90 protein-coding genes, 1 tRNA gene and 1 other RNA gene (2 of these 92 only partly in view) are annotated in these 115,343 nt (G+C 70.9%); 36 read left to right on the top strand and 56 right to left on the bottom strand.

Annotation, left to right across the window (positions count from 1 at the left end):
* Positions 1–874, bottom strand: partial view of an FAD-linked oxidase C-terminal domain-containing protein gene (locus tag RCR19_RS22770; protein ID WP_331266799.1) — the 5' portion only. It extends 533 nt beyond the left edge of the window; 874 of the gene's 1,407 nt are visible here — the first part of the coding sequence; the start codon lies at positions 872–874; its stop codon lies beyond the left edge, outside the window.
* Between the two features lie 141 nt (positions 875–1,015).
* Positions 1,016–2,161 (bottom strand): 4-hydroxyphenylpyruvate dioxygenase, encoded by a 1,146-nt coding sequence (gene hppD / locus RCR19_RS22765; protein ID WP_331266798.1) that lies wholly within the window; start codon positions 2,159–2,161, stop codon positions 1,016–1,018.
* Between the two features lie 124 nt (positions 2,162–2,285).
* Between hppD and RCR19_RS22760 the strand changes: the two genes are divergently transcribed.
* Genes RCR19_RS22760 through RCR19_RS22750 form a run of 3 tightly spaced genes read left to right on the top strand, consistent with a single transcriptional unit; the run spans position 2,286 to position 3,890 of the window.
* Complete coding sequence (locus RCR19_RS22760) at positions 2,286–2,765, top strand: Lrp/AsnC family transcriptional regulator (protein WP_059127841.1); 480 nt, start codon at positions 2,286–2,288, stop codon at positions 2,763–2,765.
* 19 nt (positions 2,766–2,784) lie between these two features.
* Positions 2,785–3,090 carry a hypothetical protein gene (locus RCR19_RS22755; RefSeq protein WP_331266797.1) on the top strand — a complete coding sequence of 102 codons (306 nt, stop codon included), beginning with the start codon at positions 2,785–2,787 and terminating at the stop codon, positions 3,088–3,090.
* An 11-nt stretch (positions 3,091–3,101) separates the two neighbouring features.
* A complete protein-coding gene (locus tag RCR19_RS22750) occupies positions 3,102–3,890 on the top strand; it encodes an ABC transporter permease (RefSeq protein WP_331269527.1) in 789 nt (262 codons plus the stop codon).
* Between the two features lie 49 nt (positions 3,891–3,939).
* Here the strand turns inward: RCR19_RS22750 and RCR19_RS22745 are convergent, their stop codons facing one another.
* From RCR19_RS22745 to RCR19_RS22735, 3 genes are read right to left on the bottom strand one after another with little or no spacing between them, the layout of a single operon-like run.
* Positions 3,940–4,731: a S16 family serine protease gene (locus tag RCR19_RS22745; protein ID WP_331266796.1), complete on the bottom strand. Its 792-nt coding sequence runs from the start codon at positions 4,729–4,731 to the stop codon at positions 3,940–3,942.
* A gap of 42 nt (positions 4,732–4,773) precedes the next feature.
* Entirely contained in the window at positions 4,774–5,883 is a 1,110-nt protein-coding gene (menC, locus tag RCR19_RS22740) for an o-succinylbenzoate synthase (RefSeq protein WP_331266795.1), read from the bottom strand.
* Positions 5,880–6,758: a chorismate synthase gene (locus RCR19_RS22735; RefSeq protein WP_331266794.1), complete on the bottom strand. Its 879-nt coding sequence runs from the start codon at positions 6,756–6,758 to the stop codon at positions 5,880–5,882. Before RCR19_RS22735 ends, menC begins: the two co-directional genes overlap by 4 nt.
* A 135-nt stretch (positions 6,759–6,893) precedes the next feature.
* On the opposite strand from RCR19_RS22735, the gene RCR19_RS22730 reads away from it, so the two are divergent.
* Positions 6,894–8,429, top strand: coding sequence for a helix-turn-helix domain-containing protein (locus RCR19_RS22730; protein ID WP_331266793.1), 1,536 nt, complete (start codon positions 6,894–6,896; stop codon positions 8,427–8,429).
* 15 nt (positions 8,430–8,444) lie between these two features.
* Here RCR19_RS22730 and RCR19_RS22725 read toward each other — a convergent pair whose 3' ends face one another.
* From RCR19_RS22725 to RCR19_RS22715, 3 genes are all read right to left on the bottom strand, one after another.
* Positions 8,445–9,086 carry a helix-turn-helix domain-containing protein gene (locus tag RCR19_RS22725; RefSeq protein ID WP_331266792.1) on the bottom strand — a complete coding sequence of 214 codons (642 nt, stop codon included), beginning with the start codon at positions 9,084–9,086 and terminating at the stop codon, positions 8,445–8,447.
* 308 nt (positions 9,087–9,394) lie between these two features.
* Positions 9,395–11,203 carry a DEAD/DEAH box helicase gene (locus RCR19_RS22720; RefSeq protein WP_331266791.1) on the bottom strand — a complete coding sequence of 603 codons (1,809 nt, stop codon included), beginning with the start codon at positions 11,201–11,203 and terminating at the stop codon, positions 9,395–9,397.
* Positions 11,204–11,414: 211 nt separating this feature from the next.
* On the bottom strand, positions 11,415–12,863 hold the full coding sequence (locus tag RCR19_RS22715; RefSeq protein WP_331266790.1) for an MFS transporter: 1,449 nt from the start codon (positions 12,861–12,863) through the stop codon (positions 11,415–11,417).
* A 291-nt stretch (positions 12,864–13,154) separates the two neighbouring features.
* Between RCR19_RS22715 and RCR19_RS22710 the strand changes: the two genes are divergently transcribed.
* A tRNA-Cys gene (locus RCR19_RS22710) sits at positions 13,155–13,226 on the top strand.
* 138 nt (positions 13,227–13,364) lie between these two features.
* Entirely contained in the window at positions 13,365–13,946 is a 582-nt protein-coding gene (locus RCR19_RS22705) for a dihydrofolate reductase family protein (protein ID WP_331266789.1), read from the top strand.
* Between the two features lie 214 nt (positions 13,947–14,160).
* Here the strand turns inward: RCR19_RS22705 and RCR19_RS22700 are convergent, their stop codons facing one another.
* Complete coding sequence (locus tag RCR19_RS22700) at positions 14,161–14,583, bottom strand: hypothetical protein (protein WP_331269526.1); 423 nt, start codon at positions 14,581–14,583, stop codon at positions 14,161–14,163.
* Between the two features lie 809 nt (positions 14,584–15,392).
* Between RCR19_RS22700 and RCR19_RS22695 the strand changes: the two genes are divergently transcribed.
* Both RCR19_RS22695 and fmdA read left to right on the top strand, forming a co-directional pair.
* Positions 15,393–16,028: an AmiS/UreI family transporter gene (locus RCR19_RS22695; protein ID WP_331266788.1), complete on the top strand. Its 636-nt coding sequence runs from the start codon at positions 15,393–15,395 to the stop codon at positions 16,026–16,028.
* Positions 16,029–16,052: 24 nt separating this feature from the next.
* Complete coding sequence (gene fmdA, locus RCR19_RS22690) at positions 16,053–17,303, top strand: formamidase (protein ID WP_331266787.1); 1,251 nt, start codon at positions 16,053–16,055, stop codon at positions 17,301–17,303.
* 145 nt (positions 17,304–17,448) lie between these two features.
* Here the strand turns inward: fmdA and RCR19_RS22685 are convergent, their stop codons facing one another.
* The 11 genes from RCR19_RS22685 to RCR19_RS22635 form a co-directional block, all read right to left on the bottom strand.
* Entirely contained in the window at positions 17,449–18,615 is a 1,167-nt protein-coding gene (locus RCR19_RS22685) for an SUKH-4 family immunity protein (RefSeq protein WP_331266786.1), read from the bottom strand.
* Positions 18,616–18,806: 191 nt separating this feature from the next.
* Positions 18,807–18,971: a hypothetical protein gene (locus RCR19_RS22680; RefSeq protein ID WP_331266785.1), complete on the bottom strand. Its 165-nt coding sequence runs from the start codon at positions 18,969–18,971 to the stop codon at positions 18,807–18,809.
* Entirely contained in the window at positions 18,968–21,274 is a 2,307-nt protein-coding gene (locus tag RCR19_RS22675) for a molybdopterin cofactor-binding domain-containing protein (RefSeq protein WP_331266784.1), read from the bottom strand. The genes RCR19_RS22680 and RCR19_RS22675 overlap by 4 nt, the downstream gene beginning before the upstream one ends.
* Entirely contained in the window at positions 21,271–22,695 is a 1,425-nt protein-coding gene (locus RCR19_RS22670) for a 2Fe-2S iron-sulfur cluster-binding protein (RefSeq protein WP_331266783.1), read from the bottom strand. Before RCR19_RS22670 ends, RCR19_RS22675 begins: the two co-directional genes overlap by 4 nt.
* On the bottom strand, positions 22,692–23,585 hold the full coding sequence (locus tag RCR19_RS22665; protein ID WP_331266782.1) for an FAD binding domain-containing protein: 894 nt from the start codon (positions 23,583–23,585) through the stop codon (positions 22,692–22,694). The genes RCR19_RS22670 and RCR19_RS22665 overlap by 4 nt, the downstream gene beginning before the upstream one ends.
* Before the next feature lie 281 nt (positions 23,586–23,866).
* Positions 23,867–25,486: a beta-N-acetylhexosaminidase gene (locus RCR19_RS22660; protein WP_331266781.1), complete on the bottom strand. Its 1,620-nt coding sequence runs from the start codon at positions 25,484–25,486 to the stop codon at positions 23,867–23,869.
* 11 nt (positions 25,487–25,497) lie between these two features.
* Positions 25,498–26,343: a carbohydrate ABC transporter permease gene (locus RCR19_RS22655; protein ID WP_220293888.1), complete on the bottom strand. Its 846-nt coding sequence runs from the start codon at positions 26,341–26,343 to the stop codon at positions 25,498–25,500.
* 5 nt (positions 26,344–26,348) lie between these two features.
* A complete protein-coding gene (locus tag RCR19_RS22650) occupies positions 26,349–27,245 on the bottom strand; it encodes a sugar ABC transporter permease (RefSeq protein ID WP_331269525.1) in 897 nt (298 codons plus the stop codon).
* A gap of 55 nt (positions 27,246–27,300) precedes the next feature.
* Positions 27,301–28,605 carry an extracellular solute-binding protein gene (locus tag RCR19_RS22645; protein WP_331266780.1) on the bottom strand — a complete coding sequence of 435 codons (1,305 nt, stop codon included), beginning with the start codon at positions 28,603–28,605 and terminating at the stop codon, positions 27,301–27,303.
* 232 nt (positions 28,606–28,837) lie between these two features.
* Positions 28,838–29,116, bottom strand: coding sequence for a DUF3039 domain-containing protein (locus RCR19_RS22640; protein WP_079050316.1), 279 nt, complete (start codon positions 29,114–29,116; stop codon positions 28,838–28,840).
* A gap of 30 nt (positions 29,117–29,146) precedes the next feature.
* The gene (locus RCR19_RS22635) at positions 29,147–29,716 is read right to left on the bottom strand and encodes a YqgE/AlgH family protein (protein ID WP_059127816.1); all 570 of its coding nucleotides are present in this window, start codon (positions 29,714–29,716) and stop codon (positions 29,147–29,149) included.
* Positions 29,717–30,024: 308 nt separating this feature from the next.
* Between RCR19_RS22635 and murA the strand changes: the two genes are divergently transcribed.
* On the top strand, positions 30,025–31,365 hold the full coding sequence (gene murA / locus RCR19_RS22630) for a UDP-N-acetylglucosamine 1-carboxyvinyltransferase (RefSeq protein ID WP_059127815.1): 1,341 nt from the start codon (positions 30,025–30,027) through the stop codon (positions 31,363–31,365).
* A gap of 191 nt (positions 31,366–31,556) precedes the next feature.
* Here the strand turns inward: murA and RCR19_RS22625 are convergent, their stop codons facing one another.
* The 9 genes from RCR19_RS22625 to RCR19_RS22585 form a co-directional block, all read right to left on the bottom strand.
* Positions 31,557–31,838 carry an HU family DNA-binding protein gene (locus RCR19_RS22625; RefSeq protein WP_007382399.1) on the bottom strand — a complete coding sequence of 94 codons (282 nt, stop codon included), beginning with the start codon at positions 31,836–31,838 and terminating at the stop codon, positions 31,557–31,559.
* Positions 31,839–32,208: 370 nt separating this feature from the next.
* Positions 32,209–33,645, bottom strand: a complete 1,437-nt coding sequence (locus RCR19_RS22620) for an NAD-dependent malic enzyme (protein WP_331266779.1) — start codon at positions 33,643–33,645, stop codon at positions 32,209–32,211.
* A 394-nt stretch (positions 33,646–34,039) separates the two neighbouring features.
* Positions 34,040–36,349, bottom strand: coding sequence for a UvrD-helicase domain-containing protein (locus tag RCR19_RS22615; protein ID WP_331266778.1), 2,310 nt, complete (start codon positions 36,347–36,349; stop codon positions 34,040–34,042).
* Between the two features lie 149 nt (positions 36,350–36,498).
* Complete coding sequence (locus RCR19_RS22610; RefSeq protein ID WP_331266777.1) at positions 36,499–37,320, bottom strand: zf-HC2 domain-containing protein; 822 nt, start codon at positions 37,318–37,320, stop codon at positions 36,499–36,501.
* The gene (locus RCR19_RS22605; RefSeq protein ID WP_059127811.1) at positions 37,317–37,853 is read right to left on the bottom strand and encodes a sigma-70 family RNA polymerase sigma factor; all 537 of its coding nucleotides are present in this window, start codon (positions 37,851–37,853) and stop codon (positions 37,317–37,319) included. Before RCR19_RS22605 ends, RCR19_RS22610 begins: the two co-directional genes overlap by 4 nt.
* A gap of 569 nt (positions 37,854–38,422) precedes the next feature.
* The gene (locus tag RCR19_RS22600) at positions 38,423–39,007 is read right to left on the bottom strand and encodes a CGNR zinc finger domain-containing protein (RefSeq protein WP_331266776.1); all 585 of its coding nucleotides are present in this window, start codon (positions 39,005–39,007) and stop codon (positions 38,423–38,425) included.
* A 228-nt stretch (positions 39,008–39,235) separates the two neighbouring features.
* A complete protein-coding gene (locus RCR19_RS22595; RefSeq protein WP_331266775.1) occupies positions 39,236–40,387 on the bottom strand; it encodes a uroporphyrinogen-III synthase in 1,152 nt (383 codons plus the stop codon).
* A 128-nt stretch (positions 40,388–40,515) separates the two neighbouring features.
* Positions 40,516–41,898, bottom strand: a complete 1,383-nt coding sequence (locus tag RCR19_RS22590; RefSeq protein WP_331266774.1) for a nitrate/nitrite transporter — start codon at positions 41,896–41,898, stop codon at positions 40,516–40,518.
* A 242-nt stretch (positions 41,899–42,140) separates the two neighbouring features.
* Positions 42,141–43,115: a LysR family transcriptional regulator gene (locus RCR19_RS22585; RefSeq protein ID WP_331266773.1), complete on the bottom strand. Its 975-nt coding sequence runs from the start codon at positions 43,113–43,115 to the stop codon at positions 42,141–42,143.
* Positions 43,116–43,199: 84 nt separating this feature from the next.
* On the opposite strand from RCR19_RS22585, the gene RCR19_RS22580 reads away from it, so the two are divergent.
* The 7 genes from RCR19_RS22580 to RCR19_RS22550 all read left to right on the top strand — a co-directional run bounded on the left by RCR19_RS22580 (position 43,200) and on the right by RCR19_RS22550 (position 54,055).
* Complete coding sequence (locus RCR19_RS22580; RefSeq protein ID WP_331266772.1) at positions 43,200–44,444, top strand: MFS transporter; 1,245 nt, start codon at positions 43,200–43,202, stop codon at positions 44,442–44,444.
* 317 nt (positions 44,445–44,761) lie between these two features.
* Positions 44,762–46,054 (top strand): extracellular solute-binding protein, encoded by a 1,293-nt coding sequence (locus RCR19_RS22575; protein ID WP_331266771.1) that lies wholly within the window; start codon positions 44,762–44,764, stop codon positions 46,052–46,054.
* A complete protein-coding gene (locus tag RCR19_RS22570; protein ID WP_331266770.1) occupies positions 46,051–47,013 on the top strand; it encodes a sugar ABC transporter permease in 963 nt (320 codons plus the stop codon). The genes RCR19_RS22575 and RCR19_RS22570 overlap by 4 nt, the downstream gene beginning before the upstream one ends.
* Positions 47,010–47,834 carry a carbohydrate ABC transporter permease gene (locus tag RCR19_RS22565; RefSeq protein WP_331266769.1) on the top strand — a complete coding sequence of 275 codons (825 nt, stop codon included), beginning with the start codon at positions 47,010–47,012 and terminating at the stop codon, positions 47,832–47,834. Before RCR19_RS22570 ends, RCR19_RS22565 begins: the two co-directional genes overlap by 4 nt.
* Positions 47,835–47,845: 11 nt before the next feature.
* On the top strand, positions 47,846–50,098 hold the full coding sequence (gene yicI, locus RCR19_RS22560) for an alpha-xylosidase (RefSeq protein ID WP_331266768.1): 2,253 nt from the start codon (positions 47,846–47,848) through the stop codon (positions 50,096–50,098).
* A 2-nt stretch (positions 50,099–50,100) separates the two neighbouring features.
* Positions 50,101–51,111, top strand: coding sequence for a LacI family DNA-binding transcriptional regulator (locus tag RCR19_RS22555; RefSeq protein WP_331266767.1), 1,011 nt, complete (start codon positions 50,101–50,103; stop codon positions 51,109–51,111).
* A 40-nt stretch (positions 51,112–51,151) separates the two neighbouring features.
* On the top strand, positions 51,152–54,055 hold the full coding sequence (locus RCR19_RS22550) for a glycoside hydrolase family 3 C-terminal domain-containing protein (RefSeq protein WP_331266766.1): 2,904 nt from the start codon (positions 51,152–51,154) through the stop codon (positions 54,053–54,055).
* Positions 54,056–54,233: 178 nt separating this feature from the next.
* Here RCR19_RS22550 and ssrA read toward each other — a convergent pair.
* The 5 genes from ssrA to ftsE all read right to left on the bottom strand — a co-directional run bounded on the left by ssrA (position 54,234) and on the right by ftsE (position 58,193).
* Positions 54,234–54,631, bottom strand: a transfer-messenger RNA (tmRNA) gene (ssrA, locus tag RCR19_RS22545).
* Positions 54,632–54,776: 145 nt separating this feature from the next.
* On the bottom strand, positions 54,777–55,256 hold the full coding sequence (smpB, locus tag RCR19_RS22540) for an SsrA-binding protein SmpB (RefSeq protein WP_059127799.1): 480 nt from the start codon (positions 55,254–55,256) through the stop codon (positions 54,777–54,779).
* Between the two features lie 67 nt (positions 55,257–55,323).
* Complete coding sequence (locus RCR19_RS22535) at positions 55,324–56,487, bottom strand: S41 family peptidase (RefSeq protein ID WP_331266765.1); 1,164 nt, start codon at positions 56,485–56,487, stop codon at positions 55,324–55,326.
* 67 nt (positions 56,488–56,554) lie between these two features.
* Entirely contained in the window at positions 56,555–57,475 is a 921-nt protein-coding gene (gene ftsX / locus RCR19_RS22530) for a permease-like cell division protein FtsX (RefSeq protein ID WP_059127797.1), read from the bottom strand.
* A gap of 28 nt (positions 57,476–57,503) precedes the next feature.
* Complete coding sequence (ftsE, locus tag RCR19_RS22525) at positions 57,504–58,193, bottom strand: cell division ATP-binding protein FtsE (protein ID WP_331266764.1); 690 nt, start codon at positions 58,191–58,193, stop codon at positions 57,504–57,506.
* Between the two features lie 331 nt (positions 58,194–58,524).
* On the opposite strand from ftsE, the gene RCR19_RS22520 reads away from it, so the two are divergent.
* On the top strand, positions 58,525–58,716 hold the full coding sequence (locus RCR19_RS22520; protein WP_331266763.1) for a hypothetical protein: 192 nt from the start codon (positions 58,525–58,527) through the stop codon (positions 58,714–58,716).
* Positions 58,717–58,835: 119 nt separating this feature from the next.
* Here the strand turns inward: RCR19_RS22520 and RCR19_RS22515 are convergent, their stop codons facing one another.
* The 4 genes from RCR19_RS22515 to RCR19_RS22500 form a co-directional block, all read right to left on the bottom strand.
* Complete coding sequence (locus RCR19_RS22515) at positions 58,836–59,462, bottom strand: hypothetical protein (RefSeq protein ID WP_331266762.1); 627 nt, start codon at positions 59,460–59,462, stop codon at positions 58,836–58,838.
* Positions 59,463–59,793: 331 nt separating this feature from the next.
* Entirely contained in the window at positions 59,794–60,900 is a 1,107-nt protein-coding gene (gene prfB / locus RCR19_RS22510; RefSeq protein ID WP_059127793.1) for a peptide chain release factor 2, read from the bottom strand.
* A 154-nt stretch (positions 60,901–61,054) separates the two neighbouring features.
* The gene (locus tag RCR19_RS22505) at positions 61,055–62,290 is read right to left on the bottom strand and encodes a serine/threonine-protein kinase (RefSeq protein WP_331266761.1); all 1,236 of its coding nucleotides are present in this window, start codon (positions 62,288–62,290) and stop codon (positions 61,055–61,057) included.
* Positions 62,291–62,491: 201 nt separating this feature from the next.
* Positions 62,492–64,135 (bottom strand): protein kinase, encoded by a 1,644-nt coding sequence (locus RCR19_RS22500; RefSeq protein ID WP_331266760.1) that lies wholly within the window; start codon positions 64,133–64,135, stop codon positions 62,492–62,494.
* 541 nt (positions 64,136–64,676) lie between these two features.
* Between RCR19_RS22500 and RCR19_RS22495 the strand changes: the two genes are divergently transcribed.
* The 7 genes from RCR19_RS22495 to RCR19_RS22465 all read left to right on the top strand — a co-directional run bounded on the left by RCR19_RS22495 (position 64,677) and on the right by RCR19_RS22465 (position 78,926).
* Positions 64,677–68,096: an FHA domain-containing protein gene (locus RCR19_RS22495; protein WP_331269524.1), complete on the top strand. Its 3,420-nt coding sequence runs from the start codon at positions 64,677–64,679 to the stop codon at positions 68,094–68,096.
* A 187-nt stretch (positions 68,097–68,283) separates the two neighbouring features.
* Positions 68,284–69,693 carry an ABC transporter substrate-binding protein gene (locus tag RCR19_RS22490; protein ID WP_331266759.1) on the top strand — a complete coding sequence of 470 codons (1,410 nt, stop codon included), beginning with the start codon at positions 68,284–68,286 and terminating at the stop codon, positions 69,691–69,693.
* 79 nt (positions 69,694–69,772) lie between these two features.
* Positions 69,773–71,053: a sugar ABC transporter permease gene (locus tag RCR19_RS22485; protein WP_331269523.1), complete on the top strand. Its 1,281-nt coding sequence runs from the start codon at positions 69,773–69,775 to the stop codon at positions 71,051–71,053.
* Complete coding sequence (locus tag RCR19_RS22480) at positions 71,050–71,958, top strand: carbohydrate ABC transporter permease (RefSeq protein ID WP_331266758.1); 909 nt, start codon at positions 71,050–71,052, stop codon at positions 71,956–71,958. Before RCR19_RS22485 ends, RCR19_RS22480 begins: the two co-directional genes overlap by 4 nt.
* 166 nt (positions 71,959–72,124) lie before the next feature.
* Complete coding sequence (locus RCR19_RS22475) at positions 72,125–74,380, top strand: bifunctional glycosyltransferase family 2 protein/CDP-glycerol:glycerophosphate glycerophosphotransferase (RefSeq protein WP_331266757.1); 2,256 nt, start codon at positions 72,125–72,127, stop codon at positions 74,378–74,380.
* Between the two features lie 146 nt (positions 74,381–74,526).
* Positions 74,527–76,719, top strand: coding sequence for a bifunctional glycosyltransferase family 2 protein/CDP-glycerol:glycerophosphate glycerophosphotransferase (locus tag RCR19_RS22470; RefSeq protein WP_331266756.1), 2,193 nt, complete (start codon positions 74,527–74,529; stop codon positions 76,717–76,719).
* Between the two features lie 5 nt (positions 76,720–76,724).
* Positions 76,725–78,926 carry a CDP-glycerol glycerophosphotransferase family protein gene (locus RCR19_RS22465; RefSeq protein ID WP_331266755.1) on the top strand — a complete coding sequence of 734 codons (2,202 nt, stop codon included), beginning with the start codon at positions 76,725–76,727 and terminating at the stop codon, positions 78,924–78,926.
* 97 nt (positions 78,927–79,023) lie between these two features.
* Here RCR19_RS22465 and RCR19_RS22460 read toward each other — a convergent pair whose 3' ends face one another.
* Positions 79,024–79,437 carry an organic hydroperoxide resistance protein gene (locus RCR19_RS22460; protein ID WP_331266754.1) on the bottom strand — a complete coding sequence of 138 codons (414 nt, stop codon included), beginning with the start codon at positions 79,435–79,437 and terminating at the stop codon, positions 79,024–79,026.
* A 128-nt stretch (positions 79,438–79,565) separates the two neighbouring features.
* Between RCR19_RS22460 and RCR19_RS22455 the strand changes: the two genes are divergently transcribed.
* A complete protein-coding gene (locus tag RCR19_RS22455) occupies positions 79,566–80,096 on the top strand; it encodes a MarR family transcriptional regulator (RefSeq protein ID WP_331266753.1) in 531 nt (176 codons plus the stop codon).
* On the opposite strand, the gene RCR19_RS22450 is transcribed toward RCR19_RS22455, so the two are convergent.
* The gene (locus tag RCR19_RS22450; protein ID WP_331266752.1) at positions 80,039–81,730 is read right to left on the bottom strand and encodes a glycosyltransferase family 39 protein; all 1,692 of its coding nucleotides are present in this window, start codon (positions 81,728–81,730) and stop codon (positions 80,039–80,041) included. The two genes, RCR19_RS22455 and RCR19_RS22450, sit on opposite strands and share 58 nt — an antisense overlap.
* A gap of 242 nt (positions 81,731–81,972) precedes the next feature.
* On the opposite strand from RCR19_RS22450, the gene RCR19_RS22445 reads away from it, so the two are divergent.
* Genes RCR19_RS22445 through galE form a run of 3 tightly spaced genes read left to right on the top strand, consistent with a single transcriptional unit; the run spans position 81,973 to position 85,850 of the window.
* The gene (locus RCR19_RS22445) at positions 81,973–83,187 is read left to right on the top strand and encodes a glycosyltransferase family 87 protein (RefSeq protein ID WP_331269522.1); all 1,215 of its coding nucleotides are present in this window, start codon (positions 81,973–81,975) and stop codon (positions 83,185–83,187) included.
* A gap of 37 nt (positions 83,188–83,224) precedes the next feature.
* Positions 83,225–84,826: a glycosyltransferase family A protein gene (locus RCR19_RS22440; protein ID WP_331266751.1), complete on the top strand. Its 1,602-nt coding sequence runs from the start codon at positions 83,225–83,227 to the stop codon at positions 84,824–84,826.
* Positions 84,827–84,869: 43 nt separating this feature from the next.
* Positions 84,870–85,850 (top strand): UDP-glucose 4-epimerase GalE, encoded by a 981-nt coding sequence (gene galE / locus RCR19_RS22435; protein WP_331266750.1) that lies wholly within the window; start codon positions 84,870–84,872, stop codon positions 85,848–85,850.
* A gap of 17 nt (positions 85,851–85,867) precedes the next feature.
* Here the strand turns inward: galE and RCR19_RS22430 are convergent, their stop codons facing one another.
* Positions 85,868–86,800: an oxidoreductase gene (locus RCR19_RS22430; protein ID WP_331266749.1), complete on the bottom strand. Its 933-nt coding sequence runs from the start codon at positions 86,798–86,800 to the stop codon at positions 85,868–85,870.
* 98 nt (positions 86,801–86,898) lie between these two features.
* Between RCR19_RS22430 and RCR19_RS22425 the strand changes: the two genes are divergently transcribed.
* Positions 86,899–87,498 carry a TetR/AcrR family transcriptional regulator gene (locus RCR19_RS22425; RefSeq protein WP_331266748.1) on the top strand — a complete coding sequence of 200 codons (600 nt, stop codon included), beginning with the start codon at positions 86,899–86,901 and terminating at the stop codon, positions 87,496–87,498.
* A gap of 30 nt (positions 87,499–87,528) precedes the next feature.
* On the top strand, positions 87,529–88,503 hold the full coding sequence (locus tag RCR19_RS22420) for an ADP-ribosylglycohydrolase family protein (protein ID WP_331266747.1): 975 nt from the start codon (positions 87,529–87,531) through the stop codon (positions 88,501–88,503).
* 127 nt (positions 88,504–88,630) lie between these two features.
* On the opposite strand, the gene RCR19_RS22415 is transcribed toward RCR19_RS22420, so the two are convergent.
* On the bottom strand, positions 88,631–89,257 hold the full coding sequence (locus RCR19_RS22415; protein WP_059127868.1) for a TetR/AcrR family transcriptional regulator: 627 nt from the start codon (positions 89,255–89,257) through the stop codon (positions 88,631–88,633).
* Between the two features lie 260 nt (positions 89,258–89,517).
* On the opposite strand from RCR19_RS22415, the gene RCR19_RS22410 reads away from it, so the two are divergent.
* The gene (locus tag RCR19_RS22410; protein WP_331266746.1) at positions 89,518–90,435 is read left to right on the top strand and encodes an ABC transporter permease; all 918 of its coding nucleotides are present in this window, start codon (positions 89,518–89,520) and stop codon (positions 90,433–90,435) included.
* Complete coding sequence (locus RCR19_RS22405) at positions 90,428–91,300, top strand: ABC transporter ATP-binding protein (RefSeq protein WP_331266745.1); 873 nt, start codon at positions 90,428–90,430, stop codon at positions 91,298–91,300. The genes RCR19_RS22410 and RCR19_RS22405 overlap by 8 nt, the downstream gene beginning before the upstream one ends.
* A gap of 149 nt (positions 91,301–91,449) precedes the next feature.
* On the opposite strand, the gene RCR19_RS22400 is transcribed toward RCR19_RS22405, so the two are convergent.
* The 3 genes from RCR19_RS22400 to RCR19_RS22390 form a co-directional block, all read right to left on the bottom strand.
* Positions 91,450–92,862 carry a hypothetical protein gene (locus tag RCR19_RS22400; protein WP_331266744.1) on the bottom strand — a complete coding sequence of 471 codons (1,413 nt, stop codon included), beginning with the start codon at positions 92,860–92,862 and terminating at the stop codon, positions 91,450–91,452.
* A 179-nt stretch (positions 92,863–93,041) separates the two neighbouring features.
* Entirely contained in the window at positions 93,042–93,554 is a 513-nt protein-coding gene (locus tag RCR19_RS22395; protein ID WP_331266743.1) for a GtrA family protein, read from the bottom strand.
* A gap of 222 nt (positions 93,555–93,776) precedes the next feature.
* Positions 93,777–98,717 (bottom strand): NAD-glutamate dehydrogenase, encoded by a 4,941-nt coding sequence (locus tag RCR19_RS22390; RefSeq protein WP_331266742.1) that lies wholly within the window; start codon positions 98,715–98,717, stop codon positions 93,777–93,779.
* A 615-nt stretch (positions 98,718–99,332) separates the two neighbouring features.
* On the opposite strand from RCR19_RS22390, the gene RCR19_RS22385 reads away from it, so the two are divergent.
* Positions 99,333–99,899 carry a DJ-1/PfpI family protein gene (locus RCR19_RS22385; protein ID WP_331266741.1) on the top strand — a complete coding sequence of 189 codons (567 nt, stop codon included), beginning with the start codon at positions 99,333–99,335 and terminating at the stop codon, positions 99,897–99,899.
* 37 nt (positions 99,900–99,936) lie between these two features.
* On the opposite strand, the gene RCR19_RS22380 is transcribed toward RCR19_RS22385, so the two are convergent.
* Positions 99,937–100,602, bottom strand: coding sequence for an HAD family hydrolase (locus tag RCR19_RS22380; RefSeq protein ID WP_331266740.1), 666 nt, complete (start codon positions 100,600–100,602; stop codon positions 99,937–99,939).
* Between the two features lie 81 nt (positions 100,603–100,683).
* A complete protein-coding gene (locus tag RCR19_RS22375) occupies positions 100,684–101,199 on the bottom strand; it encodes a hypothetical protein (protein ID WP_331266739.1) in 516 nt (171 codons plus the stop codon).
* A 345-nt stretch (positions 101,200–101,544) separates the two neighbouring features.
* Here RCR19_RS22375 and RCR19_RS22370 point away from each other — a divergent pair, with 345 nt between their 5' ends.
* Positions 101,545–102,069: an Rv3235 family protein gene (locus RCR19_RS22370; protein ID WP_331266738.1), complete on the top strand. Its 525-nt coding sequence runs from the start codon at positions 101,545–101,547 to the stop codon at positions 102,067–102,069.
* 73 nt (positions 102,070–102,142) lie between these two features.
* Here the strand turns inward: RCR19_RS22370 and secA are convergent, their stop codons facing one another.
* The gene (gene secA, locus RCR19_RS22365) at positions 102,143–104,953 is read right to left on the bottom strand and encodes a preprotein translocase subunit SecA (RefSeq protein ID WP_059127770.1); all 2,811 of its coding nucleotides are present in this window, start codon (positions 104,951–104,953) and stop codon (positions 102,143–102,145) included.
* 301 nt (positions 104,954–105,254) lie between these two features.
* Here secA and RCR19_RS22360 point away from each other — a divergent pair, with 301 nt between their 5' ends.
* Together RCR19_RS22360 and RCR19_RS22355 are read left to right on the top strand one after the other, a co-directional pair.
* Entirely contained in the window at positions 105,255–105,833 is a 579-nt protein-coding gene (locus tag RCR19_RS22360) for a GNAT family N-acetyltransferase (RefSeq protein WP_331266737.1), read from the top strand.
* Between the two features lie 81 nt (positions 105,834–105,914).
* Positions 105,915–107,117: a crosslink repair DNA glycosylase YcaQ family protein gene (locus RCR19_RS22355; protein WP_331266736.1), complete on the top strand. Its 1,203-nt coding sequence runs from the start codon at positions 105,915–105,917 to the stop codon at positions 107,115–107,117.
* Positions 107,118–107,153: 36 nt separating this feature from the next.
* On the opposite strand, the gene RCR19_RS22350 is transcribed toward RCR19_RS22355, so the two are convergent.
* The 8 genes from RCR19_RS22350 to RCR19_RS22315 form a co-directional block, all read right to left on the bottom strand.
* Complete coding sequence (locus tag RCR19_RS22350; RefSeq protein ID WP_331266735.1) at positions 107,154–107,900, bottom strand: response regulator transcription factor; 747 nt, start codon at positions 107,898–107,900, stop codon at positions 107,154–107,156.
* Positions 107,901–108,106: 206 nt separating this feature from the next.
* Positions 108,107–108,829, bottom strand: a complete 723-nt coding sequence (gene raiA / locus RCR19_RS22345; RefSeq protein WP_331266734.1) for a ribosome-associated translation inhibitor RaiA — start codon at positions 108,827–108,829, stop codon at positions 108,107–108,109.
* 285 nt (positions 108,830–109,114) lie between these two features.
* Complete coding sequence (locus RCR19_RS22340; RefSeq protein WP_331266733.1) at positions 109,115–110,008, bottom strand: ComF family protein; 894 nt, start codon at positions 110,006–110,008, stop codon at positions 109,115–109,117.
* A gap of 117 nt (positions 110,009–110,125) precedes the next feature.
* Entirely contained in the window at positions 110,126–111,949 is a 1,824-nt protein-coding gene (locus RCR19_RS22335) for an LpqB family beta-propeller domain-containing protein (RefSeq protein WP_331266732.1), read from the bottom strand.
* The gene (mtrB, locus tag RCR19_RS22330; RefSeq protein WP_331266731.1) at positions 111,939–113,972 is read right to left on the bottom strand and encodes an MtrAB system histidine kinase MtrB; all 2,034 of its coding nucleotides are present in this window, start codon (positions 113,970–113,972) and stop codon (positions 111,939–111,941) included. Before mtrB ends, RCR19_RS22335 begins: the two co-directional genes overlap by 11 nt.
* Before the next feature lies 1 nt (position 113,973).
* Positions 113,974–114,663, bottom strand: a complete 690-nt coding sequence (mtrA, locus tag RCR19_RS22325) for a two-component system response regulator MtrA (protein ID WP_150136091.1) — start codon at positions 114,661–114,663, stop codon at positions 113,974–113,976.
* 174 nt (positions 114,664–114,837) lie between these two features.
* A complete protein-coding gene (locus tag RCR19_RS22320; RefSeq protein WP_331266730.1) occupies positions 114,838–115,065 on the bottom strand; it encodes a hypothetical protein in 228 nt (75 codons plus the stop codon).
* Positions 115,066–115,143: 78 nt separating this feature from the next.
* Positions 115,144–115,343, bottom strand: the 3' portion of a protein-coding gene (locus RCR19_RS22315; RefSeq protein ID WP_331266729.1) for a GNAT family N-acetyltransferase. The gene runs 367 nt beyond the window's last position; 200 of the gene's 567 nt are visible here — the last part of the coding sequence; its start codon lies off the right edge, out of view — the gene reads right to left on this strand; the stop codon is at positions 115,144–115,146.

Here is a 115,343-nt window from a genome sequence, read left to right as displayed (position 1 = left end):
CGGCGAGGAGCAGGGCCTCCGTGCTCTCCGGCAGGCCCATGTGGGCGAGGTCGTTGACCGCCTTGACCGTCGTCCTGTCCATCAGTTCGAGAAGGGACGGCACATGACCGCCCGCCATGATCCGGCACACGGCGTCGCAGGCGTCGGCCGCGGACGCGAACTCGGCCGCCAGCACCAGTTGCCGCGGCGGCATGGGCTTCAGGGCGAGGACCGCGCGGACGATGATGCCGAGCGAGCCCTCGGAGCCGACGAAGAGCCGGGTGAGGTCGTAGCCGGCGACGCCCTTGGCCGTGCGGCGTCCGGTGGACATGAGGCGGCCGTCGGGGAGCACGACGTCCAGGCCGAGGACGTACTCGGCCGTCACCCCGTACTTCACGCAGCACAGCCCGCCGGAGGCCGTGCCGATGTTGCCGCCGATCGTGCACATCTCCCAACTGGAGGGGTCCGGCGGGTAGTACAGGCCCTGTTCGTTCACCGCGCGGGAGAGCGTGGCGTTGACCACGCCGGGCTCGACGACGGCGACGCGGTCGACCGGGTTGATCTCCAGGATCCGGTCCATCTTCGTCAGGGAGAGCACGATGCAGCCGTCGGAGGCGTTGGCCGCGCCCGACAGGCCGGTGCGGGCGCCCTGCGGTACGACCGGGACCCGCAGTTCGGTGGCGATCCGCATCACGTGCTGGACCTGCTCGACGGTGCGCGGCAGCACGACCACGGCCGGGGCTCCTGACGCGCAGAAGCTCGCCATGTCGTTCGCGTACGAGGCCGTGACGTCGGGGTCGCTCAGGACGGCTTCGGGCGGCAGGCCGGCCCTGAGTCGGTCGAGGAGGTTGCCGGTGACTTCGTCGCGCGGGGCTTCGATACGGCTCATGATCACAGCGTTGCACCCGGGGACGGCGGTGTGAACCCCGCCCGCACACGGCTCCCCGCCCGGAAAGGAGAGAGGAGGCCGTGTGCGTCCCGCCCGCGCCGCCCCCGGGTGCCGATCTCGGTCCCGTTCGGTCGCGGACGTCAGGGCTCAGAGGTTTCCGCGCTTCTCCTGCTCCCGCTCGATCGCCTCGAACAGGGCCTTGAAGTTGCCTTTGCCGAAGCCCATGGAACCGTGCCGCTCGATGATCTCGAAGAAGACCGTCGGACGGTCCTGGACCGGCTTGGTGAAGATCTGCAGCAGATAGCCGTCCTCGTCGCGGTCGGCGAGGATCTTCAGCTCGCGCAGGGTCTCGACGGGGACACGGGTGTCACCGACCCATTCGCCGAGGGTGTCGTAGTACGAGTCCGGGGTGTTGAGGAACTCGACGCCGGCCGCCCGCATCGTCCGTACCGTGCGCACGATGTCGTTCGTGTTCAGCGCGATGTGCTGGACACCGGGGCCGCCGTAGAACTCCAGGTACTCGTCGATCTGCGACTTCTTCTTGGCCAGGGCGGGCTCGTTGATCGGGAACTTGACCTTGAGGGTCCCGTCGGCCACCACCTTGGACATCAGCGCGCTGTACTCGGTCGCGATGTCGTCGCCCACGAACTCCTTCATGTTCGTGAAGCCCATGACCTTGTTGTAGAACTCCACCCACTCGTTCATGTGGCCGAGTTCGACGTTGCCGACGCAGTGGTCGATCGCCTGGAAGGTGCGGTGCTCGGGCGGCTCCACGACCGGGTCGGCGGCGGCGTACCCGGGCAGGTACGGGCCGTCGTAGCCGGTGCGCTCGACCAGGGTGTGCCGGGTCTCGCCGTAGGTGGCGATCGCGGCCAGGACGACGACGCCGTGCTCGTCCTTCAGCTCGTACGGCTCGGCGACCGAACGGGCGCCGTGCTCGATCGCGTACGTGTACGCGGCGCGCGCGTCCGGGACCTCGATGGCGAGGTCGACGACGCCGTCGCCGTGTTCGGCCACGTGCTGGGCGAGGAAGCGGCCCCAGGTCGTGGCGGGCTTGATGACGGAGGTGAAGACGAAACGGGCGGAGCCGTTCTCCAGGACATAGGAAGCGGTCTCGCGGCTGCCGTTCTCCGGTCCGGAGTAGGCCACGAGCCGCATGCCGAAGGCGGTGGAGTAGTAGTGCGCGGCCTGCTTGGCGTTGCCCACGGCGAAGACGACCGCGTCCATTCCCTTGACCGGGAAGGGGTCTGCCTCGCGCGCGGTGTCGGGGGTGTGGTGTGTGGTCTGGCTCATAGCGGCAGCCTCACCCCTCTCCGCAAGCTGCGCAATAGTTTGCGTGTCCAGTGGGCAACCTGCACAGCAGGTGCCCCCTTTTGGCAGGCGTTCTGTACAAGATGACCATCGAGGAGAGCGAGCAATGGCGATCGATCATCTGGACGCCCGGCTCATCGTGCTTCTGGCGCGGGAGCCACGCATCGGGGTACTGGAGATGTCCCGGCGGCTCGGCGTCGCGCGCGGCACGGTCCAGGCGCGCCTGGACCGGCTTCAGTCGAACGGAGTGGTCCGCGGATTCGGCCCTCAGGTCGACCCGGCCGCACTCGGCTACCCCGTGACCGCGTTCGCGACGCTGCAGATCCGGCAGGGGCAGGGGGCGGACGTCAGGGCCCATCTGTCGACCGTTCCCGAGGTCCTGGAACTGCTCACCACCACGGGCACCGGGGACATGCTGTGCCGGCTGGTCGCTCGCTCGAATGCCGATCTTCAACGTGTGATCGACCGGGTTGTCGGTTTTGATGGCATTGTCCGGGCCTCGACGGCGATCGTCATGGAGAACCCCGTTCCGCTGCGCATCATCCCCCTGGTGGAGCAGGCGGCCGAGGACCGGGAGACGACCTAGCCGACCGGGGTGAGCACACGTGAGCTTCTGGGAGTACGTGGACGACCGTCGCCGGCAGTTGCTCATGGACGCCTGCCGGCGCGTCGGAACGGTCTTCCCGCGCGCGGTCCTCGCGGCGCCCCTCGGCATGGTGATCGCCTTCGCCGCCTCAGGACCCGGCCTCGGTTCACCCGACCGCGCGGACGTGCTCGACCAGGTGCCGGCGGGCACGCTCGGGATCATCGCCCTGTCGCCGCTGTTCGACGCCGGACACCTGCTCCTCGGGCCGCTGACCGCCCCGGGGAGGCGCACGGCACCGGCGCAACCGGAGGAGAGGCGGATGTGACCACGTCCCAGGTGAGGGAGAAGAAGAAGGCCAGGACGCCGGTCCGGCCGAGTCCTCCGGCGACGCCCTGGATCTCCTGGCAGAAGCTGACCTGCCTGCCCCTGGCGCTGGTGATCGCGCTGCTGACGACCCTCGTCCTGTTCCGCCGCGCCCGTCTGGACCCCGTCGCCCGGAACGCCATGGCGCACGGCAGGGTCACGCGAGCGTTGTGGCAGCACATCGAACTGACCGCGATCGCCACGGTCCTGGTGCTGGTCGTCGCGATCCCGCTGGGCATCCTGCTCACCCGTGCGTCGCTGCGGAGGGCCACGCCCGTGGCCCTGACGATCGCGACCCTGGGCCGTGCGGTTCCCGCGCTCGGTCTGCTGGCGCTGCCGGTGCTCTGGCTCGGCACCGGCCCGAAGACGGTCCTGCTCGGCGTGGTCGTCTACGCCGTCCTGCCGGTGCTGGCGACCACCATCGCGGGACTCGCGGCGAACGATCCGGCGCTTCTGAAGGCCGCGCGCGGTCTCGGCATGTCCCCGTTGGGCGTACTGGCCCGGGTGGAACTGCCCGCGGCCGTCCCGCTGATTCTCGCGGGCGTGCGCACGGCCATGGTCCTGAACGTCGGCACGGTGACGCTGGCGGCCCTCGGGGGCGGCGGCGGTCTGGGCGTACTGGTCACCACCGGGCTCACCCGTCACTGCGTGCCGGTGCTGGTCCTCGGTTCAATCCTCACGGTGGCGCTGGCGCTGCTGCTCGACTGGCTGGTGTCGGTGGCGGAACTGCTGGTGCGGCCCCGCTTCGCGGAGCGGGACTGAGGGCCCCGCGGGCGCCGGGCGCCGAGGACCGGCCCGTCATCGCCGCCGGCTAGCAGCTCGGCACCGAGCCCTTCCCCCGCTCGAGCGCCACCAGGGCGTCGACCGCGCCGTCCAGCGTGGTCACCGGCACCAGTCTGAGCCCCTTCGGCAGCTCCGCCTTGGCGTCGGGGCACTCCGCCTTCGGGACCAGGAACACCGTCGCCCCGTCACGGCGGGCGGCCTGCGTCTTGAGCGCGACACCGCCGACGGCTCCCACGTTGCCCGCGTCGTCGATGGTGCCCGTGCCGGCGACGGTGCGGCCTCCCGTGAGGTCGCCGCCGGTGCCGTCGCCGTGCAGCTTGTCGATGATCCCGAGCGTGAACAGCAGGCCCGCACTCGGCCCGCCCACGTCCGCGAGCTTCAGGGTGACCTTGACGTTCTTGTCGCTCAGGCCCAGGTACTTCAGCGCCGCCCGGGTCGCCGCGTCCTGGGACTGCCTCATCTGCTCGGAGTTGTGCCGCTCGATCTCCTTGACGGTGTCACCGCTCGGGTAGACCGCGTCGCGCGGCAGCACCGCGCGGTCCGCGCGGAGCCAGCCGTCGACCACGTCGCCGAGCGAGACGTGTGCGTCGGGACCCGTCGCCTCGATCGTCGTCATCCGCAGCTGGCCGGACGTCGTACGGGTGGGCGTACCGCTGATCGTGATCACGGCAGCGCCCTTGTTCGCACCGAGGACGTTGGCCGTCAGCCCCGGCTGCGCCACGGAGAACGGCAGCGGCGCGGCCGCGGCCGTGGCGAACAGGGCCGCCGCGGGCAGGGCGCAGACGGCGACGGCCTTGGGACGCGAGAGACGAGAGAGCACGGGATCAATCTAACGTGAGCGTGGCGTCCGGCCGGGTGCCGGTCAGCCCCCGTACAGGCTGCTCCGCCCCGTGGTGAAGCGCCGCAGGGCCTCCGGGAGCGGCTCCACGCCGATCCCCGGGGCGGAGGGCACCGGGAGATGGCCGTCCCGCAGCACGAAGGGCTCGGTCAGGTCCTCGGCGAAATAGCGTGCGGACGCCGAGGTGTCCCCGGGGAGCGTGCAGCCGGGCAGGGCGGCCAGGGCCAGGTTGGCGGCGCGGCCGATGCCCGTCTCGAGCATGCCGCCGCACCACACCGGCACCCCGTGCGCATGGGCCACGTCGTGCACGCGGCGGGCCTCCAGATAACCGCCGACCCGCGCCGGCTTCACATTGACGACCCGGCAGGCGCCCATGGCGATCGCGGAGGCCGTGTCACGGGCGTTGTGCAGGGACTCGTCCAGGCAGACGGGGGTGGTGAGGCGCTGCTGGAGCAGGGCGTGGGCGTGCAGGTTGTTCTCCTCGAGCGGCTCCTCGACGAGCAGCAGCCCGAACGCGTCCAGCTTCCGCAGGTGCTCGGCGTCGGCGAGCCTGTAGGCGGTGTTCGCGTCGACCTGGAGCGGCAGTTCGTCGCCGAACCGCTCGCGCACAGCCCGGACGGGTTCCAGGTCCCAGCCCGGTTCGATCTTCAGCTTGATCCGGACGTAGCCCTCGGCGAGGTAGCGCTGGACGTCGTCCAGGAGCTCGGGCACGGAGTCCCTGATGCCGACCGACACCCCGGCCGGCACCCGGTCCCGCACGGCCCCCAGATAGGTCGCGAGCGACATCCCGTACGCGCGCAGCTCCGCGTCGAGGACGGCCGTCTCCAGGGCGGCCTTGGCCAGCTCGTGCCCCTTGACCGACGCCAGCGCGGGGGCGAGGGCGGGGGCCGTCAGCCGGGGCAGGGCTGCCACACGCGGCAGCAGGAAGTCGCGCAGGACGATCTCGGCGCCGGCCACGAACTCCGGGCAGTACCGCGGTTCGGGGTCGGCGGCGAACTCGGACCACCCCTCGGCGGCGTCGGTGACCACATGGAGCAGGAAGGTGTCCTTCGTGGTCATGGTCCCGAAGGAGGTGCGGAACGGGGCGACCAGCGGGATCGCCACATGGACGATCTCGGCGCGTTCGAGCTTCATACCGGGGAGTGCTCCTCTCGGGTGAGCGTGTACCAGCCGTCCCGGGACATGCCCGTCGCGCGGAACCCCTCGGCGAAGGCATGTGCGAACACCTCGCGGACGGCGTGCCGCCAGCGCAGGGCGAGGGCGGGGTCGGCGGCCCGCAGGGCCACGACGTCGTCCGGCACACGGCACCACAGACGGCCGCCGTCGGCGGAGCGCCGGGCGAGCGGTGCCCCGTCCGGCGCCAGGGGGATCCCCGCCGCTCGCGGGGCCGCCACGGCCGGTCCGGGTCCGGGCGGGACGGCGCGGTCCGCGCTTCCGCCGGACCGCCGGGGCGCCCGCAGGTCCCACAGGACGGCCAGCCGGTCGCTCTCGTCTCCGTCGTTCACTCCGTCGGCCATCGGACCGTAGAAGTCGACGAGGTACTCCGTCCCGGTCGCGCCCAGCTTGACCAGGTTGAAGCGGGCATTGCGGCCGACCAGCGGGTCGAAGGTCCAGCGCAGTGTGCGGGCACCGTGCTCCAGCAGCCAGGCACGCTGCGCCTGCTTCAGCGGGTGCCCGACGCCTCGGTCGGCCGCCGCCAGCAGGGAGTACGCGTCCGCGTCGGCGGGCGGGCCGAAGACGGCGGCGCAGGCCCCGGCGAGCCGCTCCCCCTCGACGGAGTACGCGGCGTGCACGGCCCCACCCGCGTGGACCAGGCTGTGCAACACCTCGGCGGGCAGGGGCGGGCTGCTGCGGGGTGTGCGCCAGACGTCGCAGAAGTAGTCGGCCACGGCGGCGAGGCCGCTCACGTCGTGCACGGTACGGAGGTGAACACCCGCGGTGCGCGCTGTCTCCTCCGCGAGCCGTGCCGCGCCCGCATGGGCGGCGGACAGATCCGTCTCTGCTGTCATGGATCGAGTCTCGGGGCGCGCGCCGGGACACGCGTTGTGCGGGACGCCAAAACCTGCGTACGGTCCTGAGGGGATCGGCCAACGACCGAGGAGGCATCCCTGGACGCGCACTCCCTCGGGGACCTGCTGGACGTCGTGGGTGAACCCTCCGTCCGGCTGCACACCGCGCCCGCCGGACTCGCCGTGCCCGTCACCGAGGCGCTGCTCCACGACGCCCACGCCCCTGTCCCCCGCGTGCCGGGGGCGCTGCTGCTCGCGGTGGGCGTGCGCGCCCGCTCCGCCGGACCGCTGGCGCGAGCCGCCGCCGAGGCGGGGATGGCCGCGCTCGTCGTACGCGGTCAGGACGGACCCGTCGCGGAGGCGGAGGCGGCCGGGATCGCCCTGCTGTCCGTGGACGAGGACGCCGCCTGGCACCGGGTGCACCTGCTGCTGGCCTCGGCGATCGGGGCGCGCCCTGCGGCCACGGGCCCGGGGGACGCACGCGGTGAGCTGTTCGCTCTCGCCGACGCCGTGGCCGCGGCCGTCGGTGGGGCCACCACCGTCGAGGATCCGCGGCAGCGGATCCTCGCCTACTCGACGGTGCCCGGGCAGGTGACGGACGAGGACCGCCGCCAGGGCATCCTCGGGCTCCGGGTGCCGGGGAGCCCGGAGAACACCGAGCAGTACCGGACCGTCTTCGCCGCGCCGGGTCCGGTACGGCTGCCGGCACTCGCGGGCGCTCTGCCACGGCTGGCGGTCGCGGTGCGCGCCGGGGGCGAGACCCTCGGCTCGCTCTGGGTCGTCGACGACGGCCGGCTCGCACCCGATGCCGGGAAGGCACTGGCACAGGGTGCGTCCACGGCGGCGCTGCTCCTGCTGCGGGTGCGCGCCGCCCGGGAGCTGGCCCGGCATCAGGACGGCGATCTGCTGCGCCGCCTCCTCGACGGCACCGCCGACCCGGCCGCCGCCCAGCGGCTCGGCCCGGAACCGGTACGTGTGGCCGCGTTCGTCCTGGACGCCACCGTCTCCGCGCCCGACGACGCACAGACCGCGCTGCGGCTGCTGGACCTCGTGAGGCTGCAGTGCGAGTCCCGCTACGGACGGCACGCGTGTGTGCTCGTCGACCGGGTCGTCTACGCCCTGCTGCCCGCTCCGGCGGAACGCGGCACGGGCCGCGGCCGCGGCCATGAGGAACGGCATCTGCGGCTGGCCGAGGACATCGTGCGGCGGGCCGAGCAGGCACTGCGGGTACCGGTGCGGGCCTCACTCGGTGACGTCGTGCCCTCGGCCGCCGGTGCGGTCGCCTCACGCCGGGACGCGGATGTCGTGCTGCGGGTGCTCGGACCCCGGCTGCCGGTGGCGTCGGTGACCGGGGTGCGGTCCCGGATCACCCTGCTGCGGCTCGCCGAGGTGATGGCCGGACAACGGGATCTGCGCACGGGGGCCGGGGAGAAGGTGCGGGCGTACGACGCCGGGCACGGCACCGAGTACGCGCGCACCCTGCTGGCGTGGTTCGAGGCCGGATGCGACATGGCGGGCGCGGCGGAGCGGCTCGCGGTGCACCCCAACACCTGCCGCTACCGGCTGCGGCAGGTGCGGCGGCACGTCGGGGTCGACCTGGACGATCCCGACGAACGGCTGGTGCTGTGGCTGCAGTTGAGGACGGCGGCGGACACCGGCGAAGGACTCTGAGGGCGGCCGTGGCGCTCAGCGCAGCGCCTCGGCCACCTCCCGGGCGGCGTCCACCACCCGTAGCCCCACCCGGTCGGGCACCGCGTCCGAGAGCATCACGACCCCGACGCTGCCCTCTATCCCGCTCACCCCGACCAGTGGCGCCGCCGCACCGCTCGCGCCGGCCTCCAACTCCCCGTGGGTGAGCGTGTATCCGGGGTCGGCGACCGGCTGTCGACGAGCGGCGAGTATCGCCCGGCCGGCGGCGCCCCGGTCGAGCGCATGGCGGAAACCGGCCCGGTACGCCACGTGGTAGTCGGTCCACGTCGGTTCGACCACGGCGACGGCCAGGGCCTCGGACCCGTCCACCAGAGTGAGGTGCGCGGTGGCCCCTATGTCCTCGGCAAGCGCGCGCAGCGCGGGCAGTGCGGCCTCCCGTACCAGCGGATGCACCTGACGACCGAGTCCCAGCACACCGAGCCCGACCCGGGCGCGGCCGCCCAGATCACGGCGGACCAGGCAGTGCTGCTCCAGCGTGGCCAACAACCGGTACACCACGGTCCGGTTGACGCCCAGTTTGGTGGACAGTTCGGTGACGGTCAGCCCGTGGTCCGTGTCGGCGAGCAGCTTGAGGACCCTGAGGCCCCGATCGAGCGTCTGGGAGGTCTCCGCGGTCACGACGCCCACTCCTTAGTGGTGAGACGGCGGCCCGGTCGCGGCGGATGCGGCGCCGAGTCCCGTCGACGTCGCTCCAGAGGCCGCCGATCGGCCGGCGGCCCGGCGGATCCCGGGCCCAGTCGCTTCACGGCTGCGCTCCGCGGCGGAGCTGCCACGGGGCGTGTGCGTAGCGGGACATTAGCGAGCCGGTCCGCTCAGCGGAAGGCTCCGTCCAGAATCCGGTCAGGGGTGGGGAGTCACTCGCCTCGTTTTGCGGCGATACGCACCGCTCACCGGACACCGCCCGCCCATCGGGGCGGTGTCCGCGCTCACTTCATGCGCGTGGCCCACTCCTGGACCTTCGCGATGCGCTGGCGCAGCTGACCGGCGGTGCACTCGGCGCTCGGCGGGCCTCCGCACACCCGGCGCAGTTCGGTGTGGATCACCCCGTGCGGCTTGCCGCTCTGGTGCACGTACGCGCCGACCATCGTGTTGAGCTGTTTACGCAGTTCCAGCAGTTCCTTGTGGGTGACGACGGGCCGCCGCTCGGCGGGCAGTTCCAGCAGGTCGGCCTCCGTGTCCGGCTTCTTGCGGCTGTGCGCGATCTGCCGTGCCTGCCGCTTCTGCAGCAGCAACTGCACCTGGTCGGGCTCGAGAAGGCCCGGAATACCGAGGTAGTCCTGTTCCTCCTCGCTGCCGGGATGTGCCTGCATGCCGAACTCGGCGCCGTTGTACATGACCCGGTCGAAGACGGCGTCGGACTCCAGCGCCTCGAACGGCAGCATGTCCTGCTCACCGGTGTCCTCGTCCTGCTCCCGGTTGGCCTCGTCCATCTCCTTCTCGGACTCGGCGTACGGGTCCTCGTCCTCACCGGCCTTCTTCGGCTTGTCGAGGACGTGGTCGCGCTCGACCTCCATCTCGTTGGCGAAGGTGAGCAGGTCCGGGACGGTGGGCAGGAACACCGAGGCGGTCTCGCCGCGACGCCGGGACCGCACAAAACGGCCGACGGCCTGGGCGAAGAAGAGCGGGGTGGAGATGGTGGTCGCGTACACCCCGACCGCGAGCCGGGGCACGTCGACGCCCTCGGACACCATGCGCACCGCGACCATCCAGCGGTCGTCGCCGTGGCTGAACTCGTCGATGCGGTCGGAGGCGCCCGCGTCGTCGGACAGGACGAGGGTCGCCCGGTGCCCGGTGATGTCGCGGATGAGCTTCGCGTACGCGCGGGCCGACTCCTGGTCGGAGGCGATGACGAGGGCACCGGCGTCCGGGATGGCCTTGCGGACCTCGGTCAGACGCTGGTCGGCGGCGCGCAGCACGCTGGACATCCACTCGCCGCGCGGGTCGAGGGCGGTCCGCCAGGCCTGGCTGACGGCGTCCTTGGTCATGGGCTCGCCCAGCCGGGCGGCGATCTCGTCGCCCGCCTTGGTGCGCCAGCGCATGTTGCCGCTGTAGGAGAGGAAGATGACCGGGCGCACGACGCCGTCGGCGAGGGCGGACCCGTATCCGTAGGTGTAGTCGGCGGCCGACCGGCGGATCCCGTCGGTCCCCTCCTCGTACGCCACGAACGGAATGGGGTTGGTGTCGGAGCGGAACGGCGTACCGGTCAGGGCGAGCCGGCGGGTGGCCGGCTCGAACGCCTCCAGGCAGGCCTCGCCCCAGGACTTGGAGTCTCCCGCGTGGTGGATCTCGTCGAGGATGACGAGGGTCTTGCGCTGCTCCACACGGTTGCGGTGCAGCATGGGCCGGACCCCGACACCCGCGTAGGTGACGGCGACGCCGTGGTACTCCCGGCTGAGGGGTCCGGCGCTGTACTCGGGGTCGAGCTTGATGCCGACGCGCGCCGCGGCCTCCGCCCACTGCTTCTTCAGGTGTTCGGTCGGGGCGACGACGGTCACCTGCTGCACGACGTGGTGGTGCAGCAGCCAGGACGCGAGCGTCAGCGCGAAGGTCGTCTTGCCGGCGCCCGGCGTGGCGACGGCGAGGAAGTCACGCGGCTGCTCCTGGATGTACGTGTCCATCGCTCCCTGCTGCCAGGCGCGCAGCTTGCCGGCCGTGCCCCAGGGAGCGCGGCCGGGGAAGGCGGGAGAGAGGTGGTGCGAAGGGGAGGAGTGGGAGCTGGCGGCGGTGGTAGTCACGGTCTCCGGTTCGGTCGGCGCTCGAAGGGGCCGCGTCCGGCGTGTCGGACCAGCGGGGGTCGTCGACGGTCGGGCCGGGCTCGGCTGTGTATGACAACCGGGCCACCCTACCGGTGGACCCACCCGCCACTCGGGGCGACGCCGCCGCTTGCGGCCCGGGTGCGACAGGGGTCACAGATCATCGGGACCACGGGGTTTCGGCCGCGCGGGGTCACCGCGCCCGCAGCCGGGTCGTCACCCACGCGCCCACCAGCGCCACCGCCGTCATCGGCAGGAACACCGCGGCGAAGGCGGCCGGGTGGGAACCGGCGGCGCTCGCCTCCGTCGCGGAGGGGGCGATCGAACCGCCGCCCAGCGCGGCGAACGCGGCGCCGACCGCGGAGAGCAGGATGACGTTGGAGAGGCCGTCGGAGATCTGCAGGGCGGCCGAGTTCGCCCCGGCCTCCTCGGGGGCGGACAGCTGAAGCAGCAGGACGCTGGTCGAGGAGATGACCAGCCCCATGCCGAAGCAGCCGAACCCCCAGGCGACGGCGACGGTCCAGACGGGGACCGAATGGATCAGCACACTCGGCGCCGCGACGATCGCGGCGGCGACGACGACCATGCCGAGCGTCATCAGGCGCTCCCGGTGAGGCTCCAGACGTGGTCTCGACTGGACGTAGGACCCCAGCGCCCAGGTGCCACCGCCCGCCGCGAGGGAGAACCCGGCCAGGGTCGGGGACAGTCCCCGCTGCGTGACGAGCATGAGCGGGACGAAGCTCTCCGCCGTGATGAAGGCACCGGCCGCGACTCCGCGCAGCAGCACCACGGACGGCAGCCCGCGGGCCGCGCGGTAGGTGCCGCGGGGCAGCAGTCCGAGAACCGCCGGGACCAGCAGTGCGGCGCCCACGGCACCGGGCAGAAGGGACAGCGGGCTCAGGTCCTGGGCCGCGTACTGGAGGAGTCCCGCGCCCAGTGAGATGCCGAAGGCCAGGCGGAGGCGGCGGACGTCGAAGGGGGCCGCGTCGGCCGGCTCGGCGGGACCGTCCGCCGAGCGCCGGATGCTGGGCAGTGCGAGCGCCAGCGGGAACACCACGAGTACCGGGATGCCGAGGAAGACCCAGCGCCAGCCGAGCTGTTCCGTCACCGCGCCCGAGGCCAGCGGGCCCACCACGGACGGGACCACCCAGCCCGCCGCGAACGCGGCCATGATGGCCGGCCGCAGCCGCTCCGGGTAGGCGCGGCCCACGACCACGTAGAGGGCGACGATCACGAGTCCGCCGCCGAGGCCCTGGACGGCCCGGCCCAGAATGAACTGCCACATCGACCCTGCCGTGCCCGCCAGCAGCAGCCCCGCGGCGAAGGCGCCGATGCCGCAGGCCAGCGAACCCAGCGGGCCGCCACGGTCCGACCACTGGCCCGCGAGCACCATGCCGAAAAGGCTCGTCGTGAAATACCCCGAGAAGGCGAACGCGTACAGCGACAGCCCGTCCAGTTCCCGCGCCGCGACCGGCATCGCCGTGCCGACGGCCGTCGCCTCGAAGGCGATGAGCAGCACGACGGAGACGATGCCGATGCTCAGCGCGCGGTAGGGACGGCTCAGCACGCCGACGGTGTCGTCCGGGGAACCGGACCGGGCCACGTCGGTGACGTCGGCGTCGCGGGGATCGAGGGCTGCCATGCAGGTCAGGGTAAGGGGCTCGGCCGGGTTCGGCCCCTGTCCGGAGGCGGTGCCGGAGTGCGACCTTGGTCGTACGACCCGCCGTTCGTGAACGGCGTATGGCAGTCCCGTTGCAGCGCCGGCGATTCCCTTGAGCCCGCATTTCGCCCGACCGTACGGTCAATGCGTCAGGTCGGAACGAGTGAGCCGTGCCGCACCTGATCCTGGCCGTGAACCCGAGTGGTTCAGGGACCCGCCCGCCGGGGCGGGCTCCACCGCGGGAAGTCACATGGGTTCCACGACCAGGAGCACGGCCGTGTGCCCGAGTGGTTCAGGGGCTCGCCTGCAAAGCGAGTTACGCGGGTTCGATCCCCGCCACGGCCTCTGACTGCCTGACCGGGCAAAAAAGGGCGGTACCCCACGCGGGTACCGCCCTTGTGGTCGTCCGTCCCAGTTCCCGTCTCACCGGAGGCCCGATCTTGTGTCACCGTTCGCAGTGACCCCGAAGCAGAGGAGAGCCCCGTGGGCAAGGTGGTCATGTACAGCTCGGTGTCGGTGGACGGCTTCGTCGCGGACGAGAATGACCAGCCCGGTCCGCTGTTCGACTGGCTGTCCAGCGGTGACGTCCCGTTGGACGAGAGCGGCGAGCTGAAGGTGTCGCAGACGTCCTACGACTACACCCGGCCGTACTGGGACCAGATCGGAGTCACGATCGTCGGCCGCCACGTCTTCGACCTGACGGACGGCTGGAACGGGAAGCCGCCGGGCGGGATCGACCACGTGGTCGTCGTGACGCACCGGCCGGAGCCCGAGGGCTGGGACCCCGAGGCGCCGTTTCACTTCGTCGACGGCGTCGGGACAGCCGTGGCCAAGGCGCGGGAGCTTGCGGGTGACCGCATCGTCGAGGTCGCCGCCGGCGACGTCGGTGGCCAGGTGCTTGCCGCCGGCCTGATCGACGAGGTGCGCATGGACGTCGTACCCGTCGTGTTCGGGTCCGGCAAGCGCTACTTCGGGTCGGTCCACGCGCAGCACCTGTTGGAGGATCCTGACGTGGTGATTCAGGGCAACCGGGTGCTTCACCTGCGGTATCGGGTGCGCCGTTGACCGAGCCGAGCGGGTTCGCGAAGAAGTCCCGCCCCAAATTGGCCTGTCGTGAGCTGTCGCTCTTGAGCGACGATCAACTCGGTGGGGATCCCTGTCCTGTCGGCGCCCGGACGCCACGGCGAGTGAGCGACGGCACCCTGCCGCCGGGCCGACCCCACCCGGAAAGACAAAGAGGCGGCACCCTGGGAAGGGTGCCGCCCCGCGCTCCGGTTTCTCAGAGCTTGCCGCCGATCTCGCATGCCTGGCACGGCGGGCGGCCGCAGGTGCACTGCATCAGGGCCTCGACGACGCCGCGGTCGTGGTAGAGGCACTCGTCCTTGCAGGTGTGGCGCGGGATGAACCCGGCCGGGATCTCGCCGGGCCACGGTTCGTGACCGTCCCGGCAGCGGGCGAAGCGCTCGGGGTCGGTGGCGTGCAGGTCGTGCATGGTCGACCTCGCCTCGTCCTCCAGCTCGCGCACTCGCTCCACCAGGCTCTTCAGCTCGGCGGCCAGGCCCGAGTACCGCTCGGCGCCGGTCCTCACGTGCGCGGCCCGCAGGGCCATCGCCGCGTTGCCGAGAAACCTGCCGGCGTCCTGGAGGTCGGTCACGTGATGCAATTGAATGCCGTTCACGCCACGTACCCATACGGCGTCCATATTGCTCACTGATCCGCCCTTCCGGCGTTCGCCTTTTCTCGCACGACGGCATGCGCGGCGCCGGTGCCTCCGCATAAGAAAAAAATGACCTGTTTACGGAACTTAAGGGTCCGGATCGAGACCGTCCAGCGAATTCGGCGTGAGTCCACTCACAGCAGACCCGAACCCGTATCCGCGCTCGACGCCATAGGGTTGGCCGACCCGACCCCGGCACCCGGTCAAGGGAAGACGATCACGGCGAAGATCCCCGGTGACCTTTCCCCGCAGACGGCAACCGAACCGGCCCGCACCGGTGATCTTTATTTCCGGCCGGTTCCGATCGGTCGTCGCAATGCCCCCAAGTGACCCTTGCGCCCTCCACTTGACGCATGGATAAGCGAGTCGTCCACTTGAAAAGAGAGCGACACTGGGATGTGGGCGCGGGTGAATGCCGGCCACGCCCTCGGGTTGACCGGCGTCCGCCGACATGCGGAGTGATGATGGCAACCTACGAATATCTTTGCAGCCGTTGCGGGCCCTTCGACGTGAAAATGGCGATCGGGACTGCGCCCCCTGTTCACGGCTGCCCTGCGTGCTCGGGCACCGCACGGCGTGTGTTCTCCTCGCCCGGTCTCGCGACGACCCCGCACCCGGTCGCCGCCCTGCACGACCGGCAGGAGCAGTCCCGCGAGGCTCCGGAAGTCGTGTCCGAAGTGCCGCCGGGCCGAGCGCCGGTCCGGCGTCCGCACCCCGCGTTGTCGCGGTTGCCGCGACCCTGAGGGCGGGTTGCGGGCGATCCCGCCCCGCGCGGACCGAGGAGGTGCGTCCCCGTGAGCAACGTGGGGCTGCTCTTTGTCGGCGCGGTGCTGTTCATGAACGGGCTGTTGCTGCTCGGGAGGGTCGACCCCAAGTCCGCGGCGGTCTTCAACCTCTTCGTGGGGGCACTGCAGGTACTGACACCGACCTATCTCATCTTCACGGCCGGCGACGACCAGATGAAGATCCTGGCGGCGTCCGGGATCTACCTGTTCGGATTCACATACCTTTACGTGGGCATCGTCCTGCTCGCGGACATCGACAACATCTGCGTCGGCTACTACTCCCTCTTCGTCGCGATCGTCGCCCTCGGGTATTCGTTCGCCAATTTCCACCTGCTCAAGGACTATCCGTTCGGAGTCATCTGGCTCTACTGGGCCTTCCTCTGGTTCCTGTTCTTCCTGCTGCTCGGGCTCAGGAAAGTTCCGCTGTCCGACTATGTCGGCTGGGTGACGGCGATCGAGGGCTGGGTCACCGGAGTCATTCCCGCGGCGCTGCTGCTTTCCGGTTACTGGAAGCACACCACGGAGATCGCCATCGCCCTCGGGGCCTTCGGCATCGTCGTGTTCGCGGCGCTGTGGCCGCTCACCAGGAAATCACGGCAACCGGTTCCGGCCGGATCGACCGGAGGTACGGGCACACCGTCCTGACCTGATCTGAAATGAGAGGCTGTCATGCCCGAAGTCGTATTCAGTGTGGACCAGAGCAAGTCGATGCGTGACCAGGACGTGCCCGGACACAACAGGTGGCACCCGGACATCCCCAACGTCGCCATGGTGAAGCCGGGAGCGGAGTTCCGCATGGAGTGCCGCGACTGGACCGACTGCCAGATCGGCAACAACGACACCGCAGACGATGTGCGCGACATCGACCTGACCATCCCTCACATGCTCAGCGGCCCGATCGGCGTGGAGGGCGCCGAACCCGGCGACCTGCTCGTCGTCGACATCCTCGACCTCGGCCCCGTGCCGCAGCAGACCGGGGATGCGGCGGGCCAGAACTGGGGCTACACCGGCATCTTCGCCAAGGCCAACGGTGGCGGCTTCCTGACCGACTACTACCCGGACGCCTACAAGGCGATCTGGGACTTCCACGGGCAGCAGGCCACGTCCCGTCATCTGCCCGGTATCCGCTTCACCGGGATCACCCACCCCGGGCTGTTCGGAACGGCGCCGTCGTCCGAGATGCTCGCCCGATGGAACACACGTGAGAAGGCGCTGATCGACGCCGACCCGAACCGGGTCCCGCCCCTCGCGCTGCCGCCGGAAGGCACCAACGCGCTCGCCGGCACGGCCACCGGCGACCTCGCCGCGCGCATCGCCGCGGAGGGCGCCCGTACGGTTCCGGCCCGTGAGAACGGCGGCAACCAGGACATCAAGAACTTCACGCGCGGTTCGCGGGTGTTCTTCCCCGTGCACGTCAAGGACGCCAAGCTCTCGGGAGGCGATCTGCACTTCAGTCAGGGGGACGGAGAGATCACCTTCTGCGGCGCCATCGAGATGGGCGGCTTCATCGACTTCCACGTCGACCTGATCAAGGGCGGCATGGAGAAGTACGGCATCTCGACCAACCCGGTGTTCATCCCGGGCAACGTCGAGCCGCGGTACACGGAGTTCCTCACCTTCATCGGAATCTCCGTCGACCACGACACCGGCACGAACTACTACCTGGACGCGACGCTGGCCTACCGCCGCGCCTGTCTCAACGCGGTCGAGTACTTCAAGAGGTTCGGCTACAGCGGGGAGCAGGCGTACCTGCTGCTCGGCTCCGCGCCCGTCGAGGGACGCATCAGCGGCATCGTCGACGTCCCCAACGCGTGCTGCTCGCTGTACGTCCCCACCGCGATGTTCGACTTCGAGATCCGGCCCTCCGCCGCCGGCCCGGCGACGGCCGACCGCGGACAGTGTGCCCTGACCACCATCTGACCGGGCGACGTCCTCGCCCCCGCACCGCCTGCTGCGGGGGCGGGCGACTCATGCCGACGCGGTCGCACCGGGGTCCGAGCCGTCGTCCGGCTCGGGTCGGCCGAGCGACCGCGCCCCGGCGCCGGTTCGGTCCGAACGACGGACCCTAGGCGTACAGTCCGCCGCCCGCCTGGTCCTCGAAGGCCTCGGGCCAGTAGCGCCAGCCGTCGTCCTGCGGCGTCCTCGGGGTCGGGTCGCAGGCGATCGGGTCGACCGCGGCGAGGGTCTCGGCCATCGTCGCGGCCAGCTGCTCGTAGGCGTCCGTCAGATCGTGCTCCGCGTCCAGCGCCTTCTCACGGTGCACCAGCCAGACCGTGAAGGCCAGGGTGGAGATGTCCGCGTTGAGCGGGCGCAGCGTGGCGTCGGGCTCGCTCCAGCACAGCACCGCTCCGGTGGAGCCGTCCAGCACCAGGCTCGTGTCCTCCAGGAGATAACCGAGACGTATCAACCGGTCGGCCTCGGGCGGGAGTTCGTCCGCGGGGCCGCGGTCCTCGTCCGCGTAGTACTCGGCCAGGGTCGGCAGCGGCACGTCCGTGTCGAGTTCGTACCAGTAGCCGTTCTCCGGCAGGCCCACCTCACGCAGGAAGCGGCGGGTCGGCTCGTGCGTGAGCTTTCCGGGGAAGTCGACGTCCTCGAAACGCACGATCGAGGCGGAGCCGAACTCCTCGTCCAGCAGCCGCGAGGGCAGGTCGAGCGCAAGTCCCGTACCGGGGCGGGCGATCCGGGCCAGTGGACGGATCAGCGCGGCCATCCGCCAGTACGGCGCGGGGTCGTCCCCCGCATCCTCGGCGAACACCGACGCCAGCCGCTCGGAGGCCTGCGCCACCGCCTTGGCTCCGTACCCGTGCGAGGCGAACCGGCCCCGGGAGGTGACCAGTTCGTCGGTGACCGCGGCGAACCGCAGCAGCACCTCCAGCGAGGGGGCGAGCGGCGACAGGCCCATCAGGCCGGGATGGCGCGGGTGGACGTATGTCGTGGAGACCTCGCCCGTGGCGCCGTTCAGCACGAGGGACTCCAGGTCGCGGTCGACGGTCCGCAGCGCCCCTATGACCAGCTGGTCGCGCAGCTCCTCGGCGAGCTTCTCCGCGTCGTCCACCAGCTCGGCCACCCGCCGCAGCGCGGGCCGCTCGCACAGCGGCCCGAACCCCAGCAGGGAGCCGCCGGAAGGCACTCCCGCCCCCGTCAGCAGACGCCGCGTCCCCGCGTGCGTGACGTACGGATCGAGGTCCGTCCCGGCCAGCGTGATCACGCTGCCGACGTCGCTCAAGTCCATGGTTCCCCCGCGTACTTCGTTCCCGGAGCGCTCGCGTGGTCGATCTTCTTGGAGCGCCTCTCCCCCGACGCCGAAAACCATACGCCGCCGCACTGACAACGCCGCCGGATTTGCGGCGCGTCCACGCCGTTCACCACGGACTCGTGACAAGAACCACACCGAGGACCGTCCACCGGCCCGGCCGCGATCCGTCAGGTGAAGTACACGCCGCCCAGCACGACGACGATCGCGGCCAGCACGAAGAGGAGGACCCAGCCCAGGAGCTTCCCGATCGCGGGCGCGGGCTCGTAGCGCTGCTCCTGGTCCGACGACGGGGCAGCGGGGCCCGGGTCGTCCGCGCCCTCTCCGGTGCTCACTGCCCCGTCACCACGGCAGCCTGCGGCCGGATCGGCAGGCGGTTGACCGGGCGGCCGGTCGCCGCCCGCACCGCGGACGCGATGGCCGCCGGGGAGGTGACCACCGGCACCGCGCTGACCGACTTCGCACCGAAGGGCGCGACCACGTCCCGTTCCTCGACGAGCTTGACGATCCGGATGTCGGGCGCGTCCAGCGCCGTCGGCAGGGAGTAGCCCGTCAGGTCGGGGTGGCGGACCAGTCCGCGGGCCGTGCGCAGGTTCTCGGTGAGCGCGATGCCCACACCCTGGGTGACGCCCGCCTCCACGCGCGCGGCGAGCTGCGCGGGGTTCAGCACCCGGCCGACGTCCTGGGCGAGGGCCAGTTCCACGACCCGCACCGAGCCGATCTCGATGTCCACGTCCACCACGGCACGGATCGCGCAGAACGCGAGCCCCACGAAGGCGTCGCCCTGGCCGGTCTCGTTCAGCGGCTCCGTCGGATGCGGGCGGCACTGCGCCGTGGCCCACAGCTCCTTGCCGTCCATCGCCTCCGTGACGGTGGTCGACAGCACCCCGTCGTACGAGGTGATCTTGCCGTCGGTGATCTGGAGCAGTTCGGTCGACATGCCGAACTTGTGCGCCAGGGGCTGCAGCAGCTGGGTGCGGACCATCTTGGCGGCACGCTCCACGGCGCCGCCGGACACCCAGGTGTGGCGGCCCCGGCAGCCGGCGCCTGCCGACGGCTGGTCCGTGTCGACCGGTGCCACGTGCACCTCGTCGATACCGAGCGTCTCCTGGACGATCTGCCGGGCCAGCGTGGTGAAGCCCTGGCCGGTCTCGACGGCGGCGCACAGCACCGTCGCCACCCCGTCCTGCACCTTCACCGTGGCCGTGGAGACCTCGTCCGCGCCCTCCGCGCCGAGCATGTGCACCATGCCGATGCTGTAGCCGACGCCACGCCGCACGGCACCGGGTTCGCCCGCGCCCTCGGGGCCGCCGGGCAGCAGCCACTCGTCCTCGGGGGTGTCCTTGGGGAGCGCGGGCAGCGGGTGGTCCCTGACCGCCTCGAGCAGCTCGGCGACGGGTGCCGGACAGGTCACGGTCTGGCCGGTGGGCAGGATGTCGCCCGTGGCCATGACGTTGCGCAACCGCAGTTCGGCCGGGTCGAGGCCGAGCTTCTTGGCCAGCTTGTCCATCTGGGCCTCGTAGGCGGCGCACACCTGCATCGCGCCCTCGCCGCGCACATGGCCCGACGGCGGGTTGTTGGTGCGCACGGCCCAGCCCTCGATGAAGGCGTTCGGCACGACGTAGGGGCCGCAGGCGAAGGAGACCGCCGCGGCGAGCGCTTCCGAGGACGTGTCCGCGTAGGCGCCGGCGTCCAGCAGGATCTGCGCCTCGACCTTGACCAGATTGCCCTCGGCGTCCGCGTGGTGGCGGTAGCGCAGAAGGGTGGGGTGGCGGTGGACGTGCCCCAGGAAGGATTCCTCGCGCGTCGCGGTCAGCTTGACCGGGCACCCCGTCTTCAGGGCGAGCAGTCCGAGCGGCAGTTGGAAGCCCTGGTCCTCGCGGTCCGCGCTGGCGCCGGGCACGCCGGTGACGACGACCTTCACCCGCTCGGGCTCGAGGCCGTAGACCGCGGCCGCGCGGTCGCGGTCGGTGTGCGGGTCGGTGGAGGCGATGTACAGCTCGACCCCGCCGTCGGGCCGGGGCACGGCCAGACCCGCCTCCGCACCGATCGGGGCGGGGTCCTGGCGGCCGATGCGGTACAGGCCCTCGACGACGACCTCGCCGAGCGCGTCGGGGTCGCCGTGGCGCAAAGGGATGTGGCGGATCAGGTTGCCGTCGGGGTGCAGCGGCTCGGAGTCGAAGGCCTGTTCGGGATCGGTCACCGGCTCGAGCACCTCGTACTCGACGATGACGGCGGCGGCGGCCATGCGCGCGGTGTCGGGGTGGTCTGCGGCGACCGCCGCGATGGCCTCCCCGTGGTGACGTACGACCTCGGAGGCGAACACCGGCCGGTCGGCCGTGCCCCGTCCGTGGACGGCCTCGCCGGGAATGTCCTCGTGGGTGACGACGGCCCGCACGCCCTGCATCTCGCGCGCGTGGCTGGTGTCGATGGACAGGATGCGCGCGTGCGGATGCGGCGAGCGCAGCACGGCGGCCCACAGCAGGCCCTCGGCCCACAGATCGGCCGCGTACGGGAAGGTGCCCTCGGTCTTCGCCCCGGCGTCGGTGGACGGCAGGGAGGCGCCCAGGCCGTGCGGCAGCGGCTCGGGGGCCGGTGCGGCCGCCGCGGTGGTCGCGGTGGCGGCTTCGTTGCTCACGCCTGGCCTCCGTCCTGGCCGTACGGGTGCTGGTCGGGGTCGGCGCCGTCGAACGCGGAGGGGTGCACACCGCCTGCGCCCGGACGGGCCTGGTGCGGGATGCGCGGCTCCTGGCCGTCGGTTGCGGACTCGGCCTGCGCGTGGGCCCCGCGTTCGGCGACGACCTCCTTGACGGCCTCCACCACGCCTCGGTAGGCGGAGCAGCGGCACAGGTTGCCGCACAGGGCCTGGCGCGTCTCCATCTCGGTGGGCGCCGGGTTGCCCTCCAGGAGGTCGTGCACGGTCATCGCCATCCCGGGGACGCAGAATCCGCACTGCACGGCGCCGCACCGGGCGAGCGCCCGTTGCACGTCCGAGGGCTGTCCGTCGGCGGCGAGGCCCTCCACCGTGCGCACCTCGCTGCCCGCCGCCGTCACGGCGGGCACCAGGCAGGAGGCGACGAGCCGTCCGTCGACCTGGACGTTGCAGGCGCCGCACTCGCCCTGCGAGCAGCCGTCCTTGGCACCCGCGAGGCCGAGCCGCTCGCGCAGCACGTACAGCAGTGACTCGCCGATCCACGCGTCGGTCACGGGCCGGTCGGCGCCGTTGACCCGCAGGACGTAGGACGCCAGCGGGTGTTCGTCGTGCGCCCCGGCGGGGCCGGGGGCCGGCTCCTCCGCCCCGGCGGCCTCGGCCGCCGGTTCCGGATCGGCTTCGGGTGCCTGTTCGGCCTCGGACGCCTCGACGGCCGTGGACGGCTGCTGTACCGCCTCAGGCGCCTCGGGGACACCGGAGGGCCCTGCGTTCCCGTACGGCCCGCCGGACGGCTCCGAAGGGGCCTTGACGGGCGCCTGCGCGGCTCCGCCCGGTGTCTCCTCCGACCCCGACCACGGCTGTCCGGCCGCGCTCGTCGCCCAGGGGGCGGCGGCGCCCCCCGGCAGGGTCGCCGGCGGACTGCCGCCCCACTGCTCGACGAGGGCGGACGTGCTGAACTCGCCCGATTCGTCCGGAAGATCACCGTTCGCCACGGGGATCGACCACTGTCCGGTGACGTCGTGCCCGGATGCCGGAGCCTCCTGCGGGGCGGCGTCCTCGAAGTTCCACTGCCCGGTCGCACCGGGCTGGTAGGTGAACCGGTCGCCGGAGCCCTCCGGGCCGACGGCGCCGGGATCGGGCCACCCGGCGCCCTCCGCGGGCGCGCCCCACGTCTCGTCGCCCTGCGGCTGCGCGGCCGCGCCCGGCGCCGCGGTGAACTGCGGGGGCACATAACCGTGACCGGGCGCGGCCAGCGGGCTGTCGGAGGCGAGCAGCGCATCGATGCCGCCCTCGGGCAGCTGCACGAAGGCGGTGGCGCCGTCGTCGTAGTCCGCTTGCGGCAGCCGCTCCCAGGAGCCGCGGGCGCGCCCCTGAGGGCCATCCTCCCGGTGCTGGTCGTCGGTCACGACAGCGCCCTCCCCAGTGCTCGTCGGGCCAGCGCGGCGACGGTGCGCCGCAGGTGCAGTACGGCGGGCGGCAACTGCTCCACGGTGCCGTCCTCCGCCGGAGCGGGATCCGGGATGCAGGCGGCCGCGACGTACTCGCCGAAGGCGGTGAGCGCCTCCGGGACGATCGTGCGGTTGTTGTCCCAGTCGATGAGCTGGGCGACCCACTGCTCGGCGTCCAGGGGGCGCAGCGGCATCGGCGCGATGGCACCGACGGCGCAGCGCACCCCGCGCCGGGCGGGGTCGAGGACGAGCGCCACCGACGCGACGGCCCGCCCGGGACCGGTGCGTCCGGTCGCCTTCAGGAAGACCTGCGGAGCGTGCAGCAGCGGTACGCGCACGTAGCCGATGAGTTCGCCGGCCCGGAGCAGCTCCATGCCGGCGAGCAGATGCGAGACCGGGATCTCGCGGCGGGCCCCGTTCGTGCCCGCGATGATCAGCGTGGCCTCCAGGGCCGCCAGCACCGGAAGCGCGTCCCCGGTGGGGGCGGCCGAGGCGATGTTGCCGCCCAGGGTGCCGGCGTTGCGGATGTGCGGCGGCCCGGCAGCCCGCGCGGCGGCGGCGAGGGCGGGGATGAGGGCCGCGAAGTCGGGACGGCCCATGCGCGCGTGGGTGAGACCGGCGCCGAGCAGTGCGTGGCCGTCCTGGTACTGCCAGCCGCGGATCTCACTGATGCGACCGAGACCGACCAGCGCGGCGGGCCGCAGCTGACCGGAGTTGACCGCGGCCATGAGGTCGGTGCCGCCCGCCACGGGGACGGCGGCCGGCATGGCGGCGAGCGCCGCCACGGCCTCGTCGAGAGAGGCGGGCAGCGTCACGGCCTGCGCCGCCTGCGGTGCGTGCGTGGTCAAACCGGCTGCCCCTTCCCGCTGCCCCACCTGGTCCCACCTGTGTTGCCGTACGGTACGTGCTGACAGGGCGGACGTGGCAACTCTGGCACATCTTCCCGGGTCTCTGACGCAGGGGTCCGCTAGGAGGCATTCGCCCTCTCACCAGGTTGATGGTCCGTTTTGCAACCCGTTCGCAAATGCGGGCGAATTGCCGCTCTTCGGTTGCCCTTGTGCCACTTTTTTCCCATGCCGGGTCACGTTTCCAGGGAGCCGGGTCCCCCGGCTCCCTGTCCCGGGCCTCCTCACACGTTCGGGGGGGCACCCTCGATCGGGCGTCCGAGCACACCGGGTCGCCGCTGCCACGGCAGCGGTCCGGCGGGCGGCCGGTAGGCGACGCCCAGGGCGTCAAGCCGGGGGTAGTGGGCGGTCATCCGCCGCTCGAAGTCCGCGAAGTCGCGGTCCGCGGGCGCGGGCAGATCGCTCCAGACGGCCTCGGCGAAGGCGGCGAGCCGGGGAAACGTCTGGTAGTCCACGCGCCCCTGGTCCTCCATCACCTCGGTCCACACATTGGCCTGGGCCCCGAGGACGTGGCGCGCCTGTTCCTCGGTCAACTGGGGCGGAACCGGCTCGAAACGGTAGACGTCCTCCAGTGTGCGCACGTACCCGATGGGCACGGGCTCGTCCGCTCCGGCGTCCTGACGGTGGTCCAGGTACACCTGCTGCTCCGGGCACATGACGACGTCGTGGCCGCTCCGCGCCGCCGTCACCCCGCCCGCGTAGCCGCGCCACGAGGACACCGCGGCGCCGTCCGCGAGGCCGCCCTCCAGGATCTCGTCCCAGCCGATGAGCCGGCGGCCGCGCGCCGTGAGCCAGGCGTCGAAGTGCCGTACGAACCACGACTGGAGTCCGTCCTCGCCGGCCAGGCCCAGTTCGCCGATGCGCGCCTGGGCGGCCGGGGACTTCCGCCACTGGTCCTTGGCGCACTCGTCGCCGCCGATGTGGACGAACGTCGAGGGGAACAGTTCCAGGACCTCCTCGAACACCCCCTCGTAGAACCGCAGGGTGGCGTCGGTGGGGGCGAGCACGTTCTTCGAGACGCCCCAGTCGTCCCAGACCGAGAGCGAGCCCGTGTCGACGACATCGCCGTTGCCGAGTTCCGGATAGGCGGCGATGGCGGCCTGGCTGTGCCCGGGGACGTCGATCTCCGGAACGACGGTGATATGCCGCTCGGCCGCGTACGCCACGATCTCGCGGATGTCGTCCCGGGTGTAGAAACCGCCGTGCGGCTTCTCCTCCCACAGCGGGGAGGCACGATGGCCGTATCTGGTGCGCGCCCGCCAGGATCCGATCTCGGTGAGCCGCGGATACCGCTCGATCTCCAGACGCCAGCCCTGGTCGTCCGTGAGGTGGAAGTGGAAGACGTTGAGTTTGTGGGCGGCCATGAGATCCAGGTAGCGCAGAACGCCGTCCTTGGGCATGAAGTGCCGCGCCACGTCGAGCATGAGACCGCGCCAGCCGAAACGGGGTGCGTCCTCGATGATCCGGTGCGCAATTGTGTGGACGAGTCCCGGACGCACGGGGGCGCGCCGAAAGGCGTCGGCGCCGAGCAGCTGACGCAGCGTCTGGGCGCCCCAGAACACCCCGGCCGGGCCGCCGCCGCGGATCTCGAGCCCCCGGCCGACGACGGCGGAGAGTTTGTACGCCTCCGGCTCCAGTTCGTCGTCCAGGCACAGCCGGAGCGAATTGGCACCGTCCTTCGGACCGGGTGTCAGAGGCAGCCCGAGGGCCGGCCCCAGGGTGGAGCGCAGCCAGCGTTCCGTGGTCCCCGTACCAGGTCCGGCCCACAGGGTGGTGTGCTCGTGGAGCTCGACACCGCGGCGTGTGGGGCCGTCGACGGCGCGTGGCGCCGGAATCAGTTCCATCACGTCAGTCCTCAATCCTTGAGAGATCCGCCCAGCCCCGATACGAGCCGTCGTTGCACGACGACGAAGAAGACCAGGACCGGAATGGTCATCACCGTCGACGCGGCCATCACGCCTCCCCAGTCCGGCTCATCGGGCTTGTAGAACACCAGAAGTGCCATCGGGAGAGTGGACTGCGAAGTGTCGCTGATGATGAACGACTTGGCGAACAGGAAGTCGTTCCAGGCGGAGATGAAGGAGAACACACTCGTCGCCACCAGGCCGGGCAGTACGAGCGGGAAAAGTATCTGCCACAGGAATCGTGCCCGGCTCGCCCCGTCGAGATGGGCGGCCTCCTCCAGCGCCTCGGGAACCGCCTTCACAAAACCCCGGAGCATCCAGATCGCGAACGGCAGCGAGAAGGCGATGTGGGGCAGGATGAGCGCGCCGAGGGTGTTGAGCTGTCCGAGGTCCCGCATCAGGAAGAACAGCGGGATCGCCAGGGCTTCCACGGGCACCATCTGGGCGACCAGGAACATGATCAGCAAGGTCGTCCGGAAACGGAAGCGGAATCGTGTCACCGCCGTGGCGGCGAGAAACGCGATCAGTGCCGAGGCGACGACGACGCAGCCCGCGACGACAAGGCTGTTGAGGAAGTAACGGCCGAATTCCTGCTGCCCGAAGACGCGGCGGAAGGAATCCAGGGTCGGGGATCCGGTCCACGGACGCGGACGGGTCGACTCGATCTCGCCTGCCGGCTTCACGGCGCTCAGCACCATCCAGTACAGCGGAAAGGCGACCACCGCCGCGATCAGCAGCGCCGACGCCTCCGCCGCCGACCGCCAGGGACGGCGAACGGATCCGCGCACAAGATTCACGAGGGTCACAGCTCCTCCCCCTGCCTGCGCAGCAGCCGCAGATAGCCGAGCGTGACGGCCAGCAGGATCAGCAGGGTCACCACGCCGATCGCCGAGCCGAGGCTGTACTCGGATGACGCGAACGCCTTTTGGTACGCGTACACGTTCAGCACCAGGTTCTGCCCGGCGATGCCGCCGCCGTTGGTCATCACGTAGATCTGTGTGAAGACCTTGAAGTCCCAGATGACCGACTGGATGGTGACGACGGCCAGGATCGGGCGCAGCATCGGCGCGAGCACCGACCACCAGATCCGCCACTGCGAGGCGCCGTCGAGTGCGGCGGCCTCCAGCACCTCGGCCGGGACGGCGCGGATCCCTGCGTACACCGTCACCATCACGAACGGGAAGGAGCACCACACGACTTCGAGCAGCACGAGGAGGAACGCGCTGTAGCGGCCGTACGTCCACGAGTGGTCGCCGAGTCCCAGGAGGCGGTTCACCGGGCCGAAGTCGGGGTCGAAAAGGAACAGCCAGACCGTGGAGCCCGTGACGGCCGGGGTCGCCCATGCCCCGAGGGCGGCCAGCATCAGCGCGAGCCGCGGCACGGCGCGGACGCGGGTGAGCAGCACGGCGAGCGCGCAGCCGACGGCCAGGGTGCACAGGACGCAGGCCGCAGCGAACACGACCGTGGCCAGCAGCACCGACCAGAACTGGTCGTCGGAGAAGAGGGTCGTGTAGTTCCCGAGCCCCCGGAAGCTCGTCGGCTTGCCGCCGCTGACCTGGGCCTGGGTGTACTCCAGGACCGAGATCAGGCCGAGTTGGTAGACGGGGTAGACCAGCAGTCCGCCGAGCACGACGAGGGCGGGGGCGAGATAGAGCCACGGGGTGCGGCCCGCTCGCCGCGCTCCCCGTGTGCGTGTCACGGTCGTGGTGGCGGGCGGGTGCCGGTCCACGACCGTGTCCGGAGCGGCCACCCGCTCAGCCCGCGGAGCCGAACGCGTCGTTCATCTTCTTCGCCGCCTCCGCCGAGGCCGCCCGCACGTCCTTCTTGCCGCTGACGATCTCCTGGAACATCGTCGGCAGGACGAGCGAGGCGTCGATCCGGGCCCACGCCGGGGACACGGGTACGAACCTGGTGCCCGCGGCGAGCGTCCGCACGAACGGCTCGACGAACGGCTCCTCGCGCGCGACCTGCTCACGCACGTCCGTGAACGTCGGCAGGAAGCCCATGGCGTCGAAGAGTTCCTGCTGGGTCCGCTTCGAGGCGAGCCGCTCCATGAGGTCGACGGCGAGGCTCCGGTGCGCGGTGCTCTTCAGGACGCCGATGTTGTTGCCGCCAGCGAACGCCGGCGCGATCTCGCCCTCCTTCAGGCCCGGCAGCGGTACGACGGCGTACTTGCCCTTGACCTTCCCGGCCTCGACCGCCTGGTGGCTGAAGTCGCCGCCGATCGCCATGGCGGCCTTGCCCGCGGCGAAGGCGGTGACCGTGTCGTTGCCGCCCATTTCCGCGCACTTGGCGGCGGGACAGTTGCCGTTGCCGAAGAGCGAGGTGTAGGCGGAGATGCCCGCCCTCGCGGCGGTGCCGTCCACGGCCGCGCTGTACGAACCACCGCTGCCGACGGCGAGTTCACCACCGTGGGCCCAGATGAAGGGCAGCGCACCGTAGGTGTAGGCGCCGCCGACGGCGAGGCCGTACAGACCGGGCCTGGCCGCGTGGACGGCGCGCGCGGTCTCCACCAACTGCGCCAGCGTCTTCGGGGGTTGCAGTCCCAGTTCCTCGAAGACGTCGGTGCGGTAGTAGAGGGCGCGGACGCCGACGAAGTACGGGGCCCCGTAGACGCGGCCGTCGACGGTGACGGACTGACGTGCGGTGGGGTCGGTGTCCTTGGACTCGCTCCATGCGGTGAAGTCCTGGGTGACGTCGGCGAGTCCGCCGTCCTTGACGTAGCCGGCGGTGTCCGTGTTGCCGTACTCGATGACGTCGGGCGCGCTCTTCGGGTCGTTGAAGGCGGCCTTGACGCGCTGGGCGCGGGTCTCCACGGGGATGTACTCGACGGTGACGTCGGCGCCGTCGTGGGCCTTCTCGAAGGCGGTGACCGCCCGGTCGACGACCTGTTCCTTGGGCTTGTTGTCGACCTCCTGGAAGAGCCACACCCGCAGGGTCCCGGTCTTCTCGTCCTTTCCTGAGCCGGAGCCGTCGGCGGTCCGAGGGGCGCACGAGGCGGCGGTGAGGGCCGCGAGCAGAAGGGCGGCCAGACGGGTGGCTGGGGCAGAGAGCTTCATGGAGCATCCTCCGGAGCTGAGCGCGTTGCAATATGCGCAATGGCTGTTTTGCTCTGCACAACACATCGGAGGCTAGGGACTACATGAACATGACGACAAGAGGTCTCCACCACTCTGTGACCACCTGACGCACCCCGTGCAACGGCAGTGCCCCGACAGAAGACACAAAAGCCCCCGGAGTGCATGAAGTGCACTCCGGGGGCTCAGCAGATGCCCGGCGGGAAGCCGATCGCTACTTGTCGCCACCCTTGCCGTCGTCGCCGCTGCCCATGGAGTCGTAGATCTCCTTGCACATGGGGCAAACGGGGTATTTCTTCGGGTCGCGACCCGGTACCCACACCTTGCCGCACAGCGCGACGACGGGCGTACCGTCGAGGGCGCTCGCCATGATCTTGTCCTTCTGGACGTAGTGGGCGAAGCGCTCGTGGTCACCGTCGCCGTGCGACACCTGCGGCGTCGGCTCTACGAGGGTCCCCGTACCAGTGCCGCGCTCGGGCTCAAGAGTGCTCATAGGGCCAAGAGTACTGAAGACTCCCACGCATCAGTTGAGCGTAGGGTCGTCCGGGTAGGTGGCCACCATCGCCAGCTCGCTGCGCTGTCGCCGCAGCACCTCCCGCCACAGCCGCTCCGGCTCCGGGGAGGACACGTCGCCCGGTTCCGACTCGACGACGTACCACGCGCCTTCCACGAGCTCGTCCTCGAGCTGCCCCGGACCCCAGCCCGCGTACCCGGCGAAGATGCGCAGTGAACCGAGGGCCTTGGCGAGCAGCTCCGGCGGTGCCTCCAGGTCGACAAGACCGATGGCCCCGTGCACCCGCCGCCAGCCGAGCGGGGCCCGCTCCCCGGACCCGCCGGGGATCACCGCCACGCCGAGCGCCGAGTCCAGCGAGACCGGACCGCCCTGGAAGACGACACCGGGTTCGCCCGCGAGTTCCGCCCAGCCCTCCAGGATGTCTCCCACGTCCACCGGGGTGGGGCGGTTGAGGACCACACCGAGCGAGCCCTCCTCGTCGTGGTCGAGGAGAAGCACCACAGCGCGGTCGAAGTTCGGGTCCGCCAAGGCGGGTGTGGCCACGAGCAGCCGCCCTGTGAGCGAGGACACCTCGGTCATGGCAGACATGATCCCGCATCTTGCCTCCGTGTGGAGAGGCAATGCGGGTACGCGGGTGAATGCGGTCGGTGACCGGACAGGCCGCCTGGTGAGGGCCCGTTCCCGAGAGGCGCCGGGAGAGCGGAGGGCGGGTGGTCGGCGTGCGGGCGCCCGTGACGGGTGGTAACCCCGTGCGTCCGGTTACGCACGGTTCGTGTTGTGGCAAAGCTATGACGTAGCCCGGAGGTCCTCGGGCTTACTTGCGGGGGGTGGACGGCCATTACGCTTACGTCTCCGGCCCCTGCCCAACTCCACGGAACGCGAGATCCATGACCGTCAACGACGATGTCCTGCTTGTCCACGGCGGAACCCCCCTGGAGGGCGAAATCCGTGTCCGCGGCGCGAAGAACCTCGTGCCGAAGGCCATGGTCGCCGCCCTGCTGGGCAGTGCGCCGAGCCGCCTGCGCAACGTTCCCGACATCCGCGACGTGCGTGTGGTGCGCGGACTGCTGCAACTGCACGGTGTGACGGTCCGTCCGGGCGAGGAGCCCGGTGAGCTGGTGCTCGACCCGACGCACGTCGAGAGCGCGAACGTCGCTGACATCGACGCCCACGCGGGCTCGTCGCGCATCCCGATCCTCTTCTGCGGCCCCCTGCTGCACCGGCTGGGCCATGCGTTCATCCCCGGCCTCGGCGGCTGCGACATCGGCGGCCGCCCCATCGACTTCCACTTCGACGTGCTGCGGCAGTTCGGCGCCACCATCGAGAAGCGCGCGGACGGCCAGTACCTGGAGGCACCCAAGGGGCTGCGCGGCACGAAGATCCGGCTGCCCTACCCGTCCGTCGGCGCCACCGAGCAGGTCCTGCTGACGGCCGTGCTCGCCGAGGGTGTCACCGAACTGTCCAACGCGGCCGTCGAACCGGAGATCGAGGACCTCATCTGCGTGCTGCAGAAGATGGGCGCGATCATCGCGATGGACACCGACCGCACGATCCGCATCACCGGTGTGGACAAACTCGGCGGTTACGCCCACCGCGCCCTCCCGGACCGTCTGGAGGCCGCCTCCTGGGCGTCGGCGGCGCTGGCGACCGAGGGCAACATCTACGTCCGCGGGGCGCAGCAGCGCTCGATGATGACGTTCCTGAACACCTATCGGAAGGTGGGCGGCGCCTTCGAGATCGACGACGAGGGCATCCGCTTCTGGCACCCCGGCGGCCAGCTGAAGTCCATCGCGCTGGAGACGGACGTGCACCCGGGCTTCCAGACGGACTGGCAGCAGCCCCTGGTGGTCGCCCTGACGCAGGCCACGGGCCTGTCGATCATCCACGAGACGGTCTACGAGTCCCGCCTCGGCTTCACCTCCGCGCTCAACCAGATGGGTGCACACATCCAGCTCTACCGCGAGTGCCTCGGCGGCTCCGACTGCCGCTTCGGGCAGCGCAACTTCCTCCACTCCGCGGTCGTTTCGGGCCCGACCAAGCTCCAGGGCGCCGACCTGGTCATCCCCGACCTGCGCGGCGGGTTCTCGTACCTGATCGCGGCCCTCGCCGCCCAGGGCACGTCCCGGGTCCACGGCATCGACCTCATCAACCGCGGCTACGAGAACTTCATGGACAAGCTCGTGGAGCTGGGCGCGAAGGTCGAGCTGCCGGGCAAGGCGCTCGGCTGAGGCCACCAGGACAGCGCTAGGGGCGGCCACCCGAACCGGGTGACCGCCCCTTCGGCCTTACTGGGCCCGTACGCCGTCCCGAGGAGCGTCTGCGGGCCTCGTTACGCCGTCCCGTGGCGGTACGGCCTGTGTTGCGCCGTTCCGTGACGGTACGGCCTCGTACGCCGTCCCGCGGCGTACGACCGGCAAGGTCACTTGCCCTTGGCGGCTTCCTTGAGCTTGGAGCCCGCGGAGACCTTCACGCTGTAGCCGGCCGGGATCTGGATGGGGTCGCCGGTCTGCGGGTTGCGCGCGGTGCGAGCGGCACGGTGGGTGCGCTCGAAGGTCAGGAAGCCGGGGATGGTGACCTTCTCGTCGCCCTTGGCGACGATCTCGCCGACGGTCTCGGCGAACGCGGCCAGCACGGCGTCGGCGTCCTTGCGGGTCACCTCGGCGCGGTCGGCCAGCGCGGCCACCAGCTCACTGCGGTTCATGTTGTTACTCCCGTGTTCTTCTTGCCGTTGAGGCGTGCCACGCGGCGGAGCCGCATGATGGGCACGGCGAAGCCGATGCTGCCAGGGTCCTCGGTGGGTCCCCGGACCCGGGTCCGTCGTCAGACCCTCGCGCCCGAAGACGCATCCTGCCCCCACCTGCGGCGGGAAAGCCAATCCGGCACCCGTAGGAGCCACGAGAACACCCTTGGGAGTCACACGAAAGCGCCACGGCCTCGCTGTGGTGACGCTCCGCCCCCTCCCGGCAACGGACCGCAGGCCCCTGGGGCCATGAGCCTGGCCGCCACCATAGAGGGCGGCCAGGGCTCCGGGGTTCCGCGACGCGCCGGACACGCGGCCACCGTGGCCATGGTCACAGTGCGACAGGGCCGGACTGCTGGCCCGACGCCGCCGTCCTCGCCGCTTCCCGCACCGCACCCGCCACCGCGCCGGCGACCTTCTCGTTGAAGACGCTCGGGACGATGTAGTTCGGGTTCAGCTCGTCCTCGGTCACCACGTCCGCGAGGGCGGTAGCGGCGGCCAGCATCATGTCCGTGTTGACGGTGCGGGACTGCGCGTCCAGCAGACCGCGGAAGACGCCGGGGAACACCAGGACGTTGTTGATCTGGTTCGGGAAGTCGGAGCGGCCCGTGGCCACAACGGCCGCCGTCTGACGAGCGATTGCGGGGTCGACCTCGGGGTCGGGATTCGCGAGCGCGAACACGATCGCGCCGTCGGCCATGGCGGCGACGTCGTCGCCGTCGAGGACGTTCGGGGCGGAGACGCCGATGAAGACGTCCGCGTCGTGCACGGCCTCCTTGAGCGTGCCCGTCAGGCCCTCGGGGTTGGTGTTGTCGGCGATCCAGCGCAGCGGCGAGTCCGCGGCGGCGGCCACCAGGTCCTCGCGGCCGCTGTGCACGACGCCGTGGATGTCGGCGACGACCGCGTTCTTCACCCCCGCCGCGAGCAGCAGCTTGAGGATCGCCGTACCGGCCGCGCCCGCGCCCGACATGACGACCCGAACGCTCTCGATCGCCTTGCCCACCACACGAAGCGCGTTGGTCAGGGCCGCGAGCACCACGATCGCGGTGCCGTGCTGGTCGTCGTGGAAGACCGGGATGTCGAGGGCCTCGCGCAGCCGTGCCTCGATCTCGAAGCAGCGGGGTGCCGAGATGTCCTCGAGGTTGATCCCGGCGAAGCCGGGGGCGATCGCCTTGACGATCTCGACGATCGCGTCGGTGTCCTGGGTGTCGAGGCAGAGCGGCCAGGCGTCGATGCCGGCGAACCGCTTGAAGAGCGCCGCCTTGCCCTCCATCACGGGCAGTGCGGCCTTCGGGCCGATGTTGCCGAGGCCCAGCACGGCCGACCCGTCCGTCACGACCGCAACGGAGTTGCGCTTGATGGTCAGACGGCGGGCGTCCTCCGGGTTCTCCGCGATCGCCATGCAGACGCGCGCCACGCCCGGGGTGTAGATCATGGAGAGGTCGTCACGGTTGCGGATGGGGTGCTTCGACGCCATCTCGATCTTGCCGCCGAGGTGCATGAGGAAGGTACGGTCCGAGACCTTGCCCAGGGTCACGCCCTCGATGCCGCGCAGCTTCCCGACGATCTCCTCGGCGTGGGAGGTCGAGGTGGCGGCGATGGTGACGTCGATACGGAGCTTCTCGTGGCCCGACGCGGTGACGTCGAGGCCCGTCACCGAGCCTCCGGAGGACTCCACGGCCGTGGTGAGCTGGGAGACCGCGGTTCCGCTCGCGGGCACCTCCAGCCGGACCGTCATCGAGTAGGAGACGCTGGGCGCCGTTGCCATGGCCGACTTCCTCTGCTTTCACCGTGTCGCGTATGTGCCGTCCGATCGTCGCACCTACCGGGGAGTACGTGGTAGCCGCCCCGGATTGCGAACCTTGTGTTCAGCCGGCGTACGTTCGGAAAGCATCTTTGACCATACGAGAGGGCGGTCGCGGCGGCCAAGAGTGTCACCACAGACGCCAGAGGTCCGCGCCACCTCGTGACGCGGACCTCTGCGACGTTCATGACACCGACCCGCCATGCTCGCCTCGCGGCAAGTGGTCGCTCGTAGCGACGAAGGTTGGGCCCGGGGGCTTGGATCGAGCCGGTGTCACACCCAGGCTAACAAACGGATCCCGTAAGGCCATTCCCGCACCGGAAGTTCATTTCCGCCGACCCGCGCAGGCCTCCCCCGATCAGTCCCGCAACAGGTCCGGAACTCCGGCACTGTCCGGTTCGTCACGCTCCCCCGAGACCACCGTCAGCTGTTGCGTCGCCCGGGTGAGGGCCACGTAGAGCACGCGCAGTCCCGCGGGGCTCTCGTCGGCGATCTCCGCGGGCGAGACGACGACGGTCGCGTCGTACTCCAGCCCCTTGGCCTCCAGGCTGCCGAGCGCCACCACCCGGTCGCCGAGCCCTTCGAGCCAGCGGGCCGCCTCGTCGCGCCGGTTCATGGCGACGACGACGCCGACCGTCCCGTCGACGCGGGCCAGCAGCCTGGCGGCCTCCTCGCGGACCGTTCGGCCCAGCGACCCGTGCACGGCCGCGAAACGCGGCTCGACACCGGTGGACCGCACGGCGGAGGGGGACTCGGAGCCCGGCATCGCGAGCGCCAGCACCTTCGAGGCCAGTTCGGCGATCTCCGCCGGGTTGCGGTAGTTCACCGTGAGGGTGAAACGGCGGCGCGGGCGGGTGCCCAGGGCCTCCTCACGGGCCTCGGCCGCCTCGTCCGGATCGGACCAGGAGGACTGGGCCGGATCGCCGACCACCGTCCAGGTGGCGTGCCGGCCGCGCCGCCCGACCATCCGCCACTGCATCGGGGTGACGTCCTGCGCCTCGTCCACGATCACGTGCGCGTACTCGGTACGCTCCGCCGCGAGCCGCTCGGCGCGCTCGCGCTGGGTCTCCTCGCGGACGGGCATCAGCTCCTCCAGCCCGGTCAGCTGGTCCAGCGGGTCCAGCTCGCGCTTCTTCTTCGGGCGGGCCGGCTGGCCGAGGACGGCCTGGAGCTCGTCCAGCATCGCCACGTCGTGCACGGACAGGCCGTCCCGCTTCAGGGAGCGCGCGACCCTGCGCACCTCGCCGGGGCTGAGGATGCGCCGCCCCCAGCGGCCGAGACGCCTCTCGTCGGCCATGGTGTCCAGCACGGCCTGCGGGGTCAGCTCCGGCCACCAGGCGGCCAGGAAGTCGAGGAAGGCGTCCTCCGAGGCGACGTCCTCGTCGAAGGAGGAGCGCAGCTCGGCGGCCAGTTCGGGGTCGGTGTGCCGATGGGCCGAGCCGGAGCGCGCCCACAGGGCGTCGAGCAGCAGCTTGCGGGCGCGCGGGCGCAGCAGGTTCACCGGGGCGGTGCCGCCCAGGGCGGTGCGCCGGATGCGCTCCAGTTCCTCGGCTTCCAGTTCGAGGCGGCGGCCGAATGCGACGACCCGCAGCCGGGTGGGTGCCTCGTTGGTCTCCAGGGCGCCGCGGGCGGCCTTCCGCAGCACCTTGAGCATGCGGTACGAGCCCTTGGCACGGGCGACCGACGGGGAGTCGTACAGCGTGGCCTGCACCCCGTCGACGAGCGAGCCGATCGCCCGGATGGCGACCTGGCCCTCCTCGCCCAGCGAGGGCAGCACTCCTTCGGTGTACGCGACCAGCAGAGGCGTGGGCGAGACGATCAGGATGCCGCCCGCGTATCTGCGCCGGTCCTGGTAGAGGAGGTAGGCGGCCCGGTGCAGGGCGACGGCCGTCTTGCCCGTGCCGGGACCGCCCTCGACGTAGGTCACGGAGGAGGCGGGGGCCCGGATCACCAGGTCCTGCTCGGCCTGGATCGACGCCACGATGTCCCGCATGGTGTGCGTGCGGGCCTGGCCGAGGGCCGCCATCAGGGCGCCGTCACCGATCACGGGCAGTTCGCGGCCGTCGAGGGTCGCCGTCAGCTCGGGCCGCATCAGGTCGTCCTCGACGCCCAGCACCTGGCGCCCCTTGGAGCGGATGACCCGGCGGCGGACCACCCGCCCGGGGTCGACCGGTGTGGAGCGGTAAAAGGGAGCCGCGGCGGGCGCGCGCCAGTCGATGACCAGCGGCGCGTACTCCTCGTCGAGGACTCCGATACGGCCGATGTGCAGGGTCTCGGCGATGTCGGCGGTGTTGTCCGGCCGCACCGCGCCCTCGGCGGGCTCGACCGCCGTGTACGCGCCGTCCGGGCCCTTCTTGCCGTCCCTGCCCCGCAGCAGGTCGATGCGGCCGAAGAGGAAGTCCTCGAACTCGTTGTTGAGCCTGTTCAGGTGTACGCCCGCGCGGAAGACCTGCGCGTCCCGCTCGGCCAGGGCTCCTGGTGTGCCGACGTGCCCGCGCTGGGCGGCGTCGTGCATCAGGAACTCCGCCTCGTGGATCTTCTCCTCCAAGCGCCGGTACACCCGGTCCAGGTGTTCCTGTTCGACGCTGATCTCCCGGTCGCGGAGCGAGTCGTGCGCGGACTTGCCGACCGGGCCGAGCGCGGTTTCCTGTTGAACCTGAGCGGCCACCGGGCCCCCTTCTGACGTGCTGGGCAGCCGTCTACCGTACGCGAAGGGGGCCCGAAGAGGCTACGGCCTGCTCCGGACCCCCACACGAGTCGGCCCGCGGCGTCCCTCGTTCGTACGCCGCGGGGTTGCTCAGGCAGGTGTGGGAACGCCTACGCGTCCACCTCCACCAGTTTCTTCCCGTCGAAGGTCATGACCTCGAAGTGGTCGATCTCGTTCGGTGTGAAGGCGGCGCCGCCGTGGACGTAGAGGGGCTCCTTGGCCTGCTCGGTCTTGGCGTTCGTGATGCCGTAGCCCCACTTCGGGACGGCCCACGAGGTGACCGTCTCGCGCTCGCCGTTCTTGCCGACGGCGATCAGCGAGCACTTGAGCGGACCCGTGACGTTCTTCAGCTGGAGCACCGCGTGCGTGCCCCAGTCCCTGGGCTCCATCGCCACCACGGCGTTGACCTTGGTGCTCGGGTCGGTCCCCGCGTGCTTGTCGCTCATGACCTGGAAGGCCTGCTGGGCGGGGCCCATGGCCATCGGATCGGTGGCGCCCTGGTCACTGCCGCCGTTCACCGCCATCACGGTGAGCGGACCGCCGATGATCAGGGCGGCCGCCGCCGCGACGAGGTAGAAACCGCGACGGCGCTTCTGGGCCCGCCGTTCGGACACGTCGTCGATCAGCCGCTCGACCAGCCGGGGGCTGGGCCTGGCCGACAGGGACTCGCCGATGGCCGGAGACCCCTGGCTGCCGGGCAGATCCGCGAGGGCGGCCAGCATCGGCTCCATGCCCGCGAGATCGTCCAGTTGCTGTGCGCACCAGTCGCAGGTGGCGAGGTGGGCCTCGAAGGCCGTGGCCTCGGCGTCGTCCAGGATCCCGAGGGCGTAGGCGCCGACGGTCTCGTGGATGTCGCCCTGTCCCTGGGGGCCTTGTGGACCTCGCACGGCCCCAGGGCCGCCAGTGCCGAACCCCCCGTACACATTGCTCATGCCGTCACCCCCCGCTCCTCCAGTGCCAGCTTCATGGACCGCAGGGCGTAGAACACCCTTGAGCGCACCGTTCCGCTGGGGATGCCGAGCGTTTCGGCCGCCTCATTGACCGTACGCCCTTTGAAGTACGTTTCGACCAGGACCTCCCGGTGGGCCGGGGTCAGGTCGTCCAGCGCGTCCGACAGTGTCATCAGCCACAACGCCTTGTCGATCTCGTCCTCCGCGGGGATGACCTCCAGCGGCGACGGGTCGACCTCCTGCGGCCGGGCCTGCCGGCTGCGGTGACCGTCGATGACGATGCGCCGGGCGACCGTCACCAGCCAGGGGCGTACCGAACCGGTTGCTCGATTGAGCTGACCGGCGTTCTTCCAGGCACGGATGAGTGTCTCCTGCACGACGTCCTCGGCGCGCTGCCGGTCGCCGGCGACCAGGCGCAGCACATAGGCGAGCAGGGGTCCCGCGTGTTCCCGATACAGGGCACGCATCAGCTCCTCGTCGGGTTCCGGCGAGGAGGACGCCGCGGACGAGGTCATGCGATGTCGGGCCCTTGGCCTTCGTTCATCAGCCACGGCGGAATCCTTGCGCACGCCTACCTCCGGTGTCCGGGGGTTCCCCCAGTCGGTCGCTCGCATCGGGATACGGGAGCGGGCACCACCGTGTTCAAAGTGAGACCAGAATTTTCTTGGGCGAGGTGTGGGAGGCCACACCGCTGGGCACTCATTTCTCCCTCAAGGGGACATACGGCCGCTGCGCCCGAGAGACGCAGGTCACAGCGGCAGCGGGCTTCACTCCCGCGGCACGCCGGATCATCCTGTGAAAATTTCCCTTGACTTCGATGGAGGAATTGTCGAGGTCTTCACGGTCCGTTTCGGATTCGGCCACCATTTGCCATGACTCGCCCGTTTCCAGCGAGTTCCGCGAAAGCCTCTTTTTCTGCGACAGAAGGCCTACTTTCGGCGACGGTCCGATCCCTTTCCGTCACCATTCCGCTTTCTCCCCCTCCGCGGTCCCGTTCCGCGGTACGGACGTCGGCCGGGCACGGGACTGCCCGCTCCGGGCGCGGCAGGGCTCCGGGCGCGGCAGGCTCCGGGCGCCGCGGGGTTCAGGCCCGGGCGAGCGCGGCCCGCCGGCGGTGGCGGGCCACGCGCTCCCGGTTGCCGCACACCTCGCTCGAGCACCAGCGGCGACGGCGGCCCCGGGACGTGTCCAGGTACACGATGGGGCAGTTGTCGCCCTCGCACTGCCGCAGGCTCGCCCGGGCAGCGGGGTCCGTCAGCAGTTCGATCGTCTCGCGGGCCACCACGGCGAGCAGTTCCTCGCAGCGCGGCACCGTACGCAGCCCACGCACCAGCCCGCCGTCCGCCGCCCGCATCGCGCACGGCGCAGGCGGTGCTCCCCGTGCCACCGTGTTCACCCGCGCCAGCGCCCCGTCGGCCGGCCGGCCCTCCAATTCCCCGCGCACCAACTGGCCGATGTGAGCACGCAGTTCGAGGAAGGCCGACAGCCAGTCCGGGTCCACCTCGGCCAGCGGCGTGCCCGCCGGGACGAGCCCGGCACCGGCGATCCACGCCCGCAACCGCTCCACCGAGTCGAGCCGTTCCTCGGGATGCGTCGTCGCCAGCAGGTCCAGGCAGATCCGCCCGGAGTCGAACCGCAGCTCGTAGGAGGCCGTGGCGCCGGTTGCCATGTGCCTGTCACCGCCTTGGGTTGCCGCCGTGGGCGGCCGGTGAGGTCCACCGGGCGGACGTGTCCGCTCGAGGGCGCTGCCGGGAGAGCCGTACCGGAGGTCGTACCCCCGTTCGTACCCACTACGATGCCCGTCCGCACCCGCACCGGAAAGGCCCCGTTCGCCCCGCGTCCGACGAGGACCGCGCACGCGCCCACGCGCCCCGGGGCGGTCGCCCGGCAGGACGGCTCACACGTCGGCGTACTTGGACTCGGCCGCCGGGTCGAGCGCGAGCCGGTAGCCGCGCTTGACCACGGTCTGGATCAGCCGGGGCGCCCCCAGGGCCGTGCGCAGCCGGGCCATCGCCGTCTCCACGGCATGCTCGTCCCGCCCGGCGCCCGGCAGTGCCCGCAGCAGCTCGGCCCGGGCGACCACCCAGCCCGGGCGCCGGCACAGGGCACGCAGCAGGGACATACCGGCGGGCGGCACGGGCCGCAGCTCCCCGTCCACCACCACGGCATGCCCGCGGATCTCCACCCGGTGGCCCGCGACGGGCAACGCACGGGCCCGGCCGGGCAGTTCCTGGCACAACAGCTGGACGAGCGGGCCCAGCCGGAAGCGTTCGGGCTGGATCGTGTCGAGGCCCCGCGCCTGGAGCGGAAGCGCGGTGACGGGGCCGACGCAGGCGGGCACCACGTCGTGGTGGAGGGCGGCGAGCGTCGCGGACAGCAGCCCGCGTTCCTCGGCCCGGGAGAGCAGGGACGCGGCGGCGGGCGCACTGGTGAAGGTGAGGGCGTCGAGCCCCCGTGCGACGGTCGCGTCGAGCAGCCGGTCGAGGGGCGCCGGGTCCTCCGGCGGCATCCACCGGTACACGGGCACCCCGACGACCTCGGCACCCCCTTCCCGCAGCGCCTCCACGAAGCCGGGCAGCGGCTCGCCGTGCAACTGGACGGCGACACGGCGCCCTTCGACGCCTTCGTCCAGCAGCCGGTCCAGTACCTCGGCCATCGACTCCGAGGTGGGCGACCACTCCTCGGTCAGTCCGGCGGCGCGGATGGCGCCCTTGACCTTCGGTCCGCGGGCCAGCAGTTCCACCTCGCGCAGCCGGGCGATCAGATCCCGCCCGAGACCCCAGCCGTCGGCGGCCTCGACCCAGCCCCGGAAGCCGATCGCGGTGGTGGCGACCACGACGTCCGGCGCCCGGTCGATCAGCTCCTCGGTGGCGGCGAGCAGTTCGCCGTCGTCGGCGAGCGGAACGATGCGCAGGGCGGGGGCGTGCAGCACCGCCGCACCGCGCCGCTGGAGCAGGGCGCCCAGCTCGTCGGCCCGCCGCGCGGCCGTCACCCCCACGGTGAACCCCCCGAGCGGGCCGTGTTCGGTTCGGTGCTGGTTGTCGTCCATGGCTGTCGTCCCGCACTCGAGTCGTCGTAACTGCCTGCCTGCCTGACGTACCGGGGTACCCGGATGCCGACCGAGCCTGTCAACGGCGCGTGACGGGCCCGGTTCGACTCCATGTCGCCGGTGTTACGTCACACCTCGGCATAGCCGAGCTGCGGCTTCGCCTCCGAGGCAGCGACGTCGGCCCGGGGTTCGGCGGCCGGACGGCGAAGGTATACGGCCCACGTCACCGCGAACGCCGCGGCGTAGAAGGCGAGGAAGGCCAGGAACGCGCCCGTCCCCGATCCATGGGAGAGGAAGGATTGCCGGAAGGCGAGGTTGATGCCCACGCCGCCGAGCGCGCCCACCGCCCCGATCAGCCCCATGGCGGCACCGGACAGCCGGCGGCCGTACGAGACGGCCTCCTCCCCGGTGAGCCCCCGGGCGGCGGCCTTGGTCCGGAAGATGCCGGGGATCATCTTGTACGTCGATCCGTTGCCGAGCCCGCTGAGCACGAACAGCACCACGAAGACGGCGACGAACAGCGGCAGCGACTTCCGCGCACCGGCCACGACCAGCACCGCGGTGGCGGCGGCCATGGCGATGAAGTTCCACAGGGTGATCCTCGCACCGCCGTACCGGTCCGCGAGCCGGCCGCCCACGGGGCGGACGAGGGAGCCGAGGAGCGGGCCGATGAAGGTGAGGTAGGCCGCCTGCAGCGGAGTCCGTCCGAACTCGTTCTGGAGCTCCTGCCCGAAGGCGAAGCTGTAGCCGATGAAGGACCCGAAGGTGCCGATGTACAGGAAGGACATGATCCAGGTGTGGACGTCCTTCGCGGCCTCGAGGGCGGCGCCGGTGTCGTTCCTGACGGACGTGATGTTGTCCATGAACAGCGCGGCGAGCACGGCGGCCACGACCACGAGCGGGATGTAGATCCCGAGCAGCACCCGTGGCCCACCGCTCGCGCCGATGACCGCGAGCGCGACGAGCTGGATGACGGGCACGCCGATGTTGCCCCCGCCGGCGTTGAGTCCGAGGGCCCATCCCTTCTTCCGCAACGGGAAGAAGGCGTTGATGTTGGTCATGGAGGAGGCGAAGTTGCCGCCGCCGATTCCGGCGAGCAGCCCGACCCACAGGAAGGTGGAGAAGGAGGTACCCGGCTCCATGACGGCAAACGCGGCGACGGTCGGGATCAGCAGCAGACCGGCGGAGACGACCGTCCAGTTCCGCCCGCCGAAGGCGGCCACCGCGAAGGTGTAGGGCACGCGGACGACGGCCCCGACGAGCGTGACCACCGAGGTGAGCAGGAACTTGTCGGCGGGAGTCAGGCCGTACTCGGGTCCCATGAAGAGCACGAGCACCGACCACAGGGTCCAGACCGAGAAGCCGATGTGCTCGGAGAGGACCGACAGGACGAGATTGCGCCGGGCGGTCCTCTCCCCGGTCTGCCTCCAGAAGGTCTCGTCCTCCGGGTCCCAGTGGTCGATCCAGCGGCCTCCCCCGCGCGGTGCGGGAGCTGTGTTCGGGGCTGACATGGCGCCTCCACGGTTCTCCGGTGCCCTGACGTCGTACGCGCTGACGAGACCCGAAGGTAGGAACAACGCGTTTCCGCGCTGTGGCCCCGGGTGACCGGAAGGGAACGTTGCTCTCACGCGCTGCGAAGGGACACGGTGAGGCGGGCCGCCGCCCGGTCGTCGAAACGCCCTGGGCACAGGGCTCTGCCGGCGGCGAAGGCCTGACCGGTGCCGCGATTCGACCTCCGGGCCCGGCCCCGGACTCAGCCGGCGCCCATCACAAGTGCGTCCGCGGCCGGAAGCCATGCCCCGTCCGCGGGGCGCAACCACCGGTCCTCCGCACCCAGTTCGACCGCAGACCGTCGAAGCGCATCGATTCCGGGATGGGCCACGCCCTTTCGCCACACCAGGGACACGGGTGACAGGGGAACCGGGTCGACCAGCGGCCGCAGCACCATCCGCGGCAGGGGTGGGAAGTCCACCACGGCCAGGATCGGGTCTCCCCGCTTCGCCATGATCCGCTGGAATTCCTCCGCGCCCACGGCGAGCGGAGCGGGGGGCGCCAGCCGTATGCCCCGGTTCTCGAAGAGGCGCCGCGCGAGGTCCGTCCACTCCGGGGTCCTCGGGTTCCCGGCACCCGCGTACACGGTCTCACCGGCCAGTTCGGACAGCGGCACCTCGGCCAGGGGCGCAAGCCGATGGTCCTCGGGCAGGACGATCGCCATCCGCTCGTAGCGCACCGGCTGCTGGTCCAGCCGCGCCCGGACCGCAGGGTCCAGTCCCGCGAACCGCCCGAAGGACACATCGAGGCGTCCGGCCAGTATCTCCGCGGCGGCCCCGGTCAGCCCGCTTTCGTAGCGCGCCATCAGGTCGATGTCCGGGACGAGTTCACGAGCCCGTTCGAGGACCCGGCCGCCGATCAGACCGGGGCTGTTGACGTCCACCAGCAGGGGCCGCTCGGGCTCCGCGGCCCGCCCGAACGCGGCGAGCAGCGCACTCTGCGCCTCCAGGACCCGGCGCGCGTACGGCAGCAGGCGCGCGCCGTCGGGTGTCAGCGCCACCTGGCGGGTGGTGCGGACGAACAGCTCGGCGCCCAGTTCCCGTTCCAGCCGGCGGATGTCGCGGCTGAGCGCCTGCTGGGCCACGTAGAGACGGCTCGCCGCCCGGGTGAAGTGGAGCTCCTCCGCCACGGCGAGAAACGAGCGCAGGAGGCGGGTGTCGAGGCCGGTGGCGGGCATCCGGGAAACCTACAACCCAGGTGCGTCAATCGCCATGGATTTCGGTGTTGGACGCCAGGTCAGAGCCTGGGCGAGGGTTGATCCATGTCGCAGGCCGCCTCCGCAGCAGATCCGTCCAGGAACCCCTACCGCCGTCTCTTCGCCCTGCCCGGCACGCTTGCCTTCACGATCGGGAACCTCGTGGCGCGGCTCCCCATGGGCATGTTCAGTGTGAGCGCGGTGATCATGATCGCGGGGGCGCGCGGCTCGTACGCGCTCGCCGGCGCCGTCACCGCCACCGGTCTGCTGGCCACGGCCGTCGTCGCGCCCTGGGTCGCGCGCCTGGTGGACCGCCACGGCCAGGCCCGGATCGCCGTACCCGCGACGGCGTTCGCCCTGCTCGGCGGCCTGTCCCTGCTCCTCTGCGTGCACTACGACGCCCCGGACTGGACCCTCTTCGCCGCCTATGCCGCCACGGCCACCACACCCAACATCGGCGGTATGTCCCGCGCTCGCTGGGCCCATCTCTTCAAGAGCGAGCCCGAGGCCCTGCACACCGCGAACTCCTTCGAACAGGCTGCGGACGAACTGTGTTTCATGCTCGGGCCGGTGCTCGCCGCCTTCCTGTGCGGCACGCTGTTCCCGGAGGCGGGCACCCTGGCCGGCGGGATCCTGCTGATGGCGGGCATGCTGCTCTTCACCGCGCAGCGGGCGACGGAACCGCCGCCGAGCCGGGGCACCGGAGCGGCTCCACCGCTCCGCGCCCCCGGCATGCCCCCGCTCCTGCTCGGTCTTCTCGCCACCGGCGCGGTCTTCGGTTCGATGGAGGTCGTCACCATCGCGTTCGCGGACGCGCAGGGGCACAGGTCGGCCGCGGGTGCCGTACTCGCCCTCCAGGCCGCGGGGTCGTGCGCCGCCGGCCTGCTGTACGGCGCGCTGAAGCCGACCGGACCCGCCGAGCTCCACCACCCCTGGTGCCTGGCCGCCATGACGGGCCTGATGAGCCTGCCCCTGCTCGCGGCCCGTACCACCGGCTCGCTGACCGCCCTGGCACCGGCCCTCCTGCTGGCGGGCATGGCCACCGCCCCCACCATGGTCACGACGATGACCCTGGTACAGCAGCGCACCCCCGAGGGCCGGTTGAACGAGGGCATGACCCTCGCGGTCACCGGCCTGCTGGGCGGCGTCGCCGGTGGTTCCGCCGTCGGCGGCTGGGCGGCGGAGCATCTGTCCCCGGCCACCGGCTTCGCGGTACCGACTGCCGCGGCGGCCCTCGCTCTGCTGATCGCGACCGGCCACACCGCCGCCACCCGCAACAAGCGGCGCACGGCGGCCTCCCGGCGCCCCTGACGAAACCCGCACCGGGCCGCTTCCCCACCCGGACGACCGACCACCGGCCTCGCGTAACGACACCCCCGGCGGCCCCGCCCCGCTGATCGCGACGGTGTGCGGGCCGGGTGTTCACCGTCCCGTGGACTCCCGCCGGCACTCCCCGACGGCGCTCGGCGGCGCGGCGAATCTCCGCTGATTCGTGCGCCGCCCATTGACGCGCCCGAAGCCCCCACATACCTTCCCCCGTCGAAGCGCTTCGACGTCACGCATCGAAACGATTCGACGACGGTTGCGTGGCACCCCAGACCCCCATCCGACTCCCCTGGAGGCACTGGATGTTGACGGCACGAAGGCGTGTGGTGGCGACGGCGGCGGTCCTGACCGGATCCCTGCTCCTGGCCTCATGCGGCGGCTCGGACAGCGGATCCTCCGACGGCAAGACGCTGAAACTGTGGCACTACGAGGCCCCGAACAGCGCGATGGGCATCGCCTGGAACGAGGCCATCAAGGAGTTCGAGGCGAAACACCCGGGCGTGAAGGTGAAGTTCGAGGAGAAGGGCTTCGAACAGATCCAGAAGACGGCGCCCATGGTCCTCAACTCCTCCGACGCGCCCGATCTCATGGAGTACAACAAGGGCAACGCGACGGCGGGCCTGCTCTCCAAGCAGGGGCTCCTCACCGATCTGACCCCCGAGGTCACCGAGCACGGCTGGGACAAGATGCTCAGCGCGGGCGTCAAGACCACCAGCCGGTACGACGCGAACGGCGTCATGGGGTCCGGGAAGTGGTACGGAATACCCAATTACGCCGAATACACCATGGTCTTCTACAACAAGGACCTCTTCAAGAAGTACGGCATCGCCGAGCCGAAGACGTTCGACGACCTCACGGCCGCCATGGACACCTTCGTCGCCAAGGGCGTCACCCCGCTCGCCAACGCCGGCGCCGAGTACCCGGCCCAGCAGTACCTCTACCAGCTGGCCCTGTCCAAGGCCGACCGCTCCTGGGTCGACTCCTACGAGCTCTACCAGGGCAAGCCCGACTTCCACGACGCCGCCTGGACGTACGGCGCCACCACCTTCGCCGACTGGGTGAAGAAGGGCTACATCGGCAAGACGTCCAGCGGCGCCAAGGCCGAGGACGCCGGCGTCGCCTTCATCCAGGGCAAGAACCCCATCCTGTTCAGCGGGAGCTGGTGGTACGGCCGCTTCAAGGCGGAGAACAAGTTCGACTGGGGCACCGTGCTGTGGCCCGGCTCGAACCTGACCCTCGGCTCCGGCGGCAACCTGTGGGTCGTCCCCAAGGGCGCGAAGAACAAGGACCTCGCCTACGACTTCATCGACATCACCATGTCGAAGAAGATCCAGAACCTGCTGGGCAACAAGGGCGGTGTGCCCGTCGCCGCAGACGCGTCCGCCATCACGGACCCGCAGGCGGGGACCCTCATCTCGAACTTCAACACCCTGTCCGACCGTGACGGCCTGGCCTTCTACCCCGACTGGCCCGTCCCCGGCTTCTACGACGTCCTCGTCTCCGAGACACAGAAGCTGATCACGGGCAGCGAGAAGCCGGACGACTTCCTCGACCATGTGCAGCAGGCGTACGACAAGGGCGTGCCGCAGCAATGACGGTCACCGTCGAACGGGGCGCGCGGGCCGTCGGCAAACAGCCGCACACCGGCCCGCGCCGCCCGCGCACCTCGTACGCCCTCTTCCTGCTCCCCGGCGTGCTCACCTTCCTCGTCGTGGTAGTCGTCCCGTTCCTGATGAACACGGGCGTGAGCTTCACCGAGTGGAGCGGCGTCGGCTCGCCGAAGTGGTCCGGGCTCGCCAACTACCGCGAGCTGATGGACGACAGCGAGTTCTGGGCGTCCTTCCGGCACAGCCTGTTCATGGTCGTCGCCATGGCCGTCGTACCGACGGTGGTCGGACTCGTCCTGGCCGCGGCGCTGTTCGACTACATCGGCAAGCATTTCGGCACGAAGATCGCCGCCGTGCTCCGCGCCTGCTTCTACCTCCCGCAGGTGCTGCCCATCGCGGTCGCCGGCATCGTCTGGAGCTGGATCCTCGCACCCGACAACGGCGCCCTGAACGCGCTGCTGAAGGCGATCGGGCTCGGCTCCTGGCAGCAGGACTGGCTCGGTGACCCGGACATCGCCCTCTACAGCGTCATGGGGGTGATGGTGTGGGTGCAGATCGGCTTCCCGCTCGTCGTCTTCATGGCGGGTCTCCAGCGCGTCGACCCGCAACTGTACGAGGCGGCCGAACTGGACGGCGCGGGCTGGTGGCGCCGCTTCTGGCACATCACGCTGCCGCAGATCAGGCCCGAGATCTCGGTGGTGCTGACCTGGTGCACGATCGCCGCGCTCAAGGTCTTCGGGGCGGTCTATGTGCTGACCAAGGGCGGCCCGGGCGGCGCGACCGACGTCCCGTCGTACTTCTCCTTCACCACGTTCTTCGAGAAGACCCAGGTCGGTTACGGCGCCGCGATCTCCACCGTGCTGACCGTGATCATCCTGCTGCTCTCCCTGGTGGGCCTGAGGCTTCAGACCCGCGCCGAGGACGCCGAGGAAGGGGTCCGCGCATGACCACCGCCCTACGCCGCTACCCCGTGCTCGTCGCCCTCTGCCTGGCGGCCCTGTTCATGGTGCTGCCGTTCCTCATCGTCGCGGTCAACGCCTTCAAGTCGCCCGCCGAATACTCCCAGCACGGCCCGCTGAGCCTGCCGGGGGGTTTCTACGTCGACGGTCTCGAGGACTTCTGGCAGCGCGTGGACTACAGCCAGAAGCTCCTCAACTCGGTACTGATCAGCGGCTGTGTCGCGGTTCTCGCCGCGGTTCTGTCGATCCTCAACGCCTATGCGATCGGCATCGGCCGCATCAGGGGCCGCACCTGGGTGCTGGCGTTCTTCGTGCTGGCCAACGTGCTGCCGCAGGAGGCGCTGGTCTATCCGCTGTACTACCTCAGCAAGCAGGTCGGCCTCTATGACACACGGCTGAGCGTGATCATCGTCTTCACGGTGATCCAGTCCGCCTTCGGCACCTATCTGCTCTCCTCCGTCCTCGGGCAGTTCCCGCGCGAGATCATCGAGGCGGCCCGGATCGACGGGGCGAACCGGTGGCAGGTGCTGTGGCGCATCGTGGTCCCGGTCAGCCGCCCCACCATCGGCGTGCTGCTCGTCTTCTTCTTCATCTGGACGTGGAACGAGTTCCTGCTCCCGCTGGTCATGCTGATCTCCAACGACAACCAGACGGTGTCGGTGGCGCTCGGCGTGCTCCAGGGCCAGCGGCTGATGGACGCCACGATGACCAATGCGGCGGCCCTGCTGGGCGTCCTGCCCGCACTCGTCTTCTTCCTCGTCTTCCAGCGGACTCTCACCCGCGGCATCGCCGTGGGTGCCGTCAAGTAGGGGGTACGCGCTTGAAGTTCACCGACGGCTACTGGCTGCTGCGCGAAGGCGTCACCGCGGCCCACCCGGTGGAGGTCCTCGATGTGACCGCCTCCCCGGGGGCACTGGAGATCCACGCGCCGACGCAGCCCATCCGCCACCGCGGCGACCTGTTGAAGGGACCGGTCGTGACGATCAGCGCGCACGCGCCGATGCCGGACGTCATCGGCGTCACCTTCACCCACTTCGAGGGCGAGCAGCCCCGCGGCCCCCGTTTCGAGGTACGGGGGGAGGACGGCTTCACACCGCACACGGAGTACGACGAGGACCACGCCACCCTCACCTCGGGCGCCCTGTCGGTACGGGTCGCCCGCACCGGCCGCTGGCAGATCGACTTCCTGGCCCACGGACACACCCTGACCACCAGCGGGCCCAAGGGCATGGGCATCATGCGGGACCCCGGCGGCGCCCACTATCTGCGCGAACAGCTGAATCTCGGCGTCGGGGCCTCGGTGTACGGCCTCGGCGAACGCTTCGGGCCGCTGCGGAAGAACGGCCAGGTCGTCGACATGTGGAACGCCGACGGCGGCACGGCGACCGAACAGGCCTACAAGAACGTCCCGTTCTATCTGACGGACGCCGGCTACGGGGTCTTCGTCGACCATCCGGGCAAGGTGTCCTTCGAGGTCGGCTCGGAGGCGGTGTCCCGGGTCCAGTTCAGCGTGGAGGGCCAGCAGCTGACGTACTACGTCGTCTACGGCCCCACTCCGAAGGAGATCCTGCGCAAGTACACGGCCCTCACCGGCCGCCCCGCCCTGCCGCCCGCCTGGTCCTTCGGCCTGTGGCTGTCCACGTCCTTCACCACCTCCTACGACGAGGGCACCGTCACCTCCTTCATCGACGGCATGAAGGAGCGCGAACTTCCGCTGTCCGTCTTCCACTTCGACTGCTTCTGGATGCGCGAGTTCAACTGGTGCGACTTCCGGTGGGATCCGCGCGTGTTCCCGGACCCCGAAGGCATGCTGTCCCGGCTCAAGGACAAGGGCCTGCACATCTGCGTCTGGATCAACCCGTACATCGCCCAGCGCTCGCCGCTCTTCGCCGAGGGCAAGGCCCTCGGCCATCTGCTGCGCCGCCCGGACGGCAGTGTGTGGCAGTGGGACCTGTGGCAACCGGGCATGGCACTCGTCGACTTCACCAGCCCGGCCGCGCGCGACTGGTACGCCGCCAAACTGGAGGCACTGCTGGCGCAGGGCGTGGACTGCTTCAAGACCGACTTCGGCGAGCGCATCCCGGTGGACGTGGCGTACGCGGACGGCTCGGACCCCGAGCGGATGCACAACTACTACACGTACCTGTACAACCGCACCGTCTTCGATGTGCTGCGCAAGCACCGCGGAGAGGGCGAGGCCGTCGTCTTCGCCCGCTCGGCCACGGCGGGCAGCCAGCACTTCCCCGTCCACTGGGGCGGCGACTGCGAGGCCACGTACGAGTCGATGGCCGAGTCGCTGCGCGGCGGGCTCAGTCTCGGCATGTCCGGCTTCGGGTTCTGGAGCCATGACATCGGCGGCTTCGAGGGCACGCCCACCGCGGCCCTGTTCAAACGATGGCTCGCCTTCGGGCTGATGTCCTCGCACAGCCGGCTGCACGGCTCCTCCTCCTACCGGGTGCCCTGGCTCTTCGACGAGGAGGCCGTCGACGTCCTTCGCCTGTTCACCCGGCTGAAGCTGCGCCTGATGCCGTATCTGTACGAGACCGCGCGCACCGCGCACACCGACGGTGTGCCGATGATGCGGGCGATGGTGCTGGAGTTCCCGGACGACCCCGGGTGCGCGCATCTGGAGCGGCAGTACATGCTCGGTTCCGACCTGCTGGTCGCGCCCGTCTTCAGCGACGAGGGGGACGTCTCGTACTACGTGCCCGAGGGCGAGTGGACCCATCTGCTCGACGGGCGGACGGTCACCGGGCCGCTCTGGGTCCGCGAACGGCACGGTTTCTCCAGCATGCCGCTGCTGGTGAGGCCCGGTGCGGTGATCCCGATGGGCGCGGTGGACGACCGGCCCGACTACCCCTACGCGGACGGGGTCACCCTGCATGCCTACGGCCTCGGGCGCGGGGCACGGGTGACGGTGCCGGTCGGGGACGTGACCTTCACCGTCGTCCGGGAGGGTGACACACTGCGGGCCTCCAGCAGTGATCCGGCGGCCCCCTGGGCGCTGGCCTGCGGGGACCGTGTCGTACGGGCGGCCGCGGGCACCGGGTTCCTCTCCCTGGAACTGGGCTGACCATGGTGAAGATCACGGATGTGGCGCGGCACGCGGGTGTGTCGCCCAGCACCGTCTCGTACGCGCTGAGCGGCAAGCGCCCCATCTCGCAGATGACCCGGCAGCGCATCGAGTCGTCCATCCGCGAATTGGGCTACCGCCCGCACGCCGGCGCGCGGGCGCTGGCCAGCAGCAGGTCGAACGTCCTCGCGCTGGTCGTCCCCCTGCGGGCCGGCATCCATGTCCCGGTGGTGATGCAGTTCGCGGTGTCGGTGGTGACCACGGCACGCGGTCACGACCACGACGTGCTGCTGCTCACCCAGGAGGAGGGCGAGGAGGGGCTCCGCCGCGTCGCGGACACGGCGCTTGTGGACGCCCTGATCGTCATGGACGTCCAGCTGCGCGACCCCCGGCTGCCGTTGCTGCGGTCACTCGACCGGCCCTCGGTGATGATCGGGTTCCCACAGGAGCCCGACGGTCTCACCTGCATCGACCTCGACTTCAGGGCGGCGGGCGAGCTGTGCGTGGAGCGGCTCGCCCGGCTCGGCCACCGGGTCGTGGCGCTGGTCGGCTCGCCGCCGGAGGTCTATGTGCGGGAGACCGCGTTCGCCCAGCGGGTGGTGCAGGGGTTCACGGCAGCCGCCGACCGCAACGGGATGTCGTCCTGCGTCCGTCCGTGCGAGGCGGCGCCGGGTGCCGCCCGCCGGGTCGCCGAACGCCTGCTGAGCGAACAGCCCGCGCTGACCGGGGTCGTCGTCCACAACGAGGCGGTCCTGGAGCCGCTGATCGAGGCCTTCGAGCAGCTGGGACTGCGTGTCCCGGGCGATCTGTCGGTCATCGCGATCTGTCCCGACGAGCTGGCCGAGTCCCTGCGCGTCCCGGTCACCTCGGTCGCCCTGCCGTCCGCCGAGCTGGGCGCACGGGCCGTGGAACTGCTGACGAAGAAGCTGGACGGCACGGCCGTCCCCGAGGCGACGCTCCTGCCGCCGCGCCTGACGGACCGGGCCAGCACCGCACCACGCAACGCGTCCTGAGACCCCTCACCTGCACGGCCCTACTCGAAGGAGCCCTGAGATGAAAGGCACCACAGGAAGACGCAGAACCACCCTCGTCGTGACGCTCGCCCTGATCGCGGGGCTCGGCGCCACCGCACCCACGCACGCCGACGGCCCTGCACATCCCTTCCGCGACCCGCGCCTGCCCGTCGACCGGCGCGTCGAGGACCTGCTCTCCCGCCTCACCCCGGACGAGAAGATCTCCCTGCTCCACCAGTACGAGCCGGCCGTCCCACGGCTCGGCATCCAGGCGTTCCGCACCGGCACCGAAGCCCTGCACGGAGTGGCGTGGCTCGGCAGGACGACCGTGTTCCCACAGGCGATCGGGCTGGCCTCCACCTGGGATCCGGCGCTGATCCGGCAGGTCGGCTCGGCGGTCGGCGACGAGGCGCGCGGCTTCCAGCAGGAGCGCCCGGCCGGCTGGGGCCTCAATCTGTGGGCGCCGGTGGTGAACCTGTTGCGCGACCCCCGCTGGGGCCGCAACGAGGAGGGCTACTCCGAGGACCCCTACCTCACCGGGTCCCTCTCCACCGCATACGGCACCGGTCTGACCGGCGGCGACCCCGACCACCTCAAGACGGCGCCCACGCTCAAGCACTTCCTCGCCGACAACAACGAGGTGCGGCGGGACACCACGTCCTCCGACCTGCGCCCGCGCGTGCTGAAGGAGTACGACGAGCAGGCCTTCAAGCCCGCGATCGAGGCAGACGCGGCGACCGGGGTGATGTCCTCGTACAACCTCGTCAACGGCCGGCCGAACACGGTGAACCCGGCCCTCGACGACACCGTGCGCAGCTGGACCTCACGGGATCTGCTGAACGTGACGGACGCCTTCGCGCCGGGGAACCTGACCGGCAGCCAGAAGTACTACGGCACCCAGGCCGAGGCGGACGCGGCCGCGCTGAAGGCGGGCATCGACAGCTTCACGGACAACGACACGGACCCGGGACCGACCACGGCAGCGATCAAGTCGGCTCTGTCCACAGGCCTGTTGAAGGAGAAGGACATCGACGAGGCCGTCGGGCACATCCTGGCCATCCGGGTCCGGCTCGGCGAGTTCGACCCGGGCGGCGGCCCGTACGGTGGCATCGACGCGTCCGTCATCAACAGCACGGCCCACCGGACGCTGGCGCGCAGAGCGGCGACCGAGGCGACCGTGCTGCTGAGGAACGACGGGACGCTGCCGCTGCGGAAGTCCGGGAGCGCCGCGGTGGTGGGCCCGCTCTCCGGCACCCTCTACACCGACTGGTACTCCGGCACCCTGCCGTACGCGGTGACTCCCAAGGACGGCGTCGCGGCCGAGCTCGGCGCTCCGGTGGCCGGCAGCGAGGGGGTGGACCGGATCGCGCTGAAGGACACCGCGACCGGCCGGTACGTGACGGCGGGGAACGGTGACGCCGGCGCGGCCCTGAGGGAGACGGCGGATTCCGGGGCCGGCACACGGTTCGACGTGTTCGACTGGGGCTCGGGGATCGTGACCCTGCGCTCGGCCGCGAACGGCAAGTACGTGGGCTACAACGGGTCGGGCTTCGTCAACGACCAGGCACAGCCGAACGGATGGTTCGTGCAGCAGCAGTTCGCGCTCGAGCGGCAGAGCGACGGCACGTACCTGCTGCGCTACGCGGGCTACGAGACCGGCGAGTCCTGGTGGACGAGCCCGGTCTACCTGGGCCCGGCCGGCACCGACGGCACCCTCGGCCTGGTCGGCAAGGACAAGGCCGCGCACTACGCCAAGGACGTCGTGCGCGACGGCACCGCCGAGGCGGTGGCGGCGGTGAAGGGCAAGGACACGGCGGTCGTCGTGGTCGGCTCGATGCCCGCGATCAACGGGCGCGAGGCCCACGACCGGACCGACATGGCTCTTGCCCCGTCGCAGGAGACCCTGGTCAGGGCGGTGCGCGCGGCCAACCCCCGGACGGTCGTGATCGTCGAGAACAGCTATCCCACCACTCTGGGCGCCCTGCAGAAGGAGGTGCCCGCCCTGCTGTGGACGTCCCACGCGGGTCAGGAGACGGGCCACGCCCTCGCCGACGTGCTGTACGGCGACGCGAACCCGGCGGGCAGGCTCACCCAGACCTGGTACCGCTCGGAGTCCGACCTGCCGTCGATCCTGGACTACGACATCATCAAGTCCGACCGCACGTACCAGTACTTCGAGGGGAAGCCGCTGTACCCCTTCGGGTACGGGCTGTCGTACACGTCCTTCCGCTACGGCGAGCTGAAGCGGGTCCCCGACGGCTACGAGGTGGCGGTGACGAACACGGGCCGGCGGACCGGCGACGAGGTGGTGCAGCTCTACGTCCACCAGCGCACCTCCCGCGACCAGCAGCCGCTGAAGCAGCTCAAGGCGTACTCGAGGGTGTCGCTGAAGCCGGGCGGGACGAAGACGGTCCGGCTGGCACTGCGCACCCCGGACCTCGCGCACTGGGACGTCACACGCTCGAAGTGGGTCGTCGAGACGGCGGCGTACGACGTGATGGTGGGCTCGTCGTCGGCGGACATCCGTGCACGGACGTCGCTGAAGGTGCGGGGGGAGATCATCCCGCCCCGTGACCTCTCCCGGACGACCCGGGCGGAGAACTTCGACGACTACCGGGGGATCAGCCTGGTGGACGAGTCGAAGGCGCGTGGAACGGCGGTGCGGGCGACGGCGGAGGGGTCGTGGCTGAAGTTCGCGGACACGCTCCTGGGGCCGGGACGGGACGGGTTCGCAGCGCGCGTCGCCGGTGCGGCGGGCACGGTGGAGGTCCGCCTCGGCTCCCCCACCGGCACACTCGCCGGCACGGCGCACTTCGAGGGCACGTCGTCGCCCTACGCCTACGAGACGGTGAAGGCGCCGCTGACGGCCGCGGCGAAGGGGCGCCGGGACGTGTACCTCGTCCTGCACGGAGATCTTCGCCTGTCGACGTTCAGCCTGCGCTGAGGTCCACGTACCGGACGCGGGCGGGGGTGTGGGGTCGGGGACGGCCGCGCACGGCCGGTCATCAACGCCGCCTGTGGAGCGGGTGGCGCTTCCCCCGCTCCACAGGCTCGCTCCACAGGCTGCTGCGACGACAAAGGCCCCGCTGTCCGGGAACAGCGAGGCCTTGCCCACATGGGGTAAGTGGAGATGGCGGGAATCGAACCCGCGTCCAACGGTGCGGAACCAGGGCTTCTCCGTGTGCAGTCCGCTTCGCTTTTCTCAGCCCCGGAGATCACGCGGACAAGTCTCCGACGGGCTCAGTCACTGTTTGGTTTCCCTCTTCACCCCGTGACCGGGATCAAGGTTTAGTCCCCTAGCTGATGCCAGGATCCGGGTCGGGAACAGCCCCGGGCTGACACTCCCTGTTTAGGAGGCTCGCTCTGCTGCCTTATCAGGCAGCGAGGGCGAAGGCCTGCTGGGAGGAATCGCGCTTGGTATTGGCGATTATTTTTTTCGGCCTGTGGTTTACGAGATCATGGCCGCTTCCTCGACACGCTTCCCCTGCTTCGACAACCGCTGTCGAAACCGATCATCCCCATGTTGATTTTTCAATCCTCGCACCGGCTGTGCGGTGCAGCCGCCATCGTACGTGATCGACGCACCCCGATGCCAGCGTATTCCCGGCGGTCACCCCGCCGTGACTACAGGTTCAACCGCGCGCGGGACCCGGTCATTCCCCGGCTCAGGCCTGCTGCCGGCGCCTGACCGCCGAGATCGCCCGATCCGTCTCGCGACGGTCCTGCTTCTCGCGCAGCGTCTGCCGCTTGTCGTACTCCTTCTTGCCCTTCGCCAGCGCGATCTCGATCTTGGCGCGGCCGTCCTTGAAGTACAGGGCGAGGGGCACGATCGTGTGACCCGTCTCCTGCGACTTCGACTCCAGCTTGTCGATCTCGTCGCGGTGCAGCAGCAGCTTGCGCCTGCGGCGGGCACTGTGGTTGGTCCAGGTGCCCTGGCTGTACTCCGGCACATGCACGTTGTGCAGCCACGCCTCGTGCCCGTCCAGCTGCACGAAGCCGTCCACCAGCGAGGCCCGCCCCTGGCGCAGCGACTTCACCTCGGTGCCCATGAGGACGAGACCGGCCTCGTAGGTGTCGAGGATGTGGTAGTCGTGCCGCGCCTTCTTGTTCTGCGCGATCAGCTTGCGCCCTTTTTCCTTAGCCATAGTGCCCACCATTTTCGCACTACGGAGGGCCGTGGAGGAAAGCGCATTACCGGGAGCGCCGGGCTCGCTACGAAGGGTCTCCCAGACCGCTGAGCACCGTCTCGGCCCGCTTGAGCACCTCGCGGTCGGTCACGAGATCGGGAGTGATCCCGTGGCCGTCGACGCCGCGGCCGGAAGGGGTGCGGTAGTGCCCGACGGTCAGCTCCGCGACGGAGCCGTCGGGGAGGCGGCTCGGCATCTGGACCGAGCCCTTGCCGAAGGTGCGGGTGCCCACGACGACGGCCCGGCCGCGGTCCTGGAGGGCACCGGTGAGCAGTTCCGCCGCGCTCATCGTGCCGCCGTCGACGAGCGCGACCAGAGGTCTGGTGGTGTCGGCGCCGGGGTCGGCGTGCAGGGCGCGCTGGTCGCCGTTGACGTCGTACGTCGCGACGAGGCCCCCGTCGAGGAAGGCCGAAGCTGCGGTGACCGCCTCGGTGACCAGGCCACCGGAGTTGCCGCGCAGGTCCAGGACGATCCCGGCGCCCTTGGGCGCCTCGGCGACGGTTCTGCGGACGAGGTCGCCCGACCCCTTGGTGAAGGCGGCGATCCTGATCACGACGACCCGGTCGGTGAGCCGGCTCACCGACACCGAGTCCGTGGACAGCCGGGCCCGGCGCAGCTCCCGGTCCCAGCGGTGCGCGCCACGCTGCAGGCCGAGCCGGACCCGGGTACCGGCCTGTGCCTCGTCGGCGTCGCCGCGCAGGAGGGCGACCACCTCGGTCACCGGCCTGCCGTCCACGCCCTTGCCGTCGACGCTGCGCAGCCGGTCGCCCGTGCGGATACCGGCGACTGCCGCGGGCGAGCCGGGCTGGACCCGGGTCACCTCGATCCTGCCGTCCCGCTCGCGCCGTGCGGACAGCCCGACGCCCGTGTACTGGCCGTCGAGGGCTTCTTCGAACTCCTGGTACTCGCCCTGGGAGTAGACGGCGCTCCAGCGGTCGCCGCTGCGGCTCACGGCCCGTTCGGCCGCCTCCATGGGGGACTTGCCGTCCGCCATCGCCCTGGCCGCCGCCTCCGTCACGGTGTCGTCCTCGGCGGTCAGGGTGTCGGACCCGGCGGCGGCGGACTTGCCGACGGACTCGTCGAACGAGCCGGTCGCCGCGCCCGCCACGAGGACGCTCGCGAAGACCAACGTCAGGGCCGCCCCGCGGCGGATGCGGCGGGGCTGACAGAACGGGTCACGGCCTGACATGCGGGTGAGTCTAGGACAACCCGCGGGGCGGTACCGGCCGTTGCCCGTACCGCCCCGTTGTCGTGCGTCACACCTTCAGGTACTTGCGCAACGCGAAGAATGCGGCAAGCGCCGGCATCAACAGGCTCGTGGCGAGTATCAGCGGCAGCTTGGTCAACACCGCGTCCCAGCCGATGAAGTTGATCAGATTCAGCTTGTGGGACAGATCAAGACCGTGGTCGATGATGAAGTACCGGGCGACCACCAGGAATCCGCAGGCGACCGTGCCTCCGATGAGCCCGGCGACCGCGGCCTCCATGATGAACGGCGCCTGGATGTAGAAGCCGGATGCGCCGACCAGGCGCATGATGCCGGTTTCCCGGCGCCGGCTGAACGCGGAGACACGCACCGTGTTGACGATCAGCATCAGCGCGACCACCAGCATCATCGCCATGACCGCGCGTGCGGCCCAGTTCATGCCGTTGAGCAACCCGAAGAGGTTGTCGAGGATGCCCTTCTGGTCCTGCACCGACTGCACGCCGTCGCGGCCGTTGAAGGCGCTCGCGATGACCTGGTACTGCTCCGGGTTCTTCAGCTTGATGCGGTACGACTCCTGCATCTGGTCCGGGGTCAGCGAACTGGCCAGCGGCGAGTCGCCGAACTGCTCCTTGTAGTGCTTGTAGGCCTCGTCCTGCGACTCGTAGGTGACCTTCTGGACGACGGTGGTCATCTTGTCCAGGTCACCGATGATCTGCTTCTTCTGCTCCTCGGTGACCGCGCCCTTGGAGCAGTTGGGGTCGGACTCCGCGTCGCTCTTGTTGCAGAGGAAGACGGAGACGTTGACCTTGTCGTACCAGTAGCCCTTCATCTGGTTCACCTGGTCGCTCATCAGGAGTGAGCCACCGAAGAGGGCCAGGGAGAGGGCGACCGAGACGATCACCGCGAAGGTCATCGTCAGATTGCGGCGGAGACCGACACCGATCTCCGACAGAACGAACTGGGCGCGCATGGCGTCTGCTCAAGCCTTTCCGTGGATCTCAGTGCTGATAGCCGTAGACGCCGCGCGCCTGGTCGCGGACGAGGCGGCCCTTCTCGAGCTCGATGACGCGCTTGCGCATCTGGTCCACGATGTTCTGGTCGTGGGTCGCCATCACCACGGTCGTGCCCGTCCGGTTGATCCGGTCGAGCAGTTTCATGATGCCGACGGAGGTCTGCGGGTCGAGGTTGCCGGTGGGCTCGTCCGCGATCAGCAGCTTGGGGCGGTTGACGAAGGCCCTGGCGATCGCCACACGCTGCTGCTCACCACCCGAGAGCTCACCGGGCATGCGCTCCTCCTTGCCGCCGAGCCCGACGAGATCGAGCACCTGGGGCACCGACTTGCGGATCTCACCGCGCGACTTGCCGATGACCTCCTGGGCGAAGGCCACGTTCTCGGCGACCGTCTTGTTCGGCAGAAGGCGGAAGTCCTGGAACACGGTCCCCAGCTGCCGGCGCATCTGGGGCACCTTCCAGTTGGAGAGGCGGGCGAGATCCTTGCCCAGCACATGCACCTGCCCGGTGCTGCACCGCTCCTCGCGGAGGACGAGCCGCAGGAAAGTGGACTTTCCGGAGCCGGAGGATCCCACGAGGAACACGAACTCGCCCTTCTCGACCTCCAGGGACACATCCCGGAGGGCGGGGCGGTTCTGCTTGGGGTAGACCTTGGACACGTTGTCGAATCGGATCACGGATGCACCACTGGCCGTTGGGGTAGGTGACCGTGACCATACGCGAAGCAGGTGTGCAAGCGCAGTCGCCGGTCTGGGTTGCACGAGAGTCGCACCTTTTGTCCCTCACCGGTGCGAGGAGCGCCGTGGAAGGAGTGCGGCGGAACGCGCGAGCGGCGCATGGACCGCCGATGACCGCAAAAGGGACGGAACCGCCCCTGGGGGAGCGCTTCCGGGCCCAGTCCATCAGGGTCCCGCGCCGAAATTCACGGAACCTGGCACAGTGGAGTGGGAACGGTTGCGTTCCCGGAAACGTTGTGTACGTGAAAGCGGCACAAGGAGGGCGAGGCGCATGACGTACGACCGATTGGTGTGCGCGAACTGTGCGGCGCCCGTCAATGAGGGTCGCTGCCCCGTATGCCGTGCCAGCCGACAGCGGCTCCAGCAGGAAAACCCCTGGTCGGGGCTGAATCCTACGGCACTGATCGTACTTGTCGCCGTACTGATCGCGGCGGTGGCGCTGCTGGCGCACCAGACGGTGTAGCCCGGCGGGGCGCCGCGGAGCGCACTCAGGAACGTACGGGAAGGGCCCGGGGCGGCAGAACGCCCCGGGCCCTTCGTACGCGCTTCTCACACCCGCGGACGGGCTTGTGCGCCCGTCGATCAGGCGACGGTCCCGCCACGCCCGCTCACGAGGCGCGGCAGCACACGGAAACCGATGCCTCCGGCGATCATCGTGGCGGCACCGACCAGCAGGATCGTGGTCTCGCCGGCACCGGTGTCGGCGAGCTGCTCGCCGTTGCCCTGAACCGTGGTGTCGATGTTCCCGGCACCGGTGTCGCTCAGGTTCGAGGAGCCCTTGCCCTGCTCGACCGGCTTATTTCCCCCGTCGGGGTTGGTGTCGTTGCCGTCACCGTTGCCGCCGCCCCCGTTACCTTCGGTCGGCTCGTCCGTCGGCTCGGTCGGGTTGTCGGTGGGCTGAGTCGGGTCGTCGCTGGTCGGCGGCGCCGGATCGGTGGGCGTCCCCGGGTCGGTGGGCGTCTCCGGGTCGGTGGGCGTCTCCGGGTCGGTGGGCGTCTCCGGGTCCGTCGGGATGCCGGTGGCGGTGGGATCGGCGGTCGGCGCGTCGGCGCTGATGCCGGCACCGACGTGGGCGCCGTCCTCGTCGACGCTCGCGTTGAGGCGGACGTCGAGCGCCGAAGCGGCTCCCGCGGCGGTCAGTGACGCGCCGGCCGCAATCACCGCACTGGCGGCTATCCGCGCCACATGGATCCGCGTCTTCTTGGTCATCTACCTACTACCCCCAGTAGCTGATCGTCGTTGGAGCAGCGCACGGGGCCACGGCGTCGGGGACGGCTGTACCACTGGAGCCCCCCGGTTCACATGCGCCCCGGAATCACGCATGCCACGCTTCAGACTTCCTAGTTTTCACAGCAACGTCAAGAACGTTGCGTGCGCGATGTCCGGTTAGTGATCGTTTGCGGGGGGTGCAGCATTGTGAGTGTGATGTAAAACCCGGACATCCTGCGACGGAAATGGCAACTACCCCTACGCAAGGGGCAGTTGCCCAGTCAACAAAACGTCACTTTCCGGTGGCGCCGTCGCCGTGGCGCCACCGGGCCTACTTCTCCTGCTGCTTGCGCCAGCGAATCCCGGCCTCGATGAACCCGTCGATCTCGCCGTTGAACACGGCCTCGGGGTTGCCGACTTCGTGCTCGGTCCGCAGGTCCTTGACCATCTGGTACGGGTGCAGGACGTACGAACGCATCTGGTTGCCCCAGGAGTTGCCGCCGTCACCCTTGAGGGCGTCCATCTTGGCCTGCTCCTCCTGCCGGCGCCGCTCGAGGAGCTTGGCCTGCAGGACGTTCATCGCGCTGGCCCTGTTCTGGATCTGGGAGCGCTCGTTCTGGCAGGTGACGACGATGCCGGTGGGGAGGTGCGTGATCCGCACGGCGGAGTCGGTCGTGTTGACGCCCTGGCCACCCGGACCGGAGGACCGGAACACATCGACGCGGAGGTCGGAGTCGTCGATCTCGACGTGGTCGGACTGCTCGACGACGGGAAGGATCTCCACGCCCGCGAAGGAGGTCTGACGCCGCCCCTGGTTGTCGTAGGGGGAGATGCGGACCAGCCGGTGCGTGCCCTGCTCGACGGAGAGGGTGCCGTAGGCGTACGGCGCCTGGACGGCGAAGGTCGTGGACTTGATCCCGGCCTCTTCCGCGTACGACGTGTCGTAGACCTCGGTCTTGTAGCCGTGCTGCTCGGCCCAGCGCAGGTACATCCGCTGGAGCTTCTCGGCGAAGTCGGCGGCGTCGACGCCACCGGCCTCGGCGCGGATGTTCACGAGCGCCTCACGGGCGTCGTACTCACCGCTGAGAAGCGTCCGGACCTCCATCTCGTCCAGTGCCTTCCGCACCGCGGTGAGCTCGGACTCGGCCTCGACGCGGGTGTCCGGGTCGTCCTCGGCCTCGGCGAGCTCGAAGAGCACCCCGAGGTCGTCGATCCGGCCGCGCAGGGCCTCGGCCTTCCTCACCTCGGACTGGAGGTGGGAGAGCTTGCTGGTGATCTTCTGCGCCTCGTCCGGGTCGTCCCACAGGGACGGCGCGGCTGCCTGCTCCTCGAGCACGGCGATGTCTGCCCTCAGCCTGTCGAGGTCCAGAACGGCCTCGATCGACTCCATGGTCGAGGAGAGGGACTTGAGCTCTTCGGATACATCGACGACTGCCACGCATCCAGCGTAACGGCTCCGCCAGGCGGTGAACGCCGGGTGACCGCCGGTTACGGAAAGGCCGGGCGCCGGGGCCGGTGCGGGGCCCGCGCCGCCCCCGCACCGGCCGGAGGCAGCGGGGCGGGACGCCGGCGGTCACGGCGGGCGCCCGCCGTCAGGGGGACGCCGGAGCCGAGTTCCGGGTCGCCGGGGGCTGACCGTCGTCGGCGTCGGACGTCGCGAGCCACGCCCCCACCCCGACCACCGCCAGCAGGGCCGCCGTCACCGCGCCCAGGACGAGCCGGCGCCTGCGGGTCTGCGCGCGATGGCGGGCCGATCCCGGGCGCGGGGCGCCCGCGGCACGGGGCGCGCGGGCCGTGCCCCGGGCGCCGCCGGCCAGCTCGTCCGGCGCCGGCACCCGCATCGAGGTGTGGGTGTCCCGGTTGGAGTCCGGCTTCGCGCCCGGCACCAGCGGGACGGACCCGCGGCGCTCCCGGGCCGTGGCCCGCTCGCCCGGCACCACCGCGTCGTACGACGGCTCCTCGGCCGGCTCCGCATCGGGTTCGTCCACGTCCAGCGGCGGCATCCCGGTCAGCATCGGCACCTGCTCCCGCAGCCTCGCCGCGAGCTCCGACGCCCGCAGCCGCGAGGCGGGGGCCTTCGCGAGGCACTGCACGATCAGCTGCCACAGCTCGTCCGTGATGCCCGGCAGGGGCACGACGGTCTCGGTGACATGGCGGCGCAGCACCGCGCCCGGGTGCCCGCCGCCGAAGGGCGTGAAGCCGGCCAGGAGCTCGTACAGGACCGTCGCCAGCGCGTAGATGTCCACCGCGGCCGTGGGCGGCAGCCCCTCCACCAGTTCCGGCGCGAGGTAGTCCGGAGTGCCGATGATCTTCGTGGCCCGGGTGCGGCGGGGTGAGTCGATCAGCTTGGCGACACCGAAGTCGGTCAGCAGCGCGGGGTGGGCGCCGCCCGGGCCGAGCGGCCCCTGCATGTCCAGCAGCACGTTCTCCGGCTTCACGTCCCGGTGCACGACGCCGGCCGCATGCGCCGCCGCCAGCCCGTCCGCCACGTCCGCGACGATCGCCACCGCGGCCTCGGGCGCCAGGCGGCGCTCGCGGTCCAGGCGGGTCCGCAGATCGGTGCCCCGGACCAGGTCCATGACCAGCGCCAGGTCGTTGCCGTCGACCACCAGGTCCCGCACGGCGACGACGTTCGGGTGGTCGAGCCCCAGCAGCGCCGTGCGCTCCTGGACGAAGCGGCCCACGAGCTCCTGGTCGGACGCGAGGTCCTCCCGGAGCAGCTTGATGGCGACGGGCCCTTCCGGCCCCTCGCCCAGCCACACCGTGCCGGCGCTCCCCCGCCCCAGGATCTGGTTCGCGGTGTACCGGCTGCCGATCTTCCGTGCCAAGACTGCTCCTACTGGGACGCGTGTTGCCGACGCTGCGCCGTTCCGGGTCGGTGATGCCGCGGCGGACGCCGCGAATCGCCGGACCCGGTCGACAAAACTACGCGTCCGGGGCCGCAACCTTCACCGCCAAGGCGGAAATCACCCGTCAGGTGTCGACAAATCCCCAAGCCCGGAGGGTTCTTGGGCTCTCCGGGCCCTCGTTCAGGACGTGCCGTCGCCCAGTTTCCCGATCCAGCCCGTCACGGCGGAGAACCAGTCGGTCAGCTGCCCCCAGTACGACTTCGACGTACCGATCCACTCCTGGAGCGGGCTGAACTCCCAGACCAGCCACCCGGCCACGAACAGGATGACGATCGTGAACAGACACCCCTTCAGGCAGCCGAGTCCCGGGATCTTCATCGGGTTGGCGCTGCGCTGCCGCGGTTCGCGCGGCTCACGCGCCGGGCGCGGGGCGGGCTGCCGGGGCTGCTGCGGCGCCGGCGCGTACCGCTGCGGCTGCTGCTGCTGGGGCGCGTACTGCTGGGGCTGCTGCGGGTAGCCCTGCTGCTGCGGATGCCCGTACCCGGGCCCGGACTGCCGCTGCCCCTGCTGAGGCCGGGCGACCTGCCGCTGCGGCCGGCGGCGCAGCGGGTCCTGGTCGGGGTCGAGGTACGCCTGGACCTGCGTCTGCTCGTTGCGGTCGCGCGCCGCGCGCAACTGCGTCTGCCAGGGGTGCGGCTGCTCCTCCTGCTGGGGTTGACCGCCCGGCTGGTGCTGCGGCACCGGCGGCATCACGGCGGTGGGGTCCGCCGCGCCGGTGCTCGGCAGCACGGTGGTGGGGTCCCCGGCGCCCGGGGTGTTCGGCAGGACGCTGGTCGCCGCGTTCGGGTCGTATCCGGCGGCGTTGTGCGGCAGCACCTGGGTGGGGTCGGCGGAGCCCGGGACGCTCGCCGGATCGGGGTCCGGGACGAGTAGCGCGCCCACCCCCTCCGCCGCGGCGATCTGCGCGGAGTTCGCGTGCACGCCGACCCCTTCGGCGACGACCCGCAGTGCCCGCGCCAGGTTCTCGGCGCTGGGCCGCTCGTCCGGGTTCTTGCGCAGGCAGCGCTCGATGACCGTCCACAGCGGGTCGGGCACCGTCGAGGGGCGGCGCGGTTCGGCGCTCAGGTGCTGGTGGAGCACCTCCAGGGCCGATCCTCCACCGAACGGAGGACGCCCGGTGACCAGCTCGTACATCAGGATGCCGGCGCCGTAGATGTCGACGGCGGAGGTCTGCGGGCGGCCCTCGGCCGACTCGGGTGCGACGTATGCGGGCGTGCCCACGAACTCGTGTGTGCGGGTGAGGCCCGGGGAGTCCGCCAGCCGGGCGATCCCGAAGTCGGTCAGCATCGGGTGCATCCGGCCGCTGTCCTGCCGCAGCAGGACGTTCGCCGGCTTGAGGTCGCGGTGCACTACGCCGTCCGCGTGACTCGCGGCCAGCGCGTCGGCGATCTGCGCGGTGAGCAGGGAGGCGGCGACGGGGCTGAAGGGCCCGCTGTCACGGAGGTAGCGGTGCAGGTCGGGGCCGTCGACGAGGTCCATGACCAGGGCCAGCAGATCGCCCTCGACCACCAGGTCCCGCACGCGCACGATGTTCGGGTGGGTCAGCCGCAGCAGGACGGACCGCTCCCGCAGGAACCGCATCACGACGTCGGGGTCGCTCGCCAGCTCCTCCTTGAGGACCTTGATCGCCACGGTCTCGCCGGGCTGCCCCGCGACGGCCGCCTCGGCACCCGCGGTCTCCCGCTGGCGGGCTCGCCAGACGGTGCCCGTGGCGCCGCGTCCGAGCGGCTCCTCGAGCAGGTACTTGCTGCCTACCGGCCGCACGTCATGCGCTCCCTGCTGCTTGCTTGTCCGGACCGTCCACCCGTTCTAAGGGTGGTCCGACCCACTGTAGTGCCGCAGATCCTGGCACCGGGATGTCGACGGCTGTGCGTCCGCCGCCTTTCACAGCCATGGACGTCTGCGGACACTCCGCCGTTCCCCGGTTCCCGTACCCGGACTCCACGGATCCCCGCGTCCTTTCCCGCCCGCTCCATCGGACATACGTACGCGAGGCACGCGGATGTTCGATATTCGGTCGTCGACGGGAAGACGCTCGCTGCGGCGCACATGGTTGCCAGGACCGGACGTGACCGATCTCAAGCGGACAGGGGCCGTGCACTGGTCAGGCACTTTTGCGGGCAGAGCCGACCAATCAAGATCACTTGACGGCGGGCGGCGGGCGCGCTGTCGGTGGCAGGTGCGAGGATGCATCCCGTACTGGCCGATGTGCTCGTGCACGGTGGGGGGAAGGTCGCGGTCGGGACCGCGACACGGCCCCCTTTTCCGGCCTCGGGCGCCCGTGCAGAAGGGACCGCTGACGGCGATGCAGATCCGGCTGACCGTCGTAGACCCGCTGGGACCGCCCCCGGAGTCCCGGGCACGCGCCGCGAGCTGTGATGTGCTGGTCACCGCGCCCGCCGGGACGGCGCTGGCCGCGGTCGCGTCGGGCCTGGCCGCGGCGGCCGGCTCGGGCGAGGGTCCCTCGGTGCTGTACGCGGGCGCGGAGCGGCTGGACGCGCAGCGCTGCACCCTGGGTGAACCTCCGCTGCTGGACGGCGCGGTACTGACCCTCGGCGCCCCCGCGGAGCCGGGCCCCGAGCCCGACGCGGACGCGCCCCAGCTGCACGTGGTGGCGGGCCCGGACGCGGGCGGCGTCCATCTGCTGCACGGCGGTGCCATCCGCATCGGCCGCTCCGCCGAAGCGGACGTCCCGCTGGACGATCCGGACGTCTCCCGGCTGCACTGCGCGATCACGGTCACCGACGACGGCAGCGTCTCGGTCGCCGACCTGAACTCCACGAACGGCACCGTGCTCGACGGCAGCCCGGTGGCCGACCGCCCGGTGCGCTTCGCCCCGGGCGCCCTGCTCCGTATCGGCGAATCGGCCCTGCGGCTGACCCTGCCGGGCCGGGTGCGCCCCGTGGGGACGGCACCGGACGGAGAGGGCCGGGTACGCGTCCTCGGCGAGACGGACGCCGAGAGCCCGGCGCCGGCCGCGCGGCCGGCGTCCGTGCCCCCCGCACACCAGGGGAACGCCACGGCGGCTGGTTCCGGCACCGCCGACCTCTCCGGAACGGGCGGCGATCCCGCCCGCGCCCGGCGCACCGGTCCCGCCGGCGGCCTCGCGGGCGACACGCATCACGGGTTCGGGGTCACGGCCTGGGGCGCCGCGGACGCGGCCGGCTCGGGCGCACAGGAGCACGGGGCCGTGGAGCCGCCCTCCCCCGCGCTCGCGGACCCGCTCCAGCCCCGGCACCCGCGGAACGCGGACGGCGCCCCGACGGCTCCGGTCGTTCCGGGGCAGGGCGGAGCCCCCTCGCTCGAGAGCCGGGACCTGGCCGGCGAGAGCACACGCAAGGGCACCCCACCGCGCGGCACGGACGTGCCCGCGGGGGAGCGCAGGCGCGGCTTCACCGCGTGGGCGCGCAGGCTGACCGGCGGCCGCGGAGACCAGAACGGCACGGGAGCAGGGGCGTACGACACGGACGTGGGTGCGCCGGCGCCCGCGTTCCTGGCGGCCGCCGCCCCGGAGAAGTGGCCCGACCCCGCGTCGCTGCTGCTGGCCGTCCTCGGCCCGGGGCCGCGGTTGTGGGAGCGCGGACCAGGTCACCCGGAGACGCTCACCGTGCGGCTGGGCACGGCCGACCGGGCGGCCCCGGACGGTTCGGGACTGCTGCCCGCCGTCCCCGTGACCGCCGGGCTGCGGGAGGTGGGCTCACTCGGCCTCGCGGGGCCCCGGGAACGGCTGTCCGGGCTGGCCCGTGTGGTGATCGCGCAGCTCGCCGCGCTGCACTCCCCCGACACGCTGGAGCTGGTCCTGATCAGCGCGGACCGCTCCCGTCCGCTGGAGGAGCGCACCGCCGACTGGTCCTGGCTCGGCTGGCTGCCCCATCTGCGCCCGGCCCATGGGCAGGACTGCAGGCTCCTGCTGGCCTACGACCGGGAACAGGCGGCGGCGCGCACGGACGAGCTGCTGCGCCGCCTCGAGGACCACCTCACCGACCAGGACGGGCTCACGGGTCCCCCGCACGGAACCGCCCCGGACCGTCCGGCCGGCGAGCCCCGGGGCCTTCCTGCGCACCCCGCCGATCCGGTCGATCCCCAGGACGCCCCCTCACCGCGCGGCGCCGCCCGTCGCCCCTCCTGGGCGCAGGAGGACGGCCCCGCGGGCGGCGCGTTCCCCGGGCCGTACACCGTGGTGATCGTCGACGGGGACCCCGGCGGAGCCGCCGTGCGCGAGGCCGTGGCGCGGCTGGCGCAGCAGGGCGCGCGGGCCGGGATCCATGTGGTCTGCCTGGCCGAGGCGCCGCCCGCCTCGCCCGCCTCACCGATGACGGCGACCTTCGAGGCGGCGTGCGCGGTCTCGCCGGCGTTCCGCGAGTGCGGGGCCGTGGCCCTGCTGAGCGGCGACGTGGCGACGGCACTGCGACTGCTGCGGGTCGCGCCGGGTGAGGGCGCGAGCGCCGCGCTCGGACTCCGCGCCCCCGTGGGTCACGGCACGGTCGCCGCGGTCGACGCGGTGTCCCCGGCGTGGGCCGAGCGGTTCGCGCGGGCTCTCGCCCCGCTGCGTACCGACGGCGGCGGTGACCGGCACACGCGCGTCTCGGCGCCGCTGCCCCAGGCGGCGCGGCTGCTGGACGAGTTGGGCCTGGCCAGGGCCACCCCGGCGTCGCTGATGGCGCGTTGGGCGGATGCGATGGACGACATCCAGGCGCCGGGCGGACGTGTCTGGGCGGTGCTCGGCGCCGGGCCGCGCGGCCCGGTCTGCCTGGACCTGGCGGCGGAGGGGCCGCATCTGCTGCTGGAGGGGCCGCCCGGCAGCGGCCGTACGGAGCTGCTGCGCTCGATCGCCGCGTCGCTCGCGTCGGCCGAGCGGCCGGACCGGCTCGGGATCGTGCTGGTCGACGGCCGTGACTGCGGGACCAACGGCAACGCCGGCGGTGACGGCCTGCAGGCCTGCCTGGACCTGCCGCACGTCTCCACCCACCTTGCGGCCAACGACCCGGTGCGCATGCGGGACTTCGCCCAGTCGCTGACCGCCGAGCTGAAGCGGCGGGCCGAACTGCTGGGGCGGCTCGGCTTCGCCGAATGGCACACGCGCCAAGGGGTGTCGGGCCGCATCGGACCGCAGCGGACGGGGAGTTCGGACTCCGGCGACCTGGACACGCCGCCGAGCACCACGCTGAGGCTGCGCCCCGCGGCGACCCGGCAGCGGACGGAGCAGGTGCCGCCGCCGGCACGGCTGGTGGTGCTGGTCGACGACCTGGACGCGCTGCTGTCACCGGCGCTCGGCTCACCGGGACGCCCGGCGGCCGGATCGGTGGTGCGCGCCCTGGAGGCGGTGGCCCGGGAGGGCGATCGGCTCGGTGTGCATCTTGTCGCCGCCGCCGCCCCCGGTGGGCGGACGGCGCAGTGGGAGCCGGCCCGGACGGCCGCGCTGCGGATCGCGCTCGAGGAGGTCTCCCCGGGCGCGGACGAACCGGCGCCCGGACGTGGGCGGCTGACACGGGCGGACGGCAGGGTGACGCCCTTCCAGGGTGGGCGGATCACCGGCCGCATCCCCCGCACGGCGACGCTGCGGCCCACGGTCGTCGCGCTGGAGTGGCAGCGCATGGGTGACCCGCCTGCCCGCCGTCCCGTCCGCGAACTGGGCAACGGCCCGACGGACCTGGCCCTGCTGGCGAGCGCGCTGGAGCGGGCCGCACGTTCGGTGTCGGCGAACGAGGTGCCTTCGCTGCTGTGACGCCGGGGGCCCGTGCCCGGCCTGTACCGAGTCGCACCGGGCCGCGTCGTTGACGGTACGTCACGACGCGGTCACGATCGCGGGGTTGACAGTGCAGGCGCTCTTGCCGACCCGAAGGACCCCGCGTAGACCGGAGCGCACGGGACAGCACTCGAACGTTCGACGAGGAACGAAGAACGGGGCAGTGATGCACAGCACTCTTCGTATGCGCAAGTCGCCCAAACAGCCCGTCCACTCGACCCGCAGAGCCGCGCTGACCGCGGCGGCCGCCTTCCTCGCAGGGGCACTGGCCCTCACCGGCTGCGGCGGCGGCAACGACAAGAGCAGCGACGACAAACCGAGCGCCGGCGGCAAGGAGAGCGGTTCCACCGTCAAGCTCCCCGAGCTGAAAGGCCAGAGCCTGGAGGTCGCCGCCGTCTGGACCGGTGGTGAGCAGAAGAACTTCAAACAGGTCCTCGCGGAGTTCGAGAAGCGCACGGGCGCCAAGGTCACCTTCGTGCCCGCCCAGGACCCGATCATCAACTTCCTCGGTTCGAAGATCGCCGGCGGACAGCCGCCGGACGTCGCACTGCTCCCCCAGCCGGGCGCCATCAAGCAGGCCGTCGACAAGAAGTGGGCGAAGCCGCTCGGCCCCGAGGCCCAGGCCGAGCTGGGCAAGAACTACTCCCAGGGCTGGCAGGACCTCGGCAAGGTCGGCGGCAAGCAGTACGCCGCCTACTACAAGGCCGCCAACAAGTCCTTGATCTGGTACAACGCGAAGGTCTTCGAGAACGCGGGAGCACAGGAGCCCAAGCGCTGGGAGGAGCTGATGACGGCGGCCCAGGCCGTCTACGACTCCGGGGTCACGCCGTTCTCCGTCGGCGGCGCCGACGGCTGGACCCTCACCGACTGGTTCGAGAACGTCTACCTCTCCCAGGCGGGACCGGACAAGTACGACCAGCTCGCCCAGCACACGATCAAATGGACCGACCCGTCCGTGAAGCAAGCGCTGACCACGCTCGCCCAGATCTGGGGCAAGAAGGACTTCGTCGCGGGCGGCGCGAACGGGGCGCTGCAGACGGAGTTCCCCGCATCCGTCACCCAGACCTTCACCGGGGGCGACCAGCCGAAGGCCGGCATGGTCTTCGAGGGCGACTTCGCGCAGGTCAACATCGCGGAGACCAAGGCGAAGATCGGCACGGACGCGAAGGTGTTCCCCTTCCCGGCAGTGGGCGGCCAGGCACCCGTGGTCTCCGGCGGCGACGCGGCCGTCGTCCTCAAGGACTCCGAGGCGGCCCAGGCACTGGTCACCTTCCTGGCCTCGCCGGACGCCGCGACGATCCAGGCGAAGCTCGGCGGCTACCTCTCGCCGAACAAGTCGGTCGCGCTGTCCGCCTATCCCAACGACGTGCAGCGGAAGATGGCCGAGGCACTCGTCTCGGCCGGCGACAACTTCCGTTTCGACATGTCCGATCAGGCACCGCAGGCGTTCGGCGGCACGCCCGGCAAGGGTGAGTGGAAGGACCTCCAGGACTTCCTGAAGAACCCGAAGGACGTCGCGGGCACCCAGGCGAAGCTGGAGAAGGACGCGGCGGCGGCATACGGAAGCGGGAGCTGATCCGGCGATGTCGTCGGCAGCCGCGGAGGACGTCGCCGGCACACCGGCGACGCCCTCCGGCCCCCGTCGGCGCAAGAGCGTGACCGGCACCCGCAGAACCGCGGCAGCGCTGTTCCTGCTGCCCGCCCTGGTGCTGCTGGGCGCGCTCGTGGTCTACCCGATCGGGTACTCGCTGATCCGCAGCTTCCTCAGCCAGTCCGGCGACTCCCTCGCCGGAGTCGACAACTACCGGGCCCTGTTCACGGACGACGGCATCCGCACCGCCTTGAAGAACAACATCATCTGGGTGGTGTTCGCGCCGACCGTCTCGACCGCGTTGGGCCTGATCTTCGCGGTGCTCACCGAACGGGTCCGCTGGGGAACGGCGTTCAAGCTGGTCGTCTTCATGCCGATGGCGATCTCGATGCTGGCGGCGGGGATCATCTTCCGGCTGGTGTACGACCAGGACCCGGACAAGGGCGTCGCCAACGCGGTGTGGGTGGGCGTCCACGACTCGTTCGCCGAGTCGTCCGCGTTCCCCAGGGCCCACCCGGGCCGCCAGTCGCCCCTCAGGCCCGATCAGGGCGGCTTCGTCACCGCCGGCACGGTGCACACGGGGCGGACGGTCGCGCTCCCGCTGGTCGGCGTCGCGCCCGACCGGATGCCGAAGGGCGCCGAGCCGGCCGCCCGGGCGCAGCCGCAGCCGGGCAAGGTCACCGGCACGGCCTGGCAGGACTTCACGCGCGGCAAGGGTGTCGGGAAGCTCGGCGCGGTGGACCCGGCCGAGCAGGGCTATGCGGGCATGCGGATCGAGGCCGTGAAGGACGGCAAGGTCGTCGCCTCCACCAAGGCCGCCGCCGACGGGACCTTCACCCTGCCGGCGGCCGCCGACGGGGCTCGGCTGCGGCTGCCGGCGAGCAACTTCAGGGAGCCGTACAACGGCGTGGACTGGCTCGGCCCCGCGCTCGTGACCCCGGCCGTCATCGGCTCCTATGTGTGGATGTGGGCCGGTTTCGCGATGGTGCTGATCGCCGCGGGCCTCGCGGGGATGCCGCGGGAGCTGCTCGAGGCGGCGCGCGTGGACGGCGCGAACGAGTGGCAGGTGTTCCGCCGGGTCACGGTGCCGCTGCTGGCGCCCGTGCTCGCCGTGGTCACGGTGACGCTGATGATCAACGTACTGAAGATCTTCGATCTGGTCTTCATCATCCCGCCGGGCTCGTCCCAGGACGACGCGAACGTCCTCGCCCTGGAGCTGTACCGCAAGGGCTTCTCCGAGGACCAGCCGGGTATCGCGAGCGCGATCGCGGTGTTCCTGCTGCTGCTCGTCATCCCGGTGATGCTGTTCAACATCCGCAGGCTCAGGCGGGAGGTGCGGCGATGACGACACAGGCCGGAAGTCTGCCGAAGGCGGCGTCCGCCACGGCCGTACGGCCCGAGCGGTCCCTGGGCGCGCGCCTCGCGGAGCGCGTGGGCGGAGGCCTGGTGCGGGTCTTCCTCATCGTGGTCGGGCTGTTCTGGCTGGTGCCTACGGTGGGTCTGCTGCTCGCCTCGCTGCGCACACCGGCCGACATGAGCGCCTCCGGCTGGTGGAGGGTCTTCAGCGAGCCCTCGCAGCTGACCTTCGAGAGCTACCGGAAGCTCCTGGAGAACGGCGACATCACCAACTCCCTGCTGAACACGGTCCTGATCACGGTCCCCGCGACCCTCCTGGTCGTGGCGATCGGCTCCCTCGCGGGCTACGCCTTCGCCTGGATGGAGTTCCCGGGCCGTGACTGGTGGTTCCTGGGCGTGGTCGGCCTGCTGGTCGTCCCCGTGCAGGTGGCACTGATCCCGATCGCCGAACTCTTCGGGAGGATCGGCCTGTTCGGCACGGTCCTCGGTGTGGTCCTCTTCCACACGGGCTTCGGCCTGCCCTTCGCGGTGTTCCTCCTGCGGAACTTCTTCGCGGAGATCCCCCGGGAGCTGCTCGAGGCGGCCCGGCTCGACGGTGCGGGCGAACTGCGGCTGTTCGCACGGGTGGTGCTGCCGCTCGGCGGTCCCGCGATCGCGAGCCTCGGCATCTTCCAGTTCCTGTGGGTGTGGAACGACATGCTGGTGGCGCTCGTGTTCACGAAGTCCGGTACGCAGCCGATCACCGTCGCACTGCAGACGCAGGTACGCCAGTTCGGCAACAACATCGACGTCCTGGCGCCGGGCGCGTTCATCTCGATGGTGATCCCGCTGGCCGTCTTCTTCGCCTTCCAGCGGCAGTTCGTGTCGGGAGTCATGGCCGGAGCCGTCAAGTAGAGCCGACCGTACGGAAGTTCCGGGGTGGGCCCGATGCCGGGGTCCACCCCCCTTCGTTCACCTGGGGTTTCCGTCGGCGTTCCCCCGGATGCCGCATCCGGCGTAACCGAAGCGGCCCTTCGGCCGTTTCCGGGCAGTATGCCCGCGCCGATCCCATGGATGCCCCTTGCCCAGGTTCAGTGTCATCGTTCCCGCGTACAAGGTTCAGGCGTACCTGGAGGAATGCCTCACATCCGTGCTGGAGCAGTCGTACACCGACGTCGAAGTGATCGCCGTCGACGACTGCTCGCCCGACGCCTGCGGCGCCCTCATCGACGAGGCCGCCGCCCGTGACCCCCGCGTCCGGCCGCTGCATCTGCCGCACAACGTGGGACTCGGCCCGGCGCGCAACGCGGGTCTCGAGCTCGCGACCGGCGACTATGTGCTCTTCCTCGACGGTGACGACACCCTGACCCCGGACGCGCTGCGGGACCTGGCGGACCGGCTGAAGGCGACGTCCGAGCCGGACGTCCTGGTCTTCGACTACGCCCGTACGTACTGGACCGGGCGCACGGTCCGCAACCAGCTGGCCGATCTGCTCACCGAGGAGGGCCCGGCGCCCTTCCGTCTCGACGACCGACCCGGCCTGCTCTCGTTGCTGATGGTGGTCTGGAACAAGGCCTATCGCCGGGAGTTCGTCGAGCGCGCGGGGTTCGTCTTCCCTCCCGGTTACTACGAGGACACCGCGTGGACGTTCCCGGTGCTGCTGACCGCGGACACCCTCGCCACGCTCGACCGGGTCTGCGTCCACTACCGCCAGCGCCGCCAGGGCAGCATTCTCGTCTCGACCAGCCGCAGGCACTTCGACGTCTTCGACCAGTACGACCGGGTCTTCGCCCACCTCGACGCCCGTCCCGAACTCGACCGCTGGCGCCCGGTGCTGTTCCGCCGCATGGTCGACCACCTGGCCACCGTCTACGGCCGACGCGGCCGGCTGCCCCGGGACAGCCGTGCCGAGTTCCTCCGGCTCGCCCGCGCCCACTACCGCAGACACCGCGTCCCGGGCGCGCCGCTCGGGGCGCGCCACCTCCTGATCGGGCTCGGCAGCCACCGCATCTACCGGGCGCTGTCGCTGGCGTCCGGCCTGGTACGCCGCGCCCGGCGCCTGGCCGCCGGGGCCGGCCGACGGCTGACCGCCGCCGCGCTCCGGACGCACTACCGCATCCAGCTCCGCCTTCCGCTGCGCGCGGACCGCGCCGTCTTCACCCGGGACGAGGGCGGCAGGTACGGCTGCAACCCGGGCGCCCTGGAGTCGGCGTTCCGCAATCTGGTCCCGCACATCCGCACCGCGTGGATCGCGCGCCCCGAGCATCACCACACCGTCCCGCTCGCCACACGCCGGCTGCGGCCGGACTCGGCGGCGTACTGGACGGCTCTGGCCCGCTCCAAGTACCTCGTGCACAACGACGACTTCGGCCCCGGCGTCGTCAAGCGCACGGGCCAGATCCTGATCCAGACCCGGCAGGGCACCCCGCTCAAGCGCATGGGCCTCGACCTCCGGGACCGTCCGGCCGCCGCCCGCACCGCCGACGCCGGCCGGATGCTGCGTTCCGCCGACTCCTGGGACTTCGTCCTCTCGGGCAACCGCCACTCCACCCTCGTCTGGGAGCGCGTGTTCCCTTCCGGGTTCACCACACTGGAGTACGGCCTCCCCCGCAACGACGTCTTCGCCCGCGCGACCTCGGCGGACGTGGCCCGGCTGCGCCAGACGATGGGCATCCCCGAGGGCTCGGTGGCGATCCTGTACGCGCCGACGTTCCGCGACTACCGCCGCGACCACCGCCCCGCCCTCGATCCCGAACGCCTTCTGCACCGGCTCGGACCGCGTTTCGTGCTGCTCACCCGCTCGCACCCGTCGTTCGGCGAACCCCTCGCCCGGACGACCGGCGACCGGGTGATCGACGTCTCCGACCATCCGAGCGTCGAGGCGGTGTGCCTGGCCTCGGACGCGCTCGTCACGGACTTCTCGTCGCTGATGTTCGACTACGCCAACCTCGACCGGCCGGTCGTCGTGTACGCGGACGACTGGGAGGCGTACGAGGCGACCCGTGGCACCTACTTCGACGTGCGCGACTTCCCGCCCGGTGCGGTCGCGCGCGACGAGGAGGAACTGGCCGACATCTTCGCGACCGGCCACTGGTGCGGATCACGCTCGCAGCAGCGGCGCAGGGCGTTCCGCGAGCGCTTCTGCCCGCACGACGACGGGCGCGCGGCCGAACGGATCGTGCGCAGAGTGGTGTTCGGGGAGAACGCCTGGCTGCCGTCCGTGGTCCCGCCGGCCGGCCGGCACCCGGTCCCGCCCGCCATGGCGGGCGGGACCACCGCACCGCTCACCACCGTCCCGGTCCCCGGCAGTCGCGCACCGGTCGCCGAACGCCTCTGACCACCGAACCGCCCGAACCCCCGGAGTTCCGCCATGCCGCACAGGCCCCCCACCGTCCTCACCGGAAGGCCCGGGCGCTGACCCACCCGCACGCGTACGACGCACCGGCCCCGGGACGGGGGCCGGGGCCCGAGAGAAAGAGCAGAATGCCCCGCTTCAGCATCATCGTCCCCGCCTTCGGCGTCGCCGGCCGCCTGTCCCAGGCCCTGGACTCCGTCCTCGCCCAGTCCTTCGGCGACCTCGAGGTGATCCCGGTCTGCGACACGCCCGACTCCACGGCCGGCACGGTCGCCGCCGCGTACGCCGAGCGGGACCAGCGGGTCGTCCCGCTCACCTCGCCTCCCTCCGGCGGCCTGGGGGTGGCCCGTACCACCGGGGCGGAGGCGGCGACCGGGTCCTATCTGCTGTTCCTCGACAGCGACGACGTCCTCGCACCGGGCGCCCTCGCGGCGATCGACCGGCATCTGGCGGCGGTCGGCGAGGTGGACGTCCTCTACTTCGACCACGAGCGGGTCCACTGGTGGGACGCCGAGCCGTCCACTCCCCCGCTCGGCGGGGCTCCCGAGGGCGCCTTCGCCCCCGGCCTGGCCCCGGAGCTGACCGGTGTGTCCGTGCCCGCGTGGAGCGCGGCCTACCGGAGCGCGTTCGTCACCGCCCACCGGCTGACCTTCCCGGCGAGCCACTTCACCGACATCGGCTGGGGCGGCCTGGTCACCCTCGCCGCCGAACGCATCTCGGTGCTGCGCTCGGTCTGCGTACGGCATCTGGTGCGCAGGCAGGGCAGCCGACTCCATGCCCCCGGTGAGCATCAGTTCGACCTACTCGACCAGGCCGACATGGTCCTGAGCCGGGCCGCCGAACTCGCCCTTTCCGCAGACCGGTTGCTACCGCTGTTCGAGCAGATCTTCGCCGTGGTCCTGCGGACGGCCGCGCATCCGGAACGCCTGCCGACACCTCGCCGCCGGGCCTTCTTCCGGCAGGCCTCACGCCTCTACCGCCGCCACCGCCCGTCGGGTCACCGGCCGCCCGCGGGCAGCGCCGGGATCCAGCACCGGCTGCTCGCCTGCGGTGCCTACAGCGCTTTCCGGGCGCTGCGCGGCGTCAACCGCGGCGCCGCGAAGGCGGCGCGCAGGGCCCCTGTTCCGCGCATGCTGCGCACCCGGCTCCGGTACGCCCTGGCGTTGCGCCGCCCGCTCGAGGCCGACCTGGCCGTGTACTGCGCGTACTGGGGCCGCGGCTACACCTGCAACCCGGCCGCGATCCACGCCAAGGCCCGGGAACTGGCCCCGCACATCCGTTCGGTGTTCCTGGTCGAGCCGGACGCGGTGGCGACCCTTCCCCCGGACGTGGAGTACGCGGTGATCGGCAGCCGGGCCTACTGGGACGTGCTCGCCCGCGCCACCTTCTGCGTCAACAACGCCAACTTCGCGGACGGCGTGGTCAAGCGCCCCGGCAGCGTGCATCTGCAGACCCAGCACGGCACCCCGCTGAAGAAGATGGGCGTCGACCAGTCGACGTACCCCGTGGTCGCGGCCGCGACCGGCAGCTTCGCCAAGCTGCTGACCCGGGTGGACCGCTGGGACTACAACCTCTCCTCCAACCGGCACTCCACCGAGATGTGGGAGCGGGCCTTCCCCGGCTCCTACGAGACCCTGGAGTACGGCTATCCGCGCAACGACGTCTACTACACCGCGACCGCGCGCGACGTGGCTCGCATCCGCCGCGAACTGGGCGTCCCCGAGGGCAGGACGGCGATCCTCTACGCGCCCACGCACCGCGACTACAGCTCCGGTTTCGACGCGCGCCTCGACCTGGAGGCGTTCTGCGAGGCGATCGGCGACGACTACGTGGTCCTGCTGCGCGCCCACTACTTCTACGACGTGGGCGCGGCGCGGAACGACGGCCGGATCATCGACGTCACGGGGCACCGCTCCGCCGAGGACGTGTGCCTGGCCGCCGACGCGCTGATCACCGACTACTCGTCGATCATGTTCGACTACGCCAACCTCGACCGGCCGATCGTCGTGTACGCGGACGACTGGGACGTGTACCGGGAGACCAGGGGCGTCTACTTCGACCTCATGGAGGCACCGCCGGGCCGGGTGGCACACGCGCCCGAGGACCTGGCCGCCGTCTTCCGGGACGGCTCGTACGCGGACGGCTCCGCCGCCGCCCTGCGCGCCGCCTTCCGCAAGCGCTTCTGCGGGTTCGACGACGGGCGCGCCGCCGAACGCGTGGTGCGCCGGGTGCTGCTGGGCGAGCCGCCGGAGTCGATCCCGCCCGTGATCCCGCTCGCCGAGCGCATCCCGGCCCCGGCCCCCGCCCTCGTCAGGAGCTGATTCCCGTGCCCCGTTTCAGCATCATCGTCCCCGTCTTCAAGGTGCAGGGCTTCCTGCGCGAGTGCCTCGACTCGGTGCTCGGCCAGTCGTACGCCGACTTCGAGGTGATCGCCGTCGACGACCGCTCCCCCGACGGCTGCGGGGCGATCCTGGACGAGTACGCCGAACGCGACCCCCGCATGCGCGTACTGCACCTGCCGGAGAACGTCGGCCTCGGCCGGGCGCGCAACGCCGGGCTGCCGCACGCCACGGGGGACTACCTGCTGTTCCTGGACAGCGACGACACCCTCACCCCGGGCGCGCTACGGGCGATCGCCGACCGGCTCGAGGAGACCCGGGATCCGGACGTCCTGGTCTTCGACTACGCCCGTTCCTACTGGTGGGGCGGCACCCGGCGCAACGCGCTGGCCCAGGTGCTCGCGGACGCCACCGGCACGTTCACCGCGGCCGAACGCCCGGAGATCCTCGACCTGCTGATGGTGGTGTGGAACAAGACCTACCGCCGGGACTACGTCACCGACCACGGCTTCAGCTTCCCGCCCGGCTACTACGAGGACACTCCCTGGACCTTCCCCGCTCTGCTCAGCGCCGGGCGGATCGCCGCCCTCGACCGGATCTGTCTCCTCTACCGGCAGCGCCGCCAGGGCAACATCCTGTCCACCACCAGCCGCAAGCACTTCGACATCCACGACCAGTACGAGCGGGTCTTCGCATACGTCGACGCGCACCCGGAGCTGAACCGCTGGCGGCCCTACCTGCATCGCAAGATGGGCGAGCACTGTCTGGACGTCCTCGCCAAGCCGGACCGGCTCCCCGCGTCCGCCAAGGCCGAGTTCTTCCGCCGCACGGCCGAGCTCTTCCGCAGGCACCGCACGCGGGAACCGGTTCCCGCCGCACTGCGCGTCCTGGAAGGGGGTTACACCCGCTACCGGGCCCTGCAGCGCACCTCGGCCGCGGGCCGTGCGCTCGGTCTGCGTGCCGGGCGGGTCCGCCGGGCGGCCGCAGGCCGTGTCGGGCGCGGCTGGTCCTGGGCGCACGAACACCGGCCGCTCGACCCGAACCTGGCGGTGTACTCGGCGTTCTCGCACAGCGGAGTCCTCGGGGACCCGGCCGCGATCCACCACGCGGCACGCGACCTGGCGCCGCACATCCGGGCCGTATGGGTGGTGCACCCGGAGGAGGTCGAGCATCTGCCGCCGGACATCGAGTACGTCCTCCCGGGTTCCCCGGCGTATCGGCGGGTCACCGCGCGGGCGACCTACTTCGTCAACAACGTGAACTGGCCGGGCTCCCTGGCCAAACGCCCCGGCAGCGTGCACGTCCACACCCACCAGGGCACCCCGCTGAAGTACATGGGGACCGATCTGCGGGGCAAGCCGGGCGCCCGGCACGGCCTCGACGTGCCGGGGATGCTGCGCCGCGCGGACCGCTGGGACTACAGCCTGGTCGCCAACCGCCACTCCGAACTGGTGTGGGACCGGGCCTATCCCTGCCACTTCGCCTCGCTCCGCACCGGCAGCCCGCGCAACGACGTCCTCGTGAACGCGAAACCCGGCGACGGGGCCGCCTTCCGGCTCCGGCACGGCATCCCCGAGGACCACACGGTCGTGCTGTACGCGCCCACCCGCCGCGACCATGTGCGGGGCGGTCATACGGAGCCCTTCGACCCCGCGCGGTTCGCCGAGGACCTGGGTGAGGGACACACCCTCGTGGTCCGGCTCCACCCCTCGCTCGCGGACGGTCCCGCCCGCGGGATGGGGCTGGCGGAGCTGGACCGGCGGGGCGTGCTGGTCGACGCCACAGACGAGCCGCATGTGGAGGAGGTGATGCTCGCCTCGGACGCCCTGGTCACGGACTACTCGGCGCTCATGTTCGACTACGCCAACCTGGACCGGCCGATCGTCGTGCACGCCGGCGACTGGGGGGCGTACCGGGCGAGCAGGGGCACATACGTCGACATCACGGCGAACGCGCCCGGGCAGGTCTCGCGCTCCTACCGCGAGCTGGCCTGGCTCTTCACCTCCGGCTGCTGGCAGGACGCGGACGCGGCGGCACTGCGGGCCGCCTTCCGGGCGCGCTACTGCGAGTTCGACGACGGCGGGGCGGCCCGCCGGGTGGTACGGACCCTGATGCTGGGCGAGCCGGACACCGCCGTCTCCATCCCGGCCCCGTCGGCGGGCGACGACGACGTGGCGGCCTCGACATGACACGCGCCCGGAGCCGGGAGGAGGTTCCGGCGCCGGGCGCGGCTCCGAGGACCGCCCCGTACGTACTCGAAGGCGCATGGGGCCGCTCGGGGTGGGACTACTCGACGACGAGCTCCACCGGGATGTTGCCGCGGGTGGCGTTGGAGTAGGGGCAGACCTGGTGGGCCTGCTCGACCAGCTTGCGGCCGGTCGCCTGGTCCACCGACTCCGGCAGCTCCACGCGCAGGGTGACCGCGAGACCGAAGCCCTCGCCCTGCTTGCCGATGGTGACCTCGCCGGTCACGGCGGCGTCACTGACGTCGACCTTGGCCCGTCGGCCGACCACGCCGAGGGCGCTGGCGAAGCAGGCCGCGTAGCCGATGGCGAACAGCTGCTCGGGGTTCGTGCCCTCGCCGTTGCCGCCCATCTCGACCGGCGGGGACAGCTGAAGATCGAGCTTGCCGTCGGAGGTGACGGCGCGGCCGTCACGGCCGTGGGTGGCGGTGGCGACGGCGGTGTACAGCGCATCCATGGGGAACCATCCCTCTCGAAGTCATGTCCGGGCGACCGGGCCTTCGGTCCGGACCGCCTCACGGGCATAAGTAGAGCACACAATTAAGTTGGGCACAACTGAATCATCCGCAGAGCTATCCTGGAGTCATGACGACCACGCCGACCCCCGGTGCCGAGGCCTCAGCCGGCGAGGAGTTCCTGCGTCTGGACCGCCAGATCTGCTTCTCGCTCCACGCCGCGTCCCGCGCCTTCAACAGCGTCTACCGCATCGTCCTCAAGGACCTCGGGCTGACGTATCCCCAGTACCTCGTGATGCTGGTGCTCTGGGAGCACGGCGAGCTGCCGGTGAAGAGCCTCGGCGAGCGTCTGCGGCTGGACTCCGGGACGTTGTCGCCGCTCCTGAAGCGCCTGGAGGCCGCGGGTCTGGTGCGACGTGAGCGCAGCCGCGAGGACGAGCGGTCCGTGCATGTGCGTCCCACCGAGGAGGGCACCGCCCTGAAGCAGCGCGCACTGCTGGTGCCGACCCGGATCGCCGCCTCGACCGGCTTCGAGCTGGAGGAGGTCATGGACCTGCAAGCCCGGCTCGACCGGCTGACCCACGCGCTCGACGAGGCGGCGCTTCAGGAGGCGCCCGGCTGCGTCGACCCGGCGGACCAGGGCTCCTCGCGGCGTACGTAAAGTCGAAGGGTGATACCGCGGCGGACGTACTCCTCACGGGTGATGAACTCCTGGGTCACCATCGCGAGTTTGGCGCGCTCCGTGGGGTTCGAGGGAGCCCAGGTGGACCTCAGCGCGAACGGCTCAGTGACCACCCACACATAGGTGAGGCCGCCGAGCCGGCGCCGCAGCTCGGCGGGGCCGGCCTCCCGTCCGTACAGCGTCCCGTCCTCCGCTGCGGGCACGTCGAGCGCCACGTCGCGCACCCCTTTGAACCCGGCCGGATAGGCCAGCGCCGACCGTCGCTCCAGCGACGGCAGGAACAGCACGGGGTCGCCCGGACGCACCACCCGGCCGACAAGAGCGGAGACACCCGCCAGATCGTCCGGCCGGTGGTCGGCCCGGCGATCGGCCCTGAGCAGGGGCAACTGCGCCACCAGTACGGCGCAGACGGCGAGCACACCCAGCAGGGCGCCGCCCCGCCACCGGACCCACAGGGAGGGCGGGACGGCATCGTGGGCGCGGGACGCGGAGACCCGCGGCGCGTCCCGGAGGGCGACGCCCCCGCCGCGGCCCGCGGATCCACGCGGTGCGGGCAGCACGGGGGCGCCGACGGCCGCACCGTGGCCGTACGACGCCTGGCGGGGCACGGCGGGCAGGCGACGGCGTCCCGTGCGCAACCGGCCGAGGACACCGGCCGCCCGTTCGGCGCCCACCACGGCCAGCAGCGGCGCCCCGGCCAGCGAATACAGCACGTACCGGTCGTCGTAGAGCGGGGAGATCTGCGAGATCCCCATCAGCACCGCCGGCGGGACCACCATCAACGGCAGCGCCACCCCGGCCGGCGACAGGTCCCGCTTGGCCCTCGCCATCCCGCCGGCCAGCGCCATCAGCACGAGATACGGCCCCAGCAGCAGGGGGGAGGACCCCGTGAACCGCTCCAGCAGCTCCTCGACGCTCCGCCCGTCGGGCGCGGTCAGCCACGCCACCTGTGCCGACTGCCCCCACGAGACCAGGACCAGCGGCAGCAGTACGACCACGACCGCCCCGGCCGCACAGCCCCAGCGCCGCCACGTCGTCCCCGGCACCCGCGCGAACGCCAGCGTGCAGGCGTGCGCGAGCAGCACCAGCACGGCGAACTCGTGCAGCACACAGGTGACGGCGAGGACCGCCCCGTACGGCCACCACCTGCCGCCCCGCACGGCCCGCACCAGCAGCAGCGTCGCGCCCGCCACCCCTGCCGCGACCAGCGCGTACGAGCGGCCCTCCTGCGCGTAGTGGCCGACCATCGGCGTGGCTGCGTACGCCAGGCCCGCCCACAGTCCGACGCGCGGCCGGCACAGCCGGACACCCAGCGCGGCGACCAGGCCCGTCGCCAGGGCCGCCCCGAAGACCGAGGGCAGCCGCAGCACCACCTCGCCCGGGTGGACGGCCAGGACCAGGTGCATCAGCAGGTAGTACAGGCCGTGCACCGCGTCCACACTGCCCAGCAGGTGCCGGATCTGCGGCACCGAGCGGCGGGCGACCTGAAACGTGACCGCCTCGTCGCGCCACATCCCGTCGCGGTCCAGTCCCCACAGCCCGATCGCGCACATGACGACGACGGGTACGAGGACGGCCAGGTACTCCGCGCGTCTCTCCGACAACCGACTCATGCCCGCATTCAACATGCCCGGTTTTTGTACTATTAACTAATCTTTGTGGGTAGTTGACGGCGTATCTACGCACATGCCGCGTACGGACGGCCTACTATCCGGGCTTGATGAGTGCCTTGAAGAGTGCCACGGGGTCCCGAACGACCGTAGCCGCGCCGCTTTCGCCGCCCCTCGTGAAGAGGATCCGCAAAAAGCACCGGCTGTTTCTCCTCGGCGCAGGCTGGCTCGCCACCCGCGCCCTGATGCTGTGGCTGCTCACCCACGACCAGTACCCCCTGCTCGGCCGGGGCGGGGTCGCCAGAGAAGTGTGGAAGCTGTACTTCCACTGGTACGGCCTCCTGCGCCACGGCGCGTTCCCGTCGGGCGACCAGCTGTGGCAGTACCCGCCCGGAGCGGGCGCGGTGCTCCTCTCACCCGCGCTCGTACCGGGCCTGACGTACTTTCAGGCCTTTGTGGTCCTCACGCTGGTCACGGACGCCGTGATCGTGCTCGCCCTCGCGCGTGCGGGCACCCGCCGGGGCAGTACGCTGCTCGGCGCCGCCCTGTGGACGGCGGGCCTGCCGCTGCTGCTGCACATCCCGCTCGCACGGTACGACGTCCAGGTCACCGCCTTCGCGGTGATCTCCCTGCTGGCGGTGCCGCGCCACGCGCGGACGTCCGGCGTCTTCGCCGCACTCGGCGCCCTGGTGAAGGTGTGGCCGGCACTAGCCCTGATCGGCACGCCGCGCGGCCGTACGACCCGGCAGGCGTGGACCGCCGCCCTGGTCACCGTGGTGACACTGCTCGCCGTCGTCGAGGCCCTCTTCCGCAACCCGTTCGACTTCCTGCGCCAGCAGGGCGGCCGCGGCGTACAGATCGAGTCACTGGGCGGCACCGTCCTGATGTTCGCGCGCCGGGCCGGCTGGCCGGTTCGCACCCGCTACCAGTACGGGGCCGTGGAGTTCGTGGGCCCGCATGTGCACCTGGTCGCCGTCGGGTCGCTCGTGCTGACCGGAGCCGCCTTCGCCCTCCTGCTCCTGTGGCGGCTGCAGAACCGCCGCTGGACGCCCGCGACCCCCTACGACGCGGCCCTCACCGCGGTCCTGCTCTTCACGGTGACGAGCCGGGTGATCAGCCCGCAGTACATGATCTGGCTGGTCGGCCTGGCCGCCGTCTGCCTGACGTCACGTCACACCACTCAGCGGCCGGTGGCGCTGCTCCTGCTGGCGGCCACCGCCGTGAGCGCGGTCGAGTACCCGGCGTACTACGGGGAAGTCGTCAACAGCACCTGGACGGGCTGCGTGCTCATGCTCGCGCGCAACGGACTGCTGATGTCCGCCGCGGTCGTGTCGCTCGTCCGCCTGTGGCGTTCCGGACACCCCCTGGCGGAACGGCCGGAAACGGACGCGTCGTCCTGGATCTCCGACCGGATTCCTGCATACTTCCGCACAGGTGGAGAATTGCCTCTTAACCGATGATTACCAGGCATCCCTAATGTTTCGGCTCGTGGAATCGATGCACCCTCACGATGCACAGGTCAGCGTCGTCGTCATCGGGTACGACGACGCCACTCATGTGACGGACGCGGTGCGTTCCGCCCTCGCCCAGGGCGGTTGCGTGCGCGAGGTGATCGCGGTCGACGACGCGTCGACCGACGGCAGCCCCGAACTGCTCGACGCCCTCGCGGTCGAGCACCCGCGCCTCAGGGTCGTCCGCAGAACGGTCAACAGCGGCGGCTGCGGCACCCCGCGCAACGACGGGATCGACGCGGCCGCCGCCCCGTACGTGATGTTCCTGGACAGCGACGACCTGCTGCCGCCCGGCGCGGTGGACGCGCTGTTGATGGCGGCCGTCGCCCACGGGTCCCCGCTCGCCGCGGGGCTCTGCGTGCGCCGCGAGCTGCCCTGCGGCCGCGAGACACCCTGGCAACCGGAGCTGTACGAGCGTCCGGCGCTGGTCTCCCGCCCCTCCAAGCGCCCCCGTCTGGTCTACGACACGCTGTGCGTCAACAAGCTGTACCGGACCGACTTCCTGCGCAAGCACGGCATCCGCTTCCCGGAAGGCCGCTTCCCCTACGAGGACTTCGTGTTCGGCGCACGTGTCCTGGCCGCCGGACCCAGCGTGGCCCTGGTCCCGGACCGGGTCTACATCTGGCACGTCCGGCGCTCGGCCCGGCGTCTGTCCATCTCCCTGGACCGCGCCGACATCGAGAACTGGAAGGCGCGTACGGAGGCGAACCGGCAGGCGTACGAGATCCTGCTCGGCGCCGGCGAGAAGCGGCTCGCGCGCGCCGCACGCACCACCTTCCTCGACCGGGGACTGCGTCTGTACGCCCGGGAACTCCCGCTCCGCGACACCGAGTACCGGGACGAGTGGTGGAGGCTCACCCGCGCGTATCTGTCGACTTTCGACGCGGCCGACCTCGCCCAGGCCTCGGTGCCCGGCAGGGTCGTCGCCCAGGTGGTGCTCGCCGCCGGGCGCCCGCGCGACCTGCACCGGCTCAAGGAGCTGGCGGCACGCCCCGCGCGGCTCACCCCGCCGTACGCGAGCACGCGGGACGGCACCCCGGTCTGGTCGGAGGATCTGCCCCAGGTCCGGCTGGAGCACCTGCTGTACCGCCCCGTGCGGCACCTGCCGATCGCCGTCGACGCGGAACTGCGCCCCCGGGCGCGGGCCGGCCTGCTGCGGCTGCGCCTGCACGAGCTGTATGGGCGGGTGGAGAACGCCCGACCGGGCCGGGTGGACGTGGAGTTCGTCCGCCGGGAGGGCGGCACCCGGGTGGGGCCTTCGCATCCCGCGGTCCTCAGGCGCGACGCGGACTCCGACGGCTGGACGGCCGAGACGCCCGTGGACCTGGCGGCACTCGGCACCGGCACCTGGGACCTCTCGCTGACGCTCCGCTTCGACGACGGGACGAGCCGCGCCACCACGCCCCGTGCCCTCACCGGGCCCGGTCTGCTGCGCCGGCGCGCGGTGCCGAACCCCAGGTGCGGAGTGCTGCTGGTGCAGCCGTACGCGACGCATTCGGGGGCCCTGGCCCTGCGGGTGGCATGCGGGGTGCGCGGAGCGGCCTCCGTTCTGGGCCGCAGGCTGCGGCGCCTGCTTCACTGGACGTGAACGCACCGACACGGTGGGCCAACTGACGAGGGGACGGCCGCACATGACCTGGTTGATCACCGGCGGCGCCGGTTACATCGGAGCGCACGTCGTCCGCGCGATGACCGAGGCGGGCGAACGGACCGTGGTGTACGACGACCTCTCCACGGGCCTCGTCGAACGCGTGCCCGCCGAGGTGTCGCTGGTGGTGGCGTCCACCCTGGACTCCGAGTCGCTGCGCCGCGCCCTGACGGACCACGCGGTGACGGGAGTCGTCCACCTGGCGGCGAAGAAGCAGGTGGGCGAGTCGATGGAACTCCCCCTGCACTACTACCGCGAGAACGTGGAGGGCCTGCGTGTCCTGCTGGAAGCGGTGACGGGAGCCGGCGTTCCCTCGTTCGTGTTCTCCTCCTCCGCGGCCGTGTACGGGATGCCGGACGTCAGCCTGGTGACGGAGGAGACACCGTGCCTGCCGATGTCGCCCTACGGGGAGACGAAGCTCGTCGGCGAGTGGCTGGTGCGCGCCACGGCCCGGGCGACCGGCCTGTCCACGGCGTGCCTGCGCTACTTCAACGTGGCGGGGGCGGCCGCGCCGGAACTTGCCGACGTCGGTGTCTTCAACCTGATCCCGATGGTCTTCGAGAAGCTGACGCAGAGCGCGCCCCCGCGCATCTTCGGCGACGACTACCCCACATCGGACGGCACGTGTGTGCGGGACTACATCCATGTGGTGGACCTCGCCGAGGCCCATGTCGCCGCGGCCCGCGCCCTGCGGACCTCGCCCGGCGCCGATCTCACCCTCAACATCGGCCGTGGGGAGGGGGTGTCGGTCCGCGAGATGGTCGACCGGATCAACGCGATCACCGGCTACGGCACCCCGCCTACGGTCACCCCCCGCCGCCCCGGCGACCCGGCCCGGGTCGTCGCCTCGGCCGACCGCATCGCCCGCGAACTGGGCTGGACGGCCAAGCACGATGTGGAGGACATGATCACCTCGGCGTGGGAAGGGTGGGTACGCAGGCATCCGGGGGCGGCGCGGGCATAGGGCCCGGGCGGCGGCCCTCAGGTCGTCGCCTTCGTGCGCTGCGAAAGGCGCGGGAACACGATCCCGGTCAGTTCCTCCGAGACCGTCCACAGGCGGCGGGCCGACTCCGGGTCACTGGCCGCGTGGGAGCGGCCGACCAGGGTCGGCGCGCCGCGCATCTCCCCGAGACCGTCGGGTCCCACATAGCTCGCGCCCGGCAGATCCCGGGTCGCCGCGTACAGGGTGGGCAGCGCGCCCGACTTGTTGTCCTGGGCGAGCACGCGGTTGCCGATCCGCATGGCGACCCGGCGCACCGCGCTGGCGTCGTGGCCCTGGAGGTTGGTCGCGGCCCAGCCCGGATGCGCGGCGAGGGCCCGCAGCGGTGAACCCGCCTCGGCGAGGCGGCGCTGGAGCTCCAGCGTGAACAGCAGATTGGCGAGCTTGGACTGGCCGTACGCCACCATCGGCGCGTATTCACCGGTCAGGTTCAGATTGTCGAAGTGGATGTGGATTCCGGCCGGCAGTCGGTGCGCGCCGGACGAGACGGTGACCACACGGTCGGTGATGTGCGGCAGCAGCAGGTTGGTCAGGGCGAAGTGCCCCAGGTGGTTGGTGCCGAACTGCATCTCGAAGCCGTCCTTGGTGGAGGCCTCGGGGATGTTCATGACACCGGCGTTGTTGATCAGCAGATCGAGGTCCCCCTGCCAGCCCGCGGCGAACTCCCGTACGGAGGAGAGGTCGGCGAGGTCGAGGCGGCGCACCTCGACGCTTCCCTTCGCGCCGCGCACGGTCGCGGCGGCGGCCTCGCCGCGCCGCACGTCCCGTACGGCGAGCACCACATGCGCGCCCGCGTGGGCCAGTGCGTCGGCGGCGGCGAGCCCGATGCCGCTGTTGGCGCCGGTGACGACGGCGGTGCGGCCGCTCTGGTCGGTGATGTCGGAGATATTCCATTTACGTGATGTCTGAGGCATGACTTCAATGTAGGCGTCGCCAACAATGCTGTCAATGACAACAATGGTGTCGCTGCCCACAATGTAGGCGCCGGTCACATCCCCGATAGACTGCCTTCATGCAGACCCCTCGTCGTTACCACCACGGAGACCTCCGCGCCGCACTGCTCGCCGGTGCGGAGGACACGCTCCGGGAGAAGGGACCCGCCGCGCTGTCCCTCCGGGAACTGGCGCGCGACCTGGGCGTCAGCCATGCCGCCCCGAGCCGCCACTTCAAGGACAAGCAGGCACTGCTGGACGCCCTGGCGCTCGTCGGCTTCGACCGGATCTCAAGGACGATGACGACGGCCCTGGAGGAGGCGGGCGAGTCGTTCGCCGACCGGCTGGCGGCGGGGGCACGCTCCTATGTCGACTTCGCCGTCGCCAACGCCGAGCTGCTCGACCTCATGTACTCGATCAAGCACACCCCCGAGGCGTCCGAGGAACTGGGCGCGGCCTCCCAGCGGTGGACCGAGCAGATGATGAACCTGATCGTCGAGGGCCAGCGCAGCGGAGAGGTGCGCGAGGGCCCTCTGGAGCGCGTGGGCATCGGGGTCTTCTCCACCCTCCACGGCTATGCCACCCTCGCCGCGAGCGACTCCCTGCCGGAAGAGATGCGCGGACAGGACCTGGACGAACTGGTGGCGTACATCCTCCGGGGCTGCGCTCCGGGGGCGTGAGCGGCGTCGGGTCACCCGTACGCTTCGCCGATGACCGACTCCCCCGGCCCCGCGCCCCGCTCCCGCACCCTGCGCGCGATCGGCGCGGTCCTCGGCTCCGCCGTGGGCGACGCCCTCGGCGCCCCGTTCGAGTTCGGCCCCGAGGGCGCGTTCTCGGCACGCTTCCCGGCACCGGGCGACGGCGCCGGGATGTGCGGGGGCGGCGGCTGGGAGCCCGGTGAGGCGACCGACGACACGCAGATGGCGGTGCTCGTCGGGGAGTCGCTGCTGGAGCACGGCGGACTCGAGCTCCCGGACGTGTTCGCCCGGTTCCGGCGCTGGGCGGCGGCCGGCCCCAAGGACATCGGCCTGGCGACCGAGGCGGTTCTCACCGGCGGCGACCCCTGGGACCTGGCGGCGGCACTGCACTTCCAGACGAACGGGCGGGCGGCGGGCAACGGTGCACTGATGCGTGCGTCGACCTCGGCCGTGTACTTCGCTCCGCACGGCCGGGAAGCCACGATGGACGCCGCCCGCCGGATCGCGGCACTCACCCACGGGGACCGGGCGGCCTGGGAGGGCACGGCGATCTTCCACGAGCTGATCCGCGTGGCACTCACCGGAGGGGACCCGCTCGAGGCGGTTGCCACCACCCTCGGCGCCGTCCATCCGGGCCACCGCGCCCGCTACGCGCAGGTCCTGGCCCCCGACTGGCATCCGGACCTGGCGACGGAGTTCAACGGCGCGGTCTGGCCGTGCCTGGGCTCCGCCGTCTGGGCCCTGCGGACCACCACGTCGTACGAGGACGCCGTACGCGCCGCCGTCGACCTCGGCGGCGACACGGACACGGTCGCGGCGGTGACAGGGGGTCTCGCCGGAGCCGTGCACGGCCCGGACGCGATCCCGGACCGCTGGACGCAGCCGCTGCACGTGCCGCTGCCGGGCTTCGGCGACCGTGTGCTGAACGGGCCGGAACTCATGCGTCTGGCGCGGCGGCTCGCGGCCCCGGGTGGCGAGGCCGACTGAATCGTGGTGGAGCGACCGCCGTCACGTGTCGCATCTCACCGGTCGGTCGTGCCACTGGACGCCGCTTCGGTGCGTCATCGGCACGGCGGTGGACCGGGCCGAGGCGCCGCCGTACGCGCCCGCGCCCTCACAGTGCCTTGAGCGCCCCCGCCGTGGCCCGGGCGAGTCCCGCCAGGTATCCCTTCGGCAGCTTCGGGCCGCGTACCACCACCGCCCGCCAGTACAGCGGGCCCGAGATCAGGTCGAGGGCCAGGTCCACGTCGATGCCGTCGCTGATCTCACCGCGAGCGGCGGCCGCGGCGACGACACCGCTCGCGACGCTCTGCTGCCCCTCGCGCAGCGCCTTCTGCATGGCCTCCGCGATGTCCGGATTGCGGGCCGCCTCCGCCTGGAGGTCCGGGATGATCTGGCCGGCCACCGGGTGGCGCAGGGCGCGGGACGTCACCTCGTACAGGAGTCTCAGATCCCCCTCCAGGGAGCCCGTGTCGGGGGCCGGCAGGCCCTGGACCGCCACCGCCGAGACCAGGTCGAGGACCAGGTGCAGCTTGGAGCGCCATCGGCGGTACACCGCCGTCTTGCCGACGCCCGCCCTGCGCGCGATGCCCTCGATGGACATTCGGGCGTAGCCGACCGCCGCGAGTTCCTCGAAGACGGCTGCGCGAATGGCCTCCGTCACGTCCTCGCGGAGGACGGCCGCGCCCGCTGGGGCCCGGCGGCGCCGTTTCACCTGGGAAGTGCCGGCGTTCGTGGTCATGCCGACCAGCATAGGGCGTTACGACGATACGGTTGCGTTCCGACGTCAGATCGGCTTAGGCTCGCGATGCGACGATACGGTCCCGTCCCGACGCAAAGAGCAGTCGTCCGAACCCCCAAGAGCTGTACAAGACCCTAAAGCAGAGCAAGACCCCGGCAAGAAAACGTGAGAAAAGCCGGAAAGCGGAGTCACCGGGGTCGATCCAGCGGAAGACTGCGGACCGGTTCGCGCACCCGACCCCCCGAGCGAAAGCAGCGGATGTGAGCCAGGTCCTCGACACACCGCCCCCCACGGCCACCGAATCGGCCGAGACCCCGGCGCAGCTCGCCGCACGGTACGGCCTCTCGGTCAGCGGCGCCCGTCCCTCCCTGCCGGAGTACGTCCGTCAGCTGTGGGCGCGGCGGCACTTCATCTCGGCGTTCGCCACCGCCAAGCTGACCTCCCAGTACGCTCAGGCGAAGCTCGGCCAGGTCTGGCAGGTCATGACCCCGCTGCTGAATGCGGCGGTGTACTACTTCATCTTCGGCGTTCTGCTGCACACCAAGAAGGGCGTGCCGGACTACATCCCGTTCCTGGTCACGGGCGTGTTCATCTGGACGTTCACATCGAGCTCGATCCTGACCGGCACCCGTGCGATCTCCGGCAACCTCGGGCTGGTCCGGGCCCTGCACTTCCCGCGAGCCGCGCTGCCCATCTCGTTCTGCCTCCAGCAGCTCCAGCAGCTGCTGTTCTCGATGGCCGCCCTGCTCGTGATCCTGCTCTTCTTCGGCGTGCCGGTCGCCGCCTCCTGGCTGCTGGCGATCCCGGCCCTGATCCTGCAGTTCACCTTCAACGCCGGCGTCTCGATGATCATGGCCCGGTTGGGCGCCAAGACACCGGACATCGCCCAGCTGATGCCGTTCGTGCTGCGCACCTGGATGTACATCTCCGGCGTCATGTGGAGCATCGACAAGCTGACCGATCAGCAGAGCGGCCTGCCGAGCTGGGTGGCTCCGGTACTCAAGGCCAACCCGGCCGCCGTCTACATCGACCTGATGCGTTTCGCCCTCATCGACAGCTTCCACGCGAGCCAGCTGCCGCCCCACGTGTGGGTGGTCGCGACGGGCTGGGCCCTGCTCGCCGGTGTCGGCGGCTTCATCTACTTCTGGAAGGCTGAGGAGACGTACGGCCGTGGCTAACCCGAACAGCGACGAGCGCATCCCCACCGTCATCTGCGACGGCGTCGACATCGTCTACCGCGTCAACGGCACCGGGGCCGGCCGTGGCTCCGCCACCGCCGCGCTCAACCGCATGCTGCGCCGCAAGACGGCGGAGAAGGCGGCCGGCGTGCGCCGCGTGCACGCCGTGAAGAACGTCTCCTTCACCGCCTACAAGGGCGAGGCCATCGGCCTGATCGGCACAAACGGGTCCGGCAAGTCGACCCTGCTCAAGGCCGTGGCCGGGCTGCTCCCGGTGGAGAACGGCGCCATCTACACCGATGGCCAGCCCTCCCTCCTCGGCGTCAACGCGGCCCTCATGGGCGACCTGACGGGCGAGAAGAACGTCTACCTCGGCGGCCTCGCCATGGGCATGTCCCGCGAGGAGATCAAGGAGCGCTACCAGGAGATCGTCGACTTCTCCGGCATCAACGACAAGGGCGACTTCATCACCCTCCCCATGCGGACCTACTCCTCCGGCATGGGCGCCCGGCTGCGGTTCTCCATCGCCGCCGCCAAGGACCACGACGTCCTCCTCATCGACGAGGCCCTGGCCACCGGTGACGCGTCCTTCCGCAAGCGGTCCGAGAAGCGCATCCGCGAACTGCGCCAGCACGCCGGCACGGTGTTCCTGGTCAGCCACAGCAACGCGTCCATCCGCGACACCTGCGAGCGGGCGCTGTGGCTGGAGCGCGGTGTGCTGCGCATGGACGGGCCGACCGAGGAGGTCCTCGAGGCGTACGAGGAGTTCACGGAGGGCGGCAGCAAGCCCAAGCGGGCGAATCCGAAGAAGCCCAAGCCCCAGAAGCAGGAACCCGCGGCCGCGGAAGCGCCCCTCTCCTCCTGAGGCGCGGCAGCGTGCCAGGCCCCCGGCGAGACGGTGCGCCGGGGGCGGCCGGGTGACGATCGCGGTCGTCGTGGATCGCGGGGTCATGGTCCGCCGCTCGGTCTGCCGGTACGAAGCACGTGGTGCCGGCGGCCGCGCGAGCCGACCCCTCAGCGCTCCACCTCGTACAGAATCTGTCCCCCCGGCCCCGCGGCCACCCGCCGCAACGCCCGGTCCCCCGGCGGCAGTCCGCCGTCCGAGGGCCCCTGCACCACCCAGTGCGTGCCGTAGGACCGCAGTGCACGAAGACGCGCGTTCCGCGGCACGCCCCTTGCGAAGTACGTCTCCACGGCCGACATCCGGCGCCCCTCGTCCGGCAGGAAGAAGTCCGGATACCCCGGAGCCACGGTGTACGCGCCGTACGCGGGAATCTGCCGCGCGGGATAGGTCCTCGCCATCACCACGTCCCCGTACCGCACCCAGGGCGTGATCCAGTGGTATCCGGTCCACGGCACCCGGTACTTCGCCGCGACCGGCCCGGGCAGTGCGCTGCGCCCCACCACGTAGCCCACGGTCTGCGCCTGCGTCCAGGCCCCGACGGCCAGCGCGACGGCCAGCACACCGGCTGCGGCCCTGCGCAGCGTCCCGTATGCAGTCCCGGCCACCTCCACGGCCGCCGCGATCTGTGCGGGGATCAGCACCGCCGGAAGCGCCCGTCCCCAGGAGTAGTGCCCGCTCAGCCCGCCCGCCGCGAACACCGCCACCCCGAGCAGGAAGAACAGCGCCAGGGGGTCCCGCGGATCGCGCCGCGCCCGGACCGCCAGCGCCGCCACCCCGATCAGCACCAGGCAGAAGCGTGCGAACAGATCCTGGTAGAGCGCCCGGTGGATCGTCTCGAGGCCCCCCACGCGGAACAGTGCGAAGAAGTCGTAGTACGGCCACCCCACCAGGATCAGGACCCCCAGCAGGATCCCGGCCCCGAGCCGCGGCAGGGCCCGGCGGCCGGCCCGCGCCCCCACCACCGTCGCCAGTGCCCCGAGCGTCGCCACCACGCCGGTGAACTGATGGCTCAGCAGGATCACCGCCCACAGCGCACCGAGCCCGAGGAAGACGGCCGGAGCCGCGGGCTCCCCCTTCAGCGCCCGTGCCAGCGCGGCCCAGAAGTGCAAGGCGAGCCCCAGCGCGAACACACTCGGGTAAGCCACCGTCAGCGCCAGCGAGTTGAGCCCGAGGAAGCCACTCCATTTGAAGACCTGGGTGCCCCACAGGAACACCGTGCACATCAGGGCGAGCGGCGGTGCGGCACTCCGGTCGCTCAGTGTGCGGACGTATCGCCACAGGCCCGTCACCAGCAGTGCCAGACCGATCAGCGCGCCGATACGCAGCACGACCCAGACGGACAGTCCCGTGAAGCGCGCGACGACGCCGAGGAACACGGTCCACGGCGAGTAGTAGGGGCTCGGCGTGTTCTCGTCGACCAGCGGATTGCCCGGGTCCAGGAGCCGGTGCCGCAGCCGTTCCACGGTCGCGGCGTGCATGCCGAGATCGCCGTCCCACGGCAGCCGGACGATCACGAGCAGCATCAGTAGGACGATCAGGCCGGCAATCGCCCATAGTGCGGCACCCGTCGTTCCGCACCGCGCTCCGGTGCGGCTGCCCGCGTCACGGGAGCGCTTCGGTCTCTCGCTCCCCGTGCCCGACCCGGCCGTCCCGGTCGTTCCCCCTGCTCCCTCGGCCCCGCCCGCCCCCTCGGACGCCAGGCTCATCGCGCTCCGGCGCCCTGCTTCGCCTCGTGCTGGAAGACCCACGTCCGGTACACCAGGAAGCGGAACGCCGACGCCAGCACGATCGACAGGGCCTTGGCGGCGTTGGAGCCGAGCGAACCGTTCATGTCCAGCCCGTGGTAGCCGATGTAGAACAGCAGGCTCTCCATCATCACGCCGATACCGCTGAAGACGAAGAACAGCGCGATCTGCTGCCGGGTGCGCGAGGACCGGTCCCGGTAGGCGAAGAAACGGAAGCCCAGGTAGTTGGTGCCCATCGCGACGACGCTCGCCATCACGGTCGCCGTCATCGGTGCCCAACTCACGCCGTGAAGCAGCAAGTTGAAGACAAGGAAGTTGACCGCGACACCACTGCCGCCGACGACCCCGAACTTGGCGACCTCGACTGCGAGCCGCCGGACCCGGGCGAACGCCGGGACGGGGGCGGGCACGACGGTCTCGGCGGCCGGGCGAGCGACCTTGGGTCGCTGCTCGGAGAGGTTCACTGTCACGGGTACGGGTCCTCCACACTCGTCCGGCGATCAGGCCAAACCCTAGCCCAAATGTCCCGTTTAGCAGGAAACGGTAAATTCAACGCCGGAATTGCCCAAGGTGTTGGCAAGAAAGCGGAGCAGGGAGGGCGCGCCGGAGGAGGACGTCCGGACACGCGGACGGGGGTGCCCCAACGGTGTTGGGACGCCCCCGTCGTCGACCGGAGACCGGCCGTGTCCGGCCTAGCTGTGCGTCCGGAGCATCGTGCGCATCGTGCGCATCGCGACCGACAGATTCGCGAGATCGAAGGAGTCCGAGCCGGAGATCTCGTCGAGGGTGGTGCGCGCCCTCGCGAGGATCGCCGCGTTCTTCTCCTCCCAGGCCTTGAACCGCTGTTCCGGCGTGGAGCTGCCGTTGCCCACCGCCAGGACGTCGGAGGTCAGGCCGGCGTGGGCCGCGTACAGGTCCTCACGGATCGACGCCCGGGCCATGGACTGCCACCGGTCGGCGCGCGGCAGTTCGATGATGCGGTCCATGAGCCGGGTGACCCCCAGCCGGTCGGCGAGTTCGTAGTAGACCTCGGCGACGGCCATCGGGTCCTTGCCCGTGCGATCGGCCACCGAGACGATGTCGAGCGCGGGGAAGGCGGAGGAGAACCCGGCGACACGCGTGGCGAGTTCGTCGGGGACCCCGGCGCTCGTCAGCTCGTCGTAGATCTTCTGCCACCATTCCAGGTCCGCGCCGCGCAGCAGCTTGGGCAGCTCCCTCCAGACCTGCTCGACGCGCTCCGCGAAGAACTCGACCGTCTCGGCGAGTTGCAGCGGCTGCGGCCGGTTGTTGAGCAGCCAGCGCGTGCCGCGCTCGACCAGCCGGCGGCAGTGCAGCCGGATCCGGGTCTGGACGTCGGCGTCGACCTTGTTGTCGAGGTCCTCCACCGAGTCCCACATCGCGCCGGAGTGGAAGATGGCGCGGGACGCGGTCTGCGCCCGCACGATCTCCTCGAGCGAGGCGCCGGTCTCCTCGCGCAGACGGTGCAGGAAGCTCGTACCACCCGTGTTGACCGTGTCGTTGACCAGCAGGGTCGTCACGATCTCACGGCTCAGCGCGTGGCTGTCGATCTGCCGCGAAAACCGCTCGCGCAGAGCCGTCGGGAAGTAGGCGTGCAGCAGGCTGCGCAGATACGCGTCGTCAGGCAGCTCCGTCTCCAGCAGCTGCTTGGCGACCGTGATCTTCGTGTACGCCAGCAGGACGGCGGTCTCCGGGCCGGTCAGGCCCTGGCCGGAGTTGAGCCGCTCGCGGATCTGCCGGTCGGTGGGCAGGAACTCCAGCGCCCGGTCGAGGTGGCCCTCACGCACCAGGTGGCGGATGAACCGCTGCTGCGCGTTCAGCATGTCCTTCGACTGGAACAGCGCGTTGGCGATCGCCACGTTCTGCGCGTAGTTGTTGCGCAGCACCAGGGTGCCGACCTCGTCGGTCATCTCGGCGAGCAGCTGGTTGCGCTGCTTGACGGTGAGATCGCCGTTGGCCACGACCGCGTTGAGCAGGATCTTGATGTTCACCTCGTGGTCGGAGGTGTCCACGCCCGCGCTGTTGTCGATGGCGTCCGTGTTGATCTTTCCGCCCTGCTGCGCGCACTCGATCCGGCCGAGCTGCGTCAGGCCCAGGTTGCCGCCCTCGCCGACCACCTTGGCCTGGAGGTCGCGTCCGTCCACCCGGATCGCGTCGTTGGCCTTGTCGCCGACATCCGCGTTCGACTCCGCGGAGGACTTGACGTAGGTGCCGATGCCGCCGTTCCACAGCAGGTCGACCGGCGCCTTCAGGATGGCGCGCATCAGGTCGGCCGGGGTCATCTTGGCGATGCGGCCGTCGATGCCGAGCGCCTCGCGGATGTGCGCGTTGATCGGGATCGCCTTGGCCGAGCGGGGGAACACCCCGCCGCCGCCCGACAGCAGTTCGGTGTTGTAGTCGGCCCACGAGGAGCGCGGCAGCTCGAACAGCCGGCGGCGCTCGGCGTACGAGGTCTCCGCGTCCGGATTGGGGTCGATGAAGATGTGCCGGTGGTCGAAGGCCGCGACCAGGCGGATGTGCTCGGACAGCAGCATGCCGTTGCCGAACACGTCACCGGACATGTCGCCGATGCCCACGACCGTGAAGTCCTCGGTCTGGGTGTCGACGCCCAGCTCACGGAAGTGCCGCTTCACGGACTCCCAGGCGCCGCGGGCGGTGATGCCCATCTTCTTGTGGTCGTAGCCCGCCGAGCCGCCGGAGGCGAAGGCGTCGCCCAGCCAGAAGCCGTACTTCTCCGCGACCTCGTTGGCGATGTCCGAGAACGTCGCCGTGCCCTTGTCCGCGGCGACCACGAGGTAGGTGTCGTCCGAGTCGTGCCGGACCACGTCCGCGGGCGGTACGACCTCGCCGGCCACCATGTTGTCGGTGATGTCGAGCAGGGCCGAGATGAACGTCCGGTAGCTGCGGATGCCCTCCGCGAGCCAGGCGTCACGGTCCACGGCCGGGTCGGGCAGCTGCTTGGCGACGAACCCGCCCTTGGCGCCCACCGGCACGATGACGGTGTTCTTCACCATCTGCGCCTTGACCAGACCGAGGATCTCGGTGCGGAAGTCCTCACGCCGGTCGGACCAGCGCAGACCACCGCGCGCGACCTTGCCGAAGCGCAGGTGCACACCCTCGACACGCGGCGAGTACACCCAGATCTCGTACGCCGGACGCGGCGCCGGAAGGTCCGGGATGGCCTGCGGGTCGAACTTCATGGAGATGTAGTCGTGCGGCTTGCCGCCCCTGGCCTCCTGGAAGAAGTTGGTGCGCAGGGTCGCCTTGATCAGCGTGAGGAAGGAGCGCAGGATGCGGTCCTCGTCCAGCGAGGCGACCTGGTCGAGAGCGGCGTCCAGCTCCTCCAGCAGGGCGTCGGTCAGCTCCACCCCGGCGCGCTGCCGCTCCGGCGACATCCGCGCCTCGAAGAGGGAGATCAGCAGCCGGGTGGTGTGGACGTTGTTGCGGAGGGTGTCCTCCATGTAGTCCTGGCTGAAGGTCGAACCGGCCTGGCGCAGGTACTTGGCGTATGCGCGCAGCACCATCGCCTGGCGCCAGGTGAGCCCGGCGCTCAGCACCAGGGCGTTGAAGCCGTCGTTCTCCGCCTGCCCGGTCCAGGTGGCGGAGAAGGCGTCCTGGAACCGCTCACGGGCGTCGTCGCCGAGGATCTCGCCGTTGTCGGTGAGCGAGGTGGGCAGCCGGAGGCCGAAGTCGTAGATCCACGCGATCGTGCGGTCCGCGCAGCGCAGTTCGTACGGGCGCTCGTCGACGACCTCCACGCCGAGCCGGTTGAGGACCGGCAGCACGGCGGACAGGGACACCGCCTCGCCCTTGCGGTAGATCTTGAAGCGGCGCTCACCGGGACCGACGCCCACGGGCTCGTACAGGCTGAGAGCGAACTTCCTGCCGCCCTCCTCCGTGGTCAGCTGCTCCAGGTGCACGAGGTCGGCGACCGCGGCGCGCGGCGTGTGGTCGGCCTTGTACCCCTCGGGGAAGGCGCCCGCGTAACGGCGCTGCAGCTCGGCCGCGCGCTCCTCACCGAGTTCCGCGTTCAGCGCCTCGGTGAAGGCGTCGCTCCAGGAGCGGGCCGCCTCGACCAGGCGCGCCTCGATGCGCTCCTTGTCGACGTCGGAAAGCTGCGGCAGCTCCGTGCCCTGCGGGACGCGGACCACGAAGTGCAGCCGGGAGAGGATCGATTCGGTGTTCCAGGCCGTGAAGTCGACGCTGGTGCCGCCGAGCTCCTCCTTGAGGATGTCGATGATCCGCAGTCGGACGCCGGTGGTGTAGCGGTCGCGCGGCAGGTAGACGAGGGCCGAGTAGTAGCGCCCGTACTCGTCCTGACGCAGGTACAGCCGCAGTCGGCGGCGCTCCTGGAGGTAGAGGACGGAGGTGGCGATGGAGCGCAGCTCGTCGGTCGGGGTCTGGAACAGCTCGTCGCGCGGGTAGGTCTCCAGGATCTGGAGCAGGTCGCGGCCGTCGTGGCTGTTGGGTGAGAATCCGGCACCCCTGAGCACCTCTTCGACCTTGCGCCGGATGACCGGCACACGGCGCACGGACTCGGTGTAGGCGGCGGACGAGAACAGGCCGAGGAAGCGGCGCTCGCCGACCACGTTGCCCTGCTCGTCGAACTTCTTCACGCCGACGTAGTCGAGGTACGAGGGCCGGTGCACGGTGGCACGGCTGTTGGCCTTGGTGAGGACCAGCAGCTTGTGCTCACGGGCCTTGGCACGGGCGTCGGCGGGCAGCCGCTCGAAGGACGGGCTCACCGGGTGCTGGTCGTCGCCGGCGTGGCTCGGGTCCGATCGCAGTATGCCGAGCCCGGTGCCGGGCACCGCGGCCAGGACGTCGTCCTCGCGCAGCTCGTACTCGCGGTAGCCGAGGAAGGTGAAGTGGTCGGCGGCGAGCCAGCGCAGCAGCTCACCGGCCTCCTCCAGCTCCGCCACCGGCAGGTCCGTGGGCACGGCCTCCTTCTGGAGCCCCTCGGCGATGCGCAGCGCGCACTCGCGCATCTTCTCCCAGTCCTCAACGGCCTCGCGGACGTCGGACAGGACACGCATCAGATCCGCGGTGATCTGCTTCAGATCCGCGCGGTCGGTCTCCCGGTCGATCTCGACGTGGATCCACGACTCGATGTGCGCGTCGTGCGGCAGCTCGGCACCGGCCGCGTCGGGCAGCACCTCGAGGAGCTTGCCGGTCAGGTCGCGGCGGACGACGAACTGGGGGTGGATGACGACGTGGATTCCGCGCCCCTGCCGCGACAGCTCGTTGGTGACGGAGTCGACCAGGAAGGGCATGTCGTCGGTGACGACCTCGACGACGGAGTGGCTGCAGGTCCAGCCGTTCTCCTCCACGGTCGGGGTGTGCACCCGCACGCTGGCCGTGCCCTGCGGGCGCGTCTCGGCCAGTCTGTAGTGCGAGATCGCGGCTCCGAAGACATCGACCGGGTCACGGTCGGCGAGGTCCTCCGGGGCGGTGTGCAGGTAGTAGCGCTGGAGGAACGCGAGCACGGTGTCCCGGTCAGGGGTGCCCTCGCCCGTCGTCCCAGTCGGTAGGTGCCCCCCGACCGGGCTGTTCTCAGCTACCCGGGCAGCCCTCTCGAGCAGCTCGGCCTTGGCTTCGTCCAGCTTGGTCTGCATTGTCCTCTGGCTCCTGTCGCGCGCCGTTGCGTGACGTAGAAGGAAATACGGTCTCTTCTCCGACGTAACGCCGCGACGCGGGGTGTCCGGTCTGGTTCGACGCTATGCCGCACGGAGAGAAAGGTGGGGGCTTATCGGCCAATTCCGGCACCCTCGGCGACTGTGACGCTCGTCTCGGCGCACTGGGCGCCTCTCGCGTCCCCGGCGCTCCGGTAGCCGTGCCGGGCGCCTGCGGCGCCCTTTGCGACCGGCCCCGCCTGCCAGGATCAGCGACCGCCGCCCGGTCACGGATGTCGTCCGTGCTCACCGGGCGCAGGGCAGGGACGACGACGTCCCCGCGATGTATCGCGCTGATCACGCCACCAGGCTATCGCTCATCACGGGGGGCACGTCATGAGCCGTATGTGTACAAAACAGGGGGTCGAACTTTGACGTTCTGCACAGGGGCGCGGGGAGCGCTGCCGTGCAGTCCCGTCGGTGCGAGCATGGCTGTACGAACAGCGAGCACGTCTGTACGAGTGGTACGAGGCCCCTTGGCAAGCACCCTCGACCTCGGGCACGTTGCCAGAAGCACCCGACGGAGCCGTCCGCACGACCGAGGGGAGCACGGCGAACATGACGCAGAAGATCCTGATCGTCACCGGCGACGCGGCAGAATCACTGGAAGTCCTGTATCCCTACCAGCGCCTGCGCGAGGAGGGGTACGAGGTCCATATCGCGGCCCCCACCCGCAAGACCCTCCGGTTCGTCGTCCACGACTTCGAACCCGGATTCGACACGTACACCGAGAAGCCCGGCTACACCTGGCCCGCGGACCTCGCCTTCTCCGAGGTCGACCCCGGTGAATACGCCGCCATCGTCATCCCCGGCGGCCGCGCCCCGGAGTACCTGCGCAACGACCCCGAGCTCCGCAAGATCCTCAAGTCGTTCTTCGACACCGACAAACCGGTGGCCCAGATCTGCCACGGCCCACTGCTCACGGCCGCGGTCGACGCCCTGCGCGGGCGGCGCGTCACGGCCTATCCCGCGCTGGAGCTGGACATGCAGGCGGCGGGCGCCACCTTCCAGGACGCCGAGGCGGTCGTCGACGGCACGCTCGTCTCCTCGCGGGCCTGGCCCGACCACTCCAGCTGGATGCGCGAGTTCCTGACGGTCCTGCGCGCCAAGGCGCCGGTGACCTGATTCCGGGCGGTGCGGCGCCTTCGGACGCCGCACCCGCTCACGCCGCCAGCCGCTCCGCCTCTGCGACCGCCTCCGCCAGTGTGTCCACCACCGGGACGCCGACCTCCTCCAGGCTGGTACGGCTGTGCGAGCCCCCGGTGTACAGGACGGCCTGCGCCCCCACGTGCCGGGCGGCGACCGCGTCGTCCGCGGCATCCCCGATGATCACCGTGCGCGCCGGCTCCACGCCGTCCAGTGCCCGCAGGTGCCGGACCATGTGCTCGGCCTTGCTGCCGCCGGAGGGCCCGGTCCGACCGTCCACGCGCAGGAAGTGCGTCTCGATCCCGAAGCCCCTGACCAGCGGGACGAGCTCGTCGTGCCCGTACATGCTCAGAAGCGACTGGCTGCGGCCCGCCGACCGCCATCCCGCGAGCAGATCCGCGGCGCCCTCGGTCAGCCCGCAGCGCACCCGGTGCAGCATGTAGTACCGGTGGAAGACCGCGTCCATGACCTCCCACTCGGCGTTCGTCGGCAGTCGCCCCATCAGCCGCTCGTAGAACTTCGGCACCGGCACGCAGTACAGCGTCCGGTACTTCTCCAGCGTGATCGGCTCCAGGCCCAGTTCGGCGAACGCCGCGTTCGTCGCCCCGATGATCGCGTCATTGTCGTGGAACAGCGTGCCGTTCCAGTCCCAGACGATGTGCGCGCTTACGTACGTCCCCATGCCCGAAAACGTACCCGGCCGCGGTGACAATCACGTGCCGACAGGCGCCGACGCGGACAGGGCACGGAGAAAAACGCCAGGTCAGACGCTCGGGCCGAGCAGTTGGGGAATCTCCTGCGTCGCGTACCAGAGCAGCTCGTGGTCCTCGGCGCCGTCCACGACGAACTGCGCGTCGTCGTCGCCGCCGTCCGCCGCCTCCAGCGCCTCGGCCGCCGCGGTCAGGTCCGCCTCCGCGTCGTCCGCGTCGGCGTGCACCGCGGCCGCCTTGCCGAGCGGTACGGGTCCGGCGACCCGCACCTCGCCGAGGGCCGCCTGGTCCAGTGCCCGGTCGGGATCGGCGGCCGCGGCTCCGTCCGGTACGTCGACCGCGACGACCACACGTCGCCGCGGCGCCCCCGGGTCGGCCGCGAGCAGTCGCAGCGAGGCCAGCGCGGCCCGGTTGAGCGCGGCGTACTCCAGTTCCTCGATGTCGTCGGAGAGGTACCACTCGCGCAGTGCGGGCGTGACGGCGTAGGCCGCCATCTGCCCCGCGCCCAGCTCACCCGTCTTGTACGCCTCGGCGAGACCGTGGAGGGTCAGGGGGACGTAGACGCGCATGGCGAGCCGCTTTCGTAGTCGGAGAGGACGGCCGGAGGGCGAGTACGAGGACCCTGTGGAGGTCGCCCGCGCGCCTCCGGCGAGTCACCCCAGGATACGTGCGGGTGTCCCCCTTCGGGTCTCGGCCGGAGCCTTCCCGGACGTCAACCGGGGCTCCCGTGGCTCACCCGGTACGCCCCCGCGGTTCCAAGGCACCCCGCCCTGCTTCTCATCCTGATAGGTGAACCCACGGGCGGTCCCGGCGCGCTCCCGGCCTCCTTGCGGACGGGGTCCTCCGCCTCGTACAAGATCCCCACCGAGAAGTTACCGACCGGTATCAGCCGGTCCCGCGAAACGGGGATTCCCATGAACAAGGTGATGACCAGGAACAAGCCGACGACCGGGGCCCCACGGCACCCGGGCGGCCGTCCACCGGTCCGCCACGACACCCGCCGACCGGGCCCCGCACCCCGTCGCCCCGCACCGGGCGGCGGCACGTCCCGTACGGCGGCCGCTCCCGCCGCGCCGGACCCGTCCGGCCCGGTCCCCCAGCCCCGTCCGACCGACCTCTTCGCCGACCGGCTGGTGTCCGTGCTGAGCGGCCGGCGGCCGGTGCACAGCATGCTCCGCCACACGGCCGGCCGGGCCTACGACGAACTGGCGTGGCTTGCTGAACGCGGCCCGCTGCGCACCCGCGGCAGCCATCCGGTCGTCCGCGACATCGGCTACTACGTCCCGCGCCCGGGCGCCATCGAGGCGTTCGCCCGCATCGGCGCGGGCGACACGCTGCGCGCGATGGCTTTCCGCCTGGAGTGCGGTCCTGACCACCGCTGGCGCTGTACGGCGGTGGAACTGGGCGGGCCGCGGATGCCACGGGCGGACGGCGACTGACGGCAACGACACGAGGGGCCGGGCACCCTCGGGTGCCCGGCCCCTCACCACGGCAGTGTCGCCGGCGGCAGCGTCACTTCCTGCGGCGCCGCCCGCCCTTCGCCTGCTTGCGGCGCTCCGCGCGCGTGAGGCCGTCCGCCTCCGAGCGCACCGGCTCGTCGTCGCCGACGAAGTCGCCCTCGATGACGCCGCCCTCGCCGTCCACGGTCGGCGCCGAGAAGTGCAGCCGCTCGCGGCGCTGCGGGGCGTCGAGGCCCTTGGCACGGATCTCCGGGCGGGCGGCCTGCGCCGCGACCGCCTCCTCCTTCTCCAGGGACGGCTTGGCGTCCTCGACGGGGACCTCCTCGACCTGCTGCTCGACCTGGACCTCCAGGTTGAACAGGTAGCCGACGGACTCCTCCTTGATGCCCTCCATCATCGCGGTGAACATGTCGAAGCCCTCGCGCTGGTACTCGACCAGCGGGTCCTTCTGCGCCATGGCGCGCAGGCCGATGCCCTCCTGGAGGTAGTCCATCTCGTAGAGGTGCTCGCGCCACTTGCGGTCCAGGACCGACAGCACGACCCGGCGCTCCAGCTCACGCATGATCTCGGAGCCGAGCTGAGCCTCACGCTGCTCGTACTGCTCGTGGATGTCGTCCTTGATGGACTCGGCCACGAACTCGGCGGTCAGCCCGGCCCGGTCGCCGGTGGCCTCCTCGAGCTCGTCGACGGTGACCCGCACCGGGTAGAGCTGCTTGAAGGCGCCCCACAGCCGGTCCAGGTCCCATTCCTCGGAGAAGCCTTCGGCGGTCTCGGCGGCCACGTAGGCGTCGATCGTGTCGTCCATGAAGTGCTGGATCTGCTCATGCAGGTCTTCGCCCTCCAGGACGCGGCGCCGCTCGCCGTAGATGACCTCGCGCTGCCGGTTGAGGACCTCGTCGTACTTGAGGACGTTCTTCCGGGTCTCGAAGTTCTGCTGCTCGACCTGCGACTGGGCGGACGCGATCGCGCGCGTGACCATCTTGTTCTCGATCGGCACGTCGTCCGGCACGTTGGCCATCGCCATGACGCGCTCGACCATCTGGGCCTTGAACAGACGCATCAGGTCGTCGCCCAGGGAGAGGTAGAAGCGGGACTCGCCGGGGTCGCCCTGACGTCCGCTACGACCGCGCAGCTGGTTGTCGATACGGCGCGACTCGTGCCGCTCGGTGCCCAGCACGTACAGTCCGCCGAGCTCCTCGACCTCGTCCTTCTCGGTCTTGACCGCGAGCTCGGCACGCTCCAGGGCGGTGGGCAGGGCCGCGGCCCACTCCTCGATGTGCTCCTCGGGGTCGAGCCCGCGCTGGCGCAGCTCGGCCTCGGCGAGGTCCTCGGGGTTGCCGCCGAGCTTGATGTCCGTACCGCGGCCGGCCATGTTGGTGGCCACGGTGACGGCGCCCTTGCGGCCGGCCTGGGCGACGATGACAGCCTCGCGGTCGTGCTGCTTCGCGTTGAGCACCTCATGCTGGATGCCGCGCTTGGCGAGCTGCTGCGAGAGGTACTCGGACTTCTCGACCGAGGTGGTGCCGACGAGGATCGGCTGACCCTTCTCGTGCTTCTCGGCGATGTCGTCGACGACCGCCTCGAACTTGGCCACCTCGGTGCGGTAGATCAGGTCCGACTGGTCCTTACGGATCATCGGCTTGTTGGTCGGGATCGGGACCACGCCGAGCTTGTAGATCTGGTGGAACTCGGCGGCCTCGGTCATCGCCGTACCGGTCATGCCGGAGAGCTTGTTGTAGAGGCGGAAGAAGTTCTGGAGGGTGATCGTGGCGAGCGTCTGGTTCTCGTCCTTGATGTCCACCCCTTCCTTCGCCTCGATCGCCTGGTGCATGCCCTCGTTGTAGCGGCGGCCGGCGAGGATACGGCCGGTGTGCTCGTCGACGATCATGACTTCGCCGTCGATGACGACGTAGTCCTTGTCGCGCTTGAAGAGCTCCTTGGCCTTGATCGCGTTGTTGAGGTAGCCCACCAGCGGGGTGTTCACCGACTCGTAGAGGTTGTCGATGCCCAGCCAGTCCTCGACCTTGCTGACGCCGGACTCGTGGATGGCGACCGTGCGCTTCTTCTCGTCGACGTCGTAGTCGCCGGTCTCCTCGGCGCCCTTCAGCGGGTTGCCCGCCTCGCCCCTCTTCAGGCGCGTGACCAGCTTGGCGAAGTCGCCGTACCACTTGGTGGCCTGGTCGGCCGGGCCGGAGATGATCAGCGGGGTACGGGCCTCGTCGACCAGGATGGAGTCGACCTCGTCGACGATCGCGAAGTTGTGACCGCGCTGGACGAGCTCGTCCTGGGCCCAGGCCATGTTGTCGCGCAGGTAGTCGAAGCCGAACTCGTTGTTCGTGCCGTAGGTGATGTCGCAGCCGTACTGCTCACGGCGCTGGGCCGGCGTCATGTTGCCGAGGATGCAGCCGACGCTCAGGCCGAGGAACTTGTGGACGCGGCCCATCATCTCGGAGTCGCGCTCGGCGAGATAGTCGTTGACCGTGACGATGTGGACGCCGTCTCCGGACAGGGCGTTCAGGTACGCGGGCAGGGTGCCGACGAGCGTCTTGCCCTCACCGGTCTTCATCTCCGCGACGTAGCCGAGGTGGAGCGCGGCGCCGCCCATCATCTGCACGTCGTAGTGACGCTGGCCGAGGACGCGCTTGGCCGCTTCACGGACGGTCGCGAACGCCTCGGGCAGCAGGTCGTCGAGGCTTTCGCCGTCGGCGTACCGCTGCTTGTACTCATCGGTGAGGGCCCGCAGCTCGGCGTCGGAGAGGTCGACGAAGTCCTCTTCGATGGAGTTGACCTGGTCCGCGATGCGGTGCAGCTTGCGCAGGATCTTGCCTTCGCCTGCACGCATGATCTTCGAGAGGACGGACACGGGGGTTTGTCTCCTTGCCGGTCGGGCCTGGGACGGTCGGTTACGTAGGACAGCTTGAGCAACGGCCATCGTAAGCGAGGACCCCACCGCGCCGGGAGGTCTGCCGGTGACAGCCACTAGGACAACGGACGGGCATGGCGGAAGGTGCCGAGTCCGTGCCACGAAAAGTAACCGTCCATTCACGCAGTGACGAGCCCGCGGGCACAACGGCGTGGCGGGACCGCGCGACGGATGCCGGGGCGACGGCGACCGGGTGTGAAAAATCATGGCGTCGCGGCGGGGGGCCGAGCAGAATCGGGCGATGGACCCCGTCACCCTGACCACCGAACGTCTCCTGTTGCGCACCGTGGGTGCGCAGGACGCGGACGCGGTGTACGCGGCCGCGCAGGATCCGGACATCCAGCGCTGGACCACGATCCCGTCGCCGTACCTGCGTGAGCACGCGGAAGGGTTCGTCGGGCAGCTGGCGCCCGACGGCTGGGCCGACGCCTCGATGTTCACCTTCGGCGTGTTCCTTCCCGCGGGGGCTCTGGTGGGCATGCTCGGCCTCACGATGCGCTCACTGGGCGTCGCCGAGGTGGGCTTCTGGACGACGAAGGAGCACCGGGGGAACGGCTACATCACGGAAGCCACGCTCGGCGCGTCGCGCTGGGCCTTCATCCGTCTGTCGGTGGACCGTGTGGAATGGCGCGCGGAGGTGGGCAACGCCGGCTCCCGGGCGGTCGCGGAACGCGCGGGCTTCACCATCGAGGGTGTGCTGCGCTCCGCGATCAACAACAAGGGGGTGCGCCGGGACTGCTGGGTGGGCTCACTGCTGCCGTCGGACCTGGGGCTGCCTTCGACGGCCCCCTATCTGCCGGCCCCCTCCCGGACGCCCTAGCGGGCCGTCGTCCCGTCGGCCTGTTCAGGACGGAAGACCAGCTCAGGCCACGTTGTCAGTGCCGGGCCTTACCGTGTGGCCATGCCGAGTCTTCCGCGTCCCGTCACCGAACTGACCGCCGACGAAGCCCGCCGCATCTTCCTGCGCGCCCAGGGCTTCCTCGGCGCCCCCGACCGCAGGGGCGGGGTCCGCGGCGTGCTGCGCCGTCTCGGCGCGGTCCAGCTCGACACCATCTCCGTCCTCGCCCGGTCCCACGAACTGATCCCGTACGCCCGCCTGGGCGCCATAGGCCGCAAGACGGTGGACTCGGCCTACTGGACCCCCGCGCCCGACGACGCGTCCGAGCCCCGGCCCCATGCGTTCGAGTACTGGTCCCACGCCGCGTGCGTCCTCCCCATCGAGGAGTGGCCCCATTTCGCCTTCCGCCGCCGCGCCTACCGCTCCCGTCCGCACTGGAACCACAGCCTCCCGGACGGTGTCTACGACCAGGTCATCAAGCAGCTGCGCAGCGAAGGCCCGCTGACGGCCACCGACTTGGGCGGCGCCAAGAGGACCAGCGAGTGGTGGGACTGGTCCGGCACCAAGGTCGCGGTGGAGCGTGCGCTGATGTACGGCGAGGTGGTGTGCGTCGAGCGGCGCGGCTGGAAGCGGGTGTACGACCTCGCCGAGCGCGCCGTCCCCGAGCCGCTGCTGCACGACGAGTTGGACGACGCCGAGTGCCTGCGCCGCCTGGTCCGCCTGGCCGGTCAGTCCCTCGGCGTCGGTACGCGCGCGGACATCGCGGACTACCACCGTCTCAAGGGCGAGCAGGTGGACGCGGTGATCGCGGACTCGGGCCTGGTTCCGGTGACGGTCGAGGGCTGGGGCAAGCCCGCCTGGGCGGACCCGGAGGCGCTGGCCACCCCGCCGCGCGGCCGCCACCGTACGACGCTGCTGTCGCCCTTCGACTCCCTGGTCTGGGAGCGGGCACGCACGGAGCGCATCTTCGGCTTCACCCATCGTCTGGAGGCGTACGTGCCCAAACCGAAGCGGGTGTACGGCTACTTCGCGATGCCGGTCCTCGCCGGCGGTCGGCTGGTCGGCCGTGTGGACCCCGCGCGCGAGGGCCGCACGCTGGTGGCCAGGCAGGTCACGCTCGAGGGCTCCAAGGCCGTGCCGGGGGTGGCCCAGGCCCTGCTGGAGGCGGCGGCATGGGTGGACTGCACGGATGTACGCGTGGAACGGGTGGACGCCCCGGATCTGCGCGAGCCCCTGGTCAAGGAGCTGGCGCGTGCCGTGGGCTGACCCGCGGTACCGGCGGATCGCCACGGACCCGTCCGGCTAGCGGATCTCGAGGATCTTCTCCCGCATCGCGTAGACCACGGCCTCCATCCTGGAGTGCAGCTGCAGCTTCTCCAGGATGTTGCGCACATGGTTCTTCACGGTGTTCTCGGAGATGAACAACTCCTTGGCGATGTCCCGGTTGTTCATCCCCGTGGCGACGAGTTTGAGGACTTCCAGCTCCCGGTCGGTGAGCCGCGGCGCAGGGACCAGCCGGCGTTCGTCGGTCCGCTGGATCATCGACTTGAACTCGGTGAGGAGTTTCGACGCCATGGACGGGCTGATCTGCGACTGCCCGTCGGCGACGGCTCGAATGGCCGTGGCGACCTCGTCCGTGGAGATCTCCTTCAGGAGATAGCCGGTCGCGCCCGCCTTGATCGCATCGTAGAGATCGGCCTCTTCGTCGCTGATCGTCAACATGATGATCTTCGCGCTGGGCGCCACCTCCTTGATGGAGGTGCACGCCTCGATCCCGCCGCGCTTGGGCATCCGCACATCCATCAGCACGATGTCGGGGAGCAGATCGGCCGCCTTGTCGACCGCTTCCGCGCCGTCCCCGGCCTCGCCGACGACCTGGATGTCCTCCTCGGCCGCGAGCACGATCTCCAGGCCTCGGCGGAAGAGCGCATGGTCGTCCACGACGAGGACACGGATGGGCTCCTTGCGTGCAGAGCCCTCCTCCGGGCCCATGCCGACGACGCCGTCGTCGGCGTCCCCGTCTCGCATCGGTCCGAAGCTGTCCGCCATCGTTCCTCCCCCTGAAGGCTGTGGCCCGTGGTCCTGTGCCATCGCCAACCCAAGGCAACGGCCCACCGGTTGGGCCGTTGCCGCCATGATTCCATGCCCGGGCGACACTCCGGTGCCGGAGCACGGCGCGAACTGGTCGCACACCGGTGCCCCTGGGGGCGCACAGGCCCGCCAGAGGCACCGGTTACCGCGTTCACCCGGCGGGATCAGCCGCCGAGCGCTCCACCTGCGGCGGCCATCTGCGCCTGAGCCACCATCTGGTCCGTGCTCAGGTGGATGACGCCGTAGTCGTAGGCATGCCGTCGGTAGACGACGCTGGGCTGCTTGGTCTCGGAGTCGACGAACAGGTAGAAGTCGTGCCCGACCAGCTCCATCTCGTAGAGCGCCTGGTCGAGCGACATCGGAGCGGCGACGTGGGTCTTCTCGCGGACGACGAGGGGGCCTTCGCCCTTCACCTCGAGCGATCCGATCTTCTTGGTCGGCACACCGTCCGACTCTTCCTCCGACACGAGCCCGCCGTTGCCGTTCAGGGTCACCGCACCCGGGACGTGGTCGGGCACCTCGGCTGCCGTGAGCCTGCGGACCCCGCGGCGGGTGTGGCGCTTATCGTGCTGCTTGCGCAGCCGGGCCTCGAGCTTCTCCGCGGCGAGGTCGAGCGCCACGTACGGATCGTTGGCCGCTGCCTCCGCCCGGATCACCGGACCGCGCGAGCGGAGCGTGATCTCCACTCGGTCGGAGCGGTCGGCCTGCCGGGGGTTGGGCTCCTTGGACACCTCGACATCGAGGCTGATCACCTTGGCATCCAGCTTCTGGATCTTGTCCAGCTTCAGCTTTTCGGCCACGTGCTTCCGGAACCGCTCGGGCACCTCGGTCTTGCGGCCCTTGACGACGATGTCCACGCAGAACTCCGTTCCCGGATCGCTCCGCATCCCTGGCGGAGCATCTCCCTTGTGCACCAGGCTCCGGTGACCACCGGAGCCCCGGACTCGGTGACGTCCACCTCCTCCTCCCCCGTGGGCGAGATCTCCACCTCACCGCCACGGGTGATTGCAGAAAACCCGCAGCACGGCAATGGAATAAGCGAGGGACGGCCGGCGCCTTTCCCTCACAACCGAACATATCTCGCCCGGCGCGATGTCGTCACCCTCTACTGCGGCGTACCTCCATTCAGGTGAATTGGCCTAGCCATGACCTGCGGCAATGCAAGTTCTCAGTCAGTTCCGGTTCATTTCGAAAGATTCCGGCGAGGCGGCGACCACCGCCGCACAGATCCGGTCTTCGAGGCCGTTCCCAGCGACCATTCCCTGCGGCTCGGGTGCCCGGTGCGACCGCGCCGCCGTCCGTATTGCTGTCCGTTCCCCCCTTGCTTCCCCCGCCACACGCGCATACACCTCCGTGTCCCCCGTCCGTGCATCGACGAGCGCCGTACGGACCGCACGCGCCGCCTCTCCCAGGGAGGCGCCCGTGGTCATCAGGTCGTCTACAAGAACGATCCGGCCGCCCGTGAGCAGCGCCGCGCCGACGTCGGCCACCTCCAGGGCTCCCGCGAGATTGGCCAGCCGCTGCCGGGCGCCGAGTCCGGCCTGGTCGGCCACGGCCCGCCGATGCCGCAGCACCGCCACGACCCGGGCGGCCGTCCCGCTCCTGCGCAGTTCCGCCGCCGCCGCGAGCGCGATCCGCCGTGCGGGGTCATGGCCTCTCGCCCGCACGGCGCGTCGGGAGGAGGGCACGGGCACGAGCAGCACGGGCACCCGGCCGGCGGCGGTGCGCGAGGACGCCGCGCGGACCGCGGCCACGGCTGCCCCGGTCCCGCCCGTGATCAACCCCGCCCGTACCGCCCCGGCCAGGGCCGCCCCGAGGGGGCGCGCCAGCATCAGTGCACCGCGCTCCTTGTGCGCCAGGAGCGTGGCGCGTACGGCGCCCCGGTATGCGGCCGCCGCGTGCACCACCGGCAGCCCCGCCGGCTCCGGCGCCGGTCGCACCCGGCGCGGCGCCCTTCCGTGGAGCGCCGCGCGGCACTCCGGGCACAGCACCGTGCGCGGCCTGCCGCAGCCTCCGCAGTCCGTCGGCAGCACCAGGTCGGTGAGGTCCTGCCACCACGCCCGCATGTCCACCACTGTGCCAACGCCCGTGGCGGCGTGCCAGGCCTGTGGACAACCGCCTGTGGACAACGGGGGCACGGAGCCCGCACTCGGACACCCGTGTCCGGAGCGCGCCTGCCCGGCTCACCCCGGGTAGACGGGGGCCGTTCCCTCCTTGACCACCTTCTGCCACTGCGCCCCTGCCGACAGACGCACGATGCCGTCCTCGGAGTAGGCCACGAGCGGCAGCCGCTCGTCCTCGGACGCCGCGATCTGATTGACGCCGGTGAGCGAGGTCGGCGCGGCGACCGTCGGTGTCGAGCCGTCGACCTGCACATACCGCAACTGCTGCACACCGCCGGACTCCCGCCCGACCACCACGAGCCGGCTGTCCCCGGCCCACGACATGGCCGTGACCTCTTCCAGCTGCGGAGTCACCGAGTGGAGTTCAAGGATCGACACGGAACGCCGTCCGTCACTCCCCTCGTCCCGCTCGACCCGTCCGATCTGCAGCGACGTCTTTCCGCCCTGTTCCACGATCAGTGCGATCCGCACACCGTCCGCGGCCACCCGCACCGCGTTGATACGCCCGTCGAGGCCCGGCGTGCTCACCACCACCGGTTCGCCCGCGCCCTGCTGCAGCATCACCAGACGGGCCCGCTTGGGATCGCGGTCGGCCACCCACAGGTCGCCCCCGCCGTCCCAGCTCGGCGTCGTCAGCCGGTCGCCCGGCAACGCGCCCTGGCTGGTCAGTACCGGGTCACCGAGCGAGGAACCCGAGACCAGGGACCCCACGTACAGATTCCGCCCGTCGTCCGAGACCCCGGCCGCCCTCTCCTCGTCCAGCGAGATCGCGGCCGCCCGCAGCTTCTTGGCGCCTTCGCCCAGCGCGCCCGGTACCGGCTCGGGGTCCTTGGAGGTGCTCGACAGACTGACGAGCCGCTGCTTGCCGTCGAGGAAGTACTCGTCCGCCCCTCCACCCGTGCTGTGCGAGGCGATGATCTCGGCGCGGTTCTCGTTCAGGTCGCAGAGCTTCTTGCCGTTCGACCGCCGCAACTCGACCTGGCTCACGCCGGTGGGCGTCAGGTCCCGGAGCGTGAACAGCAGCTGCGCCGCCATCCTGCTGCACTGCGTCGGCCCGACCCGGTCGGCCTTGCCGTTGAGCGGCACCGTCAGCCTGTTCTGGTCGTCCGGCGACAGCGAGGTGACGCCCTTCCCGAGCGCCGTGCCCGAGGGGAAACTCGACGTCGCCACGGGATTCAGCCAGCGCGTCGGCCCGGCCAGCAGCGAGCGGACCATCGACGTCACCGGATCCACCTTGCCGCGCACGTACACCGGGTCCGCCACGGTGCTCAGCTGTCCGGTCACCGCCGCGGGCACGTTCGAGGCGTAGTAGTACTTGTTGACCGACACGTAGTTGCGCTGGAAGTCGGACTTGCCCATCACCACGCCCTGCGGCAGCGAGTCGATGCGCCACTGCTTGGACTTCTTCTCCAGCGTGAGATGCACCGCCGTGCTGTAGGCACCCGAGTCCGGCGCGAACGCGTGCTGCGAGTCCACGACGGCGAGCCTGCTTCCGCCCAGCGTGTACGCGTAGTCGTCCTGCGCCTCCCCGCTCCTGCTGTGCGCGCCCTCGAGGTTCGGCCCGTCGGACAGCACGGTGGTGGAGGCGTCCGGGTTCCAGCTGCGGCGCGCGCTGTCGGTCAGATATTCGCGGGCCGTCTCATATCTCGGGTCGTCGCTGGTCAGTGCCTCCAGGAAGCCCCGCACGATCTCCCCGGGCCCGGCGTTCTCGCGCGGCGGCACGGCGAAGACCCGCACCTGGGCATCCTGGCGCGGCGTGGACTCCACCCCGCTCAGTCCGCCGCTGTCCGGCATGGACGCGCACCCCGCCAGCAGCAGGGCGCCGCAACCGGCGAACACCCCCATACGCAGCGCACGCGGCCGGCCGCCCCCCTCAGCGCCCACGAAACGCCTCCCCCTGCTTCCGCTCGTTCGGCCCCCCGCCGAGCGGAGGCTCCTGTGTCCTGTCGTCGTGGGGCCGCACGGGCCCGGCCGGGCGCGGCACCACCCGCGCGCCGTTGCCGGGCAGTGCGGTCGGGTCGGCCGTGGGCATCACCGTGGCCGACCGCGAAGCGATCGGATCACGCGGTGGGGTCGACTCGCCGGTGGACTGCCTCGGTACCGTGGCGAGCTTGCCGTCCGAACCGCCGTGGGGCAGGCCGGCGTCGTTGAGCCCGCGGTTGCGCCGGGAATCCATGGGCTCCAGCGGTATGGGCGAGCCGCGCAGGGGCTCGTCGGCGGTGCGCGGCAGCGTCAGCCTGAACTGCGAGCCCCCGCCGGGCTCGCCCCACGCCTGCAGCCAGCCGCCGTGCAGACGTGCGTCCTCCAGTGCGATGGACAGGCCAAGTCCCGTACCGCCGGTGGTTCTGGCCCGTGCCGGGTCCGCCCGCCAGAAGCGGCTGAAGACCCGGGTGGCCTCGCCGGGCTTGAGTCCCACGCCGTAGTCCCGCACCGCGATCGCGACCGCGCCGCCCGCCGTGGCGAGCTTGACGACGACGTCCTTGCCATCGCCGTGCTCGACCGCGTTGACCACCAGGTTGCGCAGCACACGCTCCACGCGCCGGGCGTCGGCCTCGGCCACGACCGGCTGCTGGTCACCGACCACGCGGATCTGCGTGCCCTTGCGCTCCGCGAGCGGCTCGGCACCGCTCACCACCCGGCGCACGACGTCCCGCAGGTCGATCGCGTCCGCCTCCAGCGCCGCGGCGCCCGCGTCGAAGCGGCTGATCTCCAGCAGGTCGGCGAGCAGCGACTCGAACCGGTCCAGCTGGTCGGCGAGCAGTTCCGCCGAACGCGCGGTCACCGGGTCGAAGTCGACGCGCGCCTCATGGATGACGTCGGCCGCCATCCGCACGGTCGTCAGCGGTGTACGCAGCTCGTGCGAGACGTCGGACACGAACCGCCGCTGCATCCGCGACAGGTCCTCCAGCTGCTGGATCTTCAGCTGCAGGTTCTGCGCCATCTTGTTGAAGGCTTCACCCAGGCGGGCGATGTCGTCCTCGCCGGTGACCTTCATGCGTTCCTGCAGACGGCCGGCGGACAGGCGTTCGGCGATGCCCGCGGCCATCCGTACGGGTGTGACGACCTGGCGCACCACGAGCCAGGCGATGGCCCCGAGGAGCACGACCACGAACAGCCCGGCCGTCGCGAGGGTCCCCTTGACCAGGCTCAGGGACTTCTCCTCCTGCGTCAGCGGGAAGAGGTAGTACAGCTGGTATGGATCCCCGTTCGGGTCGTTGATCTGCTTACCGATGATGAGTCCCGGCTGCGGATCACGACGGCTGTCCGTGTAGAAGATGCGGGTGTAGCTCTGGGCCACGCCGAGACCCGCGTCCAGACGAGTGCGCAGATCCTCCGGAACGCTCCGGCTCGGGTCCACACCGCCCGAGGCGCGCGGCCCGAGGCCGGGGTTGTCGTGGTCCGCGACGGACGTGCTCAGCGTGACCACGTCGAAGGCGCCCTGGCCGCCGCTGGAGAGCGACTCGACGAGGTCGCCCATCCACCCGCTGACGTTCTGGACGGGGTTGTCGGCGCCCGAGTTGTCGTCGCCGCCGCTCGCGCTGGCGGCGCTGTCGGCCTTCTGCCCGGCGACCGTGAAGCCGCCCGCGGCCTGGCTCTGCGACGCCTTCACCTTGGCGTCCAGCAGGCCGTTGCGGACCTGTCCGATGACGACGAAGCCGAGCAGCAGCACCACTCCGAGCGACATGAGCAGCGTCGTGACGACGATCTTGAGCTGGATGTTGCGTCGCCACAGCCGCATCACGGGCAGCAGCGGACGGCGTACCCAGCGCATGAGGAGCCGAAGGACCGGGCTGCCCTGGACTCCGCCCTGGAGCAGCCCACCCTCGAAGAACCGTCCCCGGCCGACAGGCCGCCCCGGCAGGGCGCCCGCCCGACCGGGCGCCGAAGCGGCGCTGTCGCGGGACATGTCAGCTGGGCCCGGCCTTGTAACCGACACCACGAACGGTCACCACGATCTCCGGCCGCTCCGGGTCCTTCTCGACCTTCGAGCGCAGCCTCTGCACGTGAACATTGACAAGACGGGTGTCCGCCGCGTGGCGGTAGCCCCAGACCTGCTCCAGGAGGACCTCGCGGGTGAACACCTGCCACGGCTTGCGGGCCAGGGCCACCAAGAGGTCGAACTCCAGCGGAGTCAGCGCGATCGACTGCCCTTCCCGCTTCACGGAGTGACCGGCCACGTCGATGACGAGGTCACCGATGGCGAGCTGCTCGGGTGCGGGCTCCTCCGACCTGCGCAGCCGCGCGCGGATGCGGGCGACCAGCTCCTTCGGTTTGAACGGCTTCACGATGTAGTCGTCCGCGCCCGACTCGAGCCCCACCACCACATCGACGGTGTCGCTCTTGGCCGTGAGCATCACGATCGGCACACCGGACTCGGCCCTGATCAGGCGGCACACCTCGATGCCGTCCCGCCCGGGCAGCATCAGATCGAGCAGCACCAGGTCGGGCTTGGTCTCACGGAAGGCGGCCAGCGCCTTGTCGCCGTCGGCTACGAAAGACGGCTCAAAACCTTCACCTCGCAGCACGATGCCGAGCATCTCGGCCAGTGCTGTGTCGTCGTCGACGACAAGGACTCGTCCCTTCATAAACGACATCATCCCATTCTCATAACGGCGACCGGGGCGCTGGTGAACAAGGTCACTGGCCTGTGACGATAGTCGTACGCGACCATCACTGTCTGCCCTCGTTCGCCGACGCCGATGTCAGTGCCGGATGTCGGCCCTGTTTGCCCGGCGGTCGGGCACGGCGGCCGTCGAACGAGACGGACCGCCTCACCGCTGTACCGAGGGCCCGCCCCTGCGGCCGCGTTTCCGCCACTGACGCACCCGCTCCATCACCGCCACGGCCGCCATCAAAGTTCCCACCGTCGCGGTGGAGTCGGCAAGATCTTCCGGTCCGCCGAGGACGTGGGCCACGCCCCACCCTGCGAGTGACAGCGTCGGCCAGACGACCAGCACGGTGATGGCAGGTCGACGTCGCGGCGGTGTGTTGTCGGCCATGAGCCGAGAGTACTGGCTGATCCGAGCCAGTACGCACGGTTGTGCGACTTCGCGGCTACGTACTGCCGCCGGTGGTTCTCAGTCACCCCTGCGCCGTATGTGCAGATGACCCTCGCGGGGAAACGAGGGCGGCGCCGCGGGCAGGACCCTGTCGAGGTTGTATCCGCTCTTGTGCGCCACACGGCACGAGGCCGGGTTGTCCACCTGGTGCAGGAGTTCCAGACGCTCCAGCCCGTCGGCGCCCAGGGCGTCGAAGGCCCAGCCGGAAAGAGCCTCCA

Origin of the sequence: Streptomyces sp. WAC07094 (genome assembly GCF_036320405.1) — a bacterium.
GTDB lineage: Bacteria > Actinomycetota > Actinomycetes > Streptomycetales > Streptomycetaceae > Streptomyces > Streptomyces lannensis.
This window is presented reverse-complemented; position numbering and strand designations above follow the sequence as displayed.

Coding starts and splice junctions, on each gene's coding strand:
- hppD (WP_331266798.1), bottom strand. CDS start 2,161: ATGAGCCAGACCACACACCACACCCCCGACACCGCGCGCGAGGCAGAC.
- RCR19_RS22760 (WP_059127841.1), top strand. CDS start 2,286: ATGGCGATCGATCATCTGGACGCCCGGCTCATCGTGCTTCTGGCGCGG.
- menC (WP_331266795.1), bottom strand. CDS start 5,883: ATGAAGCTCGAACGCGCCGAGATCGTCCATGTGGCGATCCCGCTGGTC.
- RCR19_RS22735 (WP_331266794.1), bottom strand. CDS start 6,758: ATGACAGCAGAGACGGATCTGTCCGCCGCCCATGCGGGCGCGGCACGG.
- RCR19_RS22715 (WP_331266790.1), bottom strand. CDS start 12,863: ATGGCAGCCCTCGATCCCCGCGACGCCGACGTCACCGACGTGGCCCGG.
- RCR19_RS22700 (WP_331269526.1), bottom strand. CDS start 14,583: ATGGACGCCGTATGGGTACGTGGCGTGAACGGCATTCAATTGCATCAC.
- fmdA (WP_331266787.1), top strand. CDS start 16,053: ATGCCCGAAGTCGTATTCAGTGTGGACCAGAGCAAGTCGATGCGTGAC.
- RCR19_RS22685 (WP_331266786.1), bottom strand. CDS start 18,615: ATGGACTTGAGCGACGTCGGCAGCGTGATCACGCTGGCCGGGACGGAC.
- RCR19_RS22660 (WP_331266781.1), bottom strand. CDS start 25,486: ATGGAACTGATTCCGGCGCCACGCGCCGTCGACGGCCCCACACGCCGC.
- RCR19_RS22645 (WP_331266780.1), bottom strand. CDS start 28,605: ATGAAGCTCTCTGCCCCAGCCACCCGTCTGGCCGCCCTTCTGCTCGCG.
- RCR19_RS22640 (WP_079050316.1), bottom strand. CDS start 29,116: ATGAGCACTCTTGAGCCCGAGCGCGGCACTGGTACGGGGACCCTCGTA.
- RCR19_RS22635 (WP_059127816.1), bottom strand. CDS start 29,716: ATGACCGAGGTGTCCTCGCTCACAGGGCGGCTGCTCGTGGCCACACCC.
- murA (WP_059127815.1), top strand. CDS start 30,025: ATGACCGTCAACGACGATGTCCTGCTTGTCCACGGCGGAACCCCCCTG.
- RCR19_RS22625 (WP_007382399.1), bottom strand. CDS start 31,838: ATGAACCGCAGTGAGCTGGTGGCCGCGCTGGCCGACCGCGCCGAGGTG.
- RCR19_RS22620 (WP_331266779.1), bottom strand. CDS start 33,645: ATGGCAACGGCGCCCAGCGTCTCCTACTCGATGACGGTCCGGCTGGAG.
- RCR19_RS22610 (WP_331266777.1), bottom strand. CDS start 37,320: ATGAGCAATGTGTACGGGGGGTTCGGCACTGGCGGCCCTGGGGCCGTG.
- RCR19_RS22605 (WP_059127811.1), bottom strand. CDS start 37,853: ATGACCTCGTCCGCGGCGTCCTCCTCGCCGGAACCCGACGAGGAGCTG.
- RCR19_RS22600 (WP_331266776.1), bottom strand. CDS start 39,007: ATGGCAACCGGCGCCACGGCCTCCTACGAGCTGCGGTTCGACTCCGGG.
- RCR19_RS22595 (WP_331266775.1), bottom strand. CDS start 40,387: ATGGACGACAACCAGCACCGAACCGAACACGGCCCGCTCGGGGGGTTC.
- RCR19_RS22590 (WP_331266774.1), bottom strand. CDS start 41,898: ATGTCAGCCCCGAACACAGCTCCCGCACCGCGCGGGGGAGGCCGCTGG.
- RCR19_RS22585 (WP_331266773.1), bottom strand. CDS start 43,115: ATGCCCGCCACCGGCCTCGACACCCGCCTCCTGCGCTCGTTTCTCGCC.
- RCR19_RS22580 (WP_331266772.1), top strand. CDS start 43,200: ATGTCGCAGGCCGCCTCCGCAGCAGATCCGTCCAGGAACCCCTACCGC.
- RCR19_RS22575 (WP_331266771.1), top strand. CDS start 44,762: ATGTTGACGGCACGAAGGCGTGTGGTGGCGACGGCGGCGGTCCTGACC.
- RCR19_RS22570 (WP_331266770.1), top strand. CDS start 46,051: ATGACGGTCACCGTCGAACGGGGCGCGCGGGCCGTCGGCAAACAGCCG.
- RCR19_RS22565 (WP_331266769.1), top strand. CDS start 47,010: ATGACCACCGCCCTACGCCGCTACCCCGTGCTCGTCGCCCTCTGCCTG.
- RCR19_RS22555 (WP_331266767.1), top strand. CDS start 50,101: ATGGTGAAGATCACGGATGTGGCGCGGCACGCGGGTGTGTCGCCCAGC.
- RCR19_RS22550 (WP_331266766.1), top strand. CDS start 51,152: ATGAAAGGCACCACAGGAAGACGCAGAACCACCCTCGTCGTGACGCTC.
- smpB (WP_059127799.1), bottom strand. CDS start 55,256: ATGGCTAAGGAAAAAGGGCGCAAGCTGATCGCGCAGAACAAGAAGGCG.
- RCR19_RS22535 (WP_331266765.1), bottom strand. CDS start 56,487: ATGTCAGGCCGTGACCCGTTCTGTCAGCCCCGCCGCATCCGCCGCGGG.
- ftsX (WP_059127797.1), bottom strand. CDS start 57,475: ATGCGCGCCCAGTTCGTTCTGTCGGAGATCGGTGTCGGTCTCCGCCGC.
- RCR19_RS22520 (WP_331266763.1), top strand. CDS start 58,525: ATGACGTACGACCGATTGGTGTGCGCGAACTGTGCGGCGCCCGTCAAT.
- RCR19_RS22515 (WP_331266762.1), bottom strand. CDS start 59,462: ATGACCAAGAAGACGCGGATCCATGTGGCGCGGATAGCCGCCAGTGCG.
- RCR19_RS22495 (WP_331269524.1), top strand. CDS start 64,677: ATGCAGATCCGGCTGACCGTCGTAGACCCGCTGGGACCGCCCCCGGAG.
- RCR19_RS22490 (WP_331266759.1), top strand. CDS start 68,284: ATGCACAGCACTCTTCGTATGCGCAAGTCGCCCAAACAGCCCGTCCAC.
- RCR19_RS22480 (WP_331266758.1), top strand. CDS start 71,050: ATGACGACACAGGCCGGAAGTCTGCCGAAGGCGGCGTCCGCCACGGCC.
- RCR19_RS22470 (WP_331266756.1), top strand. CDS start 74,527: ATGCCCCGCTTCAGCATCATCGTCCCCGCCTTCGGCGTCGCCGGCCGC.
- RCR19_RS22460 (WP_331266754.1), bottom strand. CDS start 79,437: ATGGATGCGCTGTACACCGCCGTCGCCACCGCCACCCACGGCCGTGAC.
- RCR19_RS22455 (WP_331266753.1), top strand. CDS start 79,566: ATGACGACCACGCCGACCCCCGGTGCCGAGGCCTCAGCCGGCGAGGAG.
- RCR19_RS22450 (WP_331266752.1), bottom strand. CDS start 81,730: ATGAGTCGGTTGTCGGAGAGACGCGCGGAGTACCTGGCCGTCCTCGTA.
- RCR19_RS22445 (WP_331269522.1), top strand. CDS start 81,973: ATGCTGTGGCTGCTCACCCACGACCAGTACCCCCTGCTCGGCCGGGGC.
- RCR19_RS22440 (WP_331266751.1), top strand. CDS start 83,225: ATGCACCCTCACGATGCACAGGTCAGCGTCGTCGTCATCGGGTACGAC.
- galE (WP_331266750.1), top strand. CDS start 84,870: ATGACCTGGTTGATCACCGGCGGCGCCGGTTACATCGGAGCGCACGTC.
- RCR19_RS22430 (WP_331266749.1), bottom strand. CDS start 86,800: ATGCCTCAGACATCACGTAAATGGAATATCTCCGACATCACCGACCAG.
- RCR19_RS22425 (WP_331266748.1), top strand. CDS start 86,899: ATGCAGACCCCTCGTCGTTACCACCACGGAGACCTCCGCGCCGCACTG.
- RCR19_RS22420 (WP_331266747.1), top strand. CDS start 87,529: ATGACCGACTCCCCCGGCCCCGCGCCCCGCTCCCGCACCCTGCGCGCG.
- RCR19_RS22415 (WP_059127868.1), bottom strand. CDS start 89,257: ATGACCACGAACGCCGGCACTTCCCAGGTGAAACGGCGCCGCCGGGCC.
- RCR19_RS22400 (WP_331266744.1), bottom strand. CDS start 92,862: ATGCTGCTCGTGATCGTCCGGCTGCCGTGGGACGGCGATCTCGGCATG.
- RCR19_RS22390 (WP_331266742.1), bottom strand. CDS start 98,717: ATGCAGACCAAGCTGGACGAAGCCAAGGCCGAGCTGCTCGAGAGGGCT.
- RCR19_RS22385 (WP_331266741.1), top strand. CDS start 99,333: ATGACGCAGAAGATCCTGATCGTCACCGGCGACGCGGCAGAATCACTG.
- RCR19_RS22380 (WP_331266740.1), bottom strand. CDS start 100,602: ATGGGGACGTACGTAAGCGCGCACATCGTCTGGGACTGGAACGGCACG.
- RCR19_RS22375 (WP_331266739.1), bottom strand. CDS start 101,199: ATGCGCGTCTACGTCCCCCTGACCCTCCACGGTCTCGCCGAGGCGTAC.
- RCR19_RS22370 (WP_331266738.1), top strand. CDS start 101,545: ATGAACAAGGTGATGACCAGGAACAAGCCGACGACCGGGGCCCCACGG.
- RCR19_RS22360 (WP_331266737.1), top strand. CDS start 105,255: ATGGACCCCGTCACCCTGACCACCGAACGTCTCCTGTTGCGCACCGTG.
- RCR19_RS22355 (WP_331266736.1), top strand. CDS start 105,915: ATGCCGAGTCTTCCGCGTCCCGTCACCGAACTGACCGCCGACGAAGCC.
- RCR19_RS22350 (WP_331266735.1), bottom strand. CDS start 107,900: ATGGCGGACAGCTTCGGACCGATGCGAGACGGGGACGCCGACGACGGC.
- raiA (WP_331266734.1), bottom strand. CDS start 108,829: ATGCGGAGCGATCCGGGAACGGAGTTCTGCGTGGACATCGTCGTCAAG.
- RCR19_RS22340 (WP_331266733.1), bottom strand. CDS start 110,008: ATGCGGGCGTGGTGGCAGGACCTCACCGACCTGGTGCTGCCGACGGAC.
- mtrB (WP_331266731.1), bottom strand. CDS start 113,972: ATGTCCCGCGACAGCGCCGCTTCGGCGCCCGGTCGGGCGGGCGCCCTG.
- mtrA (WP_150136091.1), bottom strand. CDS start 114,663: ATGATGTCGTTTATGAAGGGACGAGTCCTTGTCGTCGACGACGACACA.
- RCR19_RS22320 (WP_331266730.1), bottom strand. CDS start 115,065: ATGGCCGACAACACACCGCCGCGACGTCGACCTGCCATCACCGTGCTG.